This window comes from Rossellomorea sp. ABR4_012 (genome assembly GCF_056159545.1).
The window spans coordinates 82,501-196,919 of the sequence record NZ_JBSWVK010000001.1; the positions used below are offsets into that span (position 1 = coordinate 82,501).

General features: G+C 43.2%; 120 protein-coding genes, 13 tRNA genes, 3 rRNA genes, 2 pseudogenes, 3 riboswitches and 1 other annotated feature (2 of these 142 only partly in view). Of the genes and pseudogenes, 22 read left to right on the forward strand and 116 right to left on the reverse strand.

Translation table 11 applies throughout. The features are described 5' to 3' along the window. The 5 genes from ACXAFV_RS00375 to ACXAFV_RS00395 form a co-directional block, all read right to left on the reverse strand. A tRNA-Asp gene (locus ACXAFV_RS00375) sits at positions 1-61 on the reverse strand (it extends 16 nt beyond the left edge of the window). 84 nt (positions 62-145) lie between these two features. After that, positions 146-217 (reverse strand) — tRNA-Glu (locus ACXAFV_RS00380). A gap of 15 nt (positions 218-232) precedes the next feature. After that, a tRNA-Ser gene (locus ACXAFV_RS00385) sits at positions 233-323 on the reverse strand. Between the two features lie 7 nt (positions 324-330). Then, a tRNA-Asn gene (locus ACXAFV_RS00390) sits at positions 331-405 on the reverse strand. 144 nt (positions 406-549) lie between these two features. Continuing rightward, the gene (locus ACXAFV_RS00395) at positions 550-1,017 is read right to left on the reverse strand and encodes a SprT family protein (RefSeq protein ID WP_475123780.1); all 468 of its coding nucleotides are present in this window, start codon (positions 1,015-1,017) and stop codon (positions 550-552) included. Positions 1,018-1,161: 144 nt separating this feature from the next. On the opposite strand from ACXAFV_RS00395, the gene cmpA reads away from it, so the two are divergent. Next, positions 1,162-1,281 (forward strand): cortex morphogenetic protein CmpA, encoded by a 120-nt coding sequence (gene cmpA, locus ACXAFV_RS00400; RefSeq protein ID WP_175986492.1) that lies wholly within the window; start codon positions 1,162-1,164, stop codon positions 1,279-1,281. A 183-nt stretch (positions 1,282-1,464) separates the two neighbouring features. Here cmpA and ACXAFV_RS00405 read toward each other — a convergent pair whose 3' ends face one another. The 14 genes from ACXAFV_RS00405 to acpS all read right to left on the reverse strand — a co-directional run bounded on the left by ACXAFV_RS00405 (position 1,465) and on the right by acpS (position 13,275). Next, positions 1,465-3,621, reverse strand: a complete 2,157-nt coding sequence (locus ACXAFV_RS00405; protein ID WP_475126028.1) for a Tex family protein — start codon at positions 3,619-3,621, stop codon at positions 1,465-1,467. Positions 3,622-3,710: 89 nt separating this feature from the next. Continuing rightward, complete coding sequence (locus tag ACXAFV_RS00410; protein WP_475123781.1) at positions 3,711-4,307, reverse strand: PP2C family serine/threonine-protein phosphatase; 597 nt, start codon at positions 4,305-4,307, stop codon at positions 3,711-3,713. After that, positions 4,307-5,104, reverse strand: a complete 798-nt coding sequence (gene sigB / locus ACXAFV_RS00415) for an RNA polymerase sigma factor SigB (RefSeq protein WP_475123782.1) — start codon at positions 5,102-5,104, stop codon at positions 4,307-4,309. The genes ACXAFV_RS00410 and sigB overlap by 1 nt, the downstream gene beginning before the upstream one ends. Further along, positions 5,082-5,549: an anti-sigma B factor RsbW gene (gene rsbW / locus ACXAFV_RS00420; protein ID WP_475126029.1), complete on the reverse strand. Its 468-nt coding sequence runs from the start codon at positions 5,547-5,549 to the stop codon at positions 5,082-5,084. The genes sigB and rsbW overlap by 23 nt, the downstream gene beginning before the upstream one ends. Further along, entirely contained in the window at positions 5,549-5,884 is a 336-nt protein-coding gene (locus ACXAFV_RS00425; RefSeq protein ID WP_475123783.1) for an anti-sigma factor antagonist, read from the reverse strand. Before ACXAFV_RS00425 ends, rsbW begins: the two co-directional genes overlap by 1 nt. A 79-nt stretch (positions 5,885-5,963) precedes the next feature. Then, on the reverse strand, positions 5,964-6,974 hold the full coding sequence (locus ACXAFV_RS00430; protein ID WP_475123784.1) for a SpoIIE family protein phosphatase: 1,011 nt from the start codon (positions 6,972-6,974) through the stop codon (positions 5,964-5,966). 10 nt (positions 6,975-6,984) lie between these two features. Next, positions 6,985-7,386 carry an anti-sigma regulatory factor gene (locus tag ACXAFV_RS00435; RefSeq protein ID WP_175986482.1) on the reverse strand — a complete coding sequence of 134 codons (402 nt, stop codon included), beginning with the start codon at positions 7,384-7,386 and terminating at the stop codon, positions 6,985-6,987. Between the two features lie 3 nt (positions 7,387-7,389). Then, a complete protein-coding gene (locus ACXAFV_RS00440; RefSeq protein WP_058300003.1) occupies positions 7,390-7,746 on the reverse strand; it encodes an STAS domain-containing protein in 357 nt (118 codons plus the stop codon). Continuing rightward, the gene (locus ACXAFV_RS00445; RefSeq protein WP_475123785.1) at positions 7,743-8,573 is read right to left on the reverse strand and encodes an RsbT co-antagonist protein RsbRA; all 831 of its coding nucleotides are present in this window, start codon (positions 8,571-8,573) and stop codon (positions 7,743-7,745) included. The genes ACXAFV_RS00440 and ACXAFV_RS00445 overlap by 4 nt, the downstream gene beginning before the upstream one ends. 421 nt (positions 8,574-8,994) lie before the next feature. Then, complete coding sequence (gene ndoA, locus ACXAFV_RS00450; RefSeq protein WP_006838214.1) at positions 8,995-9,345, reverse strand: type II toxin-antitoxin system endoribonuclease NdoA; 351 nt, start codon at positions 9,343-9,345, stop codon at positions 8,995-8,997. A 4-nt stretch (positions 9,346-9,349) separates the two neighbouring features. After that, positions 9,350-9,631 carry a CopG family ribbon-helix-helix protein gene (locus ACXAFV_RS00455; RefSeq protein ID WP_032085355.1) on the reverse strand — a complete coding sequence of 94 codons (282 nt, stop codon included), beginning with the start codon at positions 9,629-9,631 and terminating at the stop codon, positions 9,350-9,352. 150 nt (positions 9,632-9,781) lie between these two features. After that, positions 9,782-10,966: an alanine racemase gene (gene alr / locus ACXAFV_RS00460; RefSeq protein WP_475123786.1), complete on the reverse strand. Its 1,185-nt coding sequence runs from the start codon at positions 10,964-10,966 to the stop codon at positions 9,782-9,784. Positions 10,967-11,704: 738 nt separating this feature from the next. Then, positions 11,705-12,718 (reverse strand): LolA family protein, encoded by a 1,014-nt coding sequence (locus ACXAFV_RS00465; RefSeq protein ID WP_475123787.1) that lies wholly within the window; start codon positions 12,716-12,718, stop codon positions 11,705-11,707. Between the two features lie 206 nt (positions 12,719-12,924). Beyond that, positions 12,925-13,275, reverse strand: a complete 351-nt coding sequence (gene acpS / locus ACXAFV_RS00470) for a holo-ACP synthase (protein WP_475123788.1) — start codon at positions 13,273-13,275, stop codon at positions 12,925-12,927. A gap of 117 nt (positions 13,276-13,392) precedes the next feature. Here acpS and ACXAFV_RS00475 point away from each other — a divergent pair, with 117 nt between their 5' ends. Next, positions 13,393-13,977 carry a rhomboid family intramembrane serine protease gene (locus tag ACXAFV_RS00475; protein ID WP_475123789.1) on the forward strand — a complete coding sequence of 195 codons (585 nt, stop codon included), beginning with the start codon at positions 13,393-13,395 and terminating at the stop codon, positions 13,975-13,977. 81 nt (positions 13,978-14,058) lie between these two features. On the opposite strand, the gene ACXAFV_RS00480 is transcribed toward ACXAFV_RS00475, so the two are convergent. The 9 genes from ACXAFV_RS00480 to ACXAFV_RS00520 form a co-directional block, all read right to left on the reverse strand. Further along, positions 14,059-15,522 (reverse strand): PH domain-containing protein, encoded by a 1,464-nt coding sequence (locus ACXAFV_RS00480; protein WP_475123790.1) that lies wholly within the window; start codon positions 15,520-15,522, stop codon positions 14,059-14,061. After that, a complete protein-coding gene (locus ACXAFV_RS00485; RefSeq protein ID WP_475123791.1) occupies positions 15,515-15,994 on the reverse strand; it encodes a PH domain-containing protein in 480 nt (159 codons plus the stop codon). The genes ACXAFV_RS00480 and ACXAFV_RS00485 overlap by 8 nt, the downstream gene beginning before the upstream one ends. Before the next feature lie 229 nt (positions 15,995-16,223). Beyond that, the gene (gene uvsE / locus ACXAFV_RS00490; RefSeq protein ID WP_475123792.1) at positions 16,224-17,186 is read right to left on the reverse strand and encodes a UV DNA damage repair endonuclease UvsE; all 963 of its coding nucleotides are present in this window, start codon (positions 17,184-17,186) and stop codon (positions 16,224-16,226) included. Between the two features lie 64 nt (positions 17,187-17,250). Continuing rightward, positions 17,251-18,216, reverse strand: coding sequence for a nuclease-related domain-containing protein (locus ACXAFV_RS00495; protein ID WP_475123793.1), 966 nt, complete (start codon positions 18,214-18,216; stop codon positions 17,251-17,253). A gap of 270 nt (positions 18,217-18,486) precedes the next feature. Next, positions 18,487-18,633, reverse strand: coding sequence for a hypothetical protein (locus tag ACXAFV_RS00500; RefSeq protein ID WP_475123794.1), 147 nt, complete (start codon positions 18,631-18,633; stop codon positions 18,487-18,489). A 74-nt stretch (positions 18,634-18,707) separates the two neighbouring features. Next, positions 18,708-20,228, reverse strand: coding sequence for a degradosome RNA helicase CshA (cshA, locus tag ACXAFV_RS00505; protein ID WP_475123795.1), 1,521 nt, complete (start codon positions 20,226-20,228; stop codon positions 18,708-18,710). A 344-nt stretch (positions 20,229-20,572) separates the two neighbouring features. Next, complete coding sequence (locus tag ACXAFV_RS00510; RefSeq protein WP_475123796.1) at positions 20,573-21,262, reverse strand: alpha/beta hydrolase; 690 nt, start codon at positions 21,260-21,262, stop codon at positions 20,573-20,575. Positions 21,263-21,403: 141 nt separating this feature from the next. Next, positions 21,404-22,777: a UDP-N-acetylmuramoyl-tripeptide--D-alanyl-D-alanine ligase gene (locus ACXAFV_RS00515; protein ID WP_475123797.1), complete on the reverse strand. Its 1,374-nt coding sequence runs from the start codon at positions 22,775-22,777 to the stop codon at positions 21,404-21,406. A gap of 92 nt (positions 22,778-22,869) precedes the next feature. Continuing rightward, complete coding sequence (locus ACXAFV_RS00520) at positions 22,870-23,949, reverse strand: D-alanine--D-alanine ligase (RefSeq protein WP_475123798.1); 1,080 nt, start codon at positions 23,947-23,949, stop codon at positions 22,870-22,872. Positions 23,950-24,255: 306 nt separating this feature from the next. Between ACXAFV_RS00520 and ACXAFV_RS00525 the strand changes: the two genes are divergently transcribed. Next, the gene (locus ACXAFV_RS00525; RefSeq protein ID WP_475123799.1) at positions 24,256-25,443 is read left to right on the forward strand and encodes a dicarboxylate/amino acid:cation symporter; all 1,188 of its coding nucleotides are present in this window, start codon (positions 24,256-24,258) and stop codon (positions 25,441-25,443) included. A 122-nt stretch (positions 25,444-25,565) separates the two neighbouring features. Beyond that, a complete protein-coding gene (locus ACXAFV_RS00530) occupies positions 25,566-26,117 on the forward strand; it encodes a GNAT family N-acetyltransferase (RefSeq protein WP_475123800.1) in 552 nt (183 codons plus the stop codon). A 36-nt stretch (positions 26,118-26,153) separates the two neighbouring features. Here the strand turns inward: ACXAFV_RS00530 and ACXAFV_RS00535 are convergent, their stop codons facing one another. Beyond that, entirely contained in the window at positions 26,154-26,810 is a 657-nt protein-coding gene (locus ACXAFV_RS00535; protein ID WP_475123801.1) for a TVP38/TMEM64 family protein, read from the reverse strand. A gap of 206 nt (positions 26,811-27,016) precedes the next feature. Here ACXAFV_RS00535 and ACXAFV_RS00540 point away from each other — a divergent pair, with 206 nt between their 5' ends. Then, positions 27,017-27,505: a BsuPI-related putative proteinase inhibitor gene (locus ACXAFV_RS00540; RefSeq protein ID WP_475123802.1), complete on the forward strand. Its 489-nt coding sequence runs from the start codon at positions 27,017-27,019 to the stop codon at positions 27,503-27,505. Between the two features lie 170 nt (positions 27,506-27,675). Here ACXAFV_RS00540 and ACXAFV_RS00545 read toward each other — a convergent pair whose 3' ends face one another. After that, a complete protein-coding gene (locus tag ACXAFV_RS00545; protein ID WP_475123803.1) occupies positions 27,676-28,446 on the reverse strand; it encodes a hypothetical protein in 771 nt (256 codons plus the stop codon). 494 nt (positions 28,447-28,940) lie between these two features. Between ACXAFV_RS00545 and ACXAFV_RS00550 the strand changes: the two genes are divergently transcribed. Then, positions 28,941-30,116, forward strand: coding sequence for an FtsW/RodA/SpoVE family cell cycle protein (locus ACXAFV_RS00550; protein ID WP_475123804.1), 1,176 nt, complete (start codon positions 28,941-28,943; stop codon positions 30,114-30,116). Between the two features lie 55 nt (positions 30,117-30,171). Continuing rightward, positions 30,172-30,376 (forward strand) — a binding site (T-box leader). 238 nt (positions 30,377-30,614) lie between these two features. Further along, a complete protein-coding gene (gene argS, locus ACXAFV_RS00555) occupies positions 30,615-32,300 on the forward strand; it encodes an arginine--tRNA ligase (protein WP_475123805.1) in 1,686 nt (561 codons plus the stop codon). Positions 32,301-32,339: 39 nt separating this feature from the next. On the opposite strand, the gene ACXAFV_RS00560 is transcribed toward argS, so the two are convergent. Continuing rightward, the gene (locus ACXAFV_RS00560) at positions 32,340-32,861 is read right to left on the reverse strand and encodes a hypothetical protein (protein WP_475123806.1); all 522 of its coding nucleotides are present in this window, start codon (positions 32,859-32,861) and stop codon (positions 32,340-32,342) included. A 138-nt stretch (positions 32,862-32,999) separates the two neighbouring features. Here ACXAFV_RS00560 and ACXAFV_RS00565 point away from each other — a divergent pair, with 138 nt between their 5' ends. After that, positions 33,000-33,581, forward strand: a complete 582-nt coding sequence (locus ACXAFV_RS00565; RefSeq protein WP_475123807.1) for a YqaA family protein — start codon at positions 33,000-33,002, stop codon at positions 33,579-33,581. Between the two features lie 322 nt (positions 33,582-33,903). Here the strand turns inward: ACXAFV_RS00565 and ACXAFV_RS00570 are convergent, their stop codons facing one another. From ACXAFV_RS00570 to ACXAFV_RS00580, 3 genes are all read right to left on the reverse strand, one after another. Further along, on the reverse strand, positions 33,904-34,806 hold the full coding sequence (locus ACXAFV_RS00570) for a diacylglycerol/lipid kinase family protein (RefSeq protein ID WP_475123808.1): 903 nt from the start codon (positions 34,804-34,806) through the stop codon (positions 33,904-33,906). 155 nt (positions 34,807-34,961) lie between these two features. Further along, on the reverse strand, positions 34,962-35,243 hold the full coding sequence (locus tag ACXAFV_RS00575) for a hypothetical protein (protein WP_475123809.1): 282 nt from the start codon (positions 35,241-35,243) through the stop codon (positions 34,962-34,964). Between the two features lie 68 nt (positions 35,244-35,311). Further along, a complete protein-coding gene (locus ACXAFV_RS00580) occupies positions 35,312-35,470 on the reverse strand; it encodes an Lmo0850 family protein (RefSeq protein WP_306471845.1) in 159 nt (52 codons plus the stop codon). Between the two features lie 157 nt (positions 35,471-35,627). On the opposite strand from ACXAFV_RS00580, the gene safA reads away from it, so the two are divergent. From safA to ACXAFV_RS00610, 6 genes are all read left to right on the forward strand, one after another. Then, entirely contained in the window at positions 35,628-36,248 is a 621-nt protein-coding gene (gene safA, locus ACXAFV_RS00585; RefSeq protein ID WP_475123810.1) for a SafA/ExsA family spore coat assembly protein, read from the forward strand. Positions 36,249-36,355: 107 nt separating this feature from the next. Continuing rightward, positions 36,356-36,856: a hypothetical protein gene (locus ACXAFV_RS00590; RefSeq protein WP_475123811.1), complete on the forward strand. Its 501-nt coding sequence runs from the start codon at positions 36,356-36,358 to the stop codon at positions 36,854-36,856. A 138-nt stretch (positions 36,857-36,994) separates the two neighbouring features. Next, positions 36,995-37,411, forward strand: coding sequence for a CBS domain-containing protein (locus tag ACXAFV_RS00595; RefSeq protein WP_475123812.1), 417 nt, complete (start codon positions 36,995-36,997; stop codon positions 37,409-37,411). A 161-nt stretch (positions 37,412-37,572) separates the two neighbouring features. Next, on the forward strand, positions 37,573-37,737 hold the full coding sequence (locus ACXAFV_RS00600) for a hypothetical protein (protein WP_475123813.1): 165 nt from the start codon (positions 37,573-37,575) through the stop codon (positions 37,735-37,737). 349 nt (positions 37,738-38,086) lie between these two features. Next, complete coding sequence (locus ACXAFV_RS00605; RefSeq protein WP_475123815.1) at positions 38,087-39,520, forward strand: alanine/glycine:cation symporter family protein; 1,434 nt, start codon at positions 38,087-38,089, stop codon at positions 39,518-39,520. Between the two features lie 389 nt (positions 39,521-39,909). Next, positions 39,910-40,173: a YpbS family protein gene (locus ACXAFV_RS00610; RefSeq protein WP_475123816.1), complete on the forward strand. Its 264-nt coding sequence runs from the start codon at positions 39,910-39,912 to the stop codon at positions 40,171-40,173. Between the two features lie 47 nt (positions 40,174-40,220). Here ACXAFV_RS00610 and ACXAFV_RS00615 read toward each other — a convergent pair whose 3' ends face one another. Together ACXAFV_RS00615 and ACXAFV_RS00620 are read right to left on the reverse strand one after the other, a co-directional pair. Continuing rightward, a complete protein-coding gene (locus ACXAFV_RS00615) occupies positions 40,221-40,493 on the reverse strand; it encodes a DUF2187 family protein (RefSeq protein WP_475123817.1) in 273 nt (90 codons plus the stop codon). 365 nt (positions 40,494-40,858) lie between these two features. Beyond that, positions 40,859-42,061 carry an MFS transporter gene (locus tag ACXAFV_RS00620; RefSeq protein WP_475123818.1) on the reverse strand — a complete coding sequence of 401 codons (1,203 nt, stop codon included), beginning with the start codon at positions 42,059-42,061 and terminating at the stop codon, positions 40,859-40,861. A gap of 248 nt (positions 42,062-42,309) precedes the next feature. Then, positions 42,310-42,414: riboswitch (SAM riboswitch) on the forward strand. A 130-nt stretch (positions 42,415-42,544) separates the two neighbouring features. Between ACXAFV_RS00620 and ACXAFV_RS00625 the strand changes: the two genes are divergently transcribed. Beyond that, on the forward strand, positions 42,545-43,861 hold the full coding sequence (locus ACXAFV_RS00625; protein WP_475123820.1) for a Na+/H+ antiporter NhaC family protein: 1,317 nt from the start codon (positions 42,545-42,547) through the stop codon (positions 43,859-43,861). A gap of 74 nt (positions 43,862-43,935) precedes the next feature. Here ACXAFV_RS00625 and ACXAFV_RS00630 read toward each other — a convergent pair whose 3' ends face one another. The 6 genes from ACXAFV_RS00630 to ACXAFV_RS00655 form a co-directional block, all read right to left on the reverse strand. Then, positions 43,936-44,691, reverse strand: coding sequence for a (S)-benzoin forming benzil reductase (locus ACXAFV_RS00630; protein WP_475123821.1), 756 nt, complete (start codon positions 44,689-44,691; stop codon positions 43,936-43,938). Positions 44,692-44,886: 195 nt separating this feature from the next. Beyond that, on the reverse strand, positions 44,887-45,354 hold the full coding sequence (locus ACXAFV_RS00635) for a helix-hairpin-helix domain-containing protein (protein WP_475123823.1): 468 nt from the start codon (positions 45,352-45,354) through the stop codon (positions 44,887-44,889). A gap of 15 nt (positions 45,355-45,369) precedes the next feature. Further along, positions 45,370-47,349 carry an ABC transporter permease subunit gene (locus tag ACXAFV_RS00640; RefSeq protein ID WP_475123825.1) on the reverse strand — a complete coding sequence of 660 codons (1,980 nt, stop codon included), beginning with the start codon at positions 47,347-47,349 and terminating at the stop codon, positions 45,370-45,372. Between the two features lie 195 nt (positions 47,350-47,544). Next, positions 47,545-48,213 carry an EAL domain-containing protein gene (locus tag ACXAFV_RS00645; RefSeq protein ID WP_475123827.1) on the reverse strand — a complete coding sequence of 223 codons (669 nt, stop codon included), beginning with the start codon at positions 48,211-48,213 and terminating at the stop codon, positions 47,545-47,547. 130 nt (positions 48,214-48,343) lie between these two features. Next, positions 48,344-48,425: riboswitch (cyclic di-GMP riboswitch) on the reverse strand. 108 nt (positions 48,426-48,533) lie between these two features. Further along, on the reverse strand, positions 48,534-49,118 hold the full coding sequence (locus ACXAFV_RS00650; RefSeq protein ID WP_475123828.1) for a DNA-3-methyladenine glycosylase: 585 nt from the start codon (positions 49,116-49,118) through the stop codon (positions 48,534-48,536). A 97-nt stretch (positions 49,119-49,215) separates the two neighbouring features. After that, entirely contained in the window at positions 49,216-50,268 is a 1,053-nt protein-coding gene (locus ACXAFV_RS00655) for a DmpA family aminopeptidase (protein WP_475123830.1), read from the reverse strand. Positions 50,269-50,710: 442 nt separating this feature from the next. Between ACXAFV_RS00655 and ACXAFV_RS00660 the strand changes: the two genes are divergently transcribed. Then, positions 50,711-51,496, forward strand: coding sequence for a CAP domain-containing protein (locus tag ACXAFV_RS00660; RefSeq protein WP_475123832.1), 786 nt, complete (start codon positions 50,711-50,713; stop codon positions 51,494-51,496). Positions 51,497-51,539: 43 nt separating this feature from the next. Here the strand turns inward: ACXAFV_RS00660 and ACXAFV_RS00665 are convergent. Further along, a pseudogene (locus ACXAFV_RS00665) lies at positions 51,540-51,985 on the reverse strand (GNAT family N-acetyltransferase). A 250-nt stretch (positions 51,986-52,235) separates the two neighbouring features. Here ACXAFV_RS00665 and liaG point away from each other — a divergent pair. Beyond that, positions 52,236-53,099: a LiaG family protein gene (gene liaG, locus ACXAFV_RS00670; RefSeq protein WP_475123834.1), complete on the forward strand. Its 864-nt coding sequence runs from the start codon at positions 52,236-52,238 to the stop codon at positions 53,097-53,099. Positions 53,100-53,142: 43 nt separating this feature from the next. Here liaG and ACXAFV_RS00675 read toward each other — a convergent pair whose 3' ends face one another. Together ACXAFV_RS00675 and ACXAFV_RS00680 are read right to left on the reverse strand one after the other, a co-directional pair. Beyond that, positions 53,143-53,841: a YqcI/YcgG family protein gene (locus tag ACXAFV_RS00675; protein ID WP_475126030.1), complete on the reverse strand. Its 699-nt coding sequence runs from the start codon at positions 53,839-53,841 to the stop codon at positions 53,143-53,145. Positions 53,842-53,996: 155 nt separating this feature from the next. After that, entirely contained in the window at positions 53,997-56,192 is a 2,196-nt protein-coding gene (locus ACXAFV_RS00680) for an FUSC family protein (RefSeq protein WP_475123835.1), read from the reverse strand. 230 nt (positions 56,193-56,422) lie between these two features. Between ACXAFV_RS00680 and ACXAFV_RS00685 the strand changes: the two genes are divergently transcribed. Next, positions 56,423-56,701: a DUF1292 domain-containing protein gene (locus ACXAFV_RS00685; protein ID WP_475123837.1), complete on the forward strand. Its 279-nt coding sequence runs from the start codon at positions 56,423-56,425 to the stop codon at positions 56,699-56,701. Positions 56,702-56,754: 53 nt separating this feature from the next. Here the strand turns inward: ACXAFV_RS00685 and glmS are convergent, their stop codons facing one another. From glmS to sigW, 6 genes are all read right to left on the reverse strand, one after another. Then, positions 56,755-58,557: a glutamine--fructose-6-phosphate transaminase (isomerizing) gene (glmS, locus tag ACXAFV_RS00690; RefSeq protein ID WP_475123838.1), complete on the reverse strand. Its 1,803-nt coding sequence runs from the start codon at positions 58,555-58,557 to the stop codon at positions 56,755-56,757. A gap of 515 nt (positions 58,558-59,072) precedes the next feature. Next, positions 59,073-60,422, reverse strand: coding sequence for a phosphoglucosamine mutase (gene glmM, locus ACXAFV_RS00695; RefSeq protein ID WP_475123840.1), 1,350 nt, complete (start codon positions 60,420-60,422; stop codon positions 59,073-59,075). A 25-nt stretch (positions 60,423-60,447) separates the two neighbouring features. After that, positions 60,448-61,686 carry a CdaR family protein gene (locus ACXAFV_RS00700; RefSeq protein ID WP_475123841.1) on the reverse strand — a complete coding sequence of 413 codons (1,239 nt, stop codon included), beginning with the start codon at positions 61,684-61,686 and terminating at the stop codon, positions 60,448-60,450. After that, complete coding sequence (gene cdaA, locus ACXAFV_RS00705) at positions 61,679-62,515, reverse strand: diadenylate cyclase CdaA (RefSeq protein WP_475123843.1); 837 nt, start codon at positions 62,513-62,515, stop codon at positions 61,679-61,681. Before cdaA ends, ACXAFV_RS00700 begins: the two co-directional genes overlap by 8 nt. Before the next feature lie 245 nt (positions 62,516-62,760). Further along, the gene (locus tag ACXAFV_RS00710; RefSeq protein ID WP_475123844.1) at positions 62,761-63,408 is read right to left on the reverse strand and encodes a zf-HC2 domain-containing protein; all 648 of its coding nucleotides are present in this window, start codon (positions 63,406-63,408) and stop codon (positions 62,761-62,763) included. Positions 63,409-63,423: 15 nt separating this feature from the next. After that, entirely contained in the window at positions 63,424-63,987 is a 564-nt protein-coding gene (sigW, locus tag ACXAFV_RS00715) for an RNA polymerase sigma factor SigW (RefSeq protein WP_175986398.1), read from the reverse strand. A 169-nt stretch (positions 63,988-64,156) separates the two neighbouring features. On the opposite strand from sigW, the gene ACXAFV_RS00720 reads away from it, so the two are divergent. Further along, positions 64,157-64,321: a Spo0E family sporulation regulatory protein-aspartic acid phosphatase gene (locus ACXAFV_RS00720; RefSeq protein WP_446244981.1), complete on the forward strand. Its 165-nt coding sequence runs from the start codon at positions 64,157-64,159 to the stop codon at positions 64,319-64,321. A 181-nt stretch (positions 64,322-64,502) separates the two neighbouring features. On the opposite strand, the gene rocF is transcribed toward ACXAFV_RS00720, so the two are convergent. The 14 genes from rocF to ACXAFV_RS00790 all read right to left on the reverse strand — a co-directional run bounded on the left by rocF (position 64,503) and on the right by ACXAFV_RS00790 (position 72,571). After that, positions 64,503-65,405: an arginase gene (gene rocF, locus ACXAFV_RS00725; RefSeq protein ID WP_475123845.1), complete on the reverse strand. Its 903-nt coding sequence runs from the start codon at positions 65,403-65,405 to the stop codon at positions 64,503-64,505. Between the two features lie 537 nt (positions 65,406-65,942). Further along, positions 65,943-66,018, reverse strand: a tRNA-Ala gene (locus tag ACXAFV_RS00730). A gap of 53 nt (positions 66,019-66,071) precedes the next feature. Continuing rightward, a tRNA-Lys gene (locus ACXAFV_RS00735) sits at positions 66,072-66,144 on the reverse strand. Positions 66,145-66,148: 4 nt separating this feature from the next. After that, positions 66,149-66,223 (reverse strand) — tRNA-Gln (locus tag ACXAFV_RS00740). A 59-nt stretch (positions 66,224-66,282) separates the two neighbouring features. Next, a tRNA-Tyr gene (locus ACXAFV_RS00745) sits at positions 66,283-66,366 on the reverse strand. Positions 66,367-66,380: 14 nt separating this feature from the next. Then, positions 66,381-66,456 (reverse strand) — tRNA-Thr (locus ACXAFV_RS00750). 177 nt (positions 66,457-66,633) lie between these two features. Then, positions 66,634-66,709: transfer RNA gene (locus ACXAFV_RS00755), tRNA-Val, on the reverse strand. Between the two features lie 39 nt (positions 66,710-66,748). After that, positions 66,749-66,823 (reverse strand) — tRNA-Glu (locus ACXAFV_RS00760). Between the two features lie 21 nt (positions 66,824-66,844). Then, positions 66,845-66,917: transfer RNA gene (locus ACXAFV_RS00765), tRNA-Thr, on the reverse strand. A 2-nt stretch (positions 66,918-66,919) separates the two neighbouring features. Next, positions 66,920-66,994: transfer RNA gene (locus tag ACXAFV_RS00770), tRNA-Asn, on the reverse strand. A 9-nt stretch (positions 66,995-67,003) separates the two neighbouring features. Then, a 5S ribosomal RNA gene (rrf, locus tag ACXAFV_RS00775) occupies positions 67,004-67,120 on the reverse strand. Positions 67,121-67,273: 153 nt separating this feature from the next. Then, positions 67,274-70,209: ribosomal RNA gene (locus ACXAFV_RS00780) — 23S ribosomal RNA — on the reverse strand. Between the two features lie 207 nt (positions 70,210-70,416). Then, positions 70,417-71,968: ribosomal RNA gene (locus ACXAFV_RS00785) — 16S ribosomal RNA — on the reverse strand. Together the 16S, 23S and 5S rRNA genes with 9 tRNA genes alongside form the textbook arrangement of a ribosomal RNA operon. 372 nt (positions 71,969-72,340) lie before the next feature. Beyond that, positions 72,341-72,571 (reverse strand): hypothetical protein, encoded by a 231-nt coding sequence (locus ACXAFV_RS00790; protein WP_475123846.1) that lies wholly within the window; start codon positions 72,569-72,571, stop codon positions 72,341-72,343. 138 nt (positions 72,572-72,709) lie between these two features. Here ACXAFV_RS00790 and pdaB point away from each other — a divergent pair, with 138 nt between their 5' ends. After that, entirely contained in the window at positions 72,710-73,459 is a 750-nt protein-coding gene (gene pdaB / locus ACXAFV_RS00795; RefSeq protein ID WP_475123847.1) for a polysaccharide deacetylase family sporulation protein PdaB, read from the forward strand. Between the two features lie 45 nt (positions 73,460-73,504). Here pdaB and ACXAFV_RS00800 read toward each other — a convergent pair whose 3' ends face one another. Then, on the reverse strand, positions 73,505-74,137 hold the full coding sequence (locus tag ACXAFV_RS00800) for a KinB-signaling pathway activation protein (RefSeq protein WP_475123848.1): 633 nt from the start codon (positions 74,135-74,137) through the stop codon (positions 73,505-73,507). A 148-nt stretch (positions 74,138-74,285) separates the two neighbouring features. Between ACXAFV_RS00800 and gerD the strand changes: the two genes are divergently transcribed. Further along, positions 74,286-74,921, forward strand: a complete 636-nt coding sequence (gerD, locus tag ACXAFV_RS00805) for a spore germination lipoprotein GerD (RefSeq protein ID WP_475123849.1) — start codon at positions 74,286-74,288, stop codon at positions 74,919-74,921. Between the two features lie 68 nt (positions 74,922-74,989). On the opposite strand, the gene ACXAFV_RS00810 is transcribed toward gerD, so the two are convergent. From ACXAFV_RS00810 to ACXAFV_RS00835, 6 genes are all read right to left on the reverse strand, one after another. Next, a complete protein-coding gene (locus tag ACXAFV_RS00810) occupies positions 74,990-76,039 on the reverse strand; it encodes an Mrp/NBP35 family ATP-binding protein (protein ID WP_475123850.1) in 1,050 nt (349 codons plus the stop codon). A gap of 185 nt (positions 76,040-76,224) precedes the next feature. Continuing rightward, positions 76,225-77,019: an STAS domain-containing protein gene (locus tag ACXAFV_RS00815; RefSeq protein WP_475123852.1), complete on the reverse strand. Its 795-nt coding sequence runs from the start codon at positions 77,017-77,019 to the stop codon at positions 76,225-76,227. 169 nt (positions 77,020-77,188) lie between these two features. Then, positions 77,189-77,890, reverse strand: a complete 702-nt coding sequence (gene cwlD, locus ACXAFV_RS00820; RefSeq protein ID WP_475123853.1) for an N-acetylmuramoyl-L-alanine amidase CwlD — start codon at positions 77,888-77,890, stop codon at positions 77,189-77,191. Positions 77,891-77,978: 88 nt separating this feature from the next. Beyond that, complete coding sequence (locus ACXAFV_RS00825) at positions 77,979-78,425, reverse strand: DUF2521 family protein (RefSeq protein WP_475123854.1); 447 nt, start codon at positions 78,423-78,425, stop codon at positions 77,979-77,981. 508 nt (positions 78,426-78,933) lie between these two features. Then, positions 78,934-80,436 (reverse strand): sodium:solute symporter family transporter, encoded by a 1,503-nt coding sequence (locus tag ACXAFV_RS00830; protein ID WP_475123855.1) that lies wholly within the window; start codon positions 80,434-80,436, stop codon positions 78,934-78,936. 36 nt (positions 80,437-80,472) lie between these two features. Beyond that, positions 80,473-81,843, reverse strand: coding sequence for an LLM class flavin-dependent oxidoreductase (locus tag ACXAFV_RS00835; RefSeq protein ID WP_475123856.1), 1,371 nt, complete (start codon positions 81,841-81,843; stop codon positions 80,473-80,475). A 182-nt stretch (positions 81,844-82,025) separates the two neighbouring features. Next, positions 82,026-82,129, reverse strand: a riboswitch (SAM riboswitch). Between the two features lie 627 nt (positions 82,130-82,756). On the opposite strand from ACXAFV_RS00835, the gene ACXAFV_RS00840 reads away from it, so the two are divergent. Further along, positions 82,757-83,479, forward strand: coding sequence for a DUF421 domain-containing protein (locus tag ACXAFV_RS00840; RefSeq protein ID WP_475123858.1), 723 nt, complete (start codon positions 82,757-82,759; stop codon positions 83,477-83,479). Positions 83,480-83,713: 234 nt separating this feature from the next. Here ACXAFV_RS00840 and rpsI read toward each other — a convergent pair whose 3' ends face one another. The 44 genes and pseudogenes from rpsI to rpoB all read right to left on the reverse strand — a co-directional run. Next, positions 83,714-84,106: a 30S ribosomal protein S9 gene (gene rpsI, locus ACXAFV_RS00845; protein WP_172250513.1), complete on the reverse strand. Its 393-nt coding sequence runs from the start codon at positions 84,104-84,106 to the stop codon at positions 83,714-83,716. 22 nt (positions 84,107-84,128) lie between these two features. Beyond that, positions 84,129-84,566, reverse strand: coding sequence for a 50S ribosomal protein L13 (rplM, locus tag ACXAFV_RS00850; RefSeq protein WP_032085300.1), 438 nt, complete (start codon positions 84,564-84,566; stop codon positions 84,129-84,131). 474 nt (positions 84,567-85,040) lie between these two features. Then, positions 85,041-85,784, reverse strand: a complete 744-nt coding sequence (gene truA / locus ACXAFV_RS00855) for a tRNA pseudouridine(38-40) synthase TruA (RefSeq protein ID WP_475123860.1) — start codon at positions 85,782-85,784, stop codon at positions 85,041-85,043. Positions 85,785-85,797: 13 nt separating this feature from the next. Then, on the reverse strand, positions 85,798-86,595 hold the full coding sequence (locus tag ACXAFV_RS00860) for an energy-coupling factor transporter transmembrane component T family protein (protein WP_475123861.1): 798 nt from the start codon (positions 86,593-86,595) through the stop codon (positions 85,798-85,800). Further along, complete coding sequence (locus ACXAFV_RS00865; protein ID WP_475123863.1) at positions 86,592-87,461, reverse strand: energy-coupling factor ABC transporter ATP-binding protein; 870 nt, start codon at positions 87,459-87,461, stop codon at positions 86,592-86,594. Before ACXAFV_RS00865 ends, ACXAFV_RS00860 begins: the two co-directional genes overlap by 4 nt. Then, entirely contained in the window at positions 87,437-88,264 is an 828-nt protein-coding gene (locus ACXAFV_RS00870) for an energy-coupling factor ABC transporter ATP-binding protein (RefSeq protein ID WP_475126032.1), read from the reverse strand. Before ACXAFV_RS00870 ends, ACXAFV_RS00865 begins: the two co-directional genes overlap by 25 nt. Before the next feature lie 337 nt (positions 88,265-88,601). Beyond that, positions 88,602-88,964: a 50S ribosomal protein L17 gene (rplQ, locus tag ACXAFV_RS00875; RefSeq protein ID WP_071617130.1), complete on the reverse strand. Its 363-nt coding sequence runs from the start codon at positions 88,962-88,964 to the stop codon at positions 88,602-88,604. A 44-nt stretch (positions 88,965-89,008) separates the two neighbouring features. Further along, positions 89,009-89,953, reverse strand: a complete 945-nt coding sequence (locus tag ACXAFV_RS00880) for a DNA-directed RNA polymerase subunit alpha (protein ID WP_032085295.1) — start codon at positions 89,951-89,953, stop codon at positions 89,009-89,011. 173 nt (positions 89,954-90,126) lie between these two features. Next, positions 90,127-90,516 (reverse strand): 30S ribosomal protein S11, encoded by a 390-nt coding sequence (gene rpsK / locus ACXAFV_RS00885; RefSeq protein WP_032085294.1) that lies wholly within the window; start codon positions 90,514-90,516, stop codon positions 90,127-90,129. Between the two features lie 25 nt (positions 90,517-90,541). After that, complete coding sequence (rpsM, locus tag ACXAFV_RS00890; protein ID WP_341984953.1) at positions 90,542-90,907, reverse strand: 30S ribosomal protein S13; 366 nt, start codon at positions 90,905-90,907, stop codon at positions 90,542-90,544. 24 nt (positions 90,908-90,931) lie between these two features. Next, positions 90,932-91,045 carry a 50S ribosomal protein L36 gene (gene rpmJ / locus ACXAFV_RS00895; RefSeq protein WP_003156543.1) on the reverse strand — a complete coding sequence of 38 codons (114 nt, stop codon included), beginning with the start codon at positions 91,043-91,045 and terminating at the stop codon, positions 90,932-90,934. Positions 91,046-91,083: 38 nt separating this feature from the next. Then, positions 91,084-91,302, reverse strand: a complete 219-nt coding sequence (gene infA, locus ACXAFV_RS00900; protein WP_034765945.1) for a translation initiation factor IF-1 — start codon at positions 91,300-91,302, stop codon at positions 91,084-91,086. Beyond that, the gene (locus tag ACXAFV_RS00905) at positions 91,295-91,618 is read right to left on the reverse strand and encodes a KOW domain-containing RNA-binding protein (protein WP_175986369.1); all 324 of its coding nucleotides are present in this window, start codon (positions 91,616-91,618) and stop codon (positions 91,295-91,297) included. Before ACXAFV_RS00905 ends, infA begins: the two co-directional genes overlap by 8 nt. 15 nt (positions 91,619-91,633) lie before the next feature. Further along, complete coding sequence (map, locus tag ACXAFV_RS00910; RefSeq protein WP_475123864.1) at positions 91,634-92,380, reverse strand: type I methionyl aminopeptidase; 747 nt, start codon at positions 92,378-92,380, stop codon at positions 91,634-91,636. After that, on the reverse strand, positions 92,380-93,030 hold the full coding sequence (locus ACXAFV_RS00915) for an adenylate kinase (protein ID WP_475123865.1): 651 nt from the start codon (positions 93,028-93,030) through the stop codon (positions 92,380-92,382). The genes map and ACXAFV_RS00915 overlap by 1 nt, the downstream gene beginning before the upstream one ends. A 62-nt stretch (positions 93,031-93,092) precedes the next feature. Beyond that, positions 93,093-94,385, reverse strand: coding sequence for a preprotein translocase subunit SecY (gene secY / locus ACXAFV_RS00920; protein ID WP_475123867.1), 1,293 nt, complete (start codon positions 94,383-94,385; stop codon positions 93,093-93,095). After that, positions 94,385-94,825, reverse strand: coding sequence for a 50S ribosomal protein L15 (rplO, locus tag ACXAFV_RS00925; protein WP_175986362.1), 441 nt, complete (start codon positions 94,823-94,825; stop codon positions 94,385-94,387). The genes secY and rplO overlap by 1 nt, the downstream gene beginning before the upstream one ends. A gap of 32 nt (positions 94,826-94,857) precedes the next feature. Further along, on the reverse strand, positions 94,858-95,040 hold the full coding sequence (gene rpmD, locus ACXAFV_RS00930; RefSeq protein WP_032085287.1) for a 50S ribosomal protein L30: 183 nt from the start codon (positions 95,038-95,040) through the stop codon (positions 94,858-94,860). A 13-nt stretch (positions 95,041-95,053) separates the two neighbouring features. Beyond that, entirely contained in the window at positions 95,054-95,554 is a 501-nt protein-coding gene (rpsE, locus tag ACXAFV_RS00935) for a 30S ribosomal protein S5 (RefSeq protein ID WP_175986360.1), read from the reverse strand. A 21-nt stretch (positions 95,555-95,575) separates the two neighbouring features. Continuing rightward, entirely contained in the window at positions 95,576-95,938 is a 363-nt protein-coding gene (gene rplR, locus ACXAFV_RS00940) for a 50S ribosomal protein L18 (RefSeq protein WP_172255409.1), read from the reverse strand. Between the two features lie 34 nt (positions 95,939-95,972). Further along, the gene (gene rplF, locus ACXAFV_RS00945) at positions 95,973-96,512 is read right to left on the reverse strand and encodes a 50S ribosomal protein L6 (RefSeq protein ID WP_475123869.1); all 540 of its coding nucleotides are present in this window, start codon (positions 96,510-96,512) and stop codon (positions 95,973-95,975) included. A 30-nt stretch (positions 96,513-96,542) separates the two neighbouring features. After that, positions 96,543-96,941, reverse strand: a complete 399-nt coding sequence (gene rpsH / locus ACXAFV_RS00950; protein ID WP_475123871.1) for a 30S ribosomal protein S8 — start codon at positions 96,939-96,941, stop codon at positions 96,543-96,545. A 30-nt stretch (positions 96,942-96,971) separates the two neighbouring features. Next, complete coding sequence (locus ACXAFV_RS00955; RefSeq protein ID WP_010191505.1) at positions 96,972-97,157, reverse strand: type Z 30S ribosomal protein S14; 186 nt, start codon at positions 97,155-97,157, stop codon at positions 96,972-96,974. Positions 97,158-97,181: 24 nt separating this feature from the next. Then, a complete protein-coding gene (gene rplE, locus ACXAFV_RS00960; RefSeq protein ID WP_224878082.1) occupies positions 97,182-97,721 on the reverse strand; it encodes a 50S ribosomal protein L5 in 540 nt (179 codons plus the stop codon). Positions 97,722-97,747: 26 nt separating this feature from the next. Further along, a complete protein-coding gene (rplX, locus tag ACXAFV_RS00965) occupies positions 97,748-98,059 on the reverse strand; it encodes a 50S ribosomal protein L24 (protein ID WP_475123872.1) in 312 nt (103 codons plus the stop codon). Between the two features lie 36 nt (positions 98,060-98,095). Continuing rightward, positions 98,096-98,464, reverse strand: coding sequence for a 50S ribosomal protein L14 (gene rplN / locus ACXAFV_RS00970; RefSeq protein ID WP_032085280.1), 369 nt, complete (start codon positions 98,462-98,464; stop codon positions 98,096-98,098). A 45-nt stretch (positions 98,465-98,509) separates the two neighbouring features. After that, positions 98,510-98,773: a 30S ribosomal protein S17 gene (gene rpsQ, locus ACXAFV_RS00975; protein ID WP_032085279.1), complete on the reverse strand. Its 264-nt coding sequence runs from the start codon at positions 98,771-98,773 to the stop codon at positions 98,510-98,512. 20 nt (positions 98,774-98,793) lie between these two features. Further along, positions 98,794-98,997: a 50S ribosomal protein L29 gene (rpmC, locus tag ACXAFV_RS00980; protein ID WP_032085278.1), complete on the reverse strand. Its 204-nt coding sequence runs from the start codon at positions 98,995-98,997 to the stop codon at positions 98,794-98,796. Continuing rightward, positions 98,987-99,421, reverse strand: a complete 435-nt coding sequence (gene rplP, locus ACXAFV_RS00985) for a 50S ribosomal protein L16 (RefSeq protein ID WP_032085277.1) — start codon at positions 99,419-99,421, stop codon at positions 98,987-98,989. Before rplP ends, rpmC begins: the two co-directional genes overlap by 11 nt. Positions 99,422-99,423: 2 nt before the next feature. After that, a complete protein-coding gene (gene rpsC, locus ACXAFV_RS00990) occupies positions 99,424-100,080 on the reverse strand; it encodes a 30S ribosomal protein S3 (protein ID WP_172253791.1) in 657 nt (218 codons plus the stop codon). A gap of 3 nt (positions 100,081-100,083) precedes the next feature. Then, complete coding sequence (rplV, locus tag ACXAFV_RS00995; RefSeq protein WP_032085275.1) at positions 100,084-100,425, reverse strand: 50S ribosomal protein L22; 342 nt, start codon at positions 100,423-100,425, stop codon at positions 100,084-100,086. 19 nt (positions 100,426-100,444) lie between these two features. Beyond that, complete coding sequence (gene rpsS / locus ACXAFV_RS01000; RefSeq protein WP_034765978.1) at positions 100,445-100,723, reverse strand: 30S ribosomal protein S19; 279 nt, start codon at positions 100,721-100,723, stop codon at positions 100,445-100,447. 60 nt (positions 100,724-100,783) lie between these two features. Further along, positions 100,784-101,614 (reverse strand): 50S ribosomal protein L2, encoded by an 831-nt coding sequence (gene rplB / locus ACXAFV_RS01005; protein ID WP_475123873.1) that lies wholly within the window; start codon positions 101,612-101,614, stop codon positions 100,784-100,786. Between the two features lie 31 nt (positions 101,615-101,645). Next, positions 101,646-101,931: pseudogene (rplW, locus tag ACXAFV_RS01010) on the reverse strand (50S ribosomal protein L23). Next, positions 101,931-102,554 (reverse strand): 50S ribosomal protein L4, encoded by a 624-nt coding sequence (gene rplD, locus ACXAFV_RS01015; RefSeq protein ID WP_475123875.1) that lies wholly within the window; start codon positions 102,552-102,554, stop codon positions 101,931-101,933. Before rplD ends, rplW begins: the two are co-directional and overlap by 1 nt. A gap of 30 nt (positions 102,555-102,584) precedes the next feature. Further along, positions 102,585-103,217, reverse strand: a complete 633-nt coding sequence (gene rplC, locus ACXAFV_RS01020) for a 50S ribosomal protein L3 (RefSeq protein ID WP_475123877.1) — start codon at positions 103,215-103,217, stop codon at positions 102,585-102,587. 35 nt (positions 103,218-103,252) lie between these two features. Beyond that, a complete protein-coding gene (gene rpsJ / locus ACXAFV_RS01025) occupies positions 103,253-103,561 on the reverse strand; it encodes a 30S ribosomal protein S10 (RefSeq protein ID WP_007085291.1) in 309 nt (102 codons plus the stop codon). 864 nt (positions 103,562-104,425) lie between these two features. Next, positions 104,426-105,616 carry an elongation factor Tu gene (gene tuf / locus ACXAFV_RS01030; protein ID WP_475123878.1) on the reverse strand — a complete coding sequence of 397 codons (1,191 nt, stop codon included), beginning with the start codon at positions 105,614-105,616 and terminating at the stop codon, positions 104,426-104,428. Positions 105,617-105,746: 130 nt separating this feature from the next. Next, the gene (fusA, locus tag ACXAFV_RS01035; protein WP_032085268.1) at positions 105,747-107,825 is read right to left on the reverse strand and encodes an elongation factor G; all 2,079 of its coding nucleotides are present in this window, start codon (positions 107,823-107,825) and stop codon (positions 105,747-105,749) included. Between the two features lie 50 nt (positions 107,826-107,875). Continuing rightward, a complete protein-coding gene (gene rpsG, locus ACXAFV_RS01040) occupies positions 107,876-108,346 on the reverse strand; it encodes a 30S ribosomal protein S7 (protein WP_034765993.1) in 471 nt (156 codons plus the stop codon). A gap of 44 nt (positions 108,347-108,390) precedes the next feature. Then, positions 108,391-108,813 (reverse strand): 30S ribosomal protein S12, encoded by a 423-nt coding sequence (gene rpsL, locus ACXAFV_RS01045; RefSeq protein ID WP_032085266.1) that lies wholly within the window; start codon positions 108,811-108,813, stop codon positions 108,391-108,393. Positions 108,814-108,912: 99 nt separating this feature from the next. Next, entirely contained in the window at positions 108,913-109,161 is a 249-nt protein-coding gene (locus ACXAFV_RS01050) for a 50S ribosomal protein L7ae-like protein (protein WP_475123880.1), read from the reverse strand. A gap of 147 nt (positions 109,162-109,308) precedes the next feature. Continuing rightward, positions 109,309-112,908: a DNA-directed RNA polymerase subunit beta' gene (gene rpoC, locus ACXAFV_RS01055; protein ID WP_475123881.1), complete on the reverse strand. Its 3,600-nt coding sequence runs from the start codon at positions 112,906-112,908 to the stop codon at positions 109,309-109,311. Positions 112,909-112,959: 51 nt separating this feature from the next. Then, a protein-coding gene (rpoB, locus tag ACXAFV_RS01060) for a DNA-directed RNA polymerase subunit beta (protein ID WP_475123883.1) crosses the window boundary here: on the reverse strand, positions 112,960-114,419 show its 3' portion. 2,098 nt of this gene lie beyond the right edge of the window; only the last 1,460 of its 3,558 coding nucleotides appear in the window; its start codon lies off the right edge, out of view; its stop codon occupies positions 112,960-112,962.

A 114,419-nucleotide genomic window follows, 5' to 3' on the forward strand; every position in this document is an offset into this window, starting at 1 on the left:
ACTCGAACCCGCGACCTCCTGCGTGACAGGCAGGCATTCTAACCAACTGAACTACCGGACCAGAGTTTTTAGCGACAGCTAAATAACTGTCATTAATTTACTTCAGCGAAACAAATAATCTATTTGCTTTGACAAAAATAAAAAATGACCCGTACGGGATTCGAACCCGTGTTACCGCCGTGAAAGGGCGGTGTCTTAACCGCTTGACCAACGGGCCAGGATAAAAATGTGATGGCGGAGAAGGAGGGATTTGAACCCTCGCGCCAGTTGCCCGACCTACACCCTTAGCAGGGGCGCCTCTTCAGCCACTTGAGTACTTCTCCATAAAAATGGCTCCGCAGGCAGGATTCGAACCTGCGACCGATCGGTTAACAGCCGATAGCTCTACCACTGAGCTACTGCGGAACGTGAAGTATTCTAACGCTTTGTGAAATGTCTTATCGACTCTTTCGATTATAATGACTCAGCTGCTTCTTGTCAACTATTTTTCATATAGTTTTTTAACTGCCTTACTCCTTTTTTTCCACTCCCGTTTAGGTTGAATGGCAGCTAGGAACCTTGCTCTAGCTCCTCGCGAAAGATAAGCTTTCCTTTACATCGGCCGCATACATATTTTTTTGTATTGATCCTTCTTTTCCTCTTGAATGTCAGATTGCATTTTGAACAGGAATAAATCAGGATTCGCTGGTACCTTTTGGTTGTTGATAGCGCGGTACAATGTCTTGGAGCTCCAACTTCTTGTAGGAGATGTTTGAAGTCAGCATCCCTGTGCTTATATCCCTTTCCTTCAATATGAAGGTGATAGTGGCAGAGTTCATGTTTGATAATACCTATCAATTCTGATACCCCATGTTCTTTCAGATACTTCTCGTTGATATCTATATTGTGGCTCCCAAGCATGTACCTTCCACCAGTTGTCCTAAGTCTGGGGTTGAAATAAGCTTTATGCTGAAATGGTTTATGAAAATATTGAAGTGAAATTTCTTCCACCAGAGTTTGCAGTTCATTGTTTGTCATGCTCATTCTCCTTACCTTTACTCGTTTTCCAGCACAGGACAACCTATAGTAACATACACATAGATTATATAACATCCTGAAAGAATAGACACCGGCTGTCGTTTCAAGAATGTTTTCTGGAGATTGGAATAAGGAGGGTACCTTATGCCAAACTGGCTCGTTAATCAGATGAGGAAGGCATATCTTGAGAAGAATCGTTATCAGATTAAACTTCTTAATCAATGCTGGAATTTTTATAGGAAGAAAAACTTCCCTCAACAATAACCACAATGCGCAGGCGGCTCGACCAGAGGCGACAAGCATTAGATAAGGCAGCCGGAAAGGCGTTTTTTGCCCTTTTTGGTTGGCTCGGCTTATGACCGCGATCCTCCAGCTGCCGGAGCGGGACAAAAAAGCTGACTTGATGAAGTTGCAATCAAGTCAGCTTTTATTATTGTAGTTATCCGCCTATTGAATCATCGTCAAGGCAACTCTGCCCTTTTTCACATCGACGCTATCCACCCAAACGGTTACTACGTCACCGACTGAAACAACATCCAGCGGGTGTTTGACGAAGCCTTGCTTGAGCTTTGAAATATGGACGAGGCCATCCTGCTTCACCCCAACATCGATGAAGGCTCCAAAATCGACTACATTTCGGACGGTGCCTTGAAGTTCCATGCCTTCTTTAAGATCTTCCAGTTTTAATACATCTTTTTTAAGAAGTGGTTTAGGGAATTCGTCACGCGGATCTCTGCCGGGGCGAATCAAGGCATCGATGATATCCTTCAGTGTTAACTTACCGATCCCCAGTTCTTCAGATACTTCATCGAGGTTCAATTGATTGATTGCCTGCTTTAGATCATCACTTCCGATTGCTTCTTCACTGAATCCGGTTTTGGAAAGAAGCTTTTTTACATCTCCGTAGTTATCCGGATGAATAGGTGTCCGGTCAAGGAGTTCATTGCCTTCCATGATACGCAGGAATCCTATGCTTTGTTCATACGTTTTGGCACCGAGTCTCGGGATTTTCTTTAATTGCGCCCTGGACTTAAATTTGCCCTCTTCCTCTCTTTTTTTAACTATATTATTCGCCACCGTTTTAGAGAGACCCGCCACATATTGCAGTAATGAAGAAGAAGCAGTATTCACGTTTACTCCTACTTGGTTAACAGCTGTCTCTACCACGAAAGTCAATGACTCGTTCAATTTTTTCTGGGAGACATCGTGCTGGTATTGTCCTACACCTACAGATTTTGGATCGATTTTCACCAGTTCAGCAAGTGGATCCTGCAGTCTTCTGGCGATTGACACAGCACTTCTCTCCTCTACTTGAAGGGAAGGAAATTCTTCTCTTGCAACGTCAGATGCGGAATATACACTGGCACCCGCTTCATTGACGATCAGATAGAAAATTTCTTTATCGATATTTTTCAGGACATCTACCACGAATTGCTCAGTTTCCCTGGAAGCCGTTCCGTTTCCAATGGCCACGACCTCTATCGAATACTGATCGATCATCTTTTTCATCACTTCTTCAGAAGCGGCCTTTTGTGATTTGGGTGGATGCGGATAGATGACACTCACTTCCAGCATCTTGCCCGTTTCGTCAATCACAGCAAGCTTACATCCCGTTCTGTAGGCCGGGTCGACTCCAAGAACCATTTTCCCTTTCATAGGAGGCTGCAGCAGCAGCTTTCTGAGGTTTTCCGAGAAGATATGAATGGCTTGATTTTCAGCCTTCTCTGTTAAATCATTACGGATTTCTCTTTCGACAGAAGGCTGGATTAATCGTTTATAGCCGTCCTCAATCGCTTCTTTGACTATAGACACTACTGGAGAGTGGACATTTTTGATCACTTGTCGTTGTAAATAGTGAAGAATGGAATCTCCGTCCGGCTGGATATTCACTTTAATGATATCCTCTTTTTCTCCTCTATTCATCGCCAGTACACGGTGTGGAACGACTTTGCTTACCGGTTCACTGTACTCATAGTACATCTCAAAGACGTTTCTCTCATCTTTCTCTTCATTTTTTACCTTTGTTTCTATGACACCCTTTCTAAAGGTGTGATTTCTTATGTATTCACGATAAGCCGCATCGTCGGATATATACTCGGCGATGATGTCCTTCGCTCCGGCAAGTGCTTCTTCTGCAGTTGCCACTTCTTTTTCTTGTGTTGTGTAGCGTGCTGCTTCTTTTTCAACATCCACCGCTGCAGGAAAACTTAAAATCCATTCGGCTAAAGGTTCCAGTCCTTTTTCTTTGGCAACAGTGGCTTTTGTCCGTCGTTTTTGTTTATAAGGTCGGTATAAGTCCTCAACTTTTTGCAATTTGTCAGCTTTTTTAATCGCTTGTGACAATTCATCTGTCAGTTTGCCTTGTTCATCAATCAGTCTAAGGACTTCTTCTTTTCTCTGCTCAAGGTTTTGCAGGTAATTCCATTGCTCCATTATATCTTTGATCTGGACCTCATCCAATGCTCCAGTTTGTTCCTTACGATAACGGGCGATGAACGGCACCGTGTTACCTTCTTCTAGTAATGCAATAACATTTTTCACGTTTTTAAGAGAGACATTTACATTCTTTGCTACGATTTGCAGCAAATTTTCTTGATTCGTCATTGTTACAGTCAATTTTACGACCTCCATCTAAAAGGGTTCCCATTAAGTTTACCATATGACAAGGCAAAAAAAGAAAGCTTACCCCGAGTCTAGAGTAAGCTTCCTACTATATATGTGGTATCATCAGCGGTTTCGTCGACCAATGATTGAATATCATGCATGGTACTGTGCAAAGTTGGATATTTTTGAAGGACAGACTTAACACCAGAAATATTTAATCCATCTGAATGCAGCAGAAACCTTGAGTTAGATTCATACGTATAACGCTTTGTCTGATATTTTTGTGGTCTTCCGGATAAATAACCTGTTACAGGCAAAGGATAAGTGATTTTCCCTTCCGGAGAATACATATAGAACCGGATATTCCCAACGCAGCTGTATACAAATTCTTTTGAATGGTAATACGCTTTGATAATGGCCACTGCAGCACCGCGTTTCTTTTGAAGCGCCTTATTGCATAAGTCCATGAGAATCCCTACATCTTCATGATGATATTCTTCCACAATTTCCACTACAACATGGGAAGATTCATACGCATACTTTCCGCTCCCCAAACCATCGGCTAACACACAGACAAAGTAATCATTTGTAGAGACGTAATAATAGCTGTCTCCACAATATGGGTTTCCATTTTTTGAAACTTGTTCTGCATACAACTCAATTTCATTTTGTTGGAAATAACCCATTAATAATGACTCTCCGAATCGAATGCCTCTTCCTGGATGGCTTCACGCAGTTTCTTTATGGCTCTGCGCTGCAAACGGGATACATGCATTTGTGAAATTCCAAGCTTTTCACCAGCTTCTTTCTGGCTCAGGTTTTCCAGATACGTATACTGGATGATCGCTTTCTCTCTATCTGAAAGAACATGAAGCACTTTCTCCAGAACGAGGCGCTGATTGACTTTTTCATATCCTTCATCCTGATTCCCTACAATATCCAATATGGTAACGGTGCTTCCTTCAGAATCCGCTTCAATCGAATGATCCACTGAGAGGGCTTGATAACTTCTGCCCATTTCCATTGCTTCCAATACTTCTTCTTCACTTACTTCGAGATATTCAGCAATTTCATGAACTTGCGGAGAACGTTCTAATTTGTTTGTTAACTCTTCAACAGTTGATTTAATCTTCGGACCTAGCTCTTTGATTCTTCGAGGGACATGAACACTCCAGGTTTTATCACGAAGGAAACGTTTGATCTCCCCGATGATGGTCGGAATTGCGAATGCTTCAAAGGACCTTCCGAAAGATTCGTCGTAACGTCTGATCGCTCCCAGTAAGCCTATCATCCCTACTTGGATGATATCCTCATGGAAAGATCTCCCTTTAGAATACTTCCTTGCAATGGATTCCACAAGATTCTGGTAGTGGAGGATCAGCTGACTTTGAGCTTCATCATCCTGATGCTCCTGATAATCCTTGATCCATTGAAGAACTTTCTCTTTTTGTTCCTGCTGGTTAGGTTGAGATAGTTTTTTCATCCCTCTCCACCTGCTCTCCTGATAGGAATTTGGTCATAAAGACCGTCACTCCCTCTTTATGATGAACCTTAACGTCATCCATAAGGCTCTCAATAAGGTAAAGTCCTAACCCACCTTCTCTTAGGAATTCAACGGAATGGTCGGCATGATATGGCCCAACGGCACTTCGGATCGCCTTGAAGTCGAAGCTCTCTCCATGATCCGCCACCATTACCTCTAAACGGTCCTCATAAAGAGCAAAGCCGACCACTACTTCGCCGTCATCACCCTTATAAGCATGCTGTACGGCATTCGTGATCGCTTCACTTGTGGCGATCTTCAGGTCCTCTATCGCATCATAATCAAAGCCCATACGACTGGCTATCCCTGACAGTGTCAGACGAATAACCCCTACGTATTCAGGCTTTGCAGGAATTTTCATCTCGATGTAATCAAAAGCTTGCATCATTCAACTCCACCTTCTACCTTGGAATTTATATTCATAATATCCCCTAAACCTGTGATATCAAACAATCTTTGCAGACGATCGGATAAACCAACCAGTTTGAGCTGGCCGCCGCGTGCGTTAATGGTCTTGAATAATCCTACAAAGACACCCAGTCCGGTACTATCCATATAAGAAACCTCTGAAAGGTCTACAACGATATCTTTATCATTTTCAGCTTCGGCAGAAGGAAGAAGAGTTTCTTTAAGTTTAGGTGCTGTATATGCATCAATTTCTCCAGCTACTTTTACAAATAATTCGTTCTCTTTCTCTTGCATATCTATTGACAAGTTCATAAAACGACCACCTTTTTTTAAGAGCATTATAATAAAGTCTCTATTCGTTTACCCTATTGTAAAGTAAGATAAACAAGATTTAGGAATTTCTTTTTATAATAATAAGGGTGAAGTCATCTCGCAATTCAAAATGTTGCAGTTTCTCTAATTCTTTATAGACGTTGGTTACAATTTCATCCGAGGTCAAGTGTTTATACTGGCTGATCAGCTCTACCAGGTCTTCCCGTTCGATAAAGCCTTCTTCAGTGCGGCACTCTGTTACCCCATCAGAAAGAAGGATGATCATGTCCCCGACTTCCACACGTCTTTCATATTGTCTGTACTTGGCTTTCTTATCCACTCCTAATAAAAGCCCTTTTGCATCCAAGTCTTCGAATTGGTCGGCATGGGCATTATAGAAGAAGCCGGGCTCATGACCGGCTGATGAATAAGAAAACAAGTGTTTATGAGAGTTATAGACACCATAAAACATCGTAATGAACATACTGGCATCCACGTTTTGTTCCACTACCCTGTTCAGGCTTTCCAAAACAGCATTGGGCTCATTGCGATATTCAGGCAGGCTGTCCATCGCATATTTGATCATGGACATACATAGTGCAGCGGGTATCCCTTTCCCGATGACGTCTGCAATGGCGACACTGACACTGTCGTTCTCATCTTGTACAAAGTGATAATAGTCGCCGTTCATCTTCTTGGCAGGGACGCTGACGGCAGCGATATCCAGACCTTCCACAACCGGAATGCTTGTTCCGAGCAATGTTTGCTGCATGTTGGAAGCAATATCGATTTCATTGTTTAATTCCTGCTGCTTGCTTCGCAGGCTTTGATGCTCGCGATAGGCAAATCCATATCCGATCATGACTTCCAATAGAATATCAAAAGCATGAAGGACATGATGCGGAATATTCGGTTCCATCTCGAGAATGACACTCTTGTGAAGGCTGATGATCTCTTCCGGTGACACATGATGCTCAATTGATTTCCGGCTGAATTTCTGACCGAGATACAAGGCCTTTTCATCTTGCTCATTCAGATAATGCTCTATGATTTCTCTATATTTTGAATCCATCAATTCTCTAAAGTTCATCTAACTCCCCCTAGCGGAGCCACTTGGTTGCCCGAATATCTGTCCCTTCTCCAGGTGCAGATTCTACGTTGAATTCATCCATCAAACGCTTAACCCCAGGCAAACCTGCTCCTAAACCACCTGATGTGGAATATCCGTCTTCCATCACTTTTCTTAAATCATTGATGCCAGGACCATCATCCAGTGCAATGATGCGCACGCCCTTCTTTCCGCCGTCGAAAAGTTTTTCTATACATATCTGGCCATGGCCAGCATAAAGATATATGTTTCGTGCTAATTCACTGATAGCAGTAGTGATTCGAGCCTGGTCAACAGTTCCAAACCCCAGCTCTTTGGCTACATTTCTTCCTAACTGGCGGGCAGCAACGATGTCCCATTCATTCGTGATCTTCACGCAGGATTGGCTATCCATTCACTAATCCCCCAGTTCCGTTTGTAATTTCTCTAAACCTTTTTCCAAGTCTAGAGCGGTTAGCACATCGTCCAACCTGATGCCGAGTTCAATCAGCGTAATCGCGACAGCAGGCTGAATACCTGTTATCACTACTTTAGCTCCCATTAATCTGGACATATTTATAACATCACCAAGTACCTTGGCGATAAAGGAATCAATAAAGTCGATCGATGTGATGTCGATTACAACCCCTCTTGCACTTGTTTCATGAATCTTATGCAAAAGGTCTTCTTGAAATTGAAGGGCTGTTTGATCATCAAGTTCCCATTGAATTGAAATTAACAAGCAATCATGCAATTTTAAAATCGGTATTCTCACTCTGATCCCTCCGCTGATACGATTTTTCTATCGGTCATTTCAAGAGCCTTTTCAATGCCTTTTCTCAATGTGCTGTTCGTACTGAATTGATTAAGGTCGATTCCCAGATTTACGATCGTTTGTGCGATTTCCGGTCTTATTCCTACCAGCATGCACTTAGCCCCCACTAAACGGACCGCGTCTGCAGCCTGGATGATGTGGTGGGCAACCATCGTATCCACTACGGGGACACCTGTAATATCAATCAGGACGACCTCCGCCCGGTGCTTCACTACACCGTTCAAAAGATTTTCCATGATTAAACGGGCTCTTTCCGTATCGATGGTGCCGACAAGAGGCATCACTGAAATCTTCTCGAATACGGGAATCAAAGGTGCAGAAAGTTCCTGTAGGGCGATCTTTTGAAGGGATACGGTTCTTTCCCATGATTCTGTATAAGCGCTGATTACTTTGTTATACATAGGAGTGACCCATTTATCGAATATTTCAACCTGTTCAGCATGATTTGCTTCGGTAATCAGGTTTTCTTCTCTCATCGCTTCGTACACCACTTTTGCAAACGTGCTCAGCGCTGACGTAACAAATGTCAGCGGCCAGCCGAATCGCACGACCTTTTCTGCAAAATCCTCGAGCCTTGACGAGAATTCTTTGGAATCCCTTAGATTGGATGCAATCATTTCAACAAATTCATGGCTTGTCTTAGTGAAAATTTGATCAGAAACAACTTGAAGAAATTTTTCATCCGCTTCTTCCTTCATCCGCTCCATCCAAACTTGCGTTAAATCCGACTTATTACTCTGGATAAAATCCGTAATTTCAGTGAACATCTAACTCTCCCCATTCTACCATAAGAAATTTACACCAACTGTCATATACGAAAAGATGTAACGTATATTTAATCTAATCCGTTCTTATGCTTAAAATTTTTCGCATTTATTAATATAGTAACAAATAAATGCCAAATTGAAAAAACATTGCCTTTTCGGGTATTTTCCCCATGTTCCTTTTTATTATAAATTGTTCAAAGTTATTTGTCATAAAATTGATCAATTTACCTCAGGTTATATTCTTCTTCACGAGGATAGATATGGATAACCAGCGGTAAACACGTCTAGTATAGGAATTTCCAGACACAAAAACAGAAGGCTTGCTGATCAATTTCTTATCTTGATCAGCAAGCCTTCTGTTTCGTAGCTGTGTTGTCATTTATTATTGTACTAAAAACTACCGCCACATGGTATGAAAAGGTTAAAACTGGATTAAGCCGACGCTTATTTGGAGGGCGTCATCCACTTTTTCCATCATTTCATCATCCAAGTGTGTAATTTTATCTGTCAGACGTTGTTTATCAATCGTTCGAATTTGTTCAAGCAAGATAACAGAATCACGTTCAAAGCCATAACGTTTTGCATCAATTTCAACATGAGTAGGCAATTTTGCTTTTTGAATTTGTGCGGTAATAGCAGCAACGATCACTGTGGGACTGAACCGATTCCCAATATCGTTTTGAATAACAAGTACCGGTCGAACTCCGCCTTGTTCTGAACCTACAACAGGAGAAAGATCCGCAAAATATACGTCACCACGCTTTACAATCAAAGGATTAACCTCCGCTTACTAAGCGTTCGACTGTATGTTCTGCCTCATATTCTGCTTGGATCGCTTCAGAAGCGATTGCAAGATTGATCTTAGCCATCTCCATATAGCCGCGTCTCATAGATTCACGTAGTTGTCGCTTTTTACGCTCTCGTAAATACATTTTGGTTGCACGATAAATAAACTCATTGCGATTCACATTCTCTTGATCTGCAAAGCCGTCTAATTCTGTAACGAGCTGTTGCGGCAGACGAATTAAGATTTCTGTTGTTGCGCTGGATTCAGACACAAACTACACCTCCACCAATCACTACATACCGTTTCTGTTCAATAACATACTAATCATACCATTAAATAGCGGGAATGAAAAGACAATTTATCAATCTCTTCTAGTATCCGCCATATAAAATGCTAATTATTCATTTAAATTCAGATGTTTTCATTTTTTTATTACCCCGCCTGTAGATAATAGTTTATTAGAAACTTCTGCAGGCTTGCCGTCCCTTATATAAATTCTCGGAACTCTTGTAGAAATGATACATGGAATTTCATAATTGATCGTTTCAAGTTTTTCAGCAATTTCATCTATCGAAACTGCTTCATTCCCCTCCCGTCCGATAAGGGTTACCTTCACTCCCGTTTTCAATGCTCCGGGTAATGAAATCATGCATTGATCCATGCATATCCTCCCGACGATCGGAGACCTCTTTCCATCCACAATAACCTGCTGCCCCTGGAGCTTCCTTAGCCACCCATCTGCATAACCGATGGGGATCGTCCCGACCCACTCATTGCGTGATGCTTCATAAGTAGCTCCATAACTGATCTTCTCTCCTGCTTCAAGTTTTTTCGTATAGATCAGTCTTGAGTAAAGGGAAAAGACTTCCTTAAGCGGAAAGGGCAGGACCTCTTTCATTTCCTGAGATGGAGAGAGACCGTACATTGCAATCCCTACCCGGACGGCGTTGAAATGGGTATTAGATTTCCGCAGGGCTGCCGCGCTATTGGAGGAATGAACGTATTGCGGACGCTCATCCAGCACACGAAGCATCTCTTCGAACGTTTCCAGCTGTTGGTCGAGATAGGCATCATCCAGTTCGTCAGCAGTAGCATAGTGTGTGAAAATTCCTTCCAGCTGAAACCTGCTGAAAGAGTGGATGAATGTTTCCATCTTCTTCAACTCATCTGCAGACCTGACCCCTATTCTTCCCATCCCGGTATCGCATTTAATGTGCAGCTTCAAGGATGACGTTTGTTCCAGCTCTTTCGACGCTTCTTCCAGCCACTCCAAACTGAAGGTCGTCAATGAAATATTGTGGAAAGATGCCAGGTTCACATCTCTAGCCCGTGTTGCACCGAGCACAAGAATCGGTGCTTCGACCCCCCCTTTTCTTAACGAAATGGCCTCATCCAGGAAAGCAACCGCAAGGCCGTGAGCCCCTGCTTCCAAAGCAGTTAATGCCACTTGGACATCGCCGTGTCCGTATGCATTTGCCTTTACGACAGCAAACATTTTCACTTCATCAGAAGCGATATGCTGCTTGATATTTTTTATATTTTCCGCTAAATAATCAAGATTAATTTCTGCCCATGTATCACGAAAGAACTGCGTCTGTGTTTCCACTCTGGTCACTTCCTCATATCAACAAAACATTGTCAGTCTATTCAAGAATATCTTTGATTATTCATCTATTCTCTTATTGTGTCAAATTAATTTTTTTGTGGCAAGGCTCTTTGTGGGGTGGTCGGTGGTTAGCGGGGTTGTAGAAACACGGGTACATGGAGGCGGTAACAGTGAATGAGCATGGCGTAGTTTGGACAGGGGTTTTGTTAAGAGGGTATGGTTTGTATGGTTTTTCGTCAAGTTGCGCAATTATCGGGATTTTGGCGCAATTATTTGAAAACCGACGTAATAATTCTGGAAGTGGCGCAATTAATTAGAAACCAGCGCAATAATTCTAAAACCGGCGCAATTAATCGAGCCCGCAAGAGTCAAGTCCGCAATATTGGGTAAAATTCCTTAAAGCTGTCAGACGATTTTTTTATTCCAAGGAATTTTTCATAATGACTAAATAGGAAAACATCATCATCAATCGATGTTTGGAGTAAAAGTAAAAAAGTCTATCCGAATGCCTTTTTTACAGAAAACTAGCAGCATGATGATTATCACGGATGATCTACTCGGCACTTGAACGTGTAACAACCGATTCAAAACCTCGTGACTCCGCCTTTCTTCTGTAATATTCTTCCTCAATTTTCTCTTGGCGGCTCTCCTCATACAAGCAGCCGACCTGTCCCCCACTGGACATAAACCCAAAAGAAAAGAGGCAAACCAATAAGGTCCGCCCCATTAATATACTCTCTATTTCACCATGGAACCTTGAACAGACTGTGCAAGCATGACCATTTCGGAAGGAGTCAGGTCATTCGAAGCAAGCATGTAATCGACACCGTTGTTCGTCCATCTGATGGAAGTATCAGTCATTGCTGCCACTGTGAACCCTAAGTCTACCAGCTCACCCTTCAGTGATGTGGATACTGTCATGGTAGGAACCACTGTCGTTTTCTCCTGGATAATCGTGAAGGATTTCTCACCATCATACGTCAGGACGACGCGTTTGCCGTTTTCAGTCGCCACTTCTTTTTCTTCTACCAATTCAGTTCCTGTGATTTCAGACATAGGGTAGAGGACAGTGAACTCCTTGTCTTCCACGTTTGCTGTAACCGGAACTTCAAGCTGGGCGCCTGTCATGTTCTTCTTCATATCAAAGTCTTTTTTATCAAACGCAGCTTTCATATCCATCTTGGAGAATTCCACTTTTACAAGAGAGTTATTATCCGCATCCATCACTTTGACGGTAGCCGGGGATAGATCTTTCTTGTTAAAAGCAATCTCCTGAGTAGGAAGCATTTGCTTGTTCTGATAACGTGTTTTCGTTGTAAATACATAATGGCTCTTCGTTTCTTTGAACTTCGCTTCTTTATCTTCTAGTACATCCTGAACTAGAGATTCGTACAGATAAGCCTGACTGCTATTATTAGGCCATTCACTTTGGAAGCGGAAGCTCTTATTCAAAGCAGGGGTCAGGACAAATACTCCTTCATCATTCCGGAGAATCATTTGACTTTGATCCTTCGCGGCGTTTTTAAGAGCGACCCGGTAGTAATTAGGGTTATTATGCCAAACTTCCACATCATAGGTCTGTGGTTCATCGCCAACCTGAAGCGTCATTTTGGCGTCCGCTTTATACCCCTTCATGTCCTCTACCTTTGACTTAAGATCCTTTGTCACGTCTTCCTTCGATTTCTCACCGCAAGCAGCCAGCATCAGCACTGCAAGCATGGCCATCACTAGTATAACTAGCTTTTTCTTCATCTTTTCAACCCCTTTTGTCTCAAGATAAACGTAATTGAGAGAGGGGAAAGCTAGACGGTATAAGAATAAGACGTTCTTTATCTTCGTCTCTCTTACAGCCGGTGGCCCCGACTGAACATACCTAGCCTTGTCTCTCCTATTGCACTACTGAATATATGAGACAACCTCGGGTAATATGCTAGTGAAGATGACAAGCTCGAACTTTTTTATTCTTCAATGATGACTTGTGCGGCAGCGAAATCCCTGCTGTGGGTGATCGACAGATGAGCGTTCACGCCATCAGGCTTGGAAAAAAACGGCTTGCCATTTGAGTCTTTGCTTATTTCAATATCCTGAAAAGAAAGAGCATGTCCGATTCCTGTCCCTTTTGCCTTTGCGAAAGCTTCCTTTGCTGCAAATCTGCCCGCAATAAACTCAATGGACCGGGAACCTGTCAATGATGCAAGCTGGTCCTGCTCACCCACGGTCAGCACCCTTTTGATCAATTTTGGCTGCCGCTCGACGATTTGTTGTATTCGTCCAATTTCGATAATATCCAATCCGATCCCTTTAATCATATGCAGTTCTCCTTCTACTCTTGTCCTGTTTCTCATATAGTTTATAAACACTTATAGTATATAATGGACTTATGTGATTTTTTAAACGACGGTACTTTTCTATTAGGAGGATACACTATGTTTGTCAGAACCGAAAGCTTCTCACAATTTTTACGATTATATCCGGTCATCTCACTGATCGTGTTCATCCATATTGTTCTTTTTTTAGTGAGTTCCCTTCCTATTTTTCCACAACGGTGGGTGTATGAGCAGCTGGCAGGGGTGAATCTGTTTATCAAGGAAGGCGAGTGGTGGAGACTTGTTACGCCTATCTTTGTTCATCTAGGTTTCGCTCACCTTTTATTCAACTCTTTTTCACTCGTCTTATTCGGACCGCCACTTGAAAACTATCTGGGCAAACTCCGATTCATTCTCCTTTACTTGGCAAGCGGGGTCTTCGCTAATATTATTACCTATCTCATAAAGCCTTTAACCTACAGTCATGTCGGGGCTTCAGGAGCGATATTTGGGTTGTTCGGCTTTTACATCGCCATGATTCTGCTGAAAAAACAATTCATCACCCGCGAAAGCCGCCAGATCATACTCCCGATCGTCGTAATCGGAGTGGTGATGACATTCATGCAATCAGGCATCAACATCACCGCGCATATTTTCGGATTGCTTGGCGGATTTATCATCGGGTGGATATCCGGAAAGAAATGATGGTGCTTACTCCGTTCCCCCAACGAACCGCGCTAAAAAAGGTGACCCGCTTACACATACAGCGTGTCACCTTTTTTATAGTTAATCATGTGAAAACCATTTATAAATTTCAGCTGCATCTTTTAATTCTAAATCATTCACTTCACTTGAATAGCCTGTTTGCCCGGACTTCAGCGTAGTGGAAATGCTCCTCAAATTTCTTCTTGCCTGAAACCAGCTCTGCTTGGAGTCAAGGGATTGAATCCTGCTTTTTTTCATATATGCGGTATGCTTTAAAATTCCCCGGTACCGCAGTGATAATTGATTGCCTGTAATTCTCCAGCCTCCAGCCCGATGCTGAAAGAAGCCGAGAAAGCTGAAAGGAATAGCAAGCAGGATGCTGAGGAGACCCAGCGGCCAATACATGATCGCCAATATGACAACCGGGATGATCACCCAATCAGCTGCACGAAAGATATATCTTCTAATTGAACGTTTCGGCAGGCGGTGGAAATCCTCCGTCAGGATGTACTCTGGAAATAGTGTGTGAAGCACTCCCGGCACTCTCTTCTTCTTCACGACAGGCATCAGCTTGATCGTCGAACTGTCTTTATCAAGCACTGATCCCCCAGCATTTTCAATCACGACTGTACAGTAGCCAAACAACTGACGCACCGGGTTCTCAACTATACGGATGCCCTGCACACGATTCAGCGGGACAGTTACCTGTTTTTTCTCCAGAAGGCCTCTCGTAATCACGATGTTATCATCGTTCAGCCTGATTTTGAAATCACCATACAGCACAAATGTCCATCCAACTGAAAAAATCCAGGCGACAAGCAGGATGATGAATGACATTAAGGCAATGAACAACAATCCACTTTTTACAAACACCATAACTTCGTCAAATATCATTTCATATGGAATGAACTCAGAGAACTGAGATAAAAAGACGGCCGCCCCCGATAGAATGACACCGACTCCCCCAGACGTCAGAGCGAGCACCAAAATATCCTTGGCGCTCATTTTGAAAACCCACTTTTCTTCTTTTGGCAAATCCTCTTCATGGACGACCGTCTCTTCATCCATTTCCGTTGTTTGACCCTTCTTCTTTTCACGGTAAATGATTTTTTCAAGCTCCAAAGCTTCTTCTTTCAAAATGGCCGTCAGCTCAGCTTCAGATTCCCCCGGACTCGATGAGCCAGCTGTTTCAACCTTCACCTTCACCAACCCAAAGGGTCTGTGAATGATCCCTTCTGAAAAGTTCAGGCTTTGAATGCGGTCAAACGGGATATAGCGCTTCTTCTTCACAAAAAGACCATACTCAATCCGCAGTTCACCCTCTTCCAACCGATAAGTGAACCTGAGCCACTTGAGCACACCCGCTACAAGGACAATCACCAGTACGGCACCCATTGAAATGAGGGGCATATAATCCCAAAACCCGCTCTTCTCCCCCCTGCTGTTCAGGACAAATAACAAGACGAACGGAATGATCAATTCTTTTAATTGCTTCAAAAAATTTGCCACTGCAGATATCGGATGCAGTCGTTTATATTCAGACATCATCTTCCGCCACCCTCGCCAATAAGGATATGGAATGTCTCAATTCATCCGCTTCCCCTGTATCCAGAGCCGGAATTTCATGAACGGTGGCAGCAGTCGAAATCGTGATCGTAGATAGATTGTACCTCTTTAAAATCGGTCCCTGCACCGTATCAACATGCTGCACTCTTACCATCGGAACCAGCGTGCGTTTTACAAAAATAAACCCTCTTTGGAGCTCGATCTCCTGCTCCCTCACTTCATACCTCCATCGTTTCCAGCGAATCGACGGCAGAAAAAAGATCATCATATAAATAAATAAGAGCAATATACCGATTGCAGCAGTCATGATCCAAACCGGCCAATCAAATATCGTTGATAGCACGACTACACCAGCCACCACCACAGCCAGCACCGCTGTTTGTATCACACCATGCAGCCTCCATACCTTAAGCGCCTTGGGTGAAATCCGTTTCTGAGGCTCTCCTCTCATATCCATCCTCCTTTTGTTTATATCCTAATGTATAAATCTTACAGTATGTTTACGTTTGTGGATAGGATTGGTTTCGTTGATGCGTGAAAAGTTTATTTGAGGCTGATATGGGGGAAGGTTTTTTGGCCAATGGTTCCGTTTTTTAAAGCGTCGTGGGTGGATTAACAGGCAAAGAAATGCCCGCAAACACCGATGTTATGAGTATTTGCAGACATTATTAGGACGACATTCATTTTATGATAAAAGACGACTGATCGACCCACTCAACTTCCTCGACTCCTTTCAAATCTTCAACCAAACGGAACAAAGCATCATCTTTTTTCTTCGCTTCAATCATGCAGTCCACCTGATCGACAGAACCTTTCACACCTTTTAAAAATTCCATGAACATCACGGGGTCAATGTATTCAGCATGTGCTTTGTAATCCTGTTCAGAACGAGGACTGGAGATATGCATTTTGACTGGCAATGGAGACTGGCTCCACGACGCTACAATCCGCTCCCAATCCTCTTGCCAATCCCTCTCATGATAGGCAAGGTGATGATGATAGTCGAAAACCTGAGGAACGCCCAGCTTCTCACAAAGATAGAGCGCATCCGCAGCACTGAACACGGTATCATCATTTTCCAGTATGATCAATTCCTGAAGCGAAGCCGGTGTAAGCCCCCAATTATGTATAAACTGTTCAAGAGCCTTCTCCTTATCATCATACGCTCCGCCCACATGCAAAACACAGCGGTGTGTCGGATCGATCCCCATTCCCAGAAGCAAATTCCTATGCATTTTCAGCGTGTGAAACGTATTCTTAAGGACCTCAACATCACTGGTGTTCAAAAGGACAAAATGATCAGGGTGAAAATCAACACGCATCGGGTGATCCTGAAGATACTCTTTTATTTTGAGCAGCTCCGGCTTTAAAGGCGTTATAAAATCCCACCCCTTAAGGTCAGGGTGGTTCGCAAGCGGTATCAACTTCGAGCTGAATCGGAAAAAGTGAATATCATGAAGGACATTATGCTTCAAGAGACGCAGGCAATTTTCAAGATTCGACCGGGCGATGCGCTCAAGCCTGGCGATTGCTGCTTCCCGATCTTTTATCGATAAAAATTGCTTGTATGTCATCGTCTGGGACGGCGAGGCATTCTGAAGGTTCATACTCATGGCTACGTAGCCGAGTCGGATGAGAGTCATGGTTGGTGGGGCTCCTTTTTTTATTGGTAGTATGTGCGGGGTGAGGTGATATTAAAATTCATTATTAAAAATCTTTGTGGTAGGTTGTTCCTTTTCCTGATCCTTGGATTTTCAGGTCTAGAGAGTTCAATAGGAGATGGGAGGTTCTAGGAGACGAAATATTTAAAAAGGTTCTTAATTCCCTGTTTGTTATAAATGGTTTAAACAGAAGAAAATAATCTTCCATTGCCCGGATATGAGCTGTGTTGGAAGAAATATTACAGTTGGGACATTGCCAGCAGCCAAATTTCCGATCCATTAACGAACCACAATATTCACATTTTACCCCGTTGATAATTTCATGTTCTTCAATTCCAAATGTTTTTAGCACACTTGTCATGCTCGTATCATGTTTGGAGAGGAGTACCTTTTTAATCTTTCTAAAACCTTTTTTTGTTGCAATTTTTTCAGTATAACAAGAGTTTAATTTACTAATTTCGCTGATTAAATTCTGGGCATGTATGATTTTATTATAGGGGGTAAGGAGCCGTTGTCCCGGTGCCATTTTTAGTATCGTAGATGGGTTACTGATCACAACGAGGAATTCGATTGGCGGGAGTACAAGATTATGTTCGTAGAAAAAGCGTTGAAGAAAGAGTTTCTGGCGGTTGGCTTGGGTTACAGGATCGGAAAATCCTGTATCGATACCATTATAAGTTCTTGTTAATTGATTAAATTCAGAGTCGATCGTCAACGTTCCGGAAATGTTTTTAATTTCTAGGATTAATGTATAAAAAGGGGTAAAAAGCAGCGAATCGATTTGAAAGTGATGAGGAGTCAACGGGAGCTTTAAATCGTTGAAAATCATATACTTTTTGCTATCCAGAAAACTTAAGTGATAGTCGATCGATTTTTCTCCGTTATAACCTGCGTTTCTTCTTTTCAGATCCTGTTCAATGATGGGGATTTTTGAGTGCTGATCACTTAAATTTCTTATTAATGCTTCATTTTGTTGTATTCTTATTGGTATTTTCCTCTCTTTTGCGAACAATTGATCACTCTTTTAAAATTCATCTATAAGTACTTCTCTCAAAATAGGGAAAATCCTCTTTTTGATTGGTTAAACACCTACCCTTTTACCGTTTCAATCCACTTTTAAAGGTTTACGTGCAGGTTTTGAGATTTTCATGCAGGATTCCAGATTTACAAACCATTTTAAAAAAATACGTGCATCTTTCCAAAAATACGTGCATCTTGTCGAATTTTCTTCACTCACACCTCTGCTACGCCGTCCCAAAAACAAAACCAAAACCCTAATTTGTCAAAACCATTTTTCATCCCCCCTTCCCACTACATCCCCTCCAACCAAAATCACTATCTCCATCCCAGCCCTTAGCCAGCCAAAACAGACAATCATCGCCTTTACTGCCAAATACGTGTGACAGACTGCTGCTTGTACGAGATTCACAAAAGGAACCTTCACCCACAAAACAAAAAACACGACAACCCGCCAAAAGGGTCATCGTGCTTTCACCAACCATATTAGTTATTGTTATAAGACTTGCGTCGGCTGCCGGAAGATTGTGGTCTGCCGCCGCCGCGACGATCTCCGCCTCGGGATGATCCGCCGCGTGAACCGCCTCCGCGAGGGCCGCTGCCTCCGCGTCCGCCGCCGCCTTTGCCGCTGCGTGATCCGCCTTTTTTGTAGCCGCCGCCGCGATTACCGCCGCCGCCGCCTCTTGATGGCAATGGACGCTCTTCTGTAATTTCTACAGGAGTTGTGTCCGGCTCTTTCGTAAGAACGCGGATCGCTGCTGCTACTGCCTGGATTGGATCGTGGTCATTCAGGAATTCCTCTGCAAGTTGAGAGTAATCCTTAAGATCACTTTCTTTCGCCGCTTCTACAAGCTTATCTAAAGCAAGGCGCTGCTGGCCTTCCAGAGCTTCGTTCAAGCTTGGCGGCTTAAGGCCCATCATTTTCTTCTTCGTTGTTTGTTCCACTACGCGCAGGTAGCCCATTTCCCTTGGTGTTACAAACGTGATGGACATACCTTTTTTACCTGCACGGCCTGTACGTCCGATACGGTGAACGTAGCTTTCAGGATCTTGAGGGATATCAAAGTTATACACGTGCGTTACGCCTGAGATATCAAGTCCGCGTGCTGCAACGTCTGTTGCGATAAGGATATCGATGCGGCCTTCTTTGAACTTCTTAAGAACCGTCATACGGCGCGCCTGGGAAAGGTCACCGTGGATTCCTTCTGCAAGGTAACCGCGGATGCTCAATGCGCGTGAAAGCTCATCTACGCGGCGCTTTGTACGGCCAAATACAATCGCAAGCTCAGGTGATTGTACGTCGATCAGACGGGATAGAACATCAAACTTTTCTTTTTCCGTTACTTTTGTGAAGTACTGTTCGATATTTGAAACCGTTACTTCTTTGGATTTTACCTTGATCAGTTCAGGTTCTGTCATGAAACGCTCTGCAATGCGGCGGATCGGATCCGGCATTGTGGCAGAGAATAGAAGTGTTTGTCTTGTGCTTGGTACAGTTTCAAGGATGCTTTCGATGTCTTCGATGAAGCCCATGTTAAGCATTTCGTCTGCTTCGTCCAGTACCAGTGTTTCAACGTTATCAAGTTTCAGCGTGCGGCGCTTGATGTGGTCGAGCAGACGTCCCGGTGTACCCACGATGATATGAGGGTTCTTTTTCATCGCACGGATTTGGCGTTGGATGTCCTGTCCGCCGTATACGGATAATACGCGTGCACGCTTATCTGAACCAATGCGGTATAACTCTTCAGAGACCTGGATTGCGAGTTCACGAGTCGGAGCGATTACCAGAGCCTGAACGTTCGGGTTCTTCATATCGATCTTCTCGATCATCGGAATACCAAATGCTGTCGTTTTACCTGTTCCAGTTTGTGCCTGTCCGATGATATCCTTACCTTCTAGACCTGCTGGAATTGTACTTGCCTGAATTGGGGTTGCTTCTTCAAAGCCCATACGTTTAACTGATTTCAACGTAGATGCGCTTAAGTTTAAATCTGAAAACTTTGTCAATGCTATTCATTCTCCTTTTGATTTACATCTTTTATAACTAATCAATTGTGCTGATTATATTTTTAAATCGGAACGAAATCTTACACACCGAAAGACTTCGGTATCTAATCTAAAATCGTCTATATGAGATGTTTATTTTTAAAATATATTGCAATGTCCATTGGAATGTCTGCTGCAATGTGTATTACATCTTATTGTAAGGTGCGGTGCGGATTTTGCAACCTTAAATGCAAAAAAATACACTCTTCTAAATCGAAGAGCTGGCACGTCCAACAAATAGAACAATGTTGTAGTAATGTTACCACTTATAGAGATGAATTTCAATCTATTGTAAAATAGTCAATCTATTCACTCTGCAAGAAATGGTAGATCTCTCCAAATAATTCGTGCTTATCTTCACTGTGGCATATTAAATGTCTGGCTTTTGTGGAATAATATAGGTTTTTTTCTTCAGATGAAATGGTCTCATATATATATTTTGCACTTTTGGGCGGGACTATCCCATCATTTTCTCCCTGGGCTATAAAGGTTGGGATATCCACTTTTTCAAGGAGAGGGCGGGCTACACGCACCACCTTTTTAAATTCGTAGGCAGAAAGGATCGGAGTATTAGTCATTTTAAATTTATATCGATTATAGAGCTCATTTTCAAGTATTTTCCCTTGAAATCCTTCCTTGATTAAATTTCCAATATCTTTTACAAGCTGCTTGAAATTCAAATAATAGGCAGCCGCGCTCAGTAAGACGAGTTTGTCGACGCTGTATTTGACGGATAGGTAAGAGGCAATCAGGCCACCCATCGAAAATCCGATGACATACACCTTGTCGCATGTTGAGGTGAGGTTCTTTAATTCATCTTCTGCGTGTTCGATCCATTCAGCATGCTTGATCCCTTTTAAAGCGAGCGTCTCCCCATGACCGGGTAATGTAGGAACAACAATTTCCCAATCTGTTCTTTCTTTCAGATATTCCGCCAGAGGCTCTACTTCATAAGGGCCGCCAGTGAACCCATGAATAAGTAAACATCCAATCATTTTGATCCCCACTTACTTGAAGACTGATTTATGAAACTGTTTATGTGAATAGGAACGGTTTATAAGGCGAGGGAGATTGCCTCCCTCTCCCTGCCCATTCTCATTTTGTACACTTTTTATTGTTTCTAATCCCAGCCGGGCTTAAGTCAAAGCTTCAATGACTTCTTCGAGTTTCATTCCCCGGGAGCCTTTGAATAGAAGAAGCTCTCCGCCTTTTGTCTGCCTTTTCAGCTCTTGAGCAAGTTCATTTTTATCCTGGAAGGAATGAACTTTTTCACTTGAAAATCTTTCCAGTACACCTTTCGCAATGAAATCCGCAAGTTTCCCATAGGTATATACGTGCTGAATTTGCTCAGGGTTGATCATTCTTCCGATTTCGAGGTGGAACTCCTCTTCGTTGTCTCCAAGCTCCAGCATATCCCCGAGTACGAGCATTTTGGTATCGAAGCCCTCGAGTTCAGAAACGAGCTGGATCGCCGCCTTCATGGAAGTGGGACTTGCGTTATAGGCATCATTGATTATTTTCTCGCCTTTTTTACCCTCTGTCATTTCCATTCTCATTTGCGTGAGCTTGAGGGACTTCAGCCCTTTCTTCATATCTTCGACTGAGACACCGAATTCCTTGGCAATCAAAATGGCTGCAAGGGCGTTATGGATATTATGCTGGCCGAGTACAGGAAGGAAGAATGTTTCTCCTTCATAAAGAGAGGTCTCAAAGTGGCTTCCATCGTTGTCCATTTCGATGTTTACAGGATAAATGGTATTCGTTTCACTTCTGCCGAACGTTTCGATGCGTTTGAGTGATAGGTCCTTTACCTGCTCTTGTAAAAGAGGCTCGTCTCCGAAGTAGGCGAACAGCCCGTCTTCCTTCAATCCCTGAACAATTTCCAGCTTCGCTTTGGTGATGCCTTCACGTGAACCGAGATCCTGAAGATGAGATTCGCCGATGTTTGTGATGATGGCTGCGTCGGGCTGGGAGATTTCAGACAGCAGCTCGATTTCACCGAAACCGCTCATTCCCATTTCCAACACGGCAACTTCTGCATCCTGAGGCAGTGCCAGGATCGTCAGAGGCAGACCGATATGGTTATTGTAGTTTCCTTGAGTCTTATGGACTTTGTATTTCGTCGCAAGAAGATTTGCGACCATGTCCTTCGTCGTTGTCTTTCCGTTGCTGCCTGTGATACCGACCACTTTCAGGTCAAGCTGGTGACGGTATTGGTTTGCCAGTGACTGCAGTGCAAGGAGTGGGTCATCTACGACCAGTACAGGGATGTCTTCTGGAGGATTTGGCACGTTCTTATCCCAGAGTGCTGCTCCCGCTCCCTTTTCGATCGCCTGTCTTACGAATTTGTGGCCGTCTACATTTTCACCTTTGAACGGGACAAAAAGATTTCCCTTTTCAATCTTACGTGTGTCGATGCTCACACCTTTTATGACATGGTCTTCAAATTTTGTAAGGTCGTTGTGAACATGAAGCATTTCACAGGTTTCTTTTATACTTTTTTCAAACATTTTCTTTCTCCTTTGCGAGTTATCGATGACAAACAGAGGAGGGACTGCTTTTAGATGATGATCCTCCAGTCAGTCCCTTCTGTGTTCTTGTGTTACATTGTATGTTTGATTGTCTGCTTTTCTTGGTGACGTTCCATACCGAGCTCGACCAACTTACCGATCAGTGTTGGATAGTCGACACCTGTATGTTTCCACAGGAGCGGGAACATGCTGAATGGCGTGAAGCCAGGCATTGTGTTTACTTCGTTCATGTAGATCTGGCCATCTTCAGTGAGGAAGAAGTCTGCACGTACGAGTCCGGAGCAGTCAAGGGCCTTGAACGATTGGATCGCAATCTCTTTCATTTTTCCGTATGTGTCCTGATCGACCTCTGCAGGAATGATCAATGCCGTATCTCCGTCTTCATATTTTGCCTTATAATCATAGAAATCCTTCTTCGGAACGATTTCACCTGCAACGGAGCAATCCGGCTGGTCGTTACCAAGGACTCCAAGTTCGATTTCACGTGCTTTTACGCCTTCTTCGATGATGATTTTACGGTCGAATTGGAACGCTTCTTCGAATGCAGCCGCCAGTTCTTCTTTGGATGTACACTTGCTGATTCCAACAGATGAACCAAGGTTTGCAGGTTTTACGAAGCAAGGATAGCCGATTTCGTTTTCCACCTGTTGATAGGCCTTCTCCGGGTTTGCTTTCCAGTTACTGCGGATAAACCACGTGTAGTTCACCTGAGGGATTCCCGCTTGTGCAAACAGGTTTTTCATGATTACTTTATCCATCCCGGCTGAAGATGCAAGGACCCCGTTCCCCACGTAAGGAAGGTTCAATAATTCAAGCATTCCCTGAACCGTTCCGTCTTCTCCATTGGGACCGTGAAGCAGCGGGAAGATCATGTCGTAGCCTTCGCTGTCCTTAGAGTCGGCAGGTGTAATCGCCGTACTTAATGCATTAGGGGAGATTTCTTCTCCGTCATTGAATTGAAGTGCTTTTACATCTTCAACAGGAGCATTCAATTGAGGACCTTTGATCCATTGCCCTTCTGCTGAAATGAAAACAGGATGAATTTCATATTTATTTAAGTCCAAGGCTCCGATAACCGCCTTAGCTGTTTGCAAGGATACATTATGTTCGGCTGATTTACCGCCGTACAATAAACAAAGCTTGGTTTTCATGAATGAGTTACCTCCAATATTAACAATAGATGTTTCTATTTTATCACTTTCATCTCAAAGGGAAAGAATGATTAGATGGAAAATGAAAATTACCTCCAATGTCCTTGATTCATAAGCCATCCCTCATCTAAATTCGGTCTCTATATATGTATGTTTACCCAGCCTAGTCCCGCAACAGTGAGATGGGCTTTATTTTATCAGAATACATTTAAGATTCCGCCTATTCGTTTTCCTCTTAAAATATTATTCTTCTGGGTGTATAATCCTTCTATCAAAAACATTTGTACATTCAAGGAGGACATCTGGATGAGAAAGCTTGGTTTACTGCCTAGGATCCTGTTGGGGATCGCGTTAGGTATTGTCATTGGTTCGATTGCACCAGAATGGATCGTGAAATTATTCGCTACGTTTAATGGACTCTTCGGTAATTTCTTAGGGTTCGCGATTCCATTGATCATCATAGGCTTCATTGCACCCGGGATCGGGTCAATGGGCAAAGGTGCCGGAAAGCTGCTGGGACTGACTACCGCTCTTGCGTACGGTTCCACAGTTCTTGCAGGACTGCTTGCATATTCAGTCGCTAAGAGTATTTACCCATCTCTCTTGGCAAATCAAACTTCTCAATCATTTGAAAATCCAGAAGAAGCTCTCTTAAAAGGGTTCTTCACAGTGGACATGCCTCCGGTGATGGGTGTGATGACGGCGCTCTTGATCGCTTTCACCCTCGGTCTCGGAATGGCTGCCATTAAAGGGGACTCCCTCCAAAAGGGAATGAATGAGTTTAGAAGCATCATCGAGCTGGTGATTGAAAAAATCATCATCCCTCTTTTACCGCTTCATATCCTTGGTATTTTTGCCAATATGACGCAGGGGGGTCAAGTAAGTGCCATCATGTCTGTGTTTGCCAAGGTTTTTGTGATGATCATTTTATTGCATGTTTTCTTTTTGGCAATCCAATATACAGCTGCCGGCACATTGCGCAAACAAAATCCGTTCGTGATGATGAAAGGAATGCTGCCTGCATATTTCACAGCATTAGGAACGCAGTCATCCGCTTCCACAATTCCGGTTACACTCGAACGCACGAAGAAATTGGGTGTCAGAGAACGCATCTCTGATTTCTCGGTGCCGCTGCTTGCAACGATCCATTTATCAGGCAGTACAATCACACTTGTGAGCTGTGCGATGGCTGTCATGTTCATTCAGGGTGAAGCCCTGCAATTCTCGCAGCTGTTTCCATTCATCCTCATGCTCGGCGTAACCATGATCGCTGCACCTGGAGTTCCTGGCGGTGCCGTGATGGCAGCCCTCGGTCTGCTTGAATCCATGCTCGGTTTCGGTCCGACCATGACATCACTCATGATCGCTCTTTACCTGGCTCAGGACAGCTTCGGAACTGCGTGCAACGTTACAGGCGACGGTGCCATCACGTCCATCGTCGATAAACTGACGAATAAGAAAAAAGCTGCCACCTCAAACGTAAAAGCAAGCTGATATCGAAGGCCCGTCCCTCGTCGCTTTAAAGCGACGAGGGACGGGCCTTCTTTTTGTAAAACAGGAAACATACACTCTCTTGTAGAAGTAATATAAAAACCAAACCAAAGGAGTGCAGCTTGTTGAACAAAACCAGTAAAAGGATAATACTTAGAAAAATAGAAGAAAACGACCTCGAAACGCTATGGAACTACATATACAAAGAAGATTCACCAGAATGGAAAAAGTGGGACGCCCCCTATTTTAAGCACAAACAGGTTCCTTTCGAAGAATATAAACGCTCTTTTCTTGCCAATATCGATAAAAATGATGACCGCCAGCGCATCATTGAAGTACAAGGAAAAATCATCGGAACGGTAAGCTACTACTGGGAATACGAACCGACAAGGTGGCTCGAAGCGGGGATTGTCATTTATGATCCCGGCTATTGGAATGGAGGCTATGGCACCGAGGCATTATCCCAGTGGGTCGATCATCTATTTGAAACGAAGGAGATCGGCAGGGTGGGTATCACCACCTGGTCTGGTAATGACAGGATGATGAGGGCCGCAGAAAAAATCGGCTTGAAGCTTGAAGGAAGGATGAGAAAGTGCAGATATTATAATGGTGTTTATTATGATTCGATTCGGATGGGCATGATTCGAGAAGAGTGGAACCAGAACCATGGCCATTAGAAAAAAGGAGGAAACACTTTTTTCAGTTTCCTCCTCCTATTGATCATCCTTCGAGTCACCAAACCAGAACTTCAATTTCTTTCTCGTGAAGAAAACAAGCAAGGAAAGAATGATAAACATTGCAACAGCCACATAAAGATGCATCCGGTCTTCCCCGCTCAATCCGGAACCAAAGAAGACGAAACCGATCGTCCCCGGAATGATCCCGATGGCTGTAGCGGCAATATAAGGAAAGTAGCGTACTTTCCCTGCTCCCGCTATATAACTGACCAGATCAAAATTCAAAAACGGCAGTAACCGGAGGATTAGTATATAAAAGAAACTATTCTCAGCCATTTTTTCACGGATGGCGTTCATTTTGGGGGAGGGCTTTCTCCAAAGCTTCATTCCAAGGAAGCTTGATGCCACATACGCCACTGTTGCACCTCCAAGTGCTCCGATGAAAATGAAAACAATCCCGTTGTAAGGGCCAAACGCCAAGCCGGCAGCGATTGAAAAAATGGAGGTCGGAAACAACACCAGCGGTCGGAATGTCAGAATTACAATGAAGACAATCGGTGCCCACCAGCCAAACGAAATGATCCAATCCCTGATATCGTGGGGCCTTACTTCCCAAAAGCTGCGGCTGACCCAGACGAGGATAAGGAGTAGGGCAAAGAATCCAAGCATCCTGAGTATTTCTTTTTTCTTCATTGCCTTACCTCCCATCCTTTTAAGGCTAAATAGTATCTGTCGAGTGTCTGCTTTCTTCCATTGTACTGCCCTCTCATAATAAAACCAAATCTACCGAACTTTTAATCCAACATCTTCTGGGTGATTTGTCTTACTTTAATAATAAGGATCAAAGTAGTGAAACTTTTGTGATTTTGGTAAGTCTAATAGAATAGAGGTGATAGGACATGAAGAAGCTGATCATTGCACTGACAGGGGCACTCGTCCTCGGTGGTTTAACCGGATGCGGAACCACCCAAGAACCGGAACAAAACGAGACGGAGACGAGCGGCACCCCTGATTCAAATCAAGCAGAGAAAGGGATTGTTGCAGGTAGTATGGAGCCTTCGTTAATCGAGCAAGAAGCAAAGAATGGACAGCTGGTCTATGAATATAAAATTAAAAATCAAACGGAGAAAGAAAAAACCTTTGTGTTTTCGTCCGGTCAAACCATCGACTTCGAAGTAAAAGATACAAATGGCGAAGTCGTTTACCGTGACTCTGAAAACAAAATGTATACGCAGGCCATTCAAGAAATCACGCTGCAGCAAGGCGAGGAATTTTCACGGAACCTGGTTCTGCCGAAGCTTGACAGCGGATCATACACTCTGACAGTATGGCTGACAGCCAAGGGAGAAAGTCAGTACAAAGTAGTGGAGGACATACTCGTGCCATAAGGAAAAGGATTAATCCAAGTAAAGAAGTTCATTCAACACCACCGGTTGATGAAGCCCTTTACGCAGATTAATCCTTCTCTTATTCTGGCATGGTATTTAAAGAGTAAACAAGGTGCGAAACCGGATTTCATCCCTATACTCTATTCACCACTTTTTCCGCTTGTGCCTGCCTAACGGATAGAGGAACTCCAGCTTTTCGTTTTACGATCGAAAACAAGCAAACCATTTGCAGGGGATTTACTGAATTGCTGATAATCTTCAATCATTTCATCCATGTTGAAATAGTCACCGATGACCCAGATAGGGATTTCGATTTTCCCTCTGCTTACAATGGCCTTTTCAATGGAAATGATCATCCCTTCCTTTATTTTTTCTTTAAATGAAGTGATGATTTGAGAACCGACATCCGGATACTGCTTTTCCTTTTTCATGCCGAATAACCCTTTACCGCCTTTGGCACTTCCCAATTTCGCCGCTACCGTTGAGCCCAATAGTTGATAGAAGGCATCAAAATCACGGTAATAGACTTTATTAAACCATCCATCATCGTGTGAAAGGTAAGCGTATCGGTTATTCAATTTCGAGTAAAAAGGGGCATCGAGCGGTTGTTTCAGATGCCCCATATAGAGAAGCTCTGCAATTTCCTGTCCGTTTAATTCATTGACTCCCGCTTCTTCGTCAAAATCGATCCAGCAGAAGTCACCGTAACTGTCCACGTTGTCATTTATGATCCTGTTCATTTCTTCCTGCTCAACATATTCAAGATGAGTGTGAATGTTAAAGGCACCATGCTCATACTGATGCTTGATCAACAGTAAATTCTTCAGAGGCTGCGGTGTATTTAAAGCAAATTCCTGAAAATTAATCCCGTAGGAGACGACATACTGCCGATCTATATTTTTATGCACATAGATGATATCTTTTGTTTGCTTATTCTTCAAAACATTCCCTCCATCTGATTTCCACGATGCGTATCTAATAGTATCTATTTTAGCAAAGAAATGGGGATATCGTTCTTTTCTATTTCATTTCAAAATGATGACAAAAGTCGCAGGGAATTGTCGAAAAAAGTCATTCAGCAGGAACAGTAACTTATGAAGCAGCTCTAAACTTTATAGGACGCAGTGATACAGAAAGCATAGAACCATCGTTATAGTGTAGAAATGCTTGTTTTTTACAGATGTGACTATTCTAGCTAAATATCTGTGGAAATGTTACATTTGAAATCGGGACTTTTCTGTTTTGACTTTCCAGAAGGGTCATGTAATATATGGAAAAACAATCATTACATACCTATACAAATTCTTCTTTGGGAACAACCCCTCTATATAATTGGCTGAAAAGAAGGGAAATCCGGATGGCAGCCAGTAGAAATTTTCCTTCATTTCTATTAGACTAGGAATGTGAAATCTTACGAAATTCAGGTGAAATGATTATGGAAACTCGCCAGCGTTTTGCTGATAAATTTGACTGGGGTCTTGTCTTTTTATTGATGATGTTTTTTATCGTCAGTGCCCTTGGGATAAGCAGTGCTCAAACCTCAGGTCAATATGGAACAAATTTTGTTATTCGACAAGCTTTTTGGTATGTTGTCGGGGGAATTATTATCGCAGGTGCTTTATTCTTTGATTCAGAACAGTATAAACGCCTTGCTTGGTATATGTATGGCGCAGGGATTCTCCTGCTGCTTGTACTGTTGATTTCACCGGAAAGCATTGCACCCTATAGAAATGGAGCCAAAAGCTGGTTCATGCTCGGACCGCTCGGTTCTATACAGCCTTCGGAATTCATGAAGACATTTCTGATTCTCGCTCTTGCCCGTGTGATTACGAACCATAATGAAGTCACCACCCGGAAAACATTACAGTCAGACTTTCAATTATTATTGAAGATCGGATTTACCACCCTTGTTCCCCTTGCTTTTATCATGAAGCAGCCGGATCTTGGAACATCTCTTGTTATTTTAGCCATCATGACAGGTATCATCCTGGTTTCAGGGATCACTTGGAAACTGATCGTTCCTATTTATGCTTTTCTAGGGGTGGTCGGGGGCATCCTTCTATCGCTCGTCATTTGGGCTCCGGAGTTCCTGGAAAAGTACACAGGTTTCGAACCCTATCAATTTGGACGGATCTATGCCTGGCTCGATCCTTATAACTATTCCAAGTTGGAAGGATTCCATTTGATCAATTCTTTGAATGCCATTGGGTCCGGCCAGATCTTTGGAAAAGGCTATAGCGACGGGGAAGTATATATCCCTGAAAATCATACCGACTTTATCTTCAGTGTCATCGGTGAGGAATATGGATTCATCGGCGCGAGTGTCGTTATCAGTTTATTTTTCCTGTTGATTTATCACTTGACCAAAACAGCCCTGGACACGAAAGAGCCATTCAATGCCTATGTATGCGCAGGTATCATCTCGATGATTACATTCCACGTTTTCCAAAACATCGGAATGACGATTCAATTACTGCCTATCACAGGAATTCCGCTTCCGTTCATCAGTTACGGGGGAAGTTCCTTGATGGGGAACATGCTGGCTCTCGGTATTGTATTCAGTATGAGGTTTCATCATAAGACGTATATGTTCTCTTCAGAAGATTCGTAACATTAGGTGTTGTATTTATCTCCAAAATGTGTAAAATAATATCTAACTATATACAGGATATTCTATGATGAAGAGAGTAATTCTGACGTGGATCCCTTTAGCGAGCCAGGGTTGGTGCAAGCCTGGTGTGAAACCCGGAATGAAACGCACTTCTGAGAAGTCTTTCTTGAAATCAGTAGGGAAAGACCGGATAAAACCGTTAATCAATGAGCGCCCTTCGGGAAAAAGAGTGGTACCGCGAGCTAAAACTCGTCTCTACATTTATGTAGAGACGGGTTTTTTTATTTTTTCCTCTGTTAATCACCGCTGTTGATTTCCGTGCAAGACTTCGCTTTCCGCGGGTGACCCGTGAGCCTCCTCGTCGCTCCGCTCCTGCGGGGTCTCACATTGGCCACTTCTCCCGCAGGAGTCTACGTCTTGCACTCCAATCAACAGCTAGAACTAGTTAAACTAACCCTAGACTTTAACAGAATCAATTATTATTCGGAGGTGGAAACGATGGATTTAAAGAAAGTATTAGCCAAAGAAATAAATTCCCAGGTTCTTTCTTCTTGGTCCGAAGAAGATATTTATACGTTAATTGAAACACCGAAGCATGCCCATCTTGGGGACCTTGCATTCCCCTGTTTTAAGCTGGCTAAGGAATGGCGAAAAGCGCCTGTTGTGATAGCAGGCGAACTTGCCCAGAAGCTTTCTTTCCCCCTATTTTCAAAAGTCGAAGCAGCAGGACCTTATGTGAATGTTCATTTTGATTCAACCTTTGCCGGAAAGGAGATCGTCTCTTCCATTCTTGAGCAAGGTATCCATTACGGTTCCCATTCATTCGGGAAAGGCAAAACCATTGTGTTAGACATGTCTTCACCTAACATCGCAAAGCCTTTTTCCATGGGCCACCTTCGCTCCACCGTCATCGGAAACGCGATTGCCAATCTAGCGGAAAAATGCGGGTATGAAACAGTAAAAATCAATTATATCGGGGACTGGGGCACCCAGTTCGGGAAGCTGATCGTCGCGTTCAAAAAATGGGGCGATGAGGAGAAGGTAAGAGAAAACCCGATAGCCGAATTGTTTACCTTATATAAAAAATTTCACGAAGAAGCCGTTCTAGATCCTTCCCTTGAAGACGAAGGACGAAAAGCCTTTAAACTTCTCGAAGATGGAGATGAAGAAATCACAAAGCTTTGGAAATGGTTCAAGAAAGAATCACTCGAAGCATTTAAGACCATCTATTCCCTGCTTGGGGTGGAATTCGATTCCTATAACGGTGAAGCTTTCTTTAATAACAAAATGGAAGAAGTGGTAGAACTGCTGGAAGAACATCAGCTTCTCGAAACCTCTCAAGGAGCCAAAGTCGTATGGCTGGAAGATGAAACCCTCCCTCCTTGCTTAATCAAAAAAACGGATGGCGCCACCCTCTATGCCACAAGGGACTTGGCAGCCGCCCTTTACCGCCAGCGTGAATATGCTTTTGATGAAGCGCTATACGTGGTGGGACAGGAGCAAACCATCCACTTCAAACAAGTAAAAGGAGTGCTTGAAAAGCTGGGATACGAATGGGCAAATGCCATGAAACATATTCCGTTTGGCCTTTACCTTAAGGATGGAAAGAAAATGTCGACGCGTAAAGGACGCGTCATCTTACTGGAAGAAGTGCTCCAGGAAGCAATCAATATGGCCGGGGAAAATATCAAGAAGAAAAACCCGCACCTCAAAAATGCTGCAGCTGTTGCACGGGATGTCGGGGTTGGGGCAGTTATATTCCATGATGTAAAGAATGACCGAATGAACGATATAGAGTTTTCCCTCGAACATATGCTGACCTTTGAAGGAGAAACCGGCCCTTATCTGCAGTACACACATGCAAGGGCGCAATCGATCCTGAGAAAAGCGGATGCATCCTCACCTACGTTCGAAGGGCTGGATGACTCAGCCAGCTGGGAAGTAATCAAACAGCTTAGACTATTTCAAGAAACGGTGGAAAGAGCATGGAAGAACTACGCTCCTTCCATCCTTGCAAAATATCTGCTAGAGCTTGCCAAGTCGTTTAACAGCTACTATGGAAATACAAAGATCATCAACGATGACCCAAAACAAGGATCCCGTTTAACACTTGTCTTCGTCGTTGCGTCGGTTTTATCACAAGGGCTGACTGTTTTAGGTATCGGATCACCGGACGAAATGTAGAATACCTAAAAATCTTGTCATTATTTCCCGAGAAATGACTTATCTCTTTCTCACTTTCTTTTCTATGCGAATCAGCAAAAAGATAAAAAAGAGCAGCACCATACCAACCAAACCAATCATTCCCCACTTCTTTACAACACTTTCATCAAGATCATCTAACGTGACTTGTTGAGAAGGGGGAACCCCTTTTCCAAGTGATCTTTCTTCTTCTACCTTTTCATCCGCTGAAAAACTACCGCTGCAGGCTGTAATCCGGTAATTCCCTTTATCCTTTTCAGCATAAAATATGTATTCCTGATTTACTTTAAAATGAAAACCGCATGAAGAATTGTCGGTATACACATATACCCCGCTCTTGTTTGTTCCTTTCCATACTTCCGTCACTTCCACCGCACCCATTGTAGAAGCTTCATTTACGTCCACTACATTGCCTCTGAATACCGCACCTGCTTCTTCAAACAACAGATCCGGGCTTCTTTCAACACATTTACAGGCCAGCCCGTTTATGGGAAAACCGATCAAAAATGCCAAAAGTATGACTGCTGCAGCCACTCTCTTCATTCTTCCACCTCATTCTCCCTTTGGGTTTTTGACAAAACAGATATTTCATGACGCTCTACTCAAAAAATGATATACTTTCTTATGTTATTCATAAAACAACGATTGACAATATTTGCATGATGATAAAGGAGATATCTTATGTCTGAATTACTTCACTCTTTTGAAGCCTGGCTGCTGGATTATGGGATTTGGGGACTTATTCTTGTATCGTTTGCCGATTCATCCTTCTTCCCGATCCCGCCAGATGTCCTGTTAATACCACTGGCGATTGCCAACCCGGAAAATGCGCTGCTTTATGCCTTATATACCACTGTTGCTTCAGTCATCGGTGCGTTATTCGGCTGGTGGATCGGTAAAAAGCTCGGACGTCCTATATTGGTCTACCTATTCTCTGAACAACGAATTCAAAAGGTAGAAGGATACTTCACGAAATATGGTCCGATGGCGCTGCTCATAGCGGGTCTAACACCCGTTCCATATAAAATCTTTACGATTTTTGCCGGTGTTTCCGGTGTTAAAATACGAGTCCTGGTCATTTGGTCGATCATTGGACGAGGCATCCGCTTCTTCCTTGAAGGTGCAATCATATTAGCACTTGGCGCCAAAGCAAAACCCTTCATCGAAGAGAACTTCGCACTGCTCACACTCGCAGCAGGCGGAGTGCTAATACTAGCTTACATCATCTACCTGATTATCAGGAAGAAAAAACATACGGTTTAACCTCAAAAGCGGAGGCGGCTTGGTCAGCCCCAACAAGCATAAGATGAATGGGCCGGGAAGGCGCTCTTTGCCTTCTTGGACCATTTAGCTTATGACCTCGAGGGGCTAGCCGCCGGAGCTGGACGATCAAAAGCGCAGGCGGCTTGGTCAGAGGCGACAAGCATAAGACGAAAACCCCGGAAAGGCGCTCTTTGCCTTTTTGGGGTTTTTGACTTATGACCTCGAGCCTCTAGCCGCCGGAGCTGGACGATCAAAAGCGCAGGCGGCTCGGTCAGCCCCTACGCAAAAATAAAGAGAGTATCGGGACAAACCCGATACTCTCTTATTTATTATTCCCTACAATCAACCGTAAGTGGTGCTTCAGCACTTCCAAAGTTTGATACTGCTCTTCATAAAGCTCACCATCCATATCGACCTTTTCTTTATCCTCTAAATGGATGTCTGCCACTGGAGCCTGGATATGGATGATGTCATTGGAAGGGTCACTTACTTCCCCTGTACTTCTTATCATGAAAAATTCCTTCATTAGAGGGAAACCCGTTTTTTTGACCAAATAAATATCAATCAAACCATCTTCAAGATCAATACTGGCAGGCAGCGGGTTCGCACCGATTGAACGTCCATTTGCTGCGAGCAGCATCACTACCTCTTCCCTGTATATCTTGCCATTCGCCGTGATTGTGACAGTCAATAACTGAGGGTCCTGAATGGACTGAAAGGCGCTGATATAATAACTGAGCTTTCCAAGTACACTTTTAGATCCCGCATCGATGTTATCACTCGTCTTAGAAACCAGTCCCGTCCCCCAGAAATTGCTGAAATACCGGTCGCCTGCTTTGACAATATCGATATCCTTTTCACAACGGGATTCAGTAATGGTTTCGACGGCTTGTCTCATATTCATCGGGATGTCCAGGGAGCGTGCAAAGTCGTTGCATGTTCCGCCCGGCAGGATGGCAAGCTTAGGCTTTAAAGAAAGAGGCGCTATTCCATTAACGGCTTCGTGAACGGTACCGTCCCCTCCCATTACCACAACCAGATCATATTCGTGGCCACTGTTACGGCAGATTTTTTCTGCATCGCCCTTGTCTTTTGTTTTATGCACAGTCAACGTATCACAAATATCCAATAGGGGCGGGGTGACTTCCATTAATTGCATTTCCAACTCTCCGCGACCTGCTTTTCCATTACAAACCAATAATATCTTTGAGTAGAAAATAGTCATACGTCACCAACTTAAAAAGTAGTATTTTTACGAAAAAAAGAGGCTGACCCAAAAAGATGAAATGATCACCCTTAAAGGATCAGTCCTTAATGAGCCAATGGTTCTAATGAATGAATAGTGTCTAGACTTTCGTTATTCTTGGGTCAACCTCTTTATTATGCTGTGTTCGACTCTTCTTCTTGAGGAAGGATCGATCGATGTGCTATCCGCAGCCTGCCTTTAATGTAGCTTTGTCCGTCACAGGCAATATGCGTGTTCTGCATCCGATGGATTTCCATCTCTGCAAACATGGCCAGTGCTCGCGACACCTGGTCCAAGGCCAAGTTGAGGCTGTGAAGATCAGAAGGTCGATTCCCACTCATACAGCGGTATGAAATTTCATCTGCCTTCTTCCTGATTTCCATTAATGTCTGAACATCGAACATCACTCTCTCCATACCTTTCCCTCCTTTTCACTACTATTTAGTATATCGTGAAAAAAAGAGAAATATGTCTGGCCAACCTGTTAGGAGTCCTGGGTTAACGTCTTAGGTAACGGCTGATATTGCTTAAGTGAATGAAGAATCTCCCGTCTGGACTTTGTTTTAGAGATATTGACGCCGACATTCGATAATTTGGTTATCACCTTTTTAAAGCGATCGTTCTCCTTTACCACGTTATTCACCTCTTCGATTATATTCGTTATCTATTTGTACGTATGAAGTAAAAAAAGGTTTCACTTTATTCTAGATGGTTTACCTATTCCCTTTAAATGAAACAATAATCCTATTTTTTTGTTTTTTCCTTAGAATATTTCACATTGAATTACACAATTTATAAATATGAAAACAAAATTAGCTATTATTATGGTCGCAATGTCCCTTGCCTTTGGTATTACTGGAATCGACGGGGCTCAAGCAGCCCAGACTTATCATGTAAAGAAAGGAGACACTCTTTGGAAAATTTCCAAAAAGTTTCGAATCGGTTTGTCTGAAATTATTAATGCAAACCCTCAAATCCCTAACCCGGATTTGATTTATCCAAGTCAAAAAATCCATATCCCGAGCATCAAATCCATAAAGTCTGTTGAGCGACAAGTGATTGATCTTACGAATCAGGAAAGACAGAAAGCGGGTCTCGCTCCTCTTCAATTAGACTGGCAGCTGTCCAGAGTTGCACGCTATAAGTCCCGTGATATGAGGGATACTGGATATTTTGCACACAGAAGTCCTCAATATGGTTCACCTTTTGAGATGATGAAGAGCTTTAATGTTCAATACAGTTCTGCTGGTGAAAATATTGCAGTCGGACAGACAAGCCCTGAGCAAGTCGTAAGAGAATGGATGAACAGTCCCGGTCACCGGAAAAATATCCTTAATGGCACCTACACCTATATCGGTGTTGGCTATGCCAAAGGCGGTTCATACGGAACATATTGGACGCAAATGTTTATTTCGAAGTAATCAGTACCCCCCGGATATCCGGGGGTTTTTCGTTTTCTGCCATAATCCCCAGTGAAAAAGCATATGAATGTAAGTAGACGGGCTCTTTCATGAAAAGGGGGAAAATTATGCTTAAGAAACGATATTTCTTTTGTTTACTTATTTTACTTATACTTTTTTGCTGTTCAGGGAATGCAGTTTTCGCAAGCGATCCGATCATCGACTCCATTGATGAGTATTTAAGCAATGAAGAAGCCTATTTCAAAGAAGGAACGGTTACTGTAAGAGATTTCGTCGATACCAACGGGGAAATCATGATTAGTGAAGATGAAACAGAGAGTGTAAAAATAAAGGCTTTGTACATCAGCTATACAGAACAAAGGGACCAGTTTTTCCATTTTACCAATAAAGAGATTTATTACTATGACCTGGACAATAACGAACTTTTATCTTCGTCCTCCGTGGTTTTAAATGATGACCTAAAAGCATTCATCGACAATCATAAAGATGAACTAAACCGCACCATCAACGGTCCTTCCCTGTTCTTGATTCTGTTTTTCATCTTTTCATTTATCATCGCAGGTCCGCTCCTGACAATGGTGTTTCACAGACCTTCCTCGGAAAGATGATCTTATACAAAAGGGTGAGCTGATTCCTTACAGCAGCACACCTTTTTTCAATTAACTTCCTCCGGATCAAAAGAATATTGCAGGCAAATCTTCAAATAATAAAGATTGTACTGCCACAACAATTGAGGGGGAATTTAAATGAAAGTACGCGATATTATGTCGACAAATGTAGAAGCTGCATCTAACCAGGATTCTTTATCAAACGTTGCTTCAAAGATGCAATCCAAGAATGTTGGTTCGGTGCCTGTTGTTGAAAACGGACAGGTTGTCGGTATGATCACGGACCGTGACATTGCCACTCGCGGACTGACGAACGGTACGCAGGGGGATAATGCATCTCAAGTTATGTCTCAAAACGTTGTGACCATTTCACCTGATGCTTCAGCCGAAGAAGCTGCGGCATTAATGTCTCAGCATCAAGTCCGCCGTCTTCCAGTAGTGGAAAACGGAAATCTTGTCGGAATGCTTGCACTTGGAGACTTAGCAGTACAACAGAAATCTGACCAAAGCGCAGGCGGCGCACTAAGTCAAATTTCTGAAAACCATACAAGATAGTCATTATTAAGCAACAAAGAGGCTGAATTCGTTCAGCCTTTTTGTAATCCCCATGTCTCTATACGACATTTTTTTCACATTCAGGCAGGATTTTCTTGTTTTTTCGAGAATATCTTTATTATACAACGGTAATTGAATGTGAGGATGAAGGAGGTATCGGGATGAGTCGTTCAGCTTATTATCGTAAAGAAGTAAGGAATTTCAAGCGGGAAAGCCGCAAGAAATTATTTGTAGACGGTATTCTTGATTTCTTATTTATGCTATTTGGCATTTCCTTGATTACTGGAATATTACTGTTTGTCTTAAGCTATTGGAACTACTATTGATCCCAAAACGGTTCTTTTATACTTTCTGTATCAATCGATATTATTGACTTCATCTACATATGAACCGACCTCTGCCATGGATGATTCCTATGGCTTTTTTCATTTCACATTAAAAATATTATTATTTCGGAATTTAATTTTTTATATCTTAGAATAATGTTTCCCCTCCCTACTCCGTCTTCCTGCTCGTCTTGAATCCCATAAATATCAACTATTTATTATGATGGAATACTTCGAACCCCTTAATTATTTTTGGTAAAATTTAAATATTCAGATAACAACTTGACAAGAGATTTTAATTTTCAGATAATAGTAAGCGTAACCGATTCAAATTTTCGAGGGGGTTATCATGGATATTTTAAACAGTTTGGTAAATGAGGCAAATTCACTATTATGGGGGTACATCTTAATTGGTTTACTGATCATTTTAGGATTGTACTTCACAATAGGATCTAAATTTGTTCAAATTCGCCACATCGGCGAAATGTTCAGGTTATTAGGAGATAAGGATGTTACAGAAGCGGAAGGAAAAAAACAAATCTCTTCTTTGCAAGCATTCTTTATCGGAGCAGGTACTCGAATTGGTACAGGTAATTTAGCAGGAGTAGCCATTGCCTTAGCACTTGGAGGCCCTGGAGCGGTATTCTGGATGTGGCTTGTAGCCATTCTGGGAGGAGCCAGTGCATTTGTAGAAAGTACCCTGGCACAAATTTATAAAGTGAAAGGCAAAGTTGGATTCAAAGGCGGTCCCGGCTACTACATGGAGAAACAATTAGGGAAACGCTGGATGAGTTCCATTTTTGCAGTAACCATCATTCTTTCTTTCGGGACAACCTTTAATGCGGTACAAAGTAACACGATTTCTACAGCATTCAATAATTCATTCGGGATCAGCCCATTAGCAATCGGACTTATATTAGCTGGTTTGACCGCCCTTATCATTTTTGGCGGTGTTAAGCGTATCGCAAGCTTCTCATCTGCAATTGTTCCAATCATGGCGGTCTTTTACATTGTATTGGCATTATTCGTAGTTTTCACGAACATCACCGAAATGCCAAGTGTCATCGCCCTTATCTTCAAGAGCGCATTTGGATTTGAACAGGTGGTGGGCGGAGGAATCGGTGCTGCAATCATGAACGGTGTGAAACGCGGACTATTCTCAAATGAAGCAGGTATGGGTAGTGCACCCAACGCGGCTGCGACAGCATCCATCTCCCACCCTGTAAAGCAAGGATTCATCCAGGCACTTGGAGTGTTCTTTGATACATTGCTTGTGTGTTCTGCAACAGCGTTCATCATCCTTACTTCCGATGCTTACGGATCAGGTTTGACAGGTATTGAGCTGTCGCAGGCAGCTATGTCTGAACATTTTCAATCATGGGCAGGCATCTTCCTGGCCATTGCGATCTTTACATTTGCATTCAGTTCGATCATTGGAAGCTACTATTATGGAGAAGCCAACCTTCCATTTATCAATAATAGTAAAACCGGTCTTCTCATTTATCGCTTCATCGCATTAGGTATGGTCGTATTCGGTTCGATGGCAAGCCTTGATATCGTTTGGGCTCTTGCTGACTTATCAATGGCCCTGATGGCGATTACAAACTTGATTGCCATTGGGATCCTGGCACCTATTGCCTTTAAAGCATTGAACAACTATATGGACCAGCGCAGGCAAGGATTGGATCCTGTCTTCTATGCAGATGACATTCCTGGTTTAAAAGGAGTCGAAAGCTGGCCGAAACGTGGTGAAGAAGTACGAAAGAGAGCAGTTAATGAATAAAATTAATTCATGAATTTCAAGAACAGGCTCACCGTTATGGGAGCCTGTTTTTTTCTATTCGTTGTTTTAAATCTCATAATGTTGGAGTCATCTTGTCCCAGTTGCTAATTGGACTGCAAGACGAAGACTCTCAGGAGAAGAGAAGTGGCTAATCGAGCGCAGATATTGTCGAAAAATCGGTCGTTCGCCCTTATAATTGACATATCGCCCTTAAATTGAAAATTCCGCCCTTATAATCCGAATTTCGCCCATATATCTAGGAATACGCCCTTAAATCCTAACCACTTCCCTAGACCGTGCCAATCATACGATTGAAATGGAGCATTGCCATTTGACCCATAAAAAAGCATAATAAGGACAAGAACATTTCTACTGAGAGGAATGAGAACATGAGTGTACATAAAGACATCACAAAGCATTCAACAAAGCAAAATCAACTTGTACAGAAATTCATGGTGCTGGACCAAGAAAGAGAAAACGCTATCGATGAAGCCGTGAAGCTGTGTCAGGCGGGCGAGGCTTTTTCCACGGACCGGATTAATGAGGCAACACAGAAAATCAATACCCTCGCACGGCAGGGAGTTGTGCCCCAGCGGAAATTAGTGACCACCGAAATGGTCGAGGAATATGCAGGCAGGTTGAATCAACAATAAACAAAAAGGCTGACCCCACGGATAATCGGAGGTCAGCCTTTCATTTATTATGCTTTTAATGCACTGTTCCAGCCATCATATACGAACACCGGCTGAGTTTCGTTTTCTGCACGTTCAACGATTACATAGTTTTTATGAGCGACAACCGTCTGGTTATCAGGAAGGTCCAGCTTTTTAGCAGCATCATTTTTCACTTTGACGATGACCGTGTTTTCTCGTAAAGAAGTCACCACACCGTTAACGATTTGCTTCTTACGTTTAAATTCAATCTTATCTCCAAGGTTTGCATTATTTGTTGAGTACAAGAAGTTGTTGTTCATTGGAATGATCTCCTTTATGGTTTTTAGTTTGTTGGATTGTATATATGTTTAAGTGTTTAGTTGATTGATTCGTATTGTCTTATTTCTTCTTGTACCACTTATTGAGAAAATTCAAACCTTTAACGAAAAAATTTTTTTGAAATTATTTTTTATATCCAGCCATCCCATTTTCAAAAGCCTCTCGGTCTCCGTTTTCTATTCCAAATAACGCTTCTTGCAAAGCGAACGTACTTTTATAAAAATTTACCCTTTTCAGGAATGAAGTTATTTCAGGATAATGAGGGATCATAAATAGCTGATCTGAAATCTTCTTTTCCTAAAAAAGACGCCTCCCAAAGATTTCTCTTCAGAAAACGTCTCATAGATTAGTAGGCCAGTGCCTGCTTCTTCTCTTCCTTCATCAAAATAAAACAAAGGAGAATACCTATCAAGGATAGGAGTGCAAAGAACAAATAGACCGCATAGATTGAAAATGTTTCAAGAATGAAGCCGCCGACGAACGTACTGAACCAGTTTCCAAGGCCGTTTCCGATTGCAGAATAAATGGTGACGGCTGTGGCCGTGATATGAGAAGGCGTGATTTCTCTTATATAACGCAGTCCAGCCGGAACAAACAGTCCGATTGCAAGGCCCTGCATGACAGCAGAACTGTAAACGAGCAAGAGGCTTGGTTCCGTAAAGTAGAACAGCCAGCGGAGCATGGAAGCCGCCCCTGCCAAAGCCGCTACGGTCAACAAACCGAACCGGTCAATCCAATTACCTGCAACCCTCATAAATGGTACTTCAGACAGTACCGCAATCAAGAAAGCGAGTCCGATTCCCGCATATGTACCGCCTGAATCTTCTACAAATAAACCAAAGTACGTATTATTAGCCAGATTCGGACCGAACACCATGAAAGTGACGGCCAAGAAAATCAAAAACTTTTTAAGAGTAAATAATTCCTTCATTCCCGCTTTCAAATCCAGTTTGGCAGAGGCGCGTTCCTTAGGAAAACGGAAAGCCAGCACAGCCGACATGACCAGGCAAACGAAGAATGCGTAGAAAATGATGGTCGGGCCGATAAAACCTTCTGACAGTTTTCCCATCACATACACGGCAACACCGAAGCCCAATGATCCAAATAATCGTATATTTCCATAATTATATCGCACTTTACTTGTGTACTTCAGACTGATACTGTCTGAAACGGGTATGATCGCGCTCTGGAAAACAGCAACCAGAATCGCGATCAGAAGGAGTCCGTAGTAAAGGTCGGTCACTACATACCCAAGGGCAAACATCCCGGCAACCAATGAAGTAAAGGCCAGCACCTGTGTCGGACGATTCGTCGTATCACTCACCATTCCCCAGATAGGCTGAAAGAATATCATCATAATGGGGCCGATCGACATGATGGTCCCGATCTGGTATCCATTCAATCCAACACTTTCACTTAAATACACACTTAAAAGCGGGTATAGACTGCCCACACCAAAAAACGTCAAAAAATAAAAGCCTTGCAAGGTAAAGACTTGATTGCGTATCGTTCTTTCCACTTCCGTATCCTCCAGATGTTTTTTATCCATATAATACTAGCCCTATTTTAGAAGATTGTAAATAAAGCCGTTCCTTTTTATGGATAAACCATAGCCTATATAAAAATGATTCAACAGCCGATAAACCCTATTGCTTTCAAGCTCTATGGAACTAAATCACGATGGCTGGAAATTTTTTTTGAACGAATAGTACAGAACACAAACAAATTTCCGTTTGACTTTTCCTCTTAAACGCCTTAAAGTATGTAAGTATAATTTTAAATGAATATGACGTATTCTTCTTATCCAGAGAGACGGAGGGACTGGCCCTACGATGTCTCGGCAGCGGACTCCTTACGAGTGCTGTGCCACATCCAGCAAGCATATTGCTTGAAAGATAAGAAGAGTGTTTCTTTTATTGGGAACCTCTTCTTATCGGGAAGAGGTTTTTATTTTTATCCAGCAAGGTACTAATCATATCGTGGTTATTACCATCGCAATCCATTCTAGTCAATTGTCAAAGGAGTTGTTCAAATGTTTAACGAAAAAGGAAATCTTCTGGCATTACTGCCATTACTCATATTTGTTTCACTCTTCCTCGGTGCGGGGATCATTTCAGGAGATTTTTACGCATTCCCAGTATTAGTTTCCATTATAATCGCAGCTGTAGTGGCGTTGTTCATGAACCGAAAGGACTCCCTGAATAGTAAAGTGGAACGCTTTGCCAAAGGGGCCGGACACCCTGATATTATGATCATGGTCTTCATCTTCCTTTTAGCAGGAGCATTCTCGGGAGTCGCTGAAAAAATGGGCGCTGTTGATTCAACGGTGAATCTGGCTCTATCTGTACTTCCGGAAAACCTTCTGATCGTTGGATTATTTTTAATTGCAGCATTTGTTTCATTATCCATGGGTACTTCAATGGGTACGATCGCGGCACTTGCGCCGATCGGTGTAGGAATCAGTTCGGGTACGGACATCGCCATGCCTGTTGCGATGGCTACGGTCATCGGTGGTGCGATGTTTGGTGACAATCTCTCATTCATTTCTGATACAACGATTGCAGCCGTCCGTACGCAGAAAACGGAAATGAAAGATAAATTCAAAGTGAACTTCTTTATCGTTCTGCCAGCAGCTATTCTAACGATGGTGATCTTATACTTTATTACGGCAGGCAATCAGTCAACGGTTGATACCGAGGCCTTTAACTGGGTGAAAATCCTCCCTTATCTGGGAGTCATCATCGGCGCACTTGCAGGATTGAATGTGTTTGTCGTGCTATTCGGAGGGATCGTGCTCTCTGGAATCATCGGATTTGCCGATGGAAGCTTTACTCCTTCCAGCTATTTTGGAAGCATTGCCGATGGAATGACGGGAATGGCTGAAATTGTGATTTTGACCGTCCTTATCGGAGGTGTGGTTGAACTAATCCGTTATAATGGCGGAATACAGGCGCTGCTTTATCTTGCCACCCGCAAGATCCGCTCTCCACAAGGGGCACAACTGGCGACGGCCGGACTTGTAAGTTCAACAAACCTTTGTACGGCAAACAATACGATCTCTATCATCATTGCAGGTCCGCTTGCGAAAGAAATCGGTGAGAATTATGGAGTCGATTCTCGTAAGTCTGCAAGTATCCTGGATATATTCTCTTGCTCCGTACAAGGCTTGATCCCATATGGAGCACAAGCGTTATTAGTAGCAGAAACAGCAGGAATCTCGCCATTAAGTGTTATTCCATATGCTTTCTATCCGATCCTGACAGCAGTATGCGGGTTGGTTGCGATTCGATTTGCACTACCGAAGTTTACACGATCAAAAGCACCTAAGCCGAGCACTGCACGTTCATAATAAGTACAAAAGAGACAAACCCATTTATCGGGTTTGTCTCTTTTTTTTGTTTATTTTAATAATATCCATTGAATTTATAACAAGTCATTCACATGATATAGCTTACCAGTTTCAACATCCGATTCGGTCACAAGCTTTACGAGGACCTCAGCTACTGTATCCGTGTCCCTAAGCATTCCTTGTTCTTTGTAACGCTTAAAGTTTTCAACATCGGCGAATGCTTCTTCTGAAGAAGAACGGATGGTTCCCTGCATATCCGTATCCATTACCCCAGGGCTGAACGCAATCACTTTATGTGCACTGCCCTTTTTTGAAAGCTCAAGACTTACGGTTTCCGTCAGCATATTGATCCCGGCTTTCGTGGAACAATACGTGCTCCATCCATAAACAGGTCTGCTCCCGGCACCAGAACTCACATTGACCATGATTAGCCTGCTTTCTGAACCTTGGGAGGCTTTCAGCATTTCATTCGTAACAATCATAGGAGATAGCAAATTGACATTCACACTCTTTTCAAGATCCGTGTTCTCAACCTGCCCGGAAGGATTGATGGGTGTCACGACCCCGGCATTTTGAATCAAGAAGATCCGGTCAGCATCCGACTTAAATACTTGTTCTCCCGCCTTTTGTGCTGCGCTCTCTGTTTCTCCTGGATTGGAAAGATCGCATTGGATATACTCGTAGGAGACTCCTTCCCCAACACACATTTCCTTTAATGCGTCATTATCCGAACGGGAAATGTTAATAAGCGAAATCCCTTTCTTAATGAACAGCTTAGCGATTGACTCCCCCAACCCCCGGGTGGCGCCTGTAACAATGGCATAATCCATGTGATCCTCTCCTTTCTTATATGATTGATTATATAGGAGACGCTTTGAATCACAAAAATTTTTGATTTTCGTTGTACACCGCTGTTGATTTCCGTGCAGCAGCTAGATTCCGTTATTTATTAAAATAAACTTTATAGCTAACTAATGAAAGAGCTTCACCATTTAAAAGTGAAGCCCATTGGGGTTAAATATACCTTAACGCCCCTCATCCCAGGCCTTTGTCGGCCGGTCGTCAGGGTAGCCATATTTTTCCCGATATGCTTTTCTTTCTGAGGTAAAATCCCACCAGTTCTTCTCACTGTCAGGGTGCCTTGCATGGTGGACGACACATCTCAAGGAATCTTCTACACAGGGATCCATCCACACCCCGTACTTCTTTTCGAGGTTGTTGATCAGGTCTTCTCCTTTTTCTTGTTTGATATCATTAAAAGAATAGAACTGTAAGTCTTCGACTACGTTGTGGGCCATGTTCGGACCGATGGAAGGAATCTGTTGGAAAATGGACATTCCCACCAGGTATCTGGCTCTTTCAAAGGGGATTTCCAGTCTTTCACTCAGTTCTTCAGGAGTAATCTGATTTACCATGCTTAGTTTTATTTTCGCTCGGCGAAGTAATGTTCTTTCCTCATCTGTCAAAGGAAGTTTAGGACTTTTATTGCTCATATCTTTCAACTCCTTCTATCCTTTATACGTCTGCTGCTTTGTCAATTGAAAATCTCCCATTACAGGATGGTACGCTTTCTTTTTCATTGATTTGTGTTTGCTCTTGATAGGGGTATTGTTTATCAGCACGCCCACCTTTTGCTGCTGGATTTCCTTTACTCCTTGAACAATGAGCTGCATCGCTATAATGGTGATCATAAATGCCACCAGGGGAGCCATGACAATCCAATATTTCCCTGTCATCAGTGAATATCTGGCTGAGCTTATTAAGCCTGACCATTCAAAGGTCCCTGATTTAGGGGGATCTGGCATATCTCCACCCGAAATGATGGTCCCTCCAAGAAATAGGTGGAACAAGCCTAAATGTACTAGAATCAATAGAGTCTGAATAAACTGGTGGCCGAAGATAATGAACAATCTCGGTGCAAGATGAGGGAATAAGTGGGTCCAAAGCAAATGCTTATTGCTCCCTCCCAATAGTTTCGCAGATAGCACAAAATCCTTTTTCCCTATCAGCTTCATTTCATTTCCGATTAATACCGTGGTTAACGGCAGTACGAGTATCGTGAGGACCATTGCTTCAAACACAAGGCGTTCAAACATTGAGTTATCCCAACCAAGTACGGGCAATCCCCATAAAACAGGTCTAAGCAGCAGGTATGCAATCAAACTCAGTGGAAGAAAGTGTATGGAATCAATCAGCCGATCGAGCCAATTCTTCCTTCTTTCTTTTAGATGAAAATGATAAAACACTCCTAAATAAAATCCGCCTATGACCCGTAATAAGGCAACAATCAAAGCAAACAGCAGCGTATATTTCGCCCCGACAATCAGTTGATCCATAATGCTGTACCCATAAATATCCGATCCAAGGATCATTTGGTCGGACGGTTCATGCGGAGGACCTGAAACAATCCGGCCTTCATCATTTTTCAGATATTTAATGTAATGGATTGGATTCTCCTTAAATAACGGGTAGAGAAAGCTATACATAATCATAATAAACAATGCACTGCACCCTAAAGCAAACTTAGGGTTGTGCATATGCTGCCACCACAATTTTCTGATGGCAGCAAGCCATCCCCATATCCGCCATTCAGTCCATTTTGTTTTGTCCTTTTTATACTTGGTGTCATCTTCATTACTGGCTGAATTAACCCACAGGTATACACCCTGATAAACAACGAAGAAAGGCGTGAAAATCAGAATGAGCGAAATGGCGATGACCATCGGCCTGAAATCCTGCACGATATAGTATGTGATTCCTCTCATATTAAAAATGGTTTCAATGACAAATAAGCTTGAAAGCATTCCCCAAATGATGATTTTTCCATGATAAAAAAGGCTTGGTGAAATATTTTTAGATACATGGGACAACAGGATTTTTCCCTTGGACATGCCTTTACTCTGAGCAAATTCAATATGAGGCTTTAAGAGTTCTTCTTCTGTTATCAGAAGAAGAATACGAAAGAACGAGATCATCGGGATGATCGAGAGGGTAATCATGGGTGCAAGATAGACTTTTTCATCTCCCAGTTCCGTAAACTGCATGAGCTCGAAGCCGAATTTTTTAAAGACGAAGACAATGAACAACTGGAGCATGAAAGCAAACATAAGATCCGGAACAGTTTCCAGGAGGTTCAACAGTTTCTTTAGAGGTGATGATAACCAACGGGGAAGAAATACCGTAATGATAGTCAAAATAAGCCCGAATCCAAGTCCGATTGCCAAGGCCCCGCCTAATACTTGCAAAGAATACAGATAAGGGCCCCAAAGCATATCCATGAAATGTTCCGTATATCCTTTATATGAATAACTCCAATTTTCTTTATCCCAAAACGCAAAGAAAAACTTAATCACTTCTTCGGAGTACCCGATAAAGTTATACAGTCCCCTTTCTCTCATGGCTTGAGGGGCAACGCTGATGGCAATGATCCCTAGAAAACCAAGAAAATAATAGAACACGAATTTTAGTGGAAACCTCAAAAATCTCATAGTAATCCCCTTTTTATCTTTTTCTTCAGTTTAATGGATAATGTAAATTTTTTCAATTTTATTTCAATTTTAACAATTCAGTATCAAATAAATAGCGGAACGGCTCATTGAGACACAGCAATAAAAACTTTTAAGCATATAAAAAAATCAGGACACTCAGTCATGATGGTGACTAAGCATCCCGATCTTCCTTATTTATGCCAGCAGCTGACTCGGACGGCCCAGAAAATAGCCCTGCCCGATTGTGATGCCAAGTTGCTTGGCCACAAGCATATCTTCTTCCTGTTCAATTCCTTCTAAAATGATGAGTGTATCGCTTCCGTAAAATTGATTAAAGAAAGAGATAAAACGCTGTTTCCTTTCACTCTCAGCAAGATTTTTTGCAAAGTATCGATCAAGCTTGATAATGTCAGGTTCAAATTCTATGGACTTTTTTATAGAGGCTGTTCCTTGCCCGAAATCATCAATGGCATATAAAACATTGTATTGTTTTAGATTCTTTAGAGCCTTCAGCAATAACGGATTCTGCCAGAGCTCATCTGAAGTTGATTCATTCAGCTCGAAAACAAGGCGCCCTTGAAGTTGAGGGTAGGTCTCCATGAGATAGTCGAAATATCTATGAAAGCTTGGATGTAAGATCGTGGTCACATACACATTCAAGAACAGTTTTCCGTTTTGATTCCGATTATGCAAGAATCCCTCGATTGCTTTTGAAATCGATAAGGTATCAAGCTTATACAATATGTTAGCCCTCATTGCTGTCAAAAAGCGTCTCTGGATTCTCCTGATGTGTATTCCTGAGCAGCGCTTCATATCCGTAAAGCGATAGACAGCGATCAATTGTGTATAAAGGCTGATAATCATGATAAATAAAGTCCTCTTGAAAAATCGTAAATATATTCATAAAACCCCTGTACTCTCTTTATCGTATGTTTTTGGAACAGAACTCTTTTTCTTAAATAAAAAAACCACATGAAAGAACGCTTGGATTACGTTCGTATGTGGTCGGTTGCGCTACTAGCTCCCCTGAATGTAAGCGCCCATCTATCATTCAGGTTCACAGCTCCCAATGCGAAATTTATCATTTTATGTAGAAAACAATCTTAATAAGTAAAATATACCATAAAACTAGTACATTGGGAGTATTTTTTCATTATTTATTTGAAAATTTAGAATCTGTTGTGCTATCTGGAAATATAAAGGTTCCCTTTAACCCAGTAGCGCCATGGATAATCCCTTGCTTCCCCTGTGTTATCGATGCCGATTCTTTTACCGGAAGCAATTTCGGGAGGGGTATACCCCTCCGCGATGATAAGCGGCGGTTCAGTATAGAACCTCCCATAGTCCTCCATGGTAATCCCTAAAGCTTTCGTCAATTTACCTGGACCGCTCGTCCAGTTTTTCATCGGATGGCCTTTTCTTCTTTCTTTCATTAACTCCAGGCCCTCCAACGGTTCGACCGCCCTGATTAAAATAGCGTTCGGCACCCCGACTCCAGCGGATACCACATTGACGAGGCAATGAGTATGCATCAAATATGTATATACCCGGCCCGCTTCATGGAACATGATTTCCGTCCGCTTTGTCCGGCGATTTCCAAAGCTGTGGGCGGCCCTGTCTTCGGGACCCAGATAAGCTTCAGTTTCCACGATGTAGCCTGAAGCGATTCCTTCCTCGGTTTCTTTTACGAGCACACACCCTAAAAGTGATTGAGCAAGATCTAAGGTGGGCAGTTCGTAAAAAGAGAGAGGCAAAGGTGTGTAGTTCATCTTTTTCACATCCCTTACGTAATCCTTCCTTTTATATTTCCTCTTTTCCTGGAGGAAAAAACCTTTTATGATGGCAAGACTTTGCTTTCCTTTTTCATTATCTCCTTAAACAGGTCAGTCGCTCCAATGGAATGGCTTCCACTCTCCGGTCATTTCTTCCTGTCGTCGTTTCCGCTTTAGCCAAGGCATTCCATATTGCTTCCTCGACACTATCAACAGCCATTTCAAAAAGTGTTGAAATAATCTCACCATCTTCTTTAATGAACGAGTATGTTAATGTATTGTCTTCAGATGGTTGATGCGGCACCTTGTGGGCTGTGGAAAACGCAAGGACAATATCACCGCTTCCGTGGGCCGCATAAGAACCGGTCCTTGAAAGGCCGAATGACGCCCGCTTAGCCAGCCGCTTAAGCTGCCTTTCATTCATCGGAGCATCTGTTGCCAAAATAATCATAATGGATCCATCAGGAACCTCACCCTCTTCCTTTTCAACTTCCACAGGGATGCGCAAATCACTGCGTCTGCCGAAATTCGTTACCACAAGCGCACCTACCGAATATAGCTCTTCGCTAAATCTGTGCTGCCGTGAACTTGTCCCAATGCCTCCCTTATATCCTAGACATAGCATTCCAGTTCCTGCGCCTGCACACCCTTCTTCAACCAATTCCGAGTGAGCTTTATGTATTGCTTCTTTCGCATCTTCAGGGGTCACATGGAGCCCCCTGATGTCATTCAGATACCCATCATTGCACTCCCCGACAAACACATTGACCGTCCCTGTTGTATCTCCAATCTCCGGGCATTCCTCCATTAAATATTGGACCGTCCCCTTCATGACATCCCCGACAGAAAGTGTATTGGTCAGCATGATTGGACTTTCCAACACACCCAGTTCCTCGATTTGTATCGTCCCCGCCGTCTTACCGAATCCGTTGATCACATGGCTGGCAGCGTACACTTTTTCCCTGAAAATATTTCCTTCATGGGGCAAAACAGCCGTCACACCTGTACGTACCGTTTCCCCGTTTTTTTCATAATAAAGTGTCTGATGCCCCACTTTAACACCTTTAATATCAGTGATGCTGTTAGCTTGCCCGCAAGAATAAGAACCAATCTCCACTCCCAGGTCACGCAATCTTTTTCTTACCATTAAAGCGAACACTCCTTTATGACATGTTACTTTTACAATTCGATTCTGAACATATTATTACCTTTTTTGCAGCGGCAATATTGATCTTCTTCTGGTGCCTGGCTCAATTCCACCGATTTGTGCCTGGCTCAATTCCATCGATTTGTGCGGCTCAATTCCACCGATTTGTGCCTGGTTCAATTCCACCGATTTGTGCCTGGTTCAATTCCACCGATTTGTGCCTGGCTCAATTCCACCGATTTGTGCCTGGCTCAAATTAGCCTTTTTGAGCCAGGCACCATCTCAAGACACCTTATCAACACTTCTACCTATCGCACTCCCCAATTCTCCCACATATTTCAGAGGATATCGCCTGCAGAAGGTGCAAATATTAATAACTGTCATCAATCCTGGCCAATTTCGGCAGGGAGAATGCACCATAAACCAATTGGAGGATATAAAATTGAAAAAACATCTTAGATTGTTAAGCATATGTACGATCATTCCCTTAATGCTCTTAACTGCATGTAACACAAATAATGGGAATGATAACCTCACAGGTACCCAAGACGTGACCTATGATCCTGTTAGCTACGGGAATGCTGATAAACCTCGAACCGACTTAGATCGAGATCGCAACAGAATGGCGGACATGGGCGGGTTTGATGTAAATGATCGTAATCAAACTGCTCTTCACCGTTTTATGGCCCCGCTTGATCCAAATGGACAATTACGCGAGTTTACACATTTAGATCCGGGTGAAGCGTTCACTCCTGACGAGGATAAAAAAGCTGAAGAACCAAATACCGCACAACCCGAGCCACCGGCAAATCAGCCTCAGGAAAAAGCTCAACCTTCAGAAGCAAGCGGGTTTGTGAAACAGGTAATCGATTTAACAAACCAGGAACGTAAAAAGAATGGACTTGGTGCTTTAAAAGCAGACGGCGAACTATCCAATGTAGCTGAAATGAAATCAGAGGATATGAAAGATAAGGATTATTTTTCACATACTTCCCCGACATACGGATCTCCATTTGAAATGATGCAAAACTTCGGGATCCAATATTCATCTGCAGCGGAAAACATTGCAGTTGGACAGGAATCACCTCAGTCAGTTGTAGACGCTTGGATGAACAGCCCGGGTCACCGCAAAAACATCCTGAATGGGCAATTGACACATATAGGTGTCGGAATAGCAAAAGACAATAGCCAAGGGATTTACTGGACACAGATGTTCATCGCAAAATAATTCCATAAAAAGAAGGACCGATTTGAATCGTGTCCTTCTTTTTTTACAAGTCCAGCTTCATAAATTTATTTAGATCCAGGAATCCCAATTTTTCATAAAGCTTTATCGCTTGTTCATTGCTGCTATAGACATTCAAACGGACTTCATCATGATCCATCTCTTTCATCTCTCCCAGTGCCTGTTTCAATAGGACGTCGCAAAGCCTTTGCCCCGAAACGATTTCTTTACATACACATCATTGATCCAGCCAATTTCTTTTCCTGTTACCCAATCGGTGCTTTTATCCACCTGCACCCAGCCCGCCAGTTTTCCGCTTGATCTGGCTGCAAGAAAATAAGCACCAAACTTTTTGGAGTGCTCATAAGCCTTAATCATTTCTTCTTTATGATTTTCAAAAGGAATCCCTGTTGCTTCTTCTCGATTTACACCTGCTAATTCATAAATTTCGGCAATTTCTTCTTCAGTAGCTCTTCCTACTATAACGGACATTATTGATCCTCTCCTCTGATAATGACTGTAGCATTCCCTATTATAAATCAGAATAATTCGAAAAAAATATTCCTTTTTTGCTCTGGCATAGCAGGATGCTGAAATCAGCAACAAAGGAGTTCATTGCTTACTGCCCGATACGTCTCAGGACTGAGTGAAAAATAATTCTGGAGCGTCATTGTTGGAATTGGAGGCTTCGAGTAAAATAAAACTATAAATTGGAAAAACAAACCAAAGTGAGGGGATGTAGATGAAGAATATCTTTGCTGTCATCATTGCGATATTGGCTTTAGGTGCTCTTTACACTATTTTAAATGATCAAACATCGTTGTTTGCCAAAGAAAATAAATCAGGGGATTCCGTAAAAGTGTCAAACGATGTGGATTCAATTGACTTGCTGCTGGAAAGTGGTGAGACAGAAATTATTCCTACTGATGAGAATGAAGTGAAAGTCGAAATTGACGGAAATGGAAAACTCACGCTGAAAGAGAAAGTAAACACGATCGAAGTTGAGGTGAAGCATAAATGGTATCAATGGATTGCATTCAATCGCAAATCAGATATCACCGTTTATATTCCAAAAGATTATGACCGGGACTTGAACATTGAACTTGGTTCTGGTGAAGTTGTATTTACAGGCGGATCCACATCCAACCCAATGAAGCTGGATACATTCTCAGTAAGGATGGGATCAGGTGACATGGAACTGGCTCACTTCGATACAAATTTATTCGATCACAAAGGGTCGTCAGGTGACATAAACATCGATAACTTAACAACTAAAGACGGGAAAGTGGATCTAAGCTCAGGCGACGTCGAAATCTTGAATTATGAGGGGCCGCTTAGCGGGGATGTTTCTTCAGGTAGTATTTCTGTCATGATGAAATCGCTGAAAGGGGATATAGACTTTGATATTAGTTCAGGCGAAGTAAACCTGGACCTCCCGGATGACGCCAGTTTCACCCTGGATGGGCGTGCAAGCAGCGGTGATGTTTCATCAAATTTCCCGCTAAAGGATAAAAAAGATGAGAATGGCGATCTCAGCGGTACAGCAGGGAGCGGGAAGTACAAAGTGAAGGCTTCTGTTTCAAGCGGCAGTGTGGATATTTATTAATAAAGTGTCAGACCCTTTTTCAAAGAGGGGCTGACACTTTTTATTAACCTTTATGATGAAACGGACATTTCCCTTCAATAGGTTCAATATCGTCCCCAATGAAGTACTGCTTCCACTCCCGGTGTTCGGGATCTCCGTAGTGGCTGATATTAGGGTGCTTCGGAAGGCCATCCCATTTCTCCACCCGTTCCCGTACTTTTTCACGGGACATGATGCCGCCTTTGGACGTGCCTTCGAGCCCTTCGAATATTCTTCTCGGCTGAAAGCCCAATACTAGGCTGTTTCCTAGGTCACGGGTTTTCCGCTGCTTATAGGCGGGCGTATTACCGAAAACGAAATACGGTTCTTCAGCAAATGAAAATGCCCATAAGTGGTGGTCGGGATCTTTTGGATAATCCGCCGGCCATGGTTTGTCATCCTTCTCATGCAGGAATTGAAGGATGTTCCAGAAATAGTCGCGGTAATAAGGAATCTCCTTCTCTTCTTTCTCCGGTTCTACAAAAAGAAAGAACCCATGACGTATGAGACGCTCTCCTTCAGGAATATTGAATAACTGGTTGAATTCCTGAAGGGTCTGAGGAAGATGCTCCCAATTGTCATGACTTATATATGAGTAGCAAAGTTCCCCTTTTTTCTCACCGGTCATGCCAAAATAACAAGGGAACGTTTTGTCCGTTACGACTTCATGAAAATGTTGATATTCCTCAATGACCCACTGCGGAACGAGCTCCGGATTTGTCATATCTTCTTTCGTGAATAAATAACTTCTTTTGTCTGACACAACTGCCACCTCACTATTTTTACAGATGGTAGTTTGTACCCTTGGGGAGGCTGCTTGAAACAATTATGGAATAGATTCTTTGTAAAGATCATGAACGAAAAAAGGAGAAAACAGTATTAGCCGTTTTCTCCTTTCGCTTCTATTACCTCTGCCCCGACTTCCTTGCCGATTGCAAGAATCGACTGGTTGATCCGCCAGATATAATAGAGATGGTGAATGATGTCCAGTTGAGAGTGCAGCCTGCTTGGCGCAATTTTCTCTACTTCTGCACGTTCCTCATTCAGGCTCCATAAATGAGCTTTGCTCTCTGTTCCTTTCATCAGCGCGCGCAGAGACTCAATATTGTGAGTAAGCTTATCTTCTGTTTCTTCTAACACTGCAAATAAATGTTCCGTTACCTCAGGATCGGCTTTTCTATTGGATGAAGCCAGCAGATGCTTCGCATAGTAGTTGATCGCAGTGGTTACCGTGATCCACCTTCCGATTCCTGACCGGGTTAGTGCACCGGGTCTTTGAAGAATGGATGCTGCTTCGTCCTTCACTGCCTGAAGTTTCTGATCGAGATCAAATGCCTGATTGGTAAGCTGAACGTTCTCTGTTTTCATAAAGCTGTTCAAATACGCAGATACATATCCTTCAAGCTCGAGAAAGAACTCATCGAGCGCGTCCCCAACCTTATCCTTGGTTCTCTTCGGCAGCACAAGGGCAGACACACTCAATGCGATCACCGCCCCAGCAATCGTATCCAGGACTCTTGCTCCCATCAATTCCATGCTGATCCCGCCCAACAACAAATCATACATAAACGCGATCAGCATCGTGATGAATAAACTCATCATCGTGTACGAAACGGTAAAAAAATAGAGGGCCATGAATAAGACTAAAAAGAGCAGGAATACTTCAAGCTCGGATTGGCCTGATACCAGCTTTGCCGCACCGAATCCGATGATGGCACCGATAACCGTCCCGACAGATCGCTGGAATCCTTTCATATACGTCCTGCCCACTGACTCCGTACCGATTTGTATGATAAAAGTTGTCAGCAGAACCCAATAAGGCTGAGTCGGTGAAATGATTTCGCCGACTATGATAGCCAGCGTCCCTGCAACCAGCGCCTGAATCCCTTTTCTCGTCTGCGGCTTCAAGGCTCGATTTTTTGAAGGCTCACCTTCCTTCGCTTCTGGTTCATCCTCAGCCGCTCCATCTGATGGCATCATATACTTTCCAGGCTTTTTAAGTGACTCCTGGATGGTCACGGCCGCTTCCAGCACGTGATTTGCAATTGATTCAATCCTTCTTAAGAGATACACCCCTTTAGGCTTTTCTTCTTGATTAAGAAATTCAGTCAGCAGCAGCCGAAGTCCCTGAATGGCTTTTTCCGCTTCCTCCAAGTAATGTGGATCATAATTATGAGCGAGTACTTCCGCGTCCCGGAGTGAACGGATAACCCAAACCAATAAACGCCTCACTTCTGCTGATTCCAGTGCATCCAATTCTTTAAGACGCTTAAGCGAATCCGTCAAGGTTTGGACAAGCATCTCCGTATCGAACACATATAACCGTAACTGAGATGATTCAATGCCAGGCCAAAGCTTTTTCAAATCTTCATCATTTATCTCTGAAGATACGATCCTCGCATAATCATTTAAACGATTCACGTTACGATAAAGAAGCTTTTTCCTCTTCTCGCTGCTATCTGGATCTTCAATCATTTTTATTAGGATCGTAAATGTCACATTTGATTGAATATGGAAAGAACGCATGCTTCTGCGCAGAACATGAACAGAACCCTTAAACAAGACAAAACTGTAAAAGTAAACGTATAGAACCCCGATGATGATTCCAATATAAAACCACAGGAGATGTGCGGCATTCAATTGCAAAATGAACGACATATAGATGGCCAAAAACCCTGCCATCCCCATCGAAAAATACCGGATCTGAAACCGTGAAAAATAAAAGGCTGAGAAGATAACCAGCACCATCAGCCCATTCACCAGCAGACTATAATGCGCCAATAAAGAACCGACCGTTATTCCGAAAGCGACCGACACCCCAATCAGAACGGTCGTCACTTTCTTCTTCGCTTCGGTGTCATCCATCACGATCATGACCCCAAGCATGCCAACGAGCCCCGCCACAATTGCAGGGGTAATCGCCTGATAATCCCATAGTTTGAGGAGAAGAAGCATCGTAAACACAGCAGATATCAAACTGATCGTCGCCTTCCCTGCCTGCTGAAACCTCTTCCTTCCCGGATCTGAGGCCAAGAACCTCCCTAACCATACATGTTGTCTATGTAAATGCTTCATTTCATCATCATACCTCTACCCTTGACCTAATTTCTTATATCGTACCCTTCTCAATAAAAAAGTAACCTGGACTGTCGAAACAGCAGGTTACTTTTTGTGTCGGTGCAACATAAGGAACGATTTCCATTATGTTATTTTTACGATTATACGGGTTTTGGGGTGGGTGGTAAAGGAATGTGCTTATAACTCCTGTGTTATTGAGCAATTATAAGATTATATGGAGGTGTGTAATGGAGAGACACTCAAGAGATCCTATCACGGTAACAGATGAAAACGGTCATGAAATGCATTTAACAGTAGAGGCCTTATTTGATATGTACGATGAAACATATGCCCTCTTAAAAACCCGGGATGAAAACCAGGATATGCTGGTGATGCGCGTTGAAAATGAAGGCAGTGAACAGTATCTGGAAAGCATTGAGGACCCTAACACAATAGAGAATATCCTTGATGCCTATGAAATTGCAGTGGATGCACATCCGGCCGATCAAGATTCATTTGAGCATTAAAAAACCCCTTACCGCTGATGTCAGCGGTAAGGGGTTTTGATCTTTTCTTATTCTTACTCAACCGTAACCGATTTAGCAAGGTTACGCGGCTTATCTACATCACAATCGCGGTGCAGAGCAGCGTAGTAAGAAATCAATTGTAACGGAATGACAGAGATAAGAGGTGTTAACATTGGGTTAACCTCTGGGATGACGAAGCGGTCTTCTTCGTCTTCTAAGCCTTTCATGGAGATGATGCAAGGGTTAGCTCCGCGAGCCACTACCTCTTTCACATTTCCACGGATGCTTAAGTTTACAGCTTCCTGCGTTGCAAGAGCGACAACCGGTGTTCCTTCTTCAATAAGGGCGATTGTACCGTGCTTAAGCTCTCCTCCGGCAAATCCTTCTGCCTGGATGTAAGAGATTTCTTTAAGCTTCAGTGAACCTTCAAGCCCCACATAGAAGTCAAGGGAGCGTCCGATGAAGAAGCAGTTGCGTGTTGTTGAAAGATATTCGCGTGCGATTTCCTCGAATTCTTCCTTCGTATCACATAGAGCTTCCATAGCAGTCGCTACGATTCCAAGCTCCTGGATCAAGTCAAAGTCCTGAACCGTTCCACAAGATTGCCCAGTTACGTGAGCAAGGATTGCCAACACCGCTAATTGAGCTGTGTAAGCTTTTGTGGAAGCTACTGCGATTTCAGGTCCTGCGTGAAGAAGAAGTGTGTAATCCGCTTCTCGGGATAGAGTAGATCCTGCCACGTTTGTAATCGTAAGCGCTTTGTGGCCCATCTCTTTAACTTGAACAAGGACGGCACGGCTGTCAGCCGTTTCACCGCTTTGAGAAATAAAGATGAATAATGGCTTCTCGGATAGAAGCGGCATATTATAGTTGAACTCACTTGCAACATGGACTTCCACAGGGATTCCTGCGCTCTTCTCGATGAATTGCTTTCCTACAAGTCCAGCGTGGTAGCTTGTTCCTGCAGCGATGATGTAAATGCGGTCCGCATCTTTCATTGCGCCGACGATCGGCTCATCGATGTGAAGCTCGTTGTTCTCGTTTTGGTATGCTTGAATGATTTTACGCATCACCAATGGCTGCTCATCGATTTCTTTCAGCATGTAATGAGGGTATGTTCCTTTTTCGATGTCACTTGCATCAATTTCAGCTGTGTAAGGAGCACGTTCCATTACTTCTCCGATCAGGTTTTGGATTTCAACCTTCTCTTTTGTCACGATGACCATTTCTTTATCCATCAGTTCAACGAATTGATCCGTTACTTGGATCATCGCCATTGCATCACTTGCCACAACGTTGAAGCCTTCACCAAGACCAACAAGCAGCGGGCTCTTGTTTTTACCGACAAAGATCGTTTCATCGTTTTCAGCATCCAATAGCGCGATTGCATAAGACCCTTTAAGCAGCATCAATGTTTGACGGAACGCTTCTTCTACAGCGTTTCCTTCTTCAACAAGCTTTTCGATCAATTGAACGATTACTTCTGTGTCCGTTTCACTTTTGAACTCAACATCAGTCAGATATTGACGTTTAAGCTGTGAGTAGTTTTCGATTACTCCGTTATGAACGATCGTAAAACGGCCTGAAGTACTTTGATGAGGGTGAGCATTCACTTGGCTTGGTACACCGTGTGTCGCCCAGCGGGTGTGCCCGATCCCTGTGTTGCTTGCTACGTTCTCATCAACGATTCCGCGAAGGTCTGCGATACGGCCTTTTTCCTTGAATACGTGAATTCCATCCGCATTTTGAACGGCAATACCGGCAGAATCATAACCGCGGTACTCAAGCTTCTCAAGACCTTTTAATAAAATTTCCTTTGTATCAGAATTTCCAATATATCCTACGATACCACACATAATTAAATATCCTCCCTGAATGGAAAAGGGGGCAAGATATCTTTTGGGGACAGCCTGCCCCCTTATCTCAATTGTCATTAGTTTTAGTAAGTCGCTGTTTATCTTCCCTTTGTGCATCAAGTTGCCTCGATGTTTTAAGAAAGAATCTATCGGCTCTGCGACTTTATGGAACCGGGAGGCATCCGCCGAACACTCGATTGAACCTCCACCTCGTCAACTGAACGGCTCGTTCCCGTTCAGTCCTGGCGCTTTTAATAAGTTTTTTTAAACAATCCACCTTTCCATACCTGAATCAAATCTTCTGTTTCCAAATTATTTGAAAATCAAAAACAAAATCATCATACACCAGCAGGAACTCTTGCGTCAATAAAAATATGAACACCGGAAGCAGTTGTCACCACATTGTTATCTTCCCGCAATAAACTGTTCATAAACACGTGAGTATAAAGAAAATAAACTCACATTATTAAATATGCATAAGGAGTACGTTTTGTACCCCTTATGCATAAAAACGGTTATTCGTTTAATCCCATTTCTTCTTTTACAACTTGAGCAATCTCATCGACGTATTGTGCACATAATTCTTCGGTAGGAGCTTCAGCCATCACGCGTACAAGAGGCTCGGTACCGGATGGGCGGACAAGGATACGGCCGTTTCCGTTCATTTCCTCTTCCACTTTACCGATGACGCTTTTGACCTTTTCATTATCGGTTACATGATGCTTGTCTGTCACCCGGACATTCACAAGCTTCTGAGGGAACTTCTGCATTTCCCCTGCAAGCTCTGATAACGATTTGCCTGTCACCTTCATGATATTCACAAGCTGAATACCTGTTAGGAGGCCGTCCCCCGTCGTATTGTAATCAAGGAAAATGATATGTCCTGACTGCTCACCGCCGAGATTATAGCCATTTGTTTTCATTTCTTCTACTACATAGCGGTCACCGACTGCTGTCTGGATGCTTTGGATTCCATGCTCTTCAAGGCCTTTGTGGAAGCCAAGGTTACTCATCACGGTCGACACCACTGTGGACTGTTTCAATCTGCCTTCAGACTTCAAATATTTACCGCAGATATACATGATTTGATCGCCGTCTACAATGTTTCCGTGCTCATCAACGGCAATGATGCGGTCCCCGTCACCATCAAATGCAAGTCCGACATCTGCTCCTTTTTCTTTCACCATTTCGGCAAGTGCTTCAGGATGTGTAGAGCCGACTCCTTCATTGATATTCAATCCATCTGGAGAAGCCCCCATCGTGGAGATATCTGCATCCAAATCAGCAAATAAGTGGGTCGCCAATGACGAAGTGGCACCGTGAGCGCAGTCCAATGCAATATGTAAACCATCGAAATCTTCGTCTACAGTCTGCTTTAAGTATTGAAGATACTTCTGTCCGCCTTCGAAATAATCACTTACCTGGCCCAAATCCGCTCCGATTGGACGAGGAAGGCTGTCTTCTGTTTGATCTAACAGCTCTTCGATTTCATGCTCTTGACCGTCCGACAACTTAAAGCCGTCCGGACCGAAGAATTTAATTCCGTTATCCCCCACGGGGTTATGAGAAGCAGAAATCATTACTCCCGCCTGAGCTCCCAGCGCTTTCGTCAAATAGGATACTCCCGGAGTTGAGATGACACCAAGACGCATAACTTCCGCTCCGATTGAGAGCAGGCCGGCAACCAATGCCCCTTCAAGCATATGCCCTGAAATACGGGTATCTCTTCCAATCAGGATTTTAGGACGTGTCGCATCCTTTGTCAGAACATAACCGCCGAATCGGCCAAGTTTAAATGCCAATTCCGGTGTTAATTCCGTATTTGCTACACCTCTTACACCATCTGTTCCAAAATACTTACCCATTGTCATTCTCTCCTTTTCACAGCTCTTATGCTGAAGTGTTCTTTTCTTTAATCTGTATCTTCACTGTATCTTGAGATAGTTTCCAATCAACATTTTCAGGACCTTCGGCATCAATCTCCACTTCATGCTCGCCGGGTTCGAGACCCGTCAGATCCAGCGCTAAGTTAAAATCTTCTTTTGTTATTTTTTCAACTGCTCCATTTTCGCCCTCTAACGTGGCATCAACGGCACCGTTTTCAGGGGTGAGTATGGTAACTTCGTACTCATCCCCCAACCCCTCTGGTGTCAATTCAAGTCCCGATATTTTCTTCTCGGACTTTGTGTTTACGTCAATATTGACCTTTACTTCCTCTGGGGCTACTTTGTTTAAGCCATCTTTCAAGGCAAGCGGCACGGAGATTGTTGTGTCTTTCGTGATTTTACTTAAATCGACTTCAGCTGTAAGCTCTTTGATTGTATCCAATACTTCCTGTCTGCCGAACACATTGGCTGTTTCGGGTTCAACTGATATGGACTCGAGGGTCGTCCCTTCCGGTAAGGAACCTGTTTCCTTAACTGTGATCGGAACTTCCTTGCTCGGGTTCACCACCGATACGGTGACATCTACATATTCAGGCTCGATCTGGACATTAAGTTTGTTGTATTCCCGGTCCAGTACCTGGACTTTCGCTTCTCTTGTGACATTTTCACTTATTTCACCCTCTATATCAAGGGTTGCTTTTACATAGGCAATCTGGTCGATCTGATCCTTCGCCCCTGTAACCTTGACCGTTTTCGGATTCACAGATAAACCTTCCGCTTCATATCCATTCGATAGAAGACCTGAATTGAATTCCGGTTCTATCGTAAATTCTTCGGTCACTTTCTCCTGTACGGTTACCGTTACAAACTCAGGATTGATCTTCACTTTTAATTTATCCGATATATTATCGATTTCCACAGGAACCTGATGTTCACCGATCCCTACATCATTCAAATCGACATATACTTGAAAATCTTTTAATGTTTTGGTCGGCTGAACGATCGCCTTCGGACCATCGACCGTCAAATTCACAGTTTCAGGAAGTCCCGAGACAACAAGATTCTCGGAATCATAAAAAACTTCGAGCGGCACATTTTGAATGGTATCAAATGACGTTTGGGGATTACTGCTATTGTTCGCAGTCTTCTGGATGTCATCAAAGTTCACTGATAAGTAAAGGATGAATGCCAGAAGCAATCCAACCACACGCATAAACCACCGGGATTCCATGAATTTATCCATTTTCTTTCTTCCCCCTCCAGCTCCATTTTGATGAGGAAGCATTTGTCTTATCTCCTATAAGCTCCACTGTCAGGATTTCCTTGAAGCGCTCCAATGACAGATCGCGATGCAGCTCTCCGTTCTTCGTGATGGAGATTGCTCCCGTTTCTTCTGATACGACAACTGTGATACTATCCGTCACTTCACTGACACCAAGGGCTGCTCTGTGCCTCGTACCAAGCTCCTTGGAAATAAATGGACTTTCCGACAGAGGCAGATAGCAGGCTGCAGCAGCAATTTGGCGTTTCTGGATAATCACCGCTCCATCGTGAAGCGGAGTATTCGGGATAAAAATATTGATGAGCAATTGAGATGTGATCTTGGCATCAATTGCGATACCTGTTTCTATGTAGTCACTCATCCCAGTCTCCCTTTCAATCGAAAGGAGAGCACCGATACGACGTTTGGCCATATAACTGACCGCCTTCGTCATGGACTCGATCATCTGTTCCTGTTCTTCTTCCTCCTGCAAACCGGTCCTTGAGAATAAATGTCCCCTTCCCAGCTGCTCAAGTGCACGGCGAAGTTCAGGCTGGAAAATGATGATGATCGCGAGGAAACCCCATGTGAGCGCCTGCTCCATCATCCATCCCAGCGTATCCAAACCAAAGATACTACTGAGCCCTCTGACGATGATAATGACAAAGATACCTTTTAATAATTGAACTGCCTTGGTACCCTTTATGAGCATGATTAATTTATAAATAACAAACCATACCACAAGAATGTCTACGATATCCGAGACATAATCCAGGGCAGAGTAATCTGAAAATAGATCGATAAACGGCATATTACATCCTCCAATAGCTTAATCGAAAGCGTAAGCCGCCATGTGGCTTCTTTTTTCGTAACTAATTTATTATAGCACATTCTCATTCTGTTACAGGAAAGAACCCCATGGCTCTATATATATTAATAATTACCAATAATACATTTATTCTTTATTAAAGTATTCCGCAAAAAAACTGACATGAAACCTTACATGTCAGTCTGTCAGGGACGAACATGTAACGCCTTCATCCCTTTTATCATATCTTACTTTTCATCAAGTTGCGAATTTCCCCATTCAACTAAATCTTTCGCCCCGGTTTTGACCTGGTACCAAAGCCATTCGAATGCCGCATCGATTTCTTTGATTTCTCCTGTAACCGTACCGGCAGAAGCAAGGTATTGCTTTCCGTTAATGATATTTCCGTTAATAACGGTCACGTCCCCTGTCACTTTTCCTTCTATTTTCACATCGCCGTTCCGCACGGTCAAATCCCCATTAACCACCTTGCCTTCAGGAACCACGACCGTGTGATCCTCTACGACCAGCGCATCATTTTTGGTGAATGAGAAATCCTGATGGTCATTCCATGAGGAAAACACGCTTCCTGTCATAAAAAAGATGAATAGAGCAGCCGCTGTCAGCAGCGGATGATGGCGGAACCATCTCTCTACGCCCACCTTTTTCTTTTCTTTCGGTAATCTGTCCATCACCTTATTTGTAAAGTCATCCGGCGCACTGATATGGGAAGTGCTTTGCACAAACGCAATCGCTTTTTTCAGCTCATGAAAGTGATGCTGGCACTCCTCACATTGCTGCAGATGATGTTTTAATTTCTGTTCATTCTCATTTGTAATGTCGCCGTCTAAATAGTCGTGCATATAGTCGATCAATTCTTCAGGACAAGTTTTCATTTCCACTCACCCTCTCTATAAAGATTTTAATTGTTTACGAAGAGCTTCCCGCCCTCTATGTACCCTTGTTTTGACAGTACCCAAGGGCATATCCAGTATTTCACTGATTTCCTGCAGCGGCAGTTCTTCGATATATTTTAACACGATAACCGATCGATACTTCTCCGGCAGCTTGGAAATTTCCTTCTGTATCGTTTCCTGAAGTTCCATGTTCTCCACTTCATCTTCAGGCATCTGTACATCGGCGGCAACCTGTGAATACATCGTCAATCCTTCCGTACCTGCCACCTCGGCATCCAAATAATAGTCCGGCTTCTTCTTCCGTATCCGGTCTATACATAGATTTGTAGCAATCCGAAACAGCCACGTTGAGAACTTCCGTTTCTGATTAAAGGTTTCAATGTTCACATAAGCCCTGATAAACGCTTCCTGTGCTATATCTTCTGCTTCATGCCGGTTGCCGAGCATTCGATAACAAATCTGAAACACTTTATCTTTATAAAGCTCCACCAATTCAGCAAAAGCACTTTGATCGCCTTTTAATACTTGTTTTATCCGTTTTTTCACTAATGCTTCCATCTCAGCTATACCCCCGCTCTATGCGGCTATATTTATATACGTTTCACCCTCTAAAAAGGTTTCAATTTTTTTCATAATATTATCCTAACAAATTTTTGAATAAAAATGTTTACATTTTATAGAAAAGGGGTATAAAAGGACTAATATTTAATGTACAGGGGGATTCACCATGAGTGGAAGGTTAAATAATGAGCTGCTTTACCAAATTGAAGACTGCCGGCGTCAAATGGTAGAACTCGCAAAAGAGTCATCATACGCTGATGAAAAGGTCGTCCATTTAAGCACTCGACTGGATAATCTGTTAAACAAATATCAACTAGTCAAACAAAATTGAAAGAAGATATAAAAAGGCTGAAAACCTGTTAAAGGTTTTCAGCCTTACTTGTTTTTTATAGCATCCTACAAAGAGTGAATCTTTTTTAATCTTTTTGAAGGACATAAAAATTTGTGTGTTCCTGGATTTTTTGTGTGTGCCTCCATTATGGTAGCTGCCTATAGGAGCAGCCTCCGATATGTTATAGCAGTTTTTCTCCGAATAAGGATCCCATCAGCGCAACGGCTACAGTTGCAGTCTTATTTTTTTCATCAAGGATCGGGTTGACCTCTACAAATTCCGCAGATGTAATGATTTTAGCTTCTTCAAGCATTTCCATGGCTAAATGACTTTCACGGTAGCTGATTCCTCCAAGAACCGGCGTACCCACTCCAGGTGCGTCACTAGGATCCAGACCATCCAAATCAAGGGACAGATGAACACCATCTGTTTTATCCTTCAAGTATCCAATCGCATCCTCCATTACCTTCGTCATACCCATGCGGTCAATTTCGTGCATCGTGTATACCTTGATGCCTCTTTCCTTAATAAGCTCTCTTTCTCCTTCATCTAATGAACGGGCCCCGATGATCACGATATTCTCAGGTTTGATTTTCGGCGTATTCCCACCGATGCTTGTCAGGTCTTCATGACCGATACCTAAGCTTACCGCAAGTGGCATACCATGAATGTTGCCTGATGGGGAAGTTTCACCTGTATTTAAATCTCCATGCGCATCATACCAGATGACTCCGAGATTTTCATAGTGTTTAGAAACACCTGCCAACGTCCCGATGGCAATGCTGTGATCTCCTCCGAAAATCAATGGGAAGTCACCGCTAGTAATAACTTCATCAACTGTAGATGCAAGCTTACTGCTGGCTTCAGCAACCGCTTTCAAATTTCTCAAATTCGTATCCGGGTTATTATGTACACGTTCTGCCTGTCCAATTTCAATATCTCCAAGGTCTTTCATTTCATAACCCAGGTTTTCAAGTCGTTCCACCACTCCTGCATAACGGATGGCACTTGGGCCCATATCGACTCCGCGTCTCATCTGTCCTAAATCCATAGGTACCCCGATAATTGATATGTTTTTGTTCATAGTCATGATTCCTCCTATACCCATTTGTCTATCTCTTCCTCTATTGTAGCCTTTTAGTGAGCGATGACTCAACTGGACAGGATTGTGTATATATATGCGGTTGGGCGTGGGTTGGGGATGGGATTGGTGTAAGATTATGAGGGATTTGGCTGGGGAATGGTCATTAAAAGTTGGATTAGGGTTTGGGGTAGGGATGGGGGTGGGGATTTTTCGACAAGTGGCGCAATTATCGGGATTCCGGCGCAATTATTTCGAGAGTTGCGCAATTATCAGGATTCCAGCGCAATTAATTAAAATGCGGTGCAATTATCCACCATATCGGCTCAATTAAAAGTCGGAGGCAGCTTGCAACTAATAATCACCATATATTTTTCTGAAATCGGATAAAATAAAGGCCGCTATCCTCCATCAACATACAAAAATTCTTATCATGCCAGTGGTTTTGTAAATAATTTTTATATTTTTCTTCTTCCATATACCAGCACATAAAAAAACCTCAACTCTTTAAAAGAGTTGAGGTTCTTAATGTCGTATGTATGGTGGAGCCTAGCGGGATCGAACCGCTGACCTCCTGCGTGCAAAGCAGGCGCTCTCCCAGCTGAGCTAAGGCCCCGTTTTAGATATAGAAATTCCTCACACCCATGGATAGGATGTGAGAAATAGTGATGAGCCATGAAGGACTCGAACCTTCGACCCTCTGATTAAAAGTCAGATGCTCTACCAACTGAGCTAATGGCTCATAATGGCTGGGCTAGCTGGATTCGAACCAACGCATGTCGCAGTCAAAGTGCGATGCCTTACCGCTTGGCTATAGCCCAATATTATGACATAAAAAAGGGACATTACTAATATGTCCATTTCAGATTGAAATATACAATGGTGGAGGGGGGCAGATTCGAACTGCCGAACCCGAAGGAGCGGATTTACAGTCCGCCGCGTTTAGCCACTTCGCTACCCCTCCAGAATGAGAGAAAATGGTGCCGGCAAGAGGACTTGAACCCCCAACCTACTGATTACAAGTCAGTTGCTCTACCAGTTGAGCTACACCGGCGTGTTAAGTTGTTTATGCTTGTCCTATTTAAGGACGTTGTTTCCTTCGCTCTTAGTAAAGGAAGGAAAGATCTTTTGCTCCGCTGTCGCTTCGCAAAAATTAAGGACGCTTATTTTACTCCGCTTACGCTTCGTAAAGGAAAGATCTTTTGCTCCGCTGTCGCTTCGCAAAAATCTATGGTGGAGGATGACGGGATCGAACCGCCGACCCTCTGCTTGTAAGGCAGATGCTCTCCCAGCTGAGCTAATCCTCCAATATGTATGGTAAGTTCATTTCGCTTGCGCGAAAAAAATGGTGACCCATACGGGATTCGAACCCGTGTTACCGCCGTGAAAGGGCGGTGTCTTAACCGCTTGACCAATGGGCCAGTCTATCTTTAAAAAATAAAAGCTTCCAACCGGGCTCGAACCGGTGACCTCTTCCTTACCATGGAAGCACTCTACCTGCTGAGCTATGGAAGCAATGGCTCCGCAGGCAAGATTCGAACTTGCGACCGATCGGTTAACAGCCGATAGCTCTACCACTGAGCTACTGCGGAATGATTTTAGCCTGGCGACGTCCTACTCTCACAGGGGGAGAGCCCCCAACTACCATCGGCGCTGAAGAGCTTAACTTCCGTGTTCGGCATGGGAACGGGTGTGACCTCTTCGCCATAGTCACCAGACAATATTGCTTACAATGACAAATATTATTATATAATATTTTCAATGAATTTCAAGGGTAAATTTTAAAAAATTTATTCCCTGAAAACTAGATAAAGGATTGATGTCAAGAAAGTCGAGTATCGACCAATGTGTTCATTTAAAAATGACTCTTTGTGGTTAAGTCCTCGATCGATTAGTATCAGTCAGCTCCACATGTCACCATGCTTCCACCTCTGACCTATCTACCTAGTCATCTTCTAGGGATCTTACTCACATAAAGTGATGGGAAATCTCATCTCGAGGGGGGCTTCATGCTTAGATGCTTTCAGCACTTATCCCTTCCGCACATAGCTACCCAGCGATGCCTTTGGCAAGACAACTGGTACACCAGCGGTGCGTCCATCCCGGTCCTCTCGTACTAAGGACAGCTCCTCTCAAATTTCCTGCGCCCACGACGGATAGGGACCGAACTGTCTCACGACGTTCTGAACCCAGCTCGCGTACCGCTTTAATGGGCGAACAGCCCAACCCTTGGGACCGACTACAGCCCCAGGATGCGATGAGCCGACATCGAGGTGCCAAACCTCCCCGTCGATGTGGACTCTTGGGGGAGATAAGCCTGTTATCCCCGGGGTAGCTTTTATCCGTTGAGCGATGGCCCTTCCATGCGGAACCACCGGATCACTAAGCCCGACTTTCGTCCCTGCTCGACTTGTAGGTCTCGCAGTCAAGCTCCCTTGTGCCTTTACACTCTGCGAATGATTTCCAACCATTCTGAGGGAACCTTTGGGCGCCTCCGTTACTCTTTAGGAGGCGACCGCCCCAGTCAAACTGCCCACCTGACACTGTCTCCCACCCCGATAAGGGGCGCGGGTTAGAATTTCAATACAGCCAGGGTAGTATCCCACCAACGCCTCCACCGAAGCTGGCGCTCCGGCTTCCAAGGCTCCTACCTATCCTGTACAAGCTGTACCAAAATTCAATATCAGGCTACAGTAAAGCTCCACGGGGTCTTTCCGTCCTGTCGCGGGTAACCTGCATCTTCACAGGTACTATAATTTCACCGAGTCTCTCGTTGAGACAGTGCCCAGATCGTTACGCCTTTCGTGCGGGTCGGAACTTACCCGACAAGGAATTTCGCTACCTTAGGACCGTTATAGTTACGGCCGCCGTTTACTGGGGCTTCGATTCGCACCTTCGCTTGCGCTAAGCACTCCTCTTAACCTTCCAGCACCGGGCAGGCGTCAGCCCCTATACTTCGCCTTACGGCTTCGCAGAGACCTGTGTTTTTGCTAAACAGTCGCCTGGGCCTATTCACTGCGGCTCTTCGAGGCTATGCACCTCAAAGAGCACCCCTTCTCCCGAAGTTACGGGGTCATTTTGCCGAGTTCCTTAACGAGAGTTCTCTCGCTCACCTTAGGATTCTCTCCTCGCCTACCTGTGTCGGTTTGCGGTACGGGCACCTTTTTCCTCGCTAGAGGCTTTTCTTGGCAGTGTGGAATCAGGAACTTCGCTACTATAATTCGCTCGCTATCACAGCTCAGCCTTCGCGATGATGGGATTTGCCTCATCATCAGCCTAACTGCTTAGACGCACATATCCAGCAGTGCGCTTACCCTATCCTCCTGCGTCCCCCCATTGCTCAAACGGAAAAGAGGTGGTACAGGAATATCAACCTGTTGTCCATCGTCTACGCCTATCGGCCTCGACTTAGGTCCCGACTAACCCTGAGCGGACGAGCCTTCCTCAGGAAACCTTAGGCATTCGGTGGATGGGATTCTCACCCATCTTTCGCTACTCATACCGGCATTCTCACTTCTAAGCACTCCACCAGTCCTTACGGTCTGACTTCACTGTCCTTAGAACGCTCTCCTACCACTGACACCTAGAGGTGTCAATCCACAGCTTCGGTGATACGTTTAGCCCCGGTACATTTTCGGCGCAGAGTCACTCGACCAGTGAGCTATTACGCACTCTTTAAATGGTGGCTGCTTCTAAGCCAACATCCTGGTTGTCTAAGCAACTCCACATCCTTTTCCACTTAACGTATACTTTGGGACCTTAGCTGGTGGTCTGGGCTGTTTCCCTTTCGACTACGGATCTTATCACTCGCAGTCTGACTCCCATGGATAAGTCTTTGGCATTCGGAGTTTGTCTGAATTCGGTAACCCGATGAGGGCCCCTAGTCCAAACAGTGCTCTACCTCCAAGACTCTTACACATGAGGCTAGCCCTAAAGCTATTTCGGAGAGAACCAGCTATCTCCAAGTTCGATTGGAATTTCTCCGCTACCCACACCTCATCCCCGCACTTTTCAACGTGCGTGGGTTCGGACCTCCATCCAGTGTTACCTGGACTTCATCCTGGACATGGGTAGATCACCTGGTTTCGGGTCTACGACCACATACTCATTCGCCCTATTCAGACTCGCTTTCGCTGCGGCTCCGTCTCATCGACTTAACCTTGCATGGGATCGTAACTCGCCGGTTCATTCTACAAAAGGCACGCCATCACCCGTTAACGGGCTCTGACTACTTGTAGGCACACGGTTTCAGGTTCTCTTTCACTCCCCTTCCGGGGTGCTTTTCACCTTTCCCTCACGGTACTGGTTCACTATCGGTCACTAGGTAGTATTTAGCCTTGGGAGATGGTCCTCCCAGCTTCCGACGGGATTTCACGTGTCCCGCCGTACTCAGGATCCACTCAAGAGGGAACGAAGTTTCAACTACAGGGTTGTTACCTTCTTTGACGAGCCTTTCCAGACTTCTTCGTCTACTCCGTTCCTTTGTAACTCCGTATAGAGTGTCCTACAACCCCAAGAGGCAAGCCTCTTGGTTTGGGCTACATCCCGTTTCGCTCGCCGCTACTCAGGGAATCGCATTTGCTTTCTCTTCCTCCAGGTACTTAGATGTTTCAGTTCCCTGGGTCTGCCTTCCATACTCTATGTATTCAAGTAAGGATACTGTTCCATTACGAACAGTGGGTTCCCCCATTCGGAAATCTCCGGATCAAAGCTCACTTACAGCTCCCCGAAGCATATCGGTGTTAGTCCCGTCCTTCATCGGCTCCTAGTGCCAAGGCATCCACCGTGCGCCCTTCATAACTTAACCGAATTGGTTGTTACATAAGGTTTAAAACCTAAAATGGCGATACTCGGTAATTTCTTGACTATCAATATATCTTTATCTAGTTTTCAAAGAACAAACTTAATGGTTGGTTCTTTTACTCCGCTTACGCTTCGTAAAAAACCTTGATGGTTGAACCATCAAAACTGAACAAAACTTCGACTGTCAAACGTTTCATAAAATATTCCTTAGAAAGGAGGTGATCCAGCCGCACCTTCCGATACGGCTACCTTGTTACGACTTCACCCCAATCATCTGTCCCACCTTAGGCGGCTGGCTCCAAAAGGTTACCTCACCGACTTCGGGTGTTACAAACTCTCGTGGTGTGACGGGCGGTGTGTACAAGGCCCGGGAACGTATTCACCGCGGCATGCTGATCCGCGATTACTAGCGATTCCAGCTTCATGCAGGCGAGTTGCAGCCTGCAATCCGAACTGAGAACGGTTTTATGGGATTGGCTAAACCTCGCGGTCTCGCTGCCCTTTGTACCGTCCATTGTAGCACGTGTGTAGCCCAGGTCATAAGGGGCATGATGATTTGACGTCATCCCCACCTTCCTCCGGTTTGTCACCGGCAGTCATCTTAGAGTGCCCAACTGAATGCTGGCAACTAAGATCAAGGGTTGCGCTCGTTGCGGGACTTAACCCAACATCTCACGACACGAGCTGACGACAACCATGCACCACCTGTCACTCTGTCCCCCGAAGGGGAAAGCCCTATCTCTAGGGTTGTCAGAGGATGTCAAGACCTGGTAAGGTTCTTCGCGTTGCTTCGAATTAAACCACATGCTCCACCGCTTGTGCGGGCCCCCGTCAATTCCTTTGAGTTTCAGTCTTGCGACCGTACTCCCCAGGCGGAGTGCTTAATGCGTTAGCTGCAGCACTAAAGGGCGGAAACCCTCTAACACTTAGCACTCATCGTTTACGGCGTGGACTACCAGGGTATCTAATCCTGTTTGCTCCCCACGCTTTCGCGCCTCAGTGTCAGTTACAGACCAGAAAGTCGCCTTCGCCACTGGTGTTCCTCCAAATATCTACGCATTTCACCGCTACACTTGGAATTCCACTTTCCTCTTCTGCACTCAAGTTCCCCAGTTTCCAATGACCCTCCACGGTTGAGCCGTGGGCTTTCACATCAGACTTAAGAAACCACCTGCGCGCGCTTTACGCCCAATAATTCCGGACAACGCTTGCCACCTACGTATTACCGCGGCTGCTGGCACGTAGTTAGCCGTGGCTTTCTGGTTAGGTACCGTCAAGGTGCCGCCCTATTCGAACGGCACTTGTTCTTCCCTAACAACAGAGTTTTACGATCCGAAAACCTTCTTCACTCACGCGGCGTTGCTCCGTCAGACTTTCGTCCATTGCGGAAGATTCCCTACTGCTGCCTCCCGTAGGAGTCTGGGCCGTGTCTCAGTCCCAGTGTGGCCGATCACCCTCTCAGGTCGGCTACGCATCGTCGCCTTGGTGAGCCGTTACCTCACCAACTAGCTAATGCGCCGCGGGTCCATCTGTAAGTGGTAGCTAAAAGCCACCTTTCAACAGTTCCTCATGCGAGGAACTGAGTTATCCGGTATTAGCCCCGGTTTCCCGGAGTTATCCCAGTCTTACAGGCAGGTTACCCACGTGTTACTCACCCGTCCGCCGCTGATCTCAGGGAGCAAGCTCCCTTTGATCCGCTCGACTTGCATGTATTAGGCACGCCGCCAGCGTTCGTCCTGAGCCAGGATCAAACTCTCCGATAAAAGTTTGAATAGCTCTTTTTTGTAACGATACTCGTTACGGTAAATCTAGAATTAACGTTGACGTATTGTCTTGTTTTGTTCAGTTTTCAAGGTTCAATTTGTTGATGCGCTCCGTTTGAAGCGACTTTATTAATTTATCACACAACATCGTGTGAAGTCAACTGTTTTTTTAAATTTATTATTCAGTGCGTTTTCGATTTATTCGATAGCGCAACAGCGACGATTAATAATATACCAAGTTTTTTTTACATGGTCAATACATTTTTAAAGATTTTTTTACAAAATGTTTAACTCATGGCATTTAAAAGCGGCTCTCTATGGATAAAGACTTTCGTACCGGGAAGCCTGTCCATTTAAAAGCCGCTGATGATCTTAATATTTTTCCTTTTTATCATTGCTTCTCTTCATATACTTGAGGCATTCTTTATGACTTGCAAATCTGCGGAATAGAGAAAACAATATTTTATATCGTTCATCCATAGCCCGCTTCACGATTTGATCAATCCGGGCATCTTTTAGGTCAAATAGGATTTCATCCATTTCTCTTTTCAACAGATATTCTAATTCTTGTCTTTCTCTGTCATCAATCATTAACCCCAGCAAGTAAGTCACCCCTTTATGTTGTTATTTGTAGTTTTTTCCATTCAAGGGATTTTATAATCATTTTTTTCTGAAGTTAGATATTTTTTCTGAGGACATGCATATCTTTTATAGAGATATACGTTACGGAGGGATTGTGTAATGAATATGTTCTACACCGTAAATGCGAAAAGAATGAAGCAGATCAGCTTAGTCATCGTCATCTCGTTCTTTACCGCTCTATTTGTCTACAGCAGTACGCTCTCTTCGGTTCCGGTTTTTGGAACGAAAGATGGACCCAAGGCCATTTATAAAGGGGAAAAAGGTGTTGCTTTAACCTTCAATATCGGGTGGGGAGATGAGAAAGCTAAACCGATTCTAGACGAATTAAAGAAATTGAACGTTCAGTCTGCCACTTTCTTCATTTCCGGTTCCTGGGCTGAGCGTCATCCTGATTTAGTCGAGCAAATTGTAAAGGACGGATATGAAATCGGGAATCTCGGCTATGCGTATTCAGACTACACCGATATGGAACCGAATAAAATCAGGCAGGATATCATGAAAGCTGATACAGTTTTTAAAAAGCTGAATGTGAAAGAAGTAAAATTGCTTCGTGTTCCGACCGGACACTTTAACAAAGAAACATTAAAGGTGGCAGATAGTCTCGGTCTGACGGTTGTTCACTGGAGCGTGGATTCGAAGGATTGGACTAACCCCGGGACAGGGGCGATCATCGAGAATGTAAAAGATGCCAAGAAAGGGGATATCATTCTTCTTCATGCTTCCGATTCTGCAAAGCAGACGAAAAACGCGCTGCCCGCCATCGTGAAGACCCTGAAAGGAAAAGGAAGCTTCGTCTCCGTGTCGGATATGATTTCAAACGGTGACGCGAAATCGAGTATAATTCAATAATCAAAAAAGCCCCGTGAGTGTACTCCACTCTCCCGGGGCTTTTTGTTAATTCTTTTGCTGTTTATTTTGTCGTTCAATCTGAGACTGTTCGATGTATTTCGGAAGTCTCAGCAGTTGATAAGCATTACATACTAATAAAGCGATCAACATAAGGTAAAGCCATTTAATGGAGTTTACCAATAGTACCGGAAGCCACTCCAGCGTCGTGACAACAACCATGAAGAACAATGCTGAGATGAATGTATTGGTTTTTGCTTCTGATTGTTGATTCTTCAAGTACGCGACAAGGATTCCCACTAACAGGATCCCGATCCCCAAGAAGATATACGGGGTATATGATGCCCCTTCCTCAGCAAATGCCCGGAATCGAAAATAGACAAGGTCGAATAACACAAACGCAATTAACACAACCTGAACGGAATTCCAAAAGCTTCTGAACATCCCCACTCCAAACTGGTGGATCGTCAAATAAGCAAAGTATCCCATTTGGCTTATGACACTGAAAGTAAATCCCACAAATAAAAACCATAAAAGGCTGGATAATATCCCGATTACATTTCCATCTTGAATATAAGGGCTGTATTGATCCCATCTAATGAATAGAGAGGCAATAGCCGTCACTGCTCCACCAAGAATCAATGTATGTACAAAAAAACGAATCCAATTTCGGATGGTCACTTCATTTTTCCTCCAAATATAAAATATACACTCTGTTGATTGTACCAACGCTTCCTTAAAAAATCTAGGTTCCACTATTGGATGTGTATATTTTTTTCACAATTCCTCATATTAAAGGTAAGGGAATTTGTATGGAAGGAGCCTACCCATGAAAAGATATTCCTTTCTTTTTCTACTGACTGTTCTTCTTTTGTCCGCTTGCGGCGGCGGAGGGGAAACAGGCGGCAGTAAAATGGATTATGAAGAGACCAAGAAAATGGTTGTCGATATATTAAAAACCGACGATGGAAAAAAGGCAATACAAGAAGTGATGAAAGATGAAAAAATGAAGGCAGAGCTTATTATGGACCAAGCAGTTGTAAAGAATACCATTTCTGAAACCCTTACGTCTGATAAAGGCACTGAATTCTGGAAGAAAGCCATCGAAGATCCAAAGTTTGCCGAATCCATGGCAAAAAGCATGAAGGAAGGCAACGAGAAGCTACTCAAAGATTTGATGAAGGATCCAGAGTATCAAGGTATGATGATGGATTTAATGAAAGATCCTGAATTTCAAAAAGAATTGACAGAGGCCTTAAAGAGTAAGGAGTACCGCGAACACCTTCAAAAAGTGGTACTTGAAACATTTGAGAGCCCGTTGTTTAAAGCAAAGATACAGGATATCCTTCTTAAAGCTGCCGAGGAAGCTGGCGGTGGAAAAGGAGAAGAAGGCGGCGAAGGCGGACAAACCGGCGGCGGCGGGTCTTCTGAAGGTTCAGAAGGCGGCGGCGGTGGCGGCGGCTAAACCAAAGTCCATATAAAAAAGGACAAATGGCAAGGGACACAGTCCTCTCCATTTGTCCTTTCATTTTGTTATGATAATTTTCCAATGACTTTATGGGCGATTTCCCCATAGATCTGCCCCAGCCTGTGGTCTTCCGCATAAATCGAAGGCGCAAAATCTTCTTCATTCCAATCAGGCTGCTGCAGAGGCAGTTTTCCCAGAAGGTCTGTACGCAATTCCTCTGTCAGCTTTTCTCCTCCGCCTTGTCCGAATACGAATTCCTTCTCACCGGTCAGCTTGCTTTCAAAGTAAGACATGTTCTCCACGACACCAAGGATATCGTGATCGGTCTGTAATGCCATCGCTCCGGCACGGGCTGCAACAAATGCCGCTGTCGGATGAGGGGTGGTGACAATGATTTCCTTACAATGCGGAAGCATCGTATGAACGTCAAGTGCAACATCCCCTGTACCCGGAGGCAGGTCCAATAGAAGATAATCCAAGTCTCCCCACTCTACTTCCGAGAAGAAATTATTCAGCATTTTACCAAGCATCGGTCCTCTCCAAATGACCGGCGCATTGTCTTCAACGAAGAAGCCCATTGAAATGACTTTAACCCCGAAACGTTCTACTGGGATAATTCTTTCCCCGCGGACTACCGGACGCTTTACGATTCCCATCATATCCGGAACACTGAACCCGTAAATATCCGCATCAATCAATCCCACTTTCTTTCCTTGACGTGCCAGTGCCACAGCCAAGTTAACAGAAACAGTGGATTTACCCACACCGCCTTTACCCGAGGCGATGGCAATGAACGTCGTTTTACTTGCAGGCGATAATAAATCAGTGCCTTCTCCACCTGTCCCTCTATGCTTTTCAAGTTCTTCTTGAGGAAGTTCAGTGAAACGAATTCCCACAGATGCCGCTCCATTGTCCTTTAATAATTGGACAACCTGTTGCTGGAATTGCAATTGTTCGCCTGAACCGGTTTTAGCAAGTGCAATCTTCACACTCACATGCTCTTTTTCTTCTTTCACACTAACTTCAACAACACCGTTGGTTTCTTTTAACGTTTTATGTAAAAAAGGATCCTTTAGCTGGGATAAAAGATCGCGAGTCTGCTGTTCTGTTAACATGAATAACCACCCTTTTTTATGTATTCGTTTACAACTACTAATAGTATAACATATCGTTATCAGAAATAACGTGTAAAAGGGTCGGAATACTTTTGTTGTATATTATTCCGAATTGTTGAGGCTGCCACCAAAAGGCGGCAAGAATCAAAAAAGGACCGCCATTCAGACAGCCCTTTTGATTGTGATTAATGATCCAATTGATTCTGCGCAAACACTAATCCCTTATTCAGGGAACTGAACGTTTTCAGTTCCTTTAAATCAATTCCCAGATTGATCAGCGTCTGAGCTATCTCAGGACGAACCCCTACCAGGATGCATTCTGCACCGAGCAGTCCGGCCGCCCTTGTAGATTCAATGATCCCCTGTGCCGCAAAGGTATCTAATACAGGCACTCCAGTAATGTCCATAAAGACAATGGAGGAATGATATTTCGTTACTCCTGCTAACAGGTTTTCTTTAATACGGTTGATCCTTTCTTCATCGATATGACCGACTAATGGCATCACCGAAATATGGTCGAATAATTGAATGACGGGGGCAGAAAGTTCAACCAGCGTTTTCTTCTGTACATCGAACGTCTCTTCCCATGAGTCTGTACACTTACTGATCATTTTATTGAAAACGGGATCAAACCAGCGGTCGACTTCATCATAAATGTCCAATACTTCCTCTTTTGATAAATCTTCCTTTATAAGAATGAACAGGGCAACCCTTCTAAACGATTGATATCCGGTAGAAATGTATTCAAGAGCTTCTTTGTTTTCAACTATTTTTTTGTATAATTCATCAAAGTCCTTGATATAGCTCTCATTCTCCTGTAGAAGGCTTTTATAGATGGATTCGAACAACTCATTCTTCACTTGGGTATGCTGGTAATAGGATATATTCAACCTGTCTGTCGTTTCTTCTAAATCCTGGACCCATCTGGTATAAAGATCATTATAATGTTGTTCGAGTATTTCAATAATCGATGCTTTCATTTTGAACCCTTCCTATCCTAATTACTTGTCTATCTCAAGTGTAGACCACTTCGAGACTTCTAATACTCTATACCCCTCTCCTGTTCTTTCTTAACGTAGTTTTAATGTAAAGTTTGTGTTTAACACCAACACAAAAAAGCCGCTCCTGCTTTAGGAGAAGCTTTGATCATTAATCCTCTTCGGTTAAATAATTCAGGACACCCTGATAGATGGAAGCAGCTACTTTTTCCTGATAATCATCTTTGAGCAGGTTCGACCGTTCTTCAGGATTTGAAAGGAAGCCAATTTCCACTAAAGCACCCGGTTTTTTCGCATGCTTTAAGATATACACACTTTGAAGTCCTTTTGCTTCCCGGCTTGTATTTTCTAAATTCCGGGTGATCTCTTTTTGTATGGCTTTTGAAAGAGCCTTATTTTCTTCATACTTAGGATTATAAAAGGTCTGTGCCCCGCTCCACTTAGGAGAAGGAATTGAATTTAAATGAATACTTAAAAACATATCTGCTTCTGACTCATTGATCAGGTTCAGACGCTTGTGCAAGTCTTCTACCTTTCTCCTGCTGTACCCTTTTGTATGTTCATCAGCCAGATCCTTGTCCTCTTCCCGGGTCATGAGCACAAGTGCACCCTGCTCCTGAAGGTAATCTCTGATCATCAGGGAGACATTCAATGCGATATCCTTTTCCAATGCGTCTTTATCCCCCGCTCCGCCATCCGGCCCCCCATGACCAGGATCAATATATATAATCTTACCTGACAAGGGAAGATTCCATGAATCCCATGTATCTTTGTCCATAATTTTATATTGAACAATAAATAACAGGATACCGAGGGCAGCAATAATCCCTGCAAGCTTCAATTTCTGTCTCATGTCTCTCCCCCTATTTTCAGTAAAAATTGTAACCATGCTGTTCTTTACTAAAAATATGGGACAAGAAACACTTTTAGAACCGAAAAAATTAGTGAAGCCGAAGCTTAAGGCGCTTGACCCCCTTTTCATACCCTTCTGACCACCATGTTTCAACAAAGTGTTCGCAGCTGTAGAAAATGGATTCGTCCACTTGATTGGAAATCCCCATTTCAGACCAATACAGCCAAAAGTTATAAAGCGTATCGATGAAATGCTTTAATTCTTCCCTGCAACGCTTTTTTACCGATTCTCTGTCTTCTCCGGAATATCCAAACTTGCTTACTTTTCCTCCAAGCAGATAGGCTTCAATCGCGACATCGAAGCATGCCTCGTCAAACCCCTGCTGCATGAATACACCGCCTTGAATTTTTATATATCCGAAATGCTTCCTTACACTTTCCTGGAGCATTTTGATTGAGATTTCCTTCAGTAGTTTTCTTTCTGTTTTGATTTGTTTTTCTCTTCTCTTTGTATTGAATGTTGTAATAACGTTCAATGTAAATCCACCCCTTTGAACGTATTTTCCTTCTTAAGAGAAGTCTTCATTCGAGTAACTGTTACCAATTTTGATGGATGAGAAGCTTCTGAATGCCGCTATTGATTTCCGTGCAAAACTTCGCTTTCCGCGGGCGGTTGGTGAGCCTCCTCGAGGGGAAATGTCCAGCTGCAGGGCTTAAAAGCACATCACATAAGCCAAATCGACCGCTGGAAAGGTCCAAAAATTTCAGTAACAGGTAATAGAAAAGATCAAGACCAACCTCTATGTAAGGTTAGTCTATCAATAACTGCTACTACTGATAACTGCTGCATACTTTCAACGATGGAACAACAACATACTAATGAAAAAGGGACGAAGATATTATTCCTCGTCCCGGTGGTTCGCTCGCATTATTTTGTAAAATACCACTTCCACAGTGATAGCCCGGTGATGGAGAGAAATGCGATGAATCCGTATAGCCATATTGAGAGCATTTCGTTTACAAACATCTTCTTCATCCTTTCTGTCACTTAATGTTGTACACTTTTTCGATTGTTTGGTTGGTTTGAGGTTCTTTGATGATAGGGGCGAGGATCACAATTGTCGCTATCCCTATAAAGGTTGAAACGGCCCCGGCTGCCATGGTGCTCGGCACGATTCCTCCAAAATAAAGGATGAGGTAGGAAAGAAGGCCGATGACCATTGAAAGTTCCGCTGCCCGGGCGGACGCTTTTTTTCGTCCGTAGACTGCATACAAAATAGGTCCCATAGTTCCTGCGGCGATTCCTGAAATACCAATCCACATGATATCACCCATGTACGCCGGCGGCTTTAAGACGATCAGAAATGCCACCAGTCCGATAAGCGGTACTGACAAACGGCTGATTTGTAACGCAATCTTCTCCGCTTTGGAGTCACTCACGTTAATAATCCCTCTTTTCACCAGCACTTTCAGGAAGATATCATTGGCAAACACAGTTGAAATCGAAACAAATAATCCATCCGTTGTCGACATGGCGGCGGCGAGAATCACAACACCAAGGATGGCTACAATGATGGCAGGGAATGCCCATACCGCATATTCCATCAGTGCAAGGTCAGGGGCTGTAATGTCACTTCCCAGCGCTGCCCTGCTGTAAATGCCACCGAATAGTACAAAAAGCGAAAAAGAAGCAGCGATCACATAGGTCAAAATCATTTTCCCGAGATCTTTTTCGCTTTTAAGGCCCAATACCTTGTTAAACAGATGCGGGGCGGACGCAAATGCCCATTGAATCACGATCGCACCTGTCACTAAACTCAGGGATGAAAAATGAGCGGAATCGGGATTGAATACCTGAACCAAATTCGAATCCTGCCCGGCCAATTTACCGCTGATGCCCGTGAACGTCGAAGTGATGCTCCCCTTCCAGAAAACGACTATTCCAGAAATAAAGATAAAGATACCTGCCACTGCCATCATGACCGCTTGAACAGCATCTGTATAAATGTCGGCAAAGGCCCCTCCGCCGAAAACGTACAGAACTACGATCACCGCGATGAAAACCAGCCCGCCCTTATAGGACATTCCAAGAAGATATTCAAAAATCCGGGCACCTGCAACAAATTGGGCCGCAATATAAAAAATGTTGAAAAGTAAGATCAGCCCTGAACCGACCCGTAGGAAGTCACTGTTATAAAAATCACCAAGCCAGTCAGGAAGGGAAAGTGATTTTTGTCCGGTATTCAGTTTACGCACTCTCTTGGCAACCATCAGTACACCAATCGGTCCCCCGCCGATGATCGCTAAAAACAGCCAAAGATTCGAAAGCCCCCAATCATGCGACCAGCCCGGGTAGCCGAGGAAGGTGGCCGCGCTCAGGTAGGTGGCGGCAAAGGAAAGACCCAACACATAAGGTCCGAGACTACCACCGCCAATGGCAAAATCGCTGACGCTTTTTGTCTTTTTGGCACTGATTAATCCCAGTGCGAACATAGCTGCAAGAAATACAGCAAATCCTATCCATGTATACAATGCTAATTGACTCATTCCCTACTCCTTTCTCTTACTCAAATTAGTTGCTTCCTATGAATGAACTGGTACAAGCTTTTTCGCCGGGTGATGATCGGGCAAGTGTTTATGACCTTTGCCAAACATGTTCTCTCTCAATGTTGGTCCTTCATATTCCTTGCGGTAGATCCCCCGCTTTTGGAGTTCGGGAACCACATGATCGACGAACTCGCTAAATGTACCCGGTGAATACGTCTGGGCGATATTAAAACCATCCGCATCACCTTCAACAGCCCATTTCTCGATTTCATCTGCAATTTGCTCAGGTGTACCGATGAATTTTACCGTTCCATTGCCAAGCCCATGATTTTTAATCGCTTCACGGAGCGTCCATCTTTTGTTTGGATCCTTCCCATACATATCGAGATTTCCCTGCATGGCATCCGTCTCGATGTCATCGATATACTGATCAGGGTCAAATTGTGAAAAATCAATCCCTGTATGACCTGATAAAAGAGAAGCGGTGCCTTCGTAGCTGACGTGACTCGTAAGTTCTTCATATTTTGCAAACGCTTCTTCTTCAGTTGACCCAATGATCGGCAGGATCATCGGGAAGATAAGAAGTTCATCCGGTTTTCTCCCCTGCTCCCCCGCCCGTCTGCGGATATCGTTTGTGTACAGTTTCAATCCGTCCAGCGAATGATTTTTAGTAAATACTGCTTCTGCATGTTTTGCTGCAAAATCCCTTCCTTTTGGAGAAGATCCTGCCTGGAATAATACCGGGGTGCGCTGTGGGGACGGCTCTACCAGATGAGGGCCCGGCACTCTGAAAAACTCTCCTTCGTGGTTGATCGAATGAACCCTATTCGGATCAGCAAACGTGTCATTTTCTTTATCATAAACAACCGCATCGTCCTCCCAGCTGTGTTCCCACAGCTTATAAACCACTTGGAGAAATTCATCAGCACGGTCATATCGGAGTTCCTTTGGGAGCCTTCCAGACAGCCCGAGATTGACGGCTTCACTTTCCAAATAGGATGTCACCACATTCCATGCAACCCTTCCTCCTGTTAAATGGTCCAGCGTTGATAACTGCCGTGCCAGTGAATAAGGCTGTGCATAAGTCGTGGAGATGGTTGGCGCAAATCCTAGATGCTCCGTTGCCGCGGCCATTGCCGAGATGGGGATGAGCGGATCATGAGCAGGCAGCTGTACCGCGCCCCTGACTGCTGCATCATGACTGTTTTCATATACGCTGTAGGTACCCAGCACATCAGCAATGAACATCGCATCAAATTTCCCGCGTTCAAGCGTTTGAGCCGTTTCCACCCAATAAGCTAAGCTGTTGTGCGACGTACCCTGATCTTTTTCATGTTTCCATAATCCGGTTGAATGCGGGGACGGCGAGTTTTGGATGAAGCCATTTAAATGAATCTGTTTTTTCATAAGACAAATCTCCTTTTTGCTTTATTATGAAATGTACTATGACCATGGCAGGGAGAATTGAAAGAAGTAATCTTATAGTTATACTTGGTTTAATAACAGCGTAACTGCCTTTTTTAAAAGCCGACCTGCGCTGCTACTAAAAAAACCTCTTCCGATGAGGAAGAGGTTCTGTATATACCATCCTCTCATCTTTCAAGCATCTGCTTGCTGGAATTAGCACCTTGTTACAAGTAACGGTTGCTGCGGGATCACGGGACCAGGTTCCTCCCCCGACTCTTGATAAGGAAATATTCTATTTTTTTGTTTGAATTTTTATCATCATAACGGAGTCGAAATAATCTGTCAAATCAGAATTTATTCTTATATAGTGTTTATCTGTGAAGATTGTCACAGTTTTTTTGTTGAAAACGCTTACTGACTTTTCCATAGAATATGAAACGAATTTCGAAACCATGGTGCTAATTCAACATCTCTCACGATTCTATCTAACCTGTTCAAAGGAACTTTGAACTATATTGGGGTTTGGAGTATAGTCAAAAATAATCTTTTCAAAACAATTTTTTTTACAATAGAGTTTGGAGATTACTTACTTGCTGATAAATTATTGTTTGCGCCGGAAACTGCCGACTATCAGATTCTTCAAAAAAGCTAATTTTACAAGTATCAACATCATTTAATCCTTTCACCACTTTCTTCACTATAAATGCCCCGGGGGAGTTGGATAGACTATATTCAAATACAGGGTAAATGAATAAAAAACTACATAAAGAGCACTTTAACTATATATTTCAATTAAAGGCGGAAACGATTTTGAAGTTAAAGAAAAACTTGTTGTATTTTTTACAGGTTGTGGACATTACCAGTACAAAAAGGGATTATCTATCCATTCAGAATTGATTAAAGGGGGAAATTTATGGAGACGATTAAAGAGATTTTTATTGTATTTGGAAGGATTATAACAATTTTACCTTTGTTATTAATTGTTACTTTATATATGGGTAAGCGATCAATAGGTGAATTGCCGGTTTTCGATTTTTTAATTATTTTAACACTAGGTGCAGTTGTAGGTGCAGATATTGCTGATCCTAATATTAGGCATATTCATACTGCTGCAGCAGTTATAGCAATAGGTTTATTGCAAAAAGTTATTTCTAAAATCGTTATAAAAAAACGGAAGATCGGTAAACTTCTCACATTTGAACCGACTGCTGTTATAAAAAATGGAACATTTCTCGTTGGGAATTTGAGACGTCTCTGTTATTCTTTAGACAATATTCTTCAAATGCTTAGAGAGAAAGATATATTTGACATAAAAGATGTTGAACTTGCCATAGTAGAAGCAAATGGCAGGTTAACAGTGTACAAGCAATCTAATAAAGCTCCGGTTACCATAGAAGACTTAGGAATTGAAAAAAAACATGCAGGTATTGCATATCCCGTTATTATCGAAGGGGAAATTTATCAGTCCGTTCTTACTGATATGAATTTAAGTGAGACTTGGTTAAGAAATCAATTACAAAAGAAAGGGATTAATAAAATGGACAGCATTTTTTTCGCATCGATTAACGAAAATCATGAATTGCACTTTTCTTTTAAAAACGACTTAACAAAAACTGAACCAGAAATTTTGCATTAATAGTTCTTTCTATATTTAGATGCCCTTTCCCCCTCCCTGCCCCCTTGGATTCGGATTCTATTCTTAAAACGATTTGTAAATGAGCCTTTTATCAGGAGGGCCAATACCTTTCCCTGATTTAAGATATATGATTGATACCCCCGGCAATCTTTTCTCCTTTATTTCGTACATAATCCAATAATTAAATAAAAAAGACCCCCAACCCAAAAGGTTGAGAGTCTTCGAAAGCAGAAATTAACGCTTAGAGAATTGTGGTGCACGACGAGCGCCTTTAAGACCGTATTTTTTACGTTCTTTCATACGAGCGTCACGAGTTAACAATCCAGCGCGTTTTAGAGTACCGCGGTACTCAGGATCAGCTTGAAGTAAAGCACGAGCGATACCGTGACGGATCGCACCAGCTTGACCAGCGTAACCTCCACCGTGTACGTTTACTAAAACGTCATAGTTACCAAGAGTTTCAGTTGCAACTAATGGTTGCTTGATTACTTCTCTTAGTGCTGCGAATGGGATATATACTTCTACTTCACGATCATTGATAACAATGTTACCGTTACCTGGTACTAAACGTACGCGAGCTACTGAGCTCTTACGACGACCAGTTCCGTAATATTGAACTTGAGCCAAGATAATAACCTCCTCTTTTTAATTATCCACGAAGTTCGTAAACTTCTGGTTGTTGTGCTTGGTGTGGATGCTCAGATCCAGAGTATACATGTAGCTTCTTGATCATTTGACGACCTAGAGAACCTTTAGGAAGCATACCTTTGATAGTAAGCTCTAACATTTTCTCTGAGTAGTTTGTACGCATTTCTAATGCAGTACGCTGCTTCAAACCACCAGGGTGGTTACTGTGACGGTAATAGATCTTGTCAGTAAGCTTTTTACCAGTCAATTCAATTTTTGAAGCGTTAAGAATGATTACATGATCACCAGTGTCAACGTGTGGTGTGAAAGTTGGTTTGTGTTTACCGCGTAGAACTGAAGCGACTTCACTTGCTAGACGACCTAGAGTTTTGCCTTCAGCATCTACAACGTACCATTTACGATCGATTTCGTTGGCTTTTGCCATATACGTAGTACGCATGAGTTTACCTCCTATTAAATGAATCCGTAGTATTTATTTTCTAATCACAATAAGATTCCGGGGCTTATCGTGGGGTTAATAACATACCATATGCTATAATATCTTGTTCCCAGGTGATTGTCAAGGGGATGTTACACCTGGATTAGTTGTTTTAGAGAAAAAGTTTATTTCCAGTTTAGTCTTTTTAACTCCGCTATTGATTTCCGTGCAAGACTTCGCTTTCCGCGGGCGAGCGGGGAGCCTCCTCGGCAAGGGCTGGAACTGTCCAGCTGCAGGGCTTAGAAGCACATGTCATAAGCCAAATCGACCAAGAAGGCAAAGAACGCCTTCGTGGCCAATTCGACTTATGCCACACGCTTCTGAGCAAAGCCCTTTCGCATTTCTGATAGGAGTCTTCGTCTTGCACTCCAATCAACCGCTGGAACCGGCTTACAGCAATTTAAAAAACTTCTCTCTAGCATGGACGACTTTCTATCAATCCCCATACTCCACCTTCCAAAGATACAATCCGTGCGGCGGGGCGGTCTTCCCCGCCTCGTTCCTGTCTTTGGCTTCAAGTATGGTTTTCATGTCCTCACTGCGTAGATTCCCGTTACCTACTTCCAGCAGGGTGCCGACGAGGATCCTCACCATATTGTAAAGAAAACCATTCCCCGTAAAGGAAAAAATGATTTCGTCTTCCTGTTCAGTGATGGTGATGCTCTGAAGATATCTTACTTTGTCTTGTACTTCTGTTTTAGCTGAGCAGAAACTTGTAAAGTCATGCTCACCTATTAAATCCCGCGCCGCCTTTTTCATCTCATCTACTGAAATAGTAAGAGGGTAGTGGAGAGCAAAATGACGATAGAAAGGACTTCTCGATTCGGCTGTGTAGACTCTGTAACGATATTCCTTCCTCTTAACTGAAAATCTCGCATGGAAGTCGTCAGACACACATTCAGCGTCTTTGATGGTCACTTCGTCAGGAAGACGAGTATTAAGGACTACCGGCCACTTTTCTTCAGGAATGGACAGCGGGGTATCAAAGTGGAATACCTGGCCGTGTGCGTGGACCCCTGCATCCGTCCTGCCCGAAGCGGTGACACGAATCCGCTCCCCTTTATGAATCGCACAGAGAGTGTCTTCGAGGAGTCCCTGTACAGTACGCTGGTTTGGCTGTATTTGATATCCGCTGAAATGGGTACCGTCATATGAAATCGTACATTTTACCCGCGTCATTTGATTAATCCTCCTATCCTCTGAAGAATAGCAATAAGGCTGCCAGGATGCCAAGTACAACCAGTGCGCCTGTATCTTTTTTATGCCAGGAAAGAAGCCTGTATTTCGTTCTACCTTCTCCGCCTTGATAACCCCTTGCTTCCATGGCCGTAGCCAGGTCCTCTGCACGCTTGAACGCACTCACGAATAAAGGGATGAGCAATGGGATGATCGCCTTGATCCGATCTTTTATCGGACCTGAAGAAAATTCTGCTCCCCTCGCGATCTGTGCCTTCATGATCTTATCCGTTTCTTCCATCAGGGTCGGGATGAACCGTAAAGAAATCGACATCATCAGCGCAAGCTCATGAACAGGGAAATTCACCTTCCGCAAAGGGTTCAATAATGTTTCCAGGCCATCTGTAATCGTGATCGGTGATGTCGTCAGAGTCAGTAATGAAGTGATCAGGATCAAGTAAAAGAATCGCAGGGAAATGAATATCCCCTGACGCAGCCCTTCCTCATGAATTTTAAGGAAACCAAGATTCAGGATGACCCCGCCTTCTTTTGTAAAGAACACATGCAGGAAGAACGTAAACAAGATCAGCCATAGAATGGGTTTCAACCCTCCGATGATGAACCGGATGGGAAGATTGGAAAAGATCAGTGCAGTCAGAGTAAATGCCCCTAATAAGGCATAGGTGACAACATTATTTGCTAAAAAGACGATACAAATAAATCCGAAAATAAAGAGCAGCTTCGATCGTGGATCCATGCTGTGAAGAATGGAATTTGCCGGTACATAACGACCGAAAATCATTTTTTCCATCATAGCGGGCCACTCCCTTCTTCAAGGGAACCAATGGCATCGGCCAGTTCTTCAATCGTCAAACAGGTGACGCCGATCTTCCTGCCGATACGCTCTTCCAGCTTGAACTGGAATCTGACCACATCAGGAACATCCAGCCCCATTTCAAACAATTCCTCTGGATTCGAGAAGATTGCTTGAGGCGTTCCCTTCCTCTGTAAGCGCCCCTTCTGCATGATGACAATCTCATCTGCATAGTGAGCTGCGTCCTCCATGCTGTGCGTGACAAGAATGGTGGTCAGTCCTTTCTCTTTATGAAGGTCATAGAACATATCCATGATCTCACGCTGTCCCCGCGGATCCAAACCGGCTGTAGGCTCGTCCAATACGATCACATCCGGATTCATGGCAAGGACTCCTGCAATGGCCACCCTTCTCATTTGACCGCCTGAGAGATCAAATGGGGATTTCTGAAGAATGTCTTCTGAAAGCCCGACCTTCACAATCAGTTCCTTCGCTCTTTCTTTCGCTTCTTCCTCTGCTACTCCGAAGTTCATAGGGCCATAGCAAATATCCTTCAGTACCGTTTCTTCAAATAATTGATGTTCGGGAAATTGAAAGACAATCCCTACTTTTTGCCTGATTGGTTTCAGGCTCTTCGTTTTTTTATCGTGACTGATTTCATAGTCTCCTACGTTTACCAGTCCGGATGTTGGCTTTAGCAGTGCATTCAGATGCTGCAGCAATGTCGACTTGCCTGAACCTGTATGTCCGATGATTGCCAGGAACTGACCGGAAGGAATGGAGAGATTGATATCTTCAAGAGCAAGTTTTTCAAATGGGGTTTTATAGGAATACCGATATTCTACTTGTTGAAATGAGATTTCCATAACTCGTTCACCAGCTCTTCTTCTGTAAAATAATTCTTAGGTAGTGATATACCCGCATTCTTCAGCGCCCCTGAAAGTTTAATGGTAAAAGGAGAATCAAGCCCCAACTTCTTTAATTCATCCTCGAGCAGGAAAATCTCTTGTGGTGTCCCTTCCTTAAAGACTTTTCCCTTATTCAGTACAATGATTCGATCAGCCTTTGCTGCTTCTTCAAGGTCATGAGTGATCGAAATAACAGTCAAATTCTCTTTTTCTTTAAGGATCCTGACCGTCTCCAGCACTTCTTTCTTTCCCTTCGGATCAAGCATGGATGTGGATTCGTCCAGGATGATGATATCCGGCTGAAGGGCCACCACTCCTGCGATTGCTACACGCTGCTTCTGTCCGCCTGATAAATGGTGCGGCTCTTGATCAAGAAAATCTTCCATATGGACACGCTTCAAAGCGTCACTCACTCTTTGTACCATCGATTCATGAGGTACTCCATGGTTTTCTAACCCAAAAGCCACATCATCTTCCACTGTAGCACCGACAAACTGATTATCTGGATTTTGAAAGACCATTCCAATTTTAGCCCTGATATCCCAGATGGATTTTTCCTCAAGGGGGATACCGTCCACAGTGACGTCTCCCTTTTCGGGAAAATGCAAGCCATTTAACATTTTGGCAAGTGTCGATTTGCCTGATCCGTTATGGCCGACGATTGCAAGCCACTCACCTTGCTCTACATGAAGATTGATTCCTTCCAGGGCATATGCTTCCTGATCCGGATAACGGAAATAGACATCTTTAACGTTAATCATCTCTCGCACGATACAAACCTCCTCTATGCTCATCAATTCTCAGCTGAGTCAAAGCCTCTTCTCTGCTATTAAAAACCAGCTTAATAAAAAATATCATAATTCCATATAAATAAAAAAAAGCCTGCACCCCGACCAAAGAAAAGATACCTTTTCTTGTTCATCCATGAACAGCTTCTATCGTTATAGAAGTCGGAAGGGGCGCACGAGCTAGACGAGTCAGCCATGCTGCTCATCGTAACGCTCTGCTTTTCATCATCAATCATGCACTTATACAAAAAGGGCAAAGAAGCAGTTAAGGATTAACTGTCCCGCCCTTAATGTTAGTAGTCACGAATTATTAAACTAATTCGATGATTGCCATTGGAGCACCGTCACCACGGCGAGGACCAACCTTCATAATGCGAGTATATCCGCCTTGACGCTCGTTGTAACGAGGAGCGATGTCAGAGAATAACTTTTGAAGAGCATCTTGGTTGTTTTCAGCGTTTGCAATTTCTTTACGAATGAATGCAGCAGCTTGACGACGTGCGTGAACATCACCACGTTTGCCTAATGTGATCATCTTTTCCACAACTGAACGAAGCTCTTTCGCGCGAGTTTCAGTTGTTTCGATACGCTCGTTGATGATTAGGTCAGTAGCTAAATCACGTAGCATTGCTTTACGTTGTGCACTAGTACGTCCTAACTTTCTGTAAGCCATTAAGGGTTCCCTCCTTTGTTGAAACTATATATCTAAAATGATTATCAATCGTCTTTACGTAATCCTAATCCAAGGTCTTCAAGTTTAACTTTGACCTCTTCAAGAGATTTACGTCCTAGGTTACGCACTTTCATCATATCTTCTTCAGTCTTGTTAGCAAGCTCTTGAACAGTGTTGATTCCAGCACGTTTCAGGCAGTTGTAAGAACGAACAGAAAGATCTAATTCTTCGATCGTCATCTCAAGAACTTTTTCTTTTTGATCTTCTTCTTTTTCTACCATGATTTCAGCATTCTGCGCTTCATCTGTAAGGCCAACGAAAATATTCAAGTGTTCTGTCAGAATCTTAGCACCTAAAGAAATGGCTTCTTTCGGTCCAATACTTCCATCAGTCCATACATCAAGAGAAAGCTTATCATAGTTCGTCATTTGACCAACACGAGTATTTTCTACTTGATAATTAACGCGTGAAACTGGAGTGTAAATAGAATCGATTGGGATCACACCGATTGGAAGATCCTCACGTTTGTTTTGGTCAGCAGGTCTGTATCCACGTCCGCGGGATGCGCTTAAACGCACACGGAAGTGACCACTTTTAGACAATGTGGCAATGTGTAAATCAGGATTTAGCACTTCCACATCACTATCATGAGTAATATCAGCAGCTGTAACGACTCCTTCACCCTGCACATCAATTTCAAGCGTTTTCTCTTCGTCAGAGTAAATCTTTAACGCTAGCTTTTTGATATTCAAAATGATGGATGTGACATCCTCTACGACGCCTTCAATTGTTGAAAACTCATGCAGTACTCCATCTATTTGAATAGATGTGACAGCGGCACCTGGGAGTGACGATAATAGGATACGACGTAAGGAGTTACCCAAAGTTGTACCATATCCACGCTCAAGTGGTTCTACGACGAACTTTCCATATGTGGCATCATCGCTGATCTCAACCGTTTCAATTTTTGGTTTTTCAATTTCGATCATTAATATTTACCCTCCTTCAAAACGTCGAAACTCCGGGCTAAATAATATGAAGTCCGAAATTCCCCATGTTTACGTTCCCTATTGTGCACCAACAACTGGTTACCTTTTTCTGAATGAACGTATTTTGTATCATATCCCATTATAGACAACGATACAAAATTTATACAGAAAAATTAAACGCGGCGACGTTTTGGCGGACGGCATCCGTTATGAGGAACTGGAGTAACGTCTCTGATTGCAGTAACCTCAAGACCTGCAGCTTGAAGAGCACGGATTGCAGCTTCACGTCCAGCACCAGGGCCTTTAACTGTTACTTCAAGAGTTTTCAAACCGTGTTCCTGGGAAGCTTTTGCTGCAGTTTCAGCAGCCATTTGTGCTGCGAATGGAGTGGATTTACGAGATCCTCTGAATCCTAGTGAACCTGCACTTGACCATGCAACAGCGTTTCCGTGAACATCAGTGATAGTTACGATTGTATTATTGAATGTAGAACGAATGTGTGCAATACCAGCTTCGATATTCTTTTTCACACGACGTTTACGAGTGTTTGTTTTACGTGCCATACTAAGAAGTAACCTCCTTTACCTATTATTTTTTCTTGTTTGCTACAGTCTTACGAGGACCTTTACGTGTACGAGCATTGTTCTTCGTATGTTGTCCACGAACAGGTAGTCCACGACGGTGACGAAGACCGCGGTATGAACCGATTTCCATAAGACGTTTGATGTTTAGAGAGATCTCACGACGAAGATCACCTTCAACCTTTAATTTGTCAACGATATCACGAATCTTTCCTAGTTCGTCTTCAGTTAGATCGCGAACGCGAGTATCTTCAGAGACACCAGCTTCAGAAAGAATTTGTGACGCAGTATTTTTACCAATACCGTAGATGTATGTTAATGAAATGACAACACGTTTGTCACGTGGAATGTCTACACCAGCAATACGTGCCATAGTGATAGCGCACCTCCTTTTAGTTTAGCCTTGTTTTTGTTTGTGTTTAGGGTTTTCACAGATAACCATGACTTTACCTTTTCTACGAATAACTTTACATTTTTCGCAGATCGGCTTAACAGATGGTCTAACTTTCATCTTATTCTAACCTCCTTAATAGTACGGAGTGCAATGAATTATTTATAACGATAAGTGATTCTACCACGAGTTAAGTCATACGGTGATAATTCAACTGTCACCTTGTCACCAGGTAGGATACGGATGAAGTGCATACGAATCTTTCCTGAAACATGCGCCAGAACTGTATGACCATTTTCTAATTCTACCTTAAACATCGCGTTAGGCAAAGTCTCAGCGACTTTCCCTTCCACTTCAATTACATCATCCTTAGCCATCGAACATGTCTCCCTTCTTCTCATCAATTAAAACTTCATTTACAAACTTTGAAACAGCATAACGCAGTTTACCGTTCGTCACTCTTCCTGTTTCGATAATACTGTTATGAACTTCTGGAGAAACATAGTCAAACAGTTGAAGATGTCCGATATTCTTTCGCTTGGCGCGATCAAACTTACGTTTATCTCCGTCTGCTATGAGTACAAAACGTTCATCCAATTGCTGAACAACGACCGAATACGTACCAGCCTCCCTGCCCTTAAGAGGCAGAACAATCTGACCTATACTCGGAATCGCCGAATCTGACTCGATCAATCCAATCACCTTCACTTAGGCTTTCGTCAATATCTCATAGCCTTCTTCAGTAATTGCAATGGTGTGTTCAAAGTGCGCACACATTTTATCATCAACTGTCACAACTGTCCAGTTATCTGATAACGTTCTAACATATCGACTTCCTGCATTAACCATTGGTTCAATAGCCAGTACCATGCCAGGCTTTAAGCGAGGACCTTTGTTAGGCGGTCCATAATGAGGAATCTGAGGGTCCTCATGTAAGTCTTGACCAACTCCGTGTCCTACATACTCTCGAACGATAGAAAAGCCATTTGCTTCAACAAAAGTTTGAATACTATGAGAGATATTCGACAGACGTTCGCCTGGTTTAGCTTCCTTAAGCCCCAGATATAAAGATTCCTCTGTTACATCAAGAAGCTTCCGGGTTTCATCATCAATCTTACCAACTGGATAAGTCCAGGCCGAGTCTCCATGATAGCCGTTATATTTCGCACCGATATCGATGCTGATAATGTCGCCGTCCTTTAACACCCGATCTCCCGGAATTCCATGAACCAGCTCGTTGTTGACTGAAGCACAGATGCTGCCACGAAACCCATTATACCCTTTAAAAGATGGAATTGCATCATGTTTACGAATGAATTTTTCAGCAATAGCATCCAATTCTTTCGTCGATATTCCTGGTGAAATATACTTTTGCAATTCCGCATGAGTCAATGCCACAATCCTGCCGGCTTGGCGCATGATCTCAATCTCTCTCGGAGTTTTACAAATGATCATTATGAAAGGCCTCCAAGTAATACATCAATGTCAGAAAACACTTTATCGATGTCTTGTTGACCGTCAATGTTTTTGAGATAGCCTTTATCTTCGTAGTAAGCCAAAAGTGGTTGAGTTTGTTTGATGTTTACGTCCAGGCGATTTTGAACTGTTTCTTCGTTATCATCAGCACGCTGATACAATTCTCCGCCGCAGCGATCACAAACGCCCTCTTCTTTTGGTGGATTAAAGACAAGATGATAAGTAGCGCCGCACTCTTTACAGATTCTGCGACCTGTCAAGCGCCCCATCAGGATGTCCTTATCTACATCTATATTAATGACATAATTCATCTTTTTACCAAGATCAGCAAGGATGTTTTCAAGTGCCTCTGCCTGAGCTACCGTTCTTGGAAACCCATCTAGTAAGAAGCCTTTGCCACAATCCTCTTTGCCTAAACGTTCACGGACAATTCCGATTGTTACTTCATCAGGAACAAGATCGCCATTATCCATGAAAGATTTAGCTTTCAAGCCAAGCTCAGTGCCGTCTTTGATGGCAGCACGGAACATATCACCAGTCGAAATATGAGGGATACCATATTTTTCAACGATTTTCTCAGCTTGAGTGCCTTTTCCTGCGCCTGGTAAGCCCATAAGAACTATATTCACTCGAACTCCCCCTCAAATGTCTATAAAATGGCTTCAGGAACAGAACGTTCCCGAAAACCCTCTTATTTAATGAACCCTTTGTAGTGACGTTTCACTAGCTGTGCTTCCAATTGCTTCATCGTCTCAAGAGCAACACCAACGACGATCAAGAGACTTGTTCCGCCAATTTGTGCCGCAGGAGGCAGTCCAGCGAAGTTAATGAAGAACACTGGAAGAATGGAGATCACAGATAAGAAAATAGCCCCTACAAATGTTAGGCGGTACAGAACGCGAGTGAGATACTCTTGTGTGGTTTTACCTGGACGGATACCAGGGATATATCCACCTTGCTTCTTCAAGTTTTCCGCCATTTGCTCCGGATTTACTTGAATGAAAGCATAAAAGTACGTAAACGCAACAATCAATGCAACATAGATGATCATCCCGACTGGCTTCGTATAATCAAAGATGTACTGAATTGTACTAGTCACATCATTATCTCCGAAGAAAGTGGAAATAGTCTGAGGAGTGATGATAAAAGAAATCGCGAAGATTACTGGAATAACACCCGCAGCATTCACTTTCAATGGAAGATGCGTTGATTGTCCGCCAACCGGACTGCGTCCCACTAAACGTTTTGCATATTGAATCGGAATTTTACGAAGTGCTTGTTGAATAAACACTGTACCAACCACGATTGCAATAACTGCCAATACTAAAAGTGCAAGAACGACAATGCGAAGGAAAAGTTGTTCGCCTGCTCCTTCGATTTGCTGAGCATAGATTTGGTTTACAGTGTTAGGAATCGCAGCCACGATACCTGCAAAGATCAGGATCGAGATACCATTTCCAACACCTTTAGCTGTAATCTGTTCACCCAGCCACATAAGAAAAGCCGTACCGGCTGTCAATACCAATGCGATTAACAGGTACGTGCTTACTCCAGGACTTTGGATAAGCATTCCACCATAAATCCGGTTAAAGCCGTAGGACATTCCTAAAGCTTGGATAAAACCTAGAATAATCGTGAAATAACGAGTGAACTGAGCTAATTTACGGCGGCCGACTTCACCTTGCTTCGACCATTCAGTGAACTTCGGAACAACGTCCATTTGAAGCAGCTGAACAATGATTGAAGCCGTGATGTAAGGCATGATTCCCATCGCGAAGATGGAGAAATTCTGCAGCGCACCACCGCCAAATGTATTCAGGAATCCAAGAATTCCTGCCTGGTCTTGCATCTTCAGTACATTTGCGTCAACGTTTGGCACCGGAATGAAGGTACCAAGACGGAAGACGACTAACATTAAAAGGGTGAAGATAATTTTATTTCTTATATCACCCACGCGCATAAAATTGGAGATAGTTTGAAACATTAGATCACCTCGGATGTACCGCCAGCAGCTTCGATAGCTTCTTTAGCAGTGGTTGAGAATTTGTGTGCTTTTACTGTAAGCTTTTTCTCGATTGAACCTTTACCAAGAATCTTAATTCCTGCTTTTTCGTTACTTACTAAACCAGTTTCAACTAGTAAAGTAGGAGTAACTTCTGTACCATCTTCGAAGCGATTCAATGCGTCAAGATTGACGATTGCATATTCTTTACGGTTGATGTTCGTGAAACCGCGTTTTGGTAAACGTTGGAACAAAGGAGTTTGACCACCTTCGAATCCAGGACGTACTCCTCCACCAGAACGAGCGTTTTGTCCTTTATGACCTTTACCAGCAGTTTTACCATTACCAGAACCAATTCCGCGTCCTACACGGTTGCGGACTTTACGAGAACCTTCTGCAGGTTGTAACTCATGTAATTTCATGTCGGCACCTCCTTATTATCGAAATAACTCGATTATTTTTCTGTTACCGTTACAAGGTGAGCAACTTTGTTAATCATACCGCGGATAGCAGCATTATCTTGTTGCTCAACTGTTTGGTGCATTTTGCGAAGTCCTAAAGCTTCAACAGTTTTACGTTGATCTTGTGGACGACCAATAACACTTCGAGTGAGGGTAATTTCTAGTTTGTTAGCCATCGTTATCCCTCCCTTATCCTAGTAGTTCTTCTACTGATTTACCACGTAATTTAGCTACGTCTTCAGCACGCTTTAATTGTTTTAAACCTTCGATTGTTGCACGAACCATGTTAATTGGAGTGTTGGATCCTAGTGATTTAGAAAGGATATCTTGTACCCCGGCTAATTCTAGTACCGCACGAACAGGTCCACCAGCAATAATTCCTGTACCCGCAGAAGCAGGCTTGATAAGAATTTGACCAGCACCAAATCGTCCAGTTACTACGTGAGGAGTTGTACCTCCAACCATAGGAACTTCAATTAGATTTTTCTTCGCATCTTCAATCGCTTTACGGATTGCATCTGGAACCTCTTGAGCTTTACCAGTTCCGAAACCAACGTGACCGTTTTTGTCGCCTACTACTACAAGAGCAGCGAAACGGAAACGACGTCCACCTTTAACAACTTTCGCAACACGATTGATTGTAACTACGCGTTCTTCAAATTCTAGTTTGCTTGGATCAATACGACGCATCTGGATTGTCCCTCCTTTTTATTAAAATTCTAAGCCGTTTTCACGAGCTGATTCAGCTAAAGCTTTGATACGGCCATGGTATAAGTATCCACCACGGTCAAATACTACAGATTTTAAACCTTTATCTGCTGCACGTTTCGCAACTAGTTCTCCAACTTTCGCTGCTGCTTCAACAGTGTTAGTGGATTCTAATCCGAAATCTTTATCTTTAGAAGATGCACTTGCAAGAGTAACACCGTTCATATCATCGATAATTTGAGCATAGATGTTTTTGTTAGAACGGAAAACGTTCAGACGAGGACGAGTTTCAGTTCCAGTAATTTTAGAACGTACACGGGCATGTCTTTTCTTACGTGTTTTGTTCTTATCTGGCTTAGTAATCACCTACGGTCACTCCTTTCTTATTGCCTACGCGGCATTATTTACCTGTTTTACCTTCTTTACGACGAACATATTCACCTTCGTAGCGAATACCTTTTCCTTTGTAAGGCTCAGGAGAGCGTACTGCACGAATGTTAGCTGCTAATGCACCAACACGTTCTTTATCGATACCTTTGATTGAGATCTTAGTGTTTGATGGTACTTCGATCTCGATGCCTTTTTCAGCTTCGATTTCAACTGGGTGAGAGTACCCAACGTTAAGCACAAGCTTAGCACCTTGTTTTTGAGCACGGTAACCTACACCGACAAGCTCAAGATTTCTTTCGAATCCTTTAGATACACCTTCAACCATGTTCGCGATCAAGGCACGAGTTGTACCGTGTAACGCGCGGTGTTCTTTTGCATCAGAAGGACGCGTAACTGTTACTGTGTTACCTTCTAATTCTACTTTAATATCAGAACTGAATGTACGAGAAAGTTCACCTTTAGGTCCTTTTACAGTTACTAGGTTATCTTCACCTACTGTAAGAGTAACGTCAGATGGCATTTCGATAGGCTGTTTTCCTACACGTGACATCCTGTTGCACCTCCATTCATTTAAAAACTATTACCAAACGTAAGCTAATACTTCTCCGCCCACTTGTTGTGCACGAGCTTCTTTATCAGTTAAAACACCTTGAGAAGTGGAAACAAGTGCGATACCTAATCCGTTTAATACTTTAGGTACTTCTGTAGATTTTGCATATACACGTAAACCTGGTTTAGAGATACGCTTTAATCCAGTGATTACGCGCTCGTTGTTTGAACCATATTTTAAGAAAATGCGGATAACACCTTGTTTGTTATCTTCAACATATTCTACGTCACGTACGAAACCTTCACGTTTGAGGATTTCAGCGATTTCTTTCTTGATGTTAGAAGCAGGAACTTCTAGTCTTTCGTGACGAACCATGTTCGCATTACGGATGCGAGTAAGCAAATCTGCAATTGGATCTGTCATTGTCATAATAATTTACCTCCTTCCCAATATAGGGTATTACCAACTAGCTTTCTTAACGCCAGGAATCTGACCCTTGTATGCAAGTTCACGGAAACAAATACGGCAAAGCTTGAATTTACGGATAACTGAGTGAGGACGTCCGCAACGTTCGCAACGTGTGTACGCTTGAACATTATGCTTTGGCGTGCGTTTTTGTTTCGCAATCATTGATTTTTTAGCCACATTTTCGCCTCCCTTATATAGCGATTACTTTTGGAATGGCATTCCGATTTGAGTCAATAACTCACGAGCTTCTTCGTCTGTTTTAGCAGTAGTTACGATAACGATATCCATACCGCGTACTTTAGACACTTTATCATAATCAATCTCAGGGAAAATCAATTGCTCTTTAACACCTAGAGTGTAGTTACCGCGACCGTCGAATGCTTTTTTAGAAACACCGCGGAAGTCACGTACACGTGGAAGTGATACAGAGATTAATTTATCTAAGAATTGGTACATACGCTCTCCGCGAAGAGTAACTTTTGCACCGATAGGCATACCTTCACGAAGACGGAAGCCTGCGATAGATTTTTTAGCTTTTGTTACAACAGGTTTTTGACCAGTGATTTGAGTCAATTCGTCAACTGCTACATCAAGAGCCTTTGAGTTTTGAACTGCATCACCGATACCCATGTTGACAACGATCTTTTCAACTTTAGGTACTTCCATTACTGATTTGTAATTGAATTTGCTCACTAGAGCTGGGCTGATTTCACTTTGAAATTTTTCTTTTAGGCGGTTCATTCAGAATACCTCCCTTCTTAATCGAACTATTTATCTAGAACTTCACCTGATTTTTTTGCTACACGTACTTTTTTACCGTTTTCCGTTTTGTAACCTACACGAGTTGCCTCGTTAGATTTCGGATCTAGAAGCATTACGTTTGACACGTGGATAGATGCTTCCTGGCTGATGATTCCACCTTGAGGGTTCATCTGTGAAGGCTTAGCGTGTTTTTTCACAACGTTGATTCCTTCAACAAGCACTCGGTCTTTCTTAGGGAACGCAGCAAGAACAGTTCCTGTTTTGCCTTTGTCTTTCCCGGTGATGACCACTACTTTATCGCCTTTTTTTACATGCATTTCATCGCACCTCCTTGAATGGCCAATGCTAATCTATTAAAGAACTTCTGGAGCTAAAGATACAATTTTCATAAAGTTGCTGTCACGCAATTCACGAGCAACAGGTCCGAAGATACGAGTTCCACGTGGTCCTTTATCGTCACGGATGATTACACATGCGTTCTCGTCGAACTTGATGTAAGTACCGTCTTGACGGCGTACACCAGACTTAGTACGAACGACTACAGCCTTAACTACGTCACCTTTTTTAACAACGCCACCTGGTGTTGCTTGTTTTACTGTACATACGATTACATCACCGATGTTAGCAGTCTTGCGTCCAGAACCGCCAAGAACTTTAATCGTTAATACTTCACGAGCACCAGAGTTGTCAGCAACTTTTAAACGTGATTCTTGTTGAATCATGTAGGTTACCTCCCTTCGGAATTACAAATTATCCGAGCAAATATATTAGATAATAACTGCTTTTTCAACAACTTCTACTAAACGGAAACGTTTCGTAGCAGATAGTGGACGAGTCTCCATGATACGTACGATATCGCCTACTTTTGCTTCGTTGTTCTCATCATGAGTTTTAAACTTCTTAGAGTACTTTACGCGCTTGCCGTATAGAGAATGCTTTTTATAAGTTTCTACCATAACCGTTACTGTTTTATCCATTTTGTCGGAAACAACACGGCCAGTGTAAACCTTACGTTGGTTGCGGTCACTCATTTAAGCAAACCTCCTCTCATTTATCGATTGTTAACCCCGATCTCTCTTTCACGGATTACAGTTTTCATACGAGCGATCCCTTTGCGGACTTCACGGATGCGGGCTGTGTTTTCAAGTTGGCCAGTCGCAAGTTGGAAGCGAAGGTTAAATAACTCTTCTTTCAGAGTTTTGACTTTTTGTTCAATTTCGGCAGTGGTTAGGTCACGAATTTCATTAGTTTTCATTTGATTCACCACCAATTTCTTCTCGTTTTACAAACTTGCATTTAACAGGAAGTTTGTGTGCTGCAAGACGAAGAGCTTCACGAGCTACCTCTTCAGAAACACCAGCTACTTCAAACATGATTTTTCCAGGCTTAACTACTGCTACCCAACCTTCTGGAGCCCCTTTACCAGAACCCATACGTACTTCTAGAGGTTTAGCAGTGTAAGGTTTATGAGGGAAGATTTTAATCCATACTTTACCGCCACGTTTCATGTAACGAGTCATAGCGATACGAGCAGATTCGATTTGACGGTTTGTTATCCAAGAAGCTTCTGTAGCTTGTAAACCGTATTCACCGAACGCAACTTCTTGACCGCCTTTAGCACGACCACGCATTTTACCACGGTGTTCGCGACGATGTTTAACGCGTTTAGGTAATAACATAATTATTTGCCTCCTTCCTCAGATTTCTTTCTTGTAGGAAGAACCTCTCCACGGTAGATCCATACTTTAACACCAAGCTTACCATAAGTAGTGTCAGCTTCTTCATGAGCATAGTCAATGTCAGCGCGTAGAGTATGAAGTGGAACAGTACCTTCACTGTAATGTTCAGCACGAGCGATGTCAGCTCCGCCTAAACGACCAGATACCTGTGTTTTGATTCCTTTTGCACCAGCACGCATCGCACGTTGGATCGCTTGCTTTTGAGCACGACGGAAAGAAACACGGTTTTCTAGTTGACGAGCAATGTTTTCTGCTACTAATTTAGCATCAACGTCAGCTCTTTTGATTTCAACGATGTTGATGTGTACACGTTTTGAAGTCAATTCGTTAAGAGCTTTACGAAGAGCTTCAACTTCTGTACCACCTTTACCGATAACCATACCAGGTTTAGCTGTATGAACAGTAATGTTGATACGGTTTGCAGCGCGTTCGATTTCCACTTTGGAAACAGATGCGTCTACTAAACGTTTTGCAATATATTCACGTACTTTTAAGTCTTCGTGTAAAAGTGTAGCGTAATCTTTGTCTGCGTACCATTTAGACTCCCAATCACGAATTATACCGACACGAAGTCCGACCGGATGTACTTTTTGACCCACGGATTATCCCTCCTTCTTTTCTGATACTACAAGTGTAATGTGACTTGTACGTTTGTTGATTTGACTTGCACGACCCATCGCACGTGGACGGAAACGTTTAAGTGTTGGTCCTTCATTTACATAAGCCTCAGTTACGATCAGGCTGTTAATATCCATGTCATAGTTATGCTCTGCGTTTGCGATAGCAGATTTAAGTACTTTTTCAACGACTGGTGAAGCTGCCTTAGGCGTGTGCTTAAGAATCGCAACTGCTTCTCCAACTTGCTTACCTCGGATTAGATCGATGACTAAACGTACTTTACGAGGAGCAATACGTACTGTTCTAGCAACAGCTTTTGCTTGCATTAGGATACCCTCCTCTCAATTAGCGTCTTGTTTTCTTATCATCACTTGCATGACCTTTGTAGGTACGAGATGGTGCGAATTCACCAAGCTTGTGTCCTACCATGTCTTCAGTGACGTATACAGGTACATGTTTACGACCATCGTAAACTGCGATAGTGTGACCGATGAATGCTGGGAAGATCGTTGAACGACGAGACCAAGTCTTTACAACTTGCTTGCCTTCAGTTTCGTTCAATTTTTCGATCTTTGTCATTAAATGATCATCAACAAAAGGTCCCTTTTTTAAGCTACGACCCATGTTTGAACCTCCCTTCGTGATTGGTCTACGGCTCTAGATGCGAACCGTAGTTCAACCCCGTTATTTTTTGCGACGACGCACAATAAATTTATCTGATTTGTTGTTTTTCTTACGTGTCTTGTATCCAAGAGTAGGTTTGCCCCATGGAGACATTGGTGATTTACGTCCGATTGGCGCACGTCCTTCACCACCACCGTGTGGGTGATCGTTAGGGTTCATTACAGAACCACGAACTGTTGGGCGCTTACCTAACCAGCGAGAACGTCCAGCTTTACCGATGTTGATAAGTTCGTGCTGTTCATTTCCAACTTGACCTACTGTAGCGCGGCAAGCAGAAAGGATCATACGAGTCTCACCAGAGTTAAGGCGTACAAGAACGTACTTACCTTCTTTACCAAGTACTTGTGCAGATGTACCAGCAGAACGTACCAGCTGACCACCTTTACCTGGTTTAAGTTCGATATTGTGTACTACTGTACCAACAGGGATGTTGATAAGTGGTAACGCATTACCTACTTTGATATCTGCTTCAGGTCCAGACATTACTTCCATACCTACTTCGATTGACTTAGGTGCAAGGATGTAACGCTTTTCTCCATCAGCGTAGTTGATTAGTGCAATATTTGCAGAGCGGTTTGGATCGTATTCGATCGTAGCAACGCGTCCAGGTATACCATCTTTATCACGCTTGAAGTCGATGATACGGTATTGACGCTTATGACCGCCGCCTTGATGACGAACTGTTAACTTACCTTGGTTGTTACGGCCACCCTTTTTATGCAGGGGTGCTAAAAGTGACTTTTCCGGAGAATCCGTAGTGATTTCAGCGAAATCAGATGAAGTCATACCGCGACGACCATTAGAGGTAGGTTTATACTTTTTAATCGCCATGTTTTTCCCTCCTCTTCTTAATTAAAGAATTTTATACTTCAAAGAATTCGATTTCTTTACTATCAGCAGTAAGCTTAACGATTGCTTTACGACGCTTGTTAGTGTAACCAGCGTGTTTACCCATACGTTTGAACTTACCTTTGTAGTTCATGATGTTAACTTTGTCTACTTTTACGTCAAAGATTTCTTCAACAGCATCTTTAACTTGAGTTTTGTTCGCTCTAGTATCAACTTCGAACGTATATTTTTTTCTCAGACATAAGATCTGTAGAAGCTTCTGTAATTACGGGGCGCTTAATGATTTCACGTACATCCATTATGCAAGCACCTCCTCTACTTTTTCAACAGCTGATTTAGTCATCACTAGTTTGTCGTGTCCTAATACATCAAGAACGCTGATTCCATCTGCAGGAACAACTGTTACACCAGGGATGTTACGAGCTGAAAGTGCTACGTTTTCATCAAGACCATCAGTAACGACTAATGTTTTAGCGTTAAGTGAAAGACCTTTAAGAACGTTAGCAAATTCCTTTGTTTTTGGAGCATCAAATGATAATGCTTCTAATACTAAGATGTTCTCTTCCACTACTTTAGAAGAAAGAGCAGATTTGATCGCTAAGCGACGAACTTTCTTAGGTAATTTGTAGCTGTAGCTGCGTGGAACTGGTCCAAATACAACACCACCGCCGCGCCATTGTGGAGAACGGATTGACCCTTGACGAGCACGACCTGTTCCTTTTTGACGCCATGGTTTACGTCCACCGCCACGTACTTCAGAACGATTTTTTACTTTATGATTTCCTTGACGTAATGAAGCTCTTTGCATTAATACTGCTTCAAACAGTACATGTTTGTTTGGTTCAATACCAAATACAGAATCATTAAGTTCGATATCACCAACTTTAGAACCTGATTGGTTAAATAATGCTACTTTCGGCATTCTTATTTCCTCCTTTCCTGGAAAGTTATATTATTTAGCTGCTTTGATAGCCGTTTTAACTTTGATAAGTTGTTTCTTAGGTCCAGGTACATTACCTTTAACTAAGATCAGGTTGCGTTCTGCATCCACTTTCACGATTTCAAGGTTTTGAATCGTGATTTGCTCTCCACCCATGCGTCCAGGTAGTAATTTACCTTTGAATACGCGGTTCGGATCGACAGGACCCATTGAACCAGGACGACGGTGATAACGAGAACCGTGAGACATAGGTCCGCGAGATTGGTTATGACGCTTGATAGCACCTTGGAAACCTTTCCCTTTTGAAACTCCTGTTACATCTACTACATCGCCTGCAGCGAAAATATCAACTTTGACTTCTTGACCAACTTCGTACTCTTCTACGTTTACACCGCGGATTTCACGGATGAAGCGCTTAGGAGCAGTTTCAGCTTTAGCAACGTGGCCTTTCTCTGGCTTGTTTGAAAGCTTTTCGCGTTTGTCTTCGAAACCAACCTGGATCGCATCGTATCCATCAACATCTACAGATTTCTTTTGAAGAACAACGTTTTGAGCAGCTTCAATTACAGTTACAGGGATAAGATCACCGTTTTCAGCAAAAACTTGAGTCATACCGATCTTTCTTCCTAAGATTCCTTTGGTCATAAGTCACACCTCCTGTTAATTATGATTTTATAAGATTAAAGTTTGATTTCGATATCTACACCAGATGGTAAGTCTAAACGCATAAGCGCATCAACTGTTTGTGGTGTTGGGTTCACAATGTCGATTAAGCGTTTGTGTGTACGCATCTCGAATTGCTCACGAGAATCTTTGTATTTGTGCACAGCACGTAAGATTGTGTAAACAGACTTTTCTGTTGGTAGTGGGATCGGTCCAGAAACCGCCGCACCAGAACGTTTTGCTGTTTCAACAATTTTCTCAGCTGATTGATCAAGAATTCTGTGATCATAAGCCTTTAAACGAATACGAATCTTTTGTTTTGCCATTATTTTCCCTCCTTTTTCGCCTATTTTTGAATAGACATTCTCCATGGAAATTTCCCACACACTCGCCATGGCAAAGCGGCCGGGTGTGTCAGCAACCTTCCATTTCATCGCAGTCAAAGACCAACATTGTCTATTATAACTAAAACACCTAGAAGATGCAAGGGTTTCTTACAAAATCTATTTGTTTCGCACACTTTCTCTATTATACAAACTGGGTGGGTGAAATTCAAGTGTATGTGGAGTTTTCACAATATTTAATAATGAATGATGGAAGCAGGTTTATATTGTGATAAATAGATTGGTTTCGGGTAGTTTTATTATATAGAAGAAACTTGGTTTTTTATTGAGATCGTATGATTGGGTTTTCGAGGGTGGTTCTGATTTCATGGGATTTTGTTTCGGTTGTTTCGGTTGTTTCGGTCGGTGGATGGGGTTTGAATTTGACACTGTTGATCGGGACTCAAAGCTTAAGCGTCTCTTTTGTGATTAGAATTATTCTTATAAGATCGTAAATTTTGATTTAGGATCATAAATCTCAAATTGGGATCATAAATTCCAAATCAGGATCATAAATCTCAAATCAGGATCATAAATTCGAAATGAAGATCACAAAATTGCCATTGGCATCATATATCCAAGGAAAGTATCTTGTTTAGGCGAGCACACACTTTAAATCTAAAGAAAATCCCCAAAAATACTCGTGCAAAACTATAAAGTCGATTAAATCTAACCCTGCACAAACCAAATCTCCAGAAAAACGAGAACCCACATAACATGCCGGATCCAATAACGACTAGAAATACAATTAGACATGCAATAAAAAAACAGATGGACAAAAGTCCATCTGTTTTATATCATCAATGATTACTCAGTGATAGTTGCTACTACTCCAGCACCTACAGTACGTCCACCCTCACGGATAGAGAACTTAGTACCTTCTTCGATAGCGATTGGAGCGATAAGCTCAACAGTCATTTCGATGTTATCGCCAGGCATAACCATTTCTACACCTTCAGGAAGGTTACAGATACCAGTTACGTCAGTTGTACGGAAGTAGAACTGAGGGCGGTAGTTAGTGAAGAATGGAGTGTGACGTCCACCTTCTTCTTTAGAAAGAACGTAAACTTCTGCTTTGAACTTAGTGTGTGGAGTGATTGTACCTGGTTTAGCAAGTACTTGACCACGTTGGATATCGTCACGGGATACACCACGAAGTAGCGCACCGATGTTGTCTCCAGCTTCAGCATAATCAAGAAGCTTACGGAACATTTCTACACCAGTAACTGTAGTCTTTTTAGACTCTTCAGCGATACCGATGATTTCGATTTCGTCACCAACTTTAACTTGTCCACGCTCAACACGTCCAGTAGCAACTGTACCACGACCTGTGATTGAGAATACGTCCTCAACAGGCATCATGAATGGCTTTTCAGTGTCACGCTCTGGAGTTGGGATGTAGCTGTCTACAGCTTCCATAAGTTCGAAGATTTTCTCTTCCCACTCAGCATCTCCTTCTAGAGCTTTAAGAGCAGAACCTTTGATTACTGGTACGTCATCACCAGGGAAATCGTACTCAGAAAGAAGGTCACGTACTTCCATTTCTACTAATTCAAGTAGCTCTTCGTCGTCTACCATGTCACATTTGTTCATGAATACAACTAGGTAAGGTACACCTACTTGACGAGAAAGAAGGATGTGCTCACGAGTTTGTGGCATTGGACCATCAGCAGCAGATACTACTAGGATACCACCGTCCATTTGCGCAGCACCAGTGATCATGTTTTTAACATAGTCAGCGTGTCCTGGGCAGTCAACGTGTGCATAGTGACGAGTTTCAGTTTCATACTCAACGTGTGCAGTAGAGATTGTGATACCACGTTCTCTTTCTTCTGGAGCACCATCGATTTGGTCATAAGCCATTGCAGTTCCACGACCATACTTCTTGTGAAGTGTAGTTGTGATTGCAGCAGTTAATGTAGTTTTACCATGGTCAACGTGACCGATTGTACCGATATTCGCATGTTGCTTGGAACGATCAAATTTTTCCTTACCCATTTGAAAATCCTCCTTTAATTTTAAAAGAAATAAGTATATTGTTAGGTTATTTTCAGAAGTGGATTGCCCCACCTCTGAAAATGTACTAGCTTACAATAGTATTTATACTTTATTGAAGGGAATAAATCAATTATTCACCTTTATTTTTTTTGATGATTTCTTCAGAAATCGACTTAGGTACTTCTTCGTAGTGATCGAAGTGCATGGAGTATGTTCCGCGTCCTTGTGTGTTAGAACGTAGAGACGTTGCATATCCAAACATTTCAGAAAGTGGTACGAACGCTTTAACGACTTGAGCGTTACCGCGTGCTTCCATACCTTCTACACGTCCACGACGGGAAGTAACGTCACCCATGATATCTCCAAGGTATTCCTCAGGGATAACAACCTCTACCTTCATCATTGGCTCTAAGATTACCGGCTTACATTTAGAAGCGGCATTCTTAAGTGCCATTGAAGCAGCGATCTTAAACGCCATTTCAGAGGAGTCAACATCATGGTATGAACCATCGAATAATCTTGCTTTAACATCAACAAGTGGGAAACCAGCAAGTACACCATTTTCAAGTGCATCTTCAAGGCCGGCTTGTACTGCAGGGATGTATTCACGTGGAACAACACCACCAACGATACCGTTCTCGAATTCGAATCCTTTACCTTCTTCGTTAGGCGCGAATTCGATCCAAACGTGTCCAAATTGTCCACGTCCACCAGATTGACGAGCGAACTTACCTTCAACTTTAGCCGTATCACGGAAAGTCTCACGGTAAGATACTTGAGGAGCACCTACGTTTGCTTCTACTTTGAATTCACGTTTCATACGGTCAACGATGATATCTAAGTGAAGCTCACCCATACCCGCGATGATAACTTGTCCAGTTTCCTGGTCAGTATGCGCACGGAATGTTGGATCTTCCTCTTGAAGTTTTTGCAGGGCAGTAGTCATTTTATCTTGGTCAGCCTTTGATTTAGGCTCAACAGATAGAGAGATAACAGGCTCTGGGAATACCATAGATTCAAGAATAACAAGATTCTTTTCATCACATAGTGTATCTCCAGTACTTGTATCTTTAAGACCAACTGCTGCTGCGATATCCCCAGCGTAAACGCTTGAGATCTCTTCACGGGAGTTAGCGTGCATTTGAAGGATACGTCCTACACGTTCACGCTTGCCTTTTGAAGAGTTTCTTACGTATGAACCTGACTCTAAGATACCAGAGTACACACGGAAGAATGTTAATTTACCAACATAAGGGTCAGTTGCAACTTTGAACGCCAAAGCAGAGAATGGAGCATCGTCTGAAGATGGACGAGTTACTTCTTCTTCTGTTTCAGGAACAAAACCTTTGATATCTTCAACGTCTGTTGGCGCTGGAAGATAATCGATAACTGAGTCAATTAATAATTGAACCCCTTTGTTTTTGAAGGCTGATCCACAAACTACCGGATAGAACTCAACAGTTAGAGTTGCTGTACGGATAGCAGCTTTAAGCTCATCATTTGTAAGCTCTTCGCCTTCTAGGTATTTCATCATTAACTCTTCATCAAGTTCAGAAACTGCTTCGATTAATTTTCCGCGGTATTCTTCAGCTTGATCTTTGTACTCATCAGGAATGTCACGAGCTTCTGCACGTGTTCCAAGGTCATCTTCATAGAAATAAGCTTTCATTTCTACTAAGTCAATGATCCCTTCGAAATCATCTTCAGCACCGATAGGAAGCTGAATTGGATGTGCATTTGCTTGTAAACGCTCATGAAGAGTTTTTACAGAGTAAAGGAAGTCAGCACCGATTTTGTCCATTTTGTTAACGAACACAACACGAGGAACCCCGTAAGTTGTTGCTTGGCGCCATACAGTTTCAGTTTGAGGCTCAACACCAGATTGAGCATCAAGTACTGCTACCGCACCATCAAGTACACGCAGGGAACGTTCAACTTCAACAGTGAAGTCTACGTGTCCAGGTGTATCGATGATGTTGATACGATGGCCTTTCCATTGAGCTGTTGTCGCAGCAGATGTGATCGTGATACCACGCTCTTGCTCCTGCTCCATCCAGTCCATTTGAGAAGCACCTTCGTGAGTTTCTCCAATTTTATGGATACGACCAGTGTAAAATAGGATACGCTCAGTTGCAGTTGTTTTACCGGCATCGATGTGTGCCATGATACCGATATTACGAGTGTTTTCTAAGGAGAACTCTCTTGGCATGTGGTCTTTCTCCTTCCTTATATGAGTGTGATTTGTTTGTTAATTAAAGATTACCAGCGATAGTGAGCAAACGCTTTGTTCGCTTCAGCCATCTTGTGTGTATCTTCACGCTTCTTAACAGAAGCACCAGTGTTGTTAGCTGCATCAAGGATTTCGTTAGCTAAACGCTCTTCCATAGTCTTCTCACCGCGAAGACGAGAGTAGTTTACTAACCAACGAAGACCTAGAGTCGTACGACGCTCAGGGCGAACCTCAACAGGTACTTGGTAGTTAGAACCACCAACACGACGAGCTTTAACTTCTAATACCGGCATGATATTTTTCAAAGCTGCATCGAATACTTCCATTGCATCTTTCCCAGAACGCTCGCTGATGATATCAAACGCAGCGTATAATTTCTTTTGAGCTTTACCTCTTTTACCGTCAATCATAATTTTGTTGATTAAACGAGTAACTAATTTAGAATTGTACATTGGATCAGGTAAAACGTCTCTTTTTGCTACAGGACCTTTACGTGGCATGTGATTTCCTCCTTTCAACGAGAAATAAATTTATGATTTTGTTATTATTTTTTAGCTGCTTTAGGGCGCTTAGTTCCGTATTTAGAACGTCCTTGCATACGGCCTTCAACTCCAGCTGTATCAAGCGCACCACGTACGATATGATAACGTACCCCTGGTAAATCCTTTACACGTCCTCCACGGATAAGCACGACACTGTGCTCTTGAAGGTTGTGACCGATACCAGGAATGTAAGCAGTAACCTCGATTCCATTTGTCAAACGAACACGAGCATATTTACGTAACGCTGAGTTCGGTTTCTTTGGAGTCATAGTACCTACACGAGTACATACACCACGTTTTTGTGGAGAAGACAAGTTCGTGTGCACTTTCTTAAAGCTGTTGTAACCTTTGTTAAGTGCTGGTGACTTAGACTTTGTAGATTTAGACTGACGAGGCTTGCGAACTAATTGGTTAATAGTTGGCATTTTGTTTTCCTCCCTTCTTACTTGGTAAGCCCACACATCCAGGTGGTTCATTTTTGGGTAAAAGTAAAGTTTTTGCAGATATAGTCTACAAAAACTATTTTACTGTATAATCGCAACAGCTGCCGCTCCAACATCTATTCCGCACGATCTGCCAAGTTTCTTCATCGAATCCACTTTGTTGACTCGTACATCAAGATCTTTCGCAGCCTGCACCACTTTCGCTATCACCCTCGGATCAGCATCTTCCGCGATAACAACTTCCAGTACATGACCATTCTTCAGAGCTTTCACTGCTTGCTTTGTCCCTACAATAATTTCTTTCGCCTGTGATACTTTTTCATAAGACATTTGATATCCTCCAAAGTAGCAGGTTATTAATAGGAGCAACCTTGAATATATTATCATCTTAAAATTACTATGTCAACACAGAATTAAAAGATTTATAAAAGCTAACTCTTAGAAAGTGAATACAATCTAAGAGTTAGCCATATTAGATTACTCTACTGTGACTGTTTCTTCGCTCGTTTCTTCAGCTAAAACAGGTTCTGCCTTACGGTAGCGCTGCATACCTGTACCAGCAGGCACGAGTTTACCGATGATGACATTTTCTTTCAACCCTAGAAGCTCATCACGTTTTCCTTTAATTGCAGCATCCGTTAACACACGAGTTGTTTCCTGGAATGAAGCTGCAGATAAGAAGGAATCTGTCTCAAGGGAAGCTTTCGTGATTCCAAGCAATACAGGTCTTCCTGTTGCCGGGATGTCTCCTTTGAGCAATGCATTCTCATTCGCGTCTCTGAACTGGTGGATATCCATAAGAGTACCTGGAAGTACCTCAGTTTCACCAGCATCAATGACACGAACTTTCCGAAGCATTTGACGAACCATGACTTCTACGTGCTTATCACCGATTTCAACCCCTTGCATACGGTATACTTTCTGTACTTCGCGCAGCAAGTATTCTTGAACGGCGGATACGTCACGCACTTTAAGAAGTTCCTTCGGATCGATCGAACCTTCTGTAAGCTCTTGTCCGCGGGCCACTTTATCGTTGACAGCGAACTTAAGACGAGCTGTATAAGGAGCTGTGTAATTTCTTGTTTCCACATCACCTTGAACGGTGATTTCGTATTGACGGTCTTTTCCTTCACTGATGGAAGTAATGACACCATCCATTTCAGAGATGACAGCCTGACCTTTCGGATTACGCGCTTCGAAGATTTCTTGGATACGCGGTAAACCTTGAGTGATATCGTCTCCTGCAACCCCACCGGTATGGAACGTACGCATCGTTAACTGTGTACCAGGCTCCCCGATTGATTGCGCAGCGATGATACCGACTGCTTCTCCTACCTCTACCTTCTGACCAGTAGCTAAGTTTGTACCATAACATTTTTCACATACACCGTGGCGTGTGTTACATGTAAATGCAGATCGGATTGAAACGTGTTCAACACCCGCATCTACGATGGCCTTCGCTAAGTCTTCATTGATCAGCTGATTTTCATCGACAAGAATTTCATCTGTTTCAGGGTGACGCAATGTTTTGCGTGAGTAACGGCCAAGCAGACGCTCTTCAAGAGGTTCGATGATTTCTGTTCCTTCTTTGATGGAACCAACCAGCAGCCCTCTATCCGTTCCGCAGTCCTCTTCACGTACAATGACATCTTGAGCCACATCAACAAGACGACGAGTCAAGTAACCTGAGTCAGCTGTCTTCAGTGCTGTATCGGCAAGACCTTTACGGGCACCGTGTGTAGAGATGAAGTATTCAAGAACCGTAAGACCTTCACGGAAACTTGATTTGATCGGTAATTCAATGATACGACCAGCCGGGTTGGCCATCAGACCACGCATACCTGCAAGCTGAGTAAAGTTAGATGCGTTACCACGGGCACCTGAGTCACTCATCATGAAGATCGGGTTGCGCTTATCAAGCGTCGCCATTAACTTACCTTGAATTGTATCTTTCGCAGCACTCCAGATGGAGATGACACGATCGTATCTCTCATCTTCTGTAATCAGACCGCGCTTGAATTGCTTAAGCACGTTATCTACTTTACTTTGAGCTTCTACAAGGATTTGTTCTTTTTCAGCTAGTACTACGATGTCGGCGATACCAACTGTAATACCCGCTTTAGAAGAATATTTGAATCCTAAATCTTTCATTTTATCGAGCATTCGGGAAGTTTCAGTGATCGCAAACTTCTTGAATACCTCGGCGATGATGTTTCCTAAGAAACCTTTTTTGAACGGGTTGATTAACTCACGGTTTTTGAACTCTTCTTTGATATCAGTTCCCGGATCAACAAAGTACGTTTCAGGTGTAGCTTCTTCCAAATTGCTCTTTGTCGGTTCGTTAATGAATGGGAAGGAGTCTGGTAAGATCTCGTTAAAGATTACTTTCCCAACCGTCGTTAATAACATTTGACTGTTTTGCTTTTCAGTGAACGTTTTGTTATGAAGTGTTCCTGCATGGATTCCAATACGTGTATGCAAGTGTACATATCCATTTTGGTAAGCAAGCAGTACTTCATTTGCGTCTGAGAAGACCATGCCTTCACCGACAGCATTTTCACGTTCAAGTGTCAGGTAATAGTTACCCAATACCATATCCTGTGATGGTGTAACAACTGGTTTACCATCTTTAGGGTTCAGGATGTTTTGAGCAGCAAGCATCAGCATGCGCGCTTCAGCCTGGGCTTCAGAAGATAATGGTACGTGAACCGCCATTTGGTCACCGTCAAAGTCCGCGTTATATGCTGTACATACAAGTGGGTGAAGACGGATTGCTCTACCTTCTACAAGAGTTGGTTCAAATGCTTGAATACCAAGTCTGTGAAGAGTAGGTGCACGGTTTAAAAGAACTGGGTGTTCTTTAATTACCTCTTCTAATACATCCCATACTTCCGGCTGTACGCGTTCAATCTTGCGTTTTGCACTCTTGATGTTGTGCGCCAATCCTTTTTCAACGAGTTCTTTCATAACGAATGGCTTGAACAATTCAAGAGCCATTTCTTTTGGAAGACCACATTGGTACATTTTCAGATTAGGCCCAACAACGATTACAGAACGACCAGAATAGTCAACACGCTTACCAAGAAGGTTTTGACGGAAACGACCTTGTTTCCCTTTAAGCATGTGAGAAAGAGATTTCAATGGACGGTTACCTGGTCCTGTTACCGGACGTCCGCGGCGGCCATTGTCAATCAGCGCGTCTACAGCTTCTTGAAGCATACGCTTCTCATTCTGCACGATGATGCTCGGTGCACCAAGATCTAATAATCGTTTTAAACGGTTGTTACGGTTGATTACCCGACGATATAAATCGTTCAAGTCAGATGTTGCAAAACGTCCTCCATCCAGCTGAACCATAGGACGCAGTTCAGGAGGGATGACAGGAAGTACATCAAGGATCATCCAATCAGGATCATTTCCTGAGTTTCTGAATGACTCGACCACTTCGAGACGTTTGATTGCACGGGTACGGCGTTGGCCTTGAGCTGTTTTCAGCTCTTCTTTTAAGAAATCAGCTTCCTTGTCAAGGTCAATATCCTGCAGAAGTTTTTTGATTGCTTCTGCACCCATTGCAGCCTGGAATTTCACTCCATATTTTTCACGGTATGCACGGTACTCTTTCTCGGAAAGCAGCTGCTTTCTTTCAAGAGCCGTATCACCAGGTTCTGTTACAACATAGGAAGCGAAGTAAATGACTTCTTCCAGTGCACGAGGGGACATGTCTAATACAAGCCCCATACGGCTTGGAATCCCTTTGAAGTACCAGATATGAGATACAGGAGCAGCAAGCTCGATGTGACCCATACGTTCACGGCGAACCTTCGCTTTTGTTACTTCAACTCCACAACGGTCACAAACGACGCCTTTATAGCGTACACGTTTGTATTTACCGCAGTGGCATTCCCAGTCCTTTGTAGGACCGAAAATACGTTCACAGAACAATCCATCTTTTTCTGGCTTTAATGTACGATAGTTAATGGTTTCCGGTTTTTTGACTTCCCCGTAAGACCACGAACGGATCTTATCGGGGGAAGCTAAACCAATTTTCATATACTCAAAGTTATTTACATCTAGCAAGGGGCCTACCTCCCTTTTAATCTACAGGCTCTAACCCTAATTGCTCTAAATTTATTCCTTTGACCCTACTGTCTCGGATTTTTGCTCATTAGACTCAGATATATTTAGCGTGTCAGCTTGTTGTACTTCTTCTTCGTCTTCCAAGTCACGCATTTCAATTTCTTCTTCAGTACTTGAAAGGATCTTGACATCCATACCCAAACTTTGAAGCTCTTTGATAAGAACCTTGAAGGATTCTGGAACTCCAGGCTCAGGTACGTTTTCACCTTTGACGATTGCCTCGTATGTTTTCACACGGCCGACAACATCATCGGATTTAACCGTAAGGATTTCTTGCAGTGTATAAGCAGCACCATATGCTTCAAGTGCCCATACTTCCATCTCACCGAAGCGCTGTCCACCGAATTGAGCTTTACCTCCAAGCGGCTGCTGCGTAACTAGTGAGTAAGGACCGGTAGAACGTGCGTGAAGTTTGTCATCAACCATGTGAGCAAGCTTGATCATATACATGATTCCAACTGATACTCGGTTGTCAAACGGTTCACCGGTTCTACCATCGTAAAGAACGGTTTTGGCATCGCGCGCCATACCTGCTTCTTCGATCGTAGACCAAACATCTTCCTCACGCGCTCCATCAAATACAGGTGAAGCAACATGAATGCCAAGATATCTTGCGGCCATACCCAAGTGAAGCTCAAGCACCTGACCGATGTTCATACGTGATGGTACCCCTAATGGGTTAAGCATGATATCGATTGGTGTACCGTCTGGAAGATACGGCATGTCTTCTTCAGGCAGGATCTTAGAGATAACACCCTTGTTACCATGTCGGCCGGCCATCTTGTCACCCTCAGAGATCTTACGTTTCTGAACGATGTAGACGCGGACCAGCTGGTTGACACCCGGTGGCAGTTCGTCGCCATCTTCACGGTTGAAGACTTTCACATCAAGGATGATTCCGCCGCCGCCGTGAGGTACACGAAGGGATGTATCTCTTACTTCTCGAGCTTTCTCACCAAAGATTGCATGTAATAGACGTTCTTCAGCGGTCAGCTCTGTTACACCTTTAGGCGTTACTTTACCAACAAGCAAGTCGCCATCTTTTACTTCTGCACCGATGCGGATGATTCCACGTTCGTCAAGATTGCGCAGTGCATCTTCACCGACGTTTGGAATATCACGAGTGATTTCTTCCGGCCCAAGCTTCGTATCACGTGACTCAGACTCATATTCTTCAATATGAATAGAAGTATATACATCGTCTTTTACAAGACGCTCACTCATGATGATCGCATCTTCATAGTTGTAACCGTCCCATGTCATGAAACCAACCATTACGTTACGTCCTAAGGCTAACTCGCCTTTTTCCATTGAAGGACCATCAGCAAGGATTTCTCCTTTTACTACACGGTCGCCTTCACTTACAATCGGACGCTGGTTGTAACAAGTTCCCTGGTTGGAACGGATGAATTTTTGCATACGATACTTATCGAGGTCACCTTTGACTTCCT

Excerpts from the sequence above, each read along its gene's own strand:
- ACXAFV_RS00395 (WP_475123780.1), bottom strand. The coding sequence starts at position 1,017 with ATGACAAACAATGAACTGCAAACTCTGGTGGAAGAAATTTCACTTCAA.
- cmpA (WP_175986492.1), top strand. The coding sequence starts at position 1,162 with ATGCCAAACTGGCTCGTTAATCAGATGAGGAAGGCATATCTTGAGAAG.
- ACXAFV_RS00405 (WP_475126028.1), bottom strand. The coding sequence starts at position 3,621 with ATGACGAATCAAGAAAATTTGCTGCAAATCGTAGCAAAGAATGTAAAT.
- ACXAFV_RS00410 (WP_475123781.1), bottom strand. The coding sequence starts at position 4,307 with ATGGGTTATTTCCAACAAAATGAAATTGAGTTGTATGCAGAACAAGTT.
- sigB (WP_475123782.1), bottom strand. The coding sequence starts at position 5,104 with ATGAAAAAACTATCTCAACCTAACCAGCAGGAACAAAAAGAGAAAGTT.
- rsbW (WP_475126029.1), bottom strand. The coding sequence starts at position 5,549 with ATGCAAGCTTTTGATTACATCGAGATGAAAATTCCTGCAAAGCCTGAA.
- ACXAFV_RS00425 (WP_475123783.1), bottom strand. The coding sequence starts at position 5,884 with ATGAACTTGTCAATAGATATGCAAGAGAAAGAGAACGAATTATTTGTA.
- ACXAFV_RS00430 (WP_475123784.1), bottom strand. The coding sequence starts at position 6,974 with ATGAACTTTAGAGAATTGATGGATTCAAAATATAGAGAAATCATAGAG.
- ACXAFV_RS00435 (WP_175986482.1), bottom strand. The coding sequence starts at position 7,386 with ATGGATAGCCAATCCTGCGTGAAGATCACGAATGAATGGGACATCGTT.
- ACXAFV_RS00445 (WP_475123785.1), bottom strand. The coding sequence starts at position 8,573 with ATGTTCACTGAAATTACGGATTTTATCCAGAGTAATAAGTCGGATTTA.
- ACXAFV_RS00465 (WP_475123787.1), bottom strand. The coding sequence starts at position 12,718 with ATGAAGAAAAAGCTAGTTATACTAGTGATGGCCATGCTTGCAGTGCTG.
- acpS (WP_475123788.1), bottom strand. The coding sequence starts at position 13,275 with ATGATTAAAGGGATCGGATTGGATATTATCGAAATTGGACGAATACAA.
- ACXAFV_RS00475 (WP_475123789.1), top strand. The coding sequence starts at position 13,393 with ATGTTTGTCAGAACCGAAAGCTTCTCACAATTTTTACGATTATATCCG.
- ACXAFV_RS00480 (WP_475123790.1), bottom strand. The coding sequence starts at position 15,522 with ATGTCTGAATATAAACGACTGCATCCGATATCTGCAGTGGCAAATTTT.
- ACXAFV_RS00485 (WP_475123791.1), bottom strand. The coding sequence starts at position 15,994 with ATGAGAGGAGAGCCTCAGAAACGGATTTCACCCAAGGCGCTTAAGGTA.
- uvsE (WP_475123792.1), bottom strand. The coding sequence starts at position 17,186 with ATGACTCTCATCCGACTCGGCTACGTAGCCATGAGTATGAACCTTCAG.
- ACXAFV_RS00510 (WP_475123796.1), bottom strand. The coding sequence starts at position 21,262 with ATGATTGGATGTTTACTTATTCATGGGTTCACTGGCGGCCCTTATGAA.
- ACXAFV_RS00515 (WP_475123797.1), bottom strand. The coding sequence starts at position 22,777 with ATGTTTGAAAAAAGTATAAAAGAAACCTGTGAAATGCTTCATGTTCAC.
- ACXAFV_RS00520 (WP_475123798.1), bottom strand. The coding sequence starts at position 23,949 with ATGAAAACCAAGCTTTGTTTATTGTACGGCGGTAAATCAGCCGAACAT.
- ACXAFV_RS00525 (WP_475123799.1), top strand. The coding sequence starts at position 24,256 with ATGAGAAAGCTTGGTTTACTGCCTAGGATCCTGTTGGGGATCGCGTTA.
- ACXAFV_RS00535 (WP_475123801.1), bottom strand. The coding sequence starts at position 26,810 with ATGAAGAAAAAAGAAATACTCAGGATGCTTGGATTCTTTGCCCTACTC.
- ACXAFV_RS00540 (WP_475123802.1), top strand. The coding sequence starts at position 27,017 with ATGAAGAAGCTGATCATTGCACTGACAGGGGCACTCGTCCTCGGTGGT.
- ACXAFV_RS00550 (WP_475123804.1), top strand. The coding sequence starts at position 28,941 with ATGGAAACTCGCCAGCGTTTTGCTGATAAATTTGACTGGGGTCTTGTC.
- argS (WP_475123805.1), top strand. The coding sequence starts at position 30,615 with ATGGATTTAAAGAAAGTATTAGCCAAAGAAATAAATTCCCAGGTTCTT.
- ACXAFV_RS00560 (WP_475123806.1), bottom strand. The coding sequence starts at position 32,861 with ATGAAGAGAGTGGCTGCAGCAGTCATACTTTTGGCATTTTTGATCGGT.
- ACXAFV_RS00565 (WP_475123807.1), top strand. The coding sequence starts at position 33,000 with ATGTCTGAATTACTTCACTCTTTTGAAGCCTGGCTGCTGGATTATGGG.
- ACXAFV_RS00570 (WP_475123808.1), bottom strand. The coding sequence starts at position 34,806 with ATGACTATTTTCTACTCAAAGATATTATTGGTTTGTAATGGAAAAGCA.
- ACXAFV_RS00575 (WP_475123809.1), bottom strand. The coding sequence starts at position 35,243 with ATGGAGAGAGTGATGTTCGATGTTCAGACATTAATGGAAATCAGGAAG.
- safA (WP_475123810.1), top strand. The coding sequence starts at position 35,628 with ATGAAAACAAAATTAGCTATTATTATGGTCGCAATGTCCCTTGCCTTT.
- ACXAFV_RS00590 (WP_475123811.1), top strand. The coding sequence starts at position 36,356 with ATGCTTAAGAAACGATATTTCTTTTGTTTACTTATTTTACTTATACTT.
- ACXAFV_RS00595 (WP_475123812.1), top strand. The coding sequence starts at position 36,995 with ATGAAAGTACGCGATATTATGTCGACAAATGTAGAAGCTGCATCTAAC.
- ACXAFV_RS00600 (WP_475123813.1), top strand. The coding sequence starts at position 37,573 with ATGAGTCGTTCAGCTTATTATCGTAAAGAAGTAAGGAATTTCAAGCGG.
- ACXAFV_RS00605 (WP_475123815.1), top strand. The coding sequence starts at position 38,087 with ATGGATATTTTAAACAGTTTGGTAAATGAGGCAAATTCACTATTATGG.
- ACXAFV_RS00610 (WP_475123816.1), top strand. The coding sequence starts at position 39,910 with ATGAGTGTACATAAAGACATCACAAAGCATTCAACAAAGCAAAATCAA.
- ACXAFV_RS00615 (WP_475123817.1), bottom strand. The coding sequence starts at position 40,493 with ATGAACAACAACTTCTTGTACTCAACAAATAATGCAAACCTTGGAGAT.
- ACXAFV_RS00620 (WP_475123818.1), bottom strand. The coding sequence starts at position 42,061 with ATGGATAAAAAACATCTGGAGGATACGGAAGTGGAAAGAACGATACGC.
- ACXAFV_RS00625 (WP_475123820.1), top strand. The coding sequence starts at position 42,545 with ATGTTTAACGAAAAAGGAAATCTTCTGGCATTACTGCCATTACTCATA.
- ACXAFV_RS00630 (WP_475123821.1), bottom strand. The coding sequence starts at position 44,691 with ATGGATTATGCCATTGTTACAGGCGCCACCCGGGGGTTGGGGGAGTCA.
- ACXAFV_RS00635 (WP_475123823.1), bottom strand. The coding sequence starts at position 45,354 with ATGAGCAATAAAAGTCCTAAACTTCCTTTGACAGATGAGGAAAGAACA.
- ACXAFV_RS00640 (WP_475123825.1), bottom strand. The coding sequence starts at position 47,349 with ATGAGATTTTTGAGGTTTCCACTAAAATTCGTGTTCTATTATTTTCTT.
- ACXAFV_RS00645 (WP_475123827.1), bottom strand. The coding sequence starts at position 48,213 with ATGATTATCAGCCTTTATACACAATTGATCGCTGTCTATCGCTTTACG.
- ACXAFV_RS00650 (WP_475123828.1), bottom strand. The coding sequence starts at position 49,118 with ATGAACTACACACCTTTGCCTCTCTCTTTTTACGAACTGCCCACCTTA.
- ACXAFV_RS00655 (WP_475123830.1), bottom strand. The coding sequence starts at position 50,268 with ATGGTAAGAAAAAGATTGCGTGACCTGGGAGTGGAGATTGGTTCTTAT.
- liaG (WP_475123834.1), top strand. The coding sequence starts at position 52,236 with ATGAAGAATATCTTTGCTGTCATCATTGCGATATTGGCTTTAGGTGCT.
- ACXAFV_RS00675 (WP_475126030.1), bottom strand. The coding sequence starts at position 53,841 with ATGACAAATCCGGAGCTCGTTCCGCAGTGGGTCATTGAGGAATATCAA.
- ACXAFV_RS00680 (WP_475123835.1), bottom strand. The coding sequence starts at position 56,192 with ATGAAGCATTTACATAGACAACATGTATGGTTAGGGAGGTTCTTGGCC.
- ACXAFV_RS00685 (WP_475123837.1), top strand. The coding sequence starts at position 56,423 with ATGGAGAGACACTCAAGAGATCCTATCACGGTAACAGATGAAAACGGT.
- glmS (WP_475123838.1), bottom strand. The coding sequence starts at position 58,557 with ATGTGTGGTATCGTAGGATATATTGGAAATTCTGATACAAAGGAAATT.
- glmM (WP_475123840.1), bottom strand. The coding sequence starts at position 60,422 with ATGGGTAAGTATTTTGGAACAGATGGTGTAAGAGGTGTAGCAAATACG.
- ACXAFV_RS00700 (WP_475123841.1), bottom strand. The coding sequence starts at position 61,686 with ATGGATAAATTCATGGAATCCCGGTGGTTTATGCGTGTGGTTGGATTG.
- cdaA (WP_475123843.1), bottom strand. The coding sequence starts at position 62,515 with ATGCCGTTTATCGATCTATTTTCAGATTACTCTGCCCTGGATTATGTC.
- ACXAFV_RS00710 (WP_475123844.1), bottom strand. The coding sequence starts at position 63,408 with ATGAAAACTTGTCCTGAAGAATTGATCGACTATATGCACGACTATTTA.
- sigW (WP_175986398.1), bottom strand. The coding sequence starts at position 63,987 with ATGGAAGCATTAGTGAAAAAACGGATAAAACAAGTATTAAAAGGCGAT.
- ACXAFV_RS00720 (WP_446244981.1), top strand. The coding sequence starts at position 64,157 with ATGAGTGGAAGGTTAAATAATGAGCTGCTTTACCAAATTGAAGACTGC.
- rocF (WP_475123845.1), bottom strand. The coding sequence starts at position 65,405 with ATGAACAAAAACATATCAATTATCGGGGTACCTATGGATTTAGGACAG.
- pdaB (WP_475123847.1), top strand. The coding sequence starts at position 72,710 with ATGAATATGTTCTACACCGTAAATGCGAAAAGAATGAAGCAGATCAGC.
- gerD (WP_475123849.1), top strand. The coding sequence starts at position 74,286 with ATGAAAAGATATTCCTTTCTTTTTCTACTGACTGTTCTTCTTTTGTCC.
- ACXAFV_RS00810 (WP_475123850.1), bottom strand. The coding sequence starts at position 76,039 with ATGTTAACAGAACAGCAGACTCGCGATCTTTTATCCCAGCTAAAGGAT.
- ACXAFV_RS00815 (WP_475123852.1), bottom strand. The coding sequence starts at position 77,019 with ATGAAAGCATCGATTATTGAAATACTCGAACAACATTATAATGATCTT.
- cwlD (WP_475123853.1), bottom strand. The coding sequence starts at position 77,890 with ATGAGACAGAAATTGAAGCTTGCAGGGATTATTGCTGCCCTCGGTATC.
- ACXAFV_RS00830 (WP_475123855.1), bottom strand. The coding sequence starts at position 80,436 with ATGAGTCAATTAGCATTGTATACATGGATAGGATTTGCTGTATTTCTT.
- ACXAFV_RS00835 (WP_475123856.1), bottom strand. The coding sequence starts at position 81,843 with ATGAAAAAACAGATTCATTTAAATGGCTTCATCCAAAACTCGCCGTCC.
- ACXAFV_RS00840 (WP_475123858.1), top strand. The coding sequence starts at position 82,757 with ATGGAGACGATTAAAGAGATTTTTATTGTATTTGGAAGGATTATAACA.
- rplM (WP_032085300.1), bottom strand. The coding sequence starts at position 84,566 with ATGCGTACTACGTATATGGCAAAAGCCAACGAAATCGATCGTAAATGG.
- truA (WP_475123860.1), bottom strand. The coding sequence starts at position 85,784 with ATGACGCGGGTAAAATGTACGATTTCATATGACGGTACCCATTTCAGC.
- ACXAFV_RS00860 (WP_475123861.1), bottom strand. The coding sequence starts at position 86,595 with ATGATGGAAAAAATGATTTTCGGTCGTTATGTACCGGCAAATTCCATT.
- ACXAFV_RS00865 (WP_475123863.1), bottom strand. The coding sequence starts at position 87,461 with ATGGAAATCTCATTTCAACAAGTAGAATATCGGTATTCCTATAAAACC.
- ACXAFV_RS00870 (WP_475126032.1), bottom strand. The coding sequence starts at position 88,264 with ATGATTAACGTTAAAGATGTCTATTTCCGTTATCCGGATCAGGAAGCA.
- rplQ (WP_071617130.1), bottom strand. The coding sequence starts at position 88,964 with ATGGCTTACAGAAAGTTAGGACGTACTAGTGCACAACGTAAAGCAATG.
- ACXAFV_RS00880 (WP_032085295.1), bottom strand. The coding sequence starts at position 89,953 with ATGATCGAAATTGAAAAACCAAAAATTGAAACGGTTGAGATCAGCGAT.
- rpsK (WP_032085294.1), bottom strand. The coding sequence starts at position 90,516 with ATGGCACGTAAAACAAACACTCGTAAACGTCGTGTGAAAAAGAATATC.
- rpsM (WP_341984953.1), bottom strand. The coding sequence starts at position 90,907 with ATGGCACGTATTGCTGGTGTAGACATTCCACGTGACAAACGTGTTGTC.
- rpmJ (WP_003156543.1), bottom strand. The coding sequence starts at position 91,045 with ATGAAAGTTAGACCATCTGTTAAGCCGATCTGCGAAAAATGTAAAGTT.
- infA (WP_034765945.1), bottom strand. The coding sequence starts at position 91,302 with ATGGCTAAGGATGATGTAATTGAAGTGGAAGGGAAAGTCGCTGAGACT.
- map (WP_475123864.1), bottom strand. The coding sequence starts at position 92,380 with ATGATCATTTGTAAAACTCCGAGAGAGATTGAGATCATGCGCCAAGCC.
- secY (WP_475123867.1), bottom strand. The coding sequence starts at position 94,385 with ATGTTTCAAACTATCTCCAATTTTATGCGCGTGGGTGATATAAGAAAT.
- rplO (WP_175986362.1), bottom strand. The coding sequence starts at position 94,825 with ATGAAATTACATGAGTTACAACCTGCAGAAGGTTCTCGTAAAGTCCGC.
- rpmD (WP_032085287.1), bottom strand. The coding sequence starts at position 95,040 with ATGGCTAACAAACTAGAAATTACCCTCACTCGAAGTGTTATTGGTCGT.
- rpsE (WP_175986360.1), bottom strand. The coding sequence starts at position 95,554 with ATGCGTCGTATTGATCCAAGCAAACTAGAATTTGAAGAACGCGTAGTT.
- rplF (WP_475123869.1), bottom strand. The coding sequence starts at position 96,512 with ATGTCACGTGTAGGAAAACAGCCTATCGAAATGCCATCTGACGTTACT.
- rpsH (WP_475123871.1), bottom strand. The coding sequence starts at position 96,941 with ATGACAATGACAGATCCAATTGCAGATTTGCTTACTCGCATCCGTAAT.
- rplE (WP_224878082.1), bottom strand. The coding sequence starts at position 97,721 with ATGAACCGCCTAAAAGAAAAATTTCAAAGTGAAATCAGCCCAGCTCTA.
- rplX (WP_475123872.1), bottom strand. The coding sequence starts at position 98,059 with ATGCATGTAAAAAAAGGCGATAAAGTAGTGGTCATCACCGGGAAAGAC.
- rplN (WP_032085280.1), bottom strand. The coding sequence starts at position 98,464 with ATGATTCAACAAGAATCACGTTTAAAAGTTGCTGACAACTCTGGTGCT.
- rpsQ (WP_032085279.1), bottom strand. The coding sequence starts at position 98,773 with ATGAGTGACCGCAACCAACGTAAGGTTTACACTGGCCGTGTTGTTTCC.
- rpmC (WP_032085278.1), bottom strand. The coding sequence starts at position 98,997 with ATGAAAACTAATGAAATTCGTGACCTAACCACTGCCGAAATTGAACAA.
- rplP (WP_032085277.1), bottom strand. The coding sequence starts at position 99,421 with ATGTTATTACCTAAACGCGTTAAACATCGTCGCGAACACCGTGGTAAA.
- rplV (WP_032085275.1), bottom strand. The coding sequence starts at position 100,425 with ATGCAAGCAAAAGCTGTTGCTAGAACAGTACGTATTGCTCCTCGTAAA.
- rpsS (WP_034765978.1), bottom strand. The coding sequence starts at position 100,723 with ATGGGTCGTAGCTTAAAAAAGGGACCTTTTGTTGATGATCATTTAATG.
- rplB (WP_475123873.1), bottom strand. The coding sequence starts at position 101,614 with ATGGCGATTAAAAAGTATAAACCTACCTCTAATGGTCGTCGCGGTATG.
- rplD (WP_475123875.1), bottom strand. The coding sequence starts at position 102,554 with ATGCCGAAAGTAGCATTATTTAACCAATCAGGTTCTAAAGTTGGTGAT.
- rplC (WP_475123877.1), bottom strand. The coding sequence starts at position 103,217 with ATGACCAAAGGAATCTTAGGAAGAAAGATCGGTATGACTCAAGTTTTT.
- rpsJ (WP_007085291.1), bottom strand. The coding sequence starts at position 103,561 with ATGGCAAAACAAAAGATTCGTATTCGTTTAAAGGCTTATGATCACAGA.
- tuf (WP_475123878.1), bottom strand. The coding sequence starts at position 105,616 with ATGGGTAAGGAAAAATTTGATCGTTCCAAGCAACATGCGAATATCGGT.
- fusA (WP_032085268.1), bottom strand. The coding sequence starts at position 107,825 with ATGCCAAGAGAGTTCTCCTTAGAAAACACTCGTAATATCGGTATCATG.
- rpsG (WP_034765993.1), bottom strand. The coding sequence starts at position 108,346 with ATGCCACGTAAAGGTCCTGTAGCAAAAAGAGACGTTTTACCTGATCCA.
- rpsL (WP_032085266.1), bottom strand. The coding sequence starts at position 108,813 with ATGCCAACTATTAACCAATTAGTTCGCAAGCCTCGTCAGTCTAAATCT.
- ACXAFV_RS01050 (WP_475123880.1), bottom strand. The coding sequence starts at position 109,161 with ATGTCTTATGAAAAAGTATCACAGGCGAAAGAAATTATTGTAGGGACA.